At 43.0% G+C, this 115343-nt stretch carries 107 protein-coding genes and 2 tRNA genes (1 of these 109 running past the window's edge); 57 read left to right on the top strand and 52 right to left on the bottom strand.

From position 1 onward, the window contains the following. The 4 genes from AB6735_RS10265 to AB6735_RS10250 form a co-directional block, all read left to right on the top strand. Positions 1-643: the 3' portion of a pirin family protein gene (locus AB6735_RS10265; protein ID WP_370995834.1), read on the top strand. The gene continues 68 nt to the left of window position 1, outside the view; 643 of the gene's 711 nt are visible here — the last part of the coding sequence; its start codon lies off the left edge, out of view; the stop codon is at positions 641-643. A gap of 94 nt (positions 644-737) precedes the next feature. Next, positions 738-1514 carry an MlaE family ABC transporter permease gene (locus AB6735_RS10260; protein ID WP_370995833.1) on the top strand — a complete coding sequence of 259 codons (777 nt, stop codon included), beginning with the start codon at positions 738-740 and terminating at the stop codon, positions 1512-1514. A gap of 1 nt (position 1515) precedes the next feature. After that, positions 1516-2307 (top strand): ABC transporter ATP-binding protein, encoded by a 792-nt coding sequence (locus tag AB6735_RS10255; protein ID WP_370995832.1) that lies wholly within the window; start codon positions 1516-1518, stop codon positions 2305-2307. Continuing rightward, complete coding sequence (locus tag AB6735_RS10250; RefSeq protein WP_370995831.1) at positions 2304-3092, top strand: MlaD family protein; 789 nt, start codon at positions 2304-2306, stop codon at positions 3090-3092. Before AB6735_RS10255 ends, AB6735_RS10250 begins: the two co-directional genes overlap by 4 nt. Positions 3093-3278: 186 nt before the next feature. Here the strand turns inward: AB6735_RS10250 and AB6735_RS10245 are convergent, their stop codons facing one another. From AB6735_RS10245 to AB6735_RS10230, 4 genes are read right to left on the bottom strand one after another with little or no spacing between them, the layout of a single operon-like run. After that, complete coding sequence (locus tag AB6735_RS10245; protein WP_370995830.1) at positions 3279-3794, bottom strand: glutathione peroxidase; 516 nt, start codon at positions 3792-3794, stop codon at positions 3279-3281. Between the two features lie 48 nt (positions 3795-3842). After that, entirely contained in the window at positions 3843-4268 is a 426-nt protein-coding gene (gene ybeY, locus AB6735_RS10240) for an rRNA maturation RNase YbeY (protein WP_370995829.1), read from the bottom strand. Then, a complete protein-coding gene (locus AB6735_RS10235; protein WP_370995828.1) occupies positions 4268-4693 on the bottom strand; it encodes an ATP-binding protein in 426 nt (141 codons plus the stop codon). Before AB6735_RS10235 ends, ybeY begins: the two co-directional genes overlap by 1 nt. Before the next feature lies 1 nt (position 4694). Continuing rightward, positions 4695-8024: a DUF4175 family protein gene (locus tag AB6735_RS10230; RefSeq protein WP_370995827.1), complete on the bottom strand. Its 3330-nt coding sequence runs from the start codon at positions 8022-8024 to the stop codon at positions 4695-4697. 303 nt (positions 8025-8327) lie between these two features. Between AB6735_RS10230 and AB6735_RS10225 the strand changes: the two genes are divergently transcribed. The 3 genes from AB6735_RS10225 (at position 8328) to AB6735_RS10215 (ending at position 10095) form a co-directional block, all read left to right on the top strand. After that, on the top strand, positions 8328-8600 hold the full coding sequence (locus AB6735_RS10225; RefSeq protein WP_370995826.1) for a DUF4242 domain-containing protein: 273 nt from the start codon (positions 8328-8330) through the stop codon (positions 8598-8600). Between the two features lie 69 nt (positions 8601-8669). Then, positions 8670-8743, top strand: a tRNA-Pro gene (locus AB6735_RS10220). Between the two features lie 152 nt (positions 8744-8895). After that, complete coding sequence (locus tag AB6735_RS10215; protein WP_370995825.1) at positions 8896-10095, top strand: PQQ-dependent sugar dehydrogenase; 1200 nt, start codon at positions 8896-8898, stop codon at positions 10093-10095. 89 nt (positions 10096-10184) lie between these two features. Here AB6735_RS10215 and AB6735_RS10210 read toward each other — a convergent pair whose 3' ends face one another. Next, on the bottom strand, positions 10185-11786 hold the full coding sequence (locus AB6735_RS10210; RefSeq protein WP_370995824.1) for a serine hydrolase domain-containing protein: 1602 nt from the start codon (positions 11784-11786) through the stop codon (positions 10185-10187). Between the two features lie 159 nt (positions 11787-11945). Between AB6735_RS10210 and AB6735_RS10205 the strand changes: the two genes are divergently transcribed. Further along, a tRNA-Pro gene (locus AB6735_RS10205) sits at positions 11946-12019 on the top strand. An 83-nt stretch (positions 12020-12102) separates the two neighbouring features. Here AB6735_RS10205 and AB6735_RS10200 read toward each other — a convergent pair. The 5 genes from AB6735_RS10200 to AB6735_RS10180 form a co-directional block, all read right to left on the bottom strand. After that, a complete protein-coding gene (locus AB6735_RS10200) occupies positions 12103-13788 on the bottom strand; it encodes a serine hydrolase domain-containing protein (RefSeq protein WP_370995955.1) in 1686 nt (561 codons plus the stop codon). Between the two features lie 358 nt (positions 13789-14146). Beyond that, on the bottom strand, positions 14147-14668 hold the full coding sequence (locus tag AB6735_RS10195; protein WP_370995823.1) for a hypothetical protein: 522 nt from the start codon (positions 14666-14668) through the stop codon (positions 14147-14149). Positions 14669-14841: 173 nt separating this feature from the next. Then, positions 14842-15399 carry a histidine phosphatase family protein gene (locus AB6735_RS10190; protein WP_370995822.1) on the bottom strand — a complete coding sequence of 186 codons (558 nt, stop codon included), beginning with the start codon at positions 15397-15399 and terminating at the stop codon, positions 14842-14844. Positions 15400-15457: 58 nt separating this feature from the next. Continuing rightward, positions 15458-16882, bottom strand: a complete 1425-nt coding sequence (locus AB6735_RS10185) for a hypothetical protein (RefSeq protein WP_370995821.1) — start codon at positions 16880-16882, stop codon at positions 15458-15460. Between the two features lie 19 nt (positions 16883-16901). Next, positions 16902-19730 (bottom strand): TonB-dependent receptor domain-containing protein, encoded by a 2829-nt coding sequence (locus AB6735_RS10180; RefSeq protein WP_370995820.1) that lies wholly within the window; start codon positions 19728-19730, stop codon positions 16902-16904. 334 nt (positions 19731-20064) lie between these two features. Here AB6735_RS10180 and AB6735_RS10175 point away from each other — a divergent pair, with 334 nt between their 5' ends. From AB6735_RS10175 to AB6735_RS10125, 11 genes are all read left to right on the top strand, one after another. Then, positions 20065-20652: an RNA polymerase sigma-70 factor gene (locus AB6735_RS10175; RefSeq protein WP_370995819.1), complete on the top strand. Its 588-nt coding sequence runs from the start codon at positions 20065-20067 to the stop codon at positions 20650-20652. 61 nt (positions 20653-20713) lie between these two features. Continuing rightward, the gene (locus tag AB6735_RS10170) at positions 20714-21793 is read left to right on the top strand and encodes a FecR family protein (RefSeq protein WP_370995818.1); all 1080 of its coding nucleotides are present in this window, start codon (positions 20714-20716) and stop codon (positions 21791-21793) included. A gap of 226 nt (positions 21794-22019) precedes the next feature. Next, positions 22020-25361 carry a SusC/RagA family TonB-linked outer membrane protein gene (locus AB6735_RS10165; protein ID WP_370995817.1) on the top strand — a complete coding sequence of 1114 codons (3342 nt, stop codon included), beginning with the start codon at positions 22020-22022 and terminating at the stop codon, positions 25359-25361. 11 nt (positions 25362-25372) lie between these two features. Beyond that, entirely contained in the window at positions 25373-26821 is a 1449-nt protein-coding gene (locus AB6735_RS10160; protein ID WP_370995816.1) for a RagB/SusD family nutrient uptake outer membrane protein, read from the top strand. A 10-nt stretch (positions 26822-26831) separates the two neighbouring features. Beyond that, a complete protein-coding gene (locus AB6735_RS10155; RefSeq protein WP_370995815.1) occupies positions 26832-27524 on the top strand; it encodes a fasciclin domain-containing protein in 693 nt (230 codons plus the stop codon). Positions 27525-27604: 80 nt separating this feature from the next. Beyond that, positions 27605-29299 carry a glycoside hydrolase family 28 protein gene (locus tag AB6735_RS10150; protein ID WP_370995814.1) on the top strand — a complete coding sequence of 565 codons (1695 nt, stop codon included), beginning with the start codon at positions 27605-27607 and terminating at the stop codon, positions 29297-29299. A 116-nt stretch (positions 29300-29415) separates the two neighbouring features. Continuing rightward, positions 29416-30837, top strand: coding sequence for a chondroitinase-B domain-containing protein (locus tag AB6735_RS10145; protein ID WP_370995813.1), 1422 nt, complete (start codon positions 29416-29418; stop codon positions 30835-30837). A 14-nt stretch (positions 30838-30851) separates the two neighbouring features. Further along, positions 30852-32906, top strand: coding sequence for a discoidin domain-containing protein (locus tag AB6735_RS10140; protein ID WP_370995812.1), 2055 nt, complete (start codon positions 30852-30854; stop codon positions 32904-32906). A gap of 209 nt (positions 32907-33115) precedes the next feature. Then, a complete protein-coding gene (locus tag AB6735_RS10135) occupies positions 33116-34543 on the top strand; it encodes an alpha-L-fucosidase (RefSeq protein WP_370995811.1) in 1428 nt (475 codons plus the stop codon). Positions 34544-34545: 2 nt separating this feature from the next. Then, positions 34546-35346, top strand: coding sequence for a hypothetical protein (locus AB6735_RS10130; RefSeq protein WP_370995810.1), 801 nt, complete (start codon positions 34546-34548; stop codon positions 35344-35346). 34 nt (positions 35347-35380) lie between these two features. Beyond that, a complete protein-coding gene (locus AB6735_RS10125; protein ID WP_370995809.1) occupies positions 35381-36265 on the top strand; it encodes an AraC family transcriptional regulator in 885 nt (294 codons plus the stop codon). Positions 36266-36787: 522 nt separating this feature from the next. Here the strand turns inward: AB6735_RS10125 and AB6735_RS10120 are convergent. Next, positions 36788-37252 carry a helix-turn-helix domain-containing protein gene (locus AB6735_RS10120; RefSeq protein ID WP_370995808.1) on the bottom strand — a complete coding sequence of 155 codons (465 nt, stop codon included), beginning with the start codon at positions 37250-37252 and terminating at the stop codon, positions 36788-36790. A gap of 48 nt (positions 37253-37300) precedes the next feature. Between AB6735_RS10120 and AB6735_RS10115 the strand changes: the two genes are divergently transcribed. Next, positions 37301-37516, top strand: a complete 216-nt coding sequence (locus tag AB6735_RS10115; protein WP_370995807.1) for a putative PEP-binding protein — start codon at positions 37301-37303, stop codon at positions 37514-37516. A 132-nt stretch (positions 37517-37648) separates the two neighbouring features. After that, a complete protein-coding gene (locus tag AB6735_RS10110) occupies positions 37649-39304 on the top strand; it encodes a M28 family metallopeptidase (protein ID WP_370995806.1) in 1656 nt (551 codons plus the stop codon). Positions 39305-39453: 149 nt separating this feature from the next. On the opposite strand, the gene AB6735_RS10105 is transcribed toward AB6735_RS10110, so the two are convergent. The 3 genes from AB6735_RS10105 to AB6735_RS10095 all read right to left on the bottom strand — a co-directional run bounded on the left by AB6735_RS10105 (position 39454) and on the right by AB6735_RS10095 (position 40809). Next, positions 39454-39816, bottom strand: a complete 363-nt coding sequence (locus AB6735_RS10105) for a TM2 domain-containing protein (RefSeq protein WP_090473867.1) — start codon at positions 39814-39816, stop codon at positions 39454-39456. Positions 39817-40094: 278 nt separating this feature from the next. Continuing rightward, complete coding sequence (locus AB6735_RS10100) at positions 40095-40403, bottom strand: DUF2752 domain-containing protein (RefSeq protein WP_370995805.1); 309 nt, start codon at positions 40401-40403, stop codon at positions 40095-40097. Continuing rightward, positions 40396-40809, bottom strand: coding sequence for a DUF4199 domain-containing protein (locus AB6735_RS10095; RefSeq protein WP_370995804.1), 414 nt, complete (start codon positions 40807-40809; stop codon positions 40396-40398). Before AB6735_RS10095 ends, AB6735_RS10100 begins: the two co-directional genes overlap by 8 nt. 323 nt (positions 40810-41132) lie before the next feature. Between AB6735_RS10095 and mfd the strand changes: the two genes are divergently transcribed. Both mfd and AB6735_RS10085 read left to right on the top strand, forming a co-directional pair. Further along, on the top strand, positions 41133-44489 hold the full coding sequence (gene mfd / locus AB6735_RS10090; RefSeq protein ID WP_370995803.1) for a transcription-repair coupling factor: 3357 nt from the start codon (positions 41133-41135) through the stop codon (positions 44487-44489). A gap of 164 nt (positions 44490-44653) precedes the next feature. Beyond that, the gene (locus AB6735_RS10085) at positions 44654-45178 is read left to right on the top strand and encodes a transposase (protein ID WP_370995802.1); all 525 of its coding nucleotides are present in this window, start codon (positions 44654-44656) and stop codon (positions 45176-45178) included. 166 nt (positions 45179-45344) lie between these two features. Here AB6735_RS10085 and hpt read toward each other — a convergent pair whose 3' ends face one another. Further along, positions 45345-45881 (bottom strand): hypoxanthine phosphoribosyltransferase, encoded by a 537-nt coding sequence (hpt, locus tag AB6735_RS10080; RefSeq protein WP_370995801.1) that lies wholly within the window; start codon positions 45879-45881, stop codon positions 45345-45347. 154 nt (positions 45882-46035) lie between these two features. Here hpt and AB6735_RS10075 point away from each other — a divergent pair, with 154 nt between their 5' ends. Both AB6735_RS10075 and def read left to right on the top strand, forming a co-directional pair. Further along, positions 46036-47262, top strand: a complete 1227-nt coding sequence (locus AB6735_RS10075) for a M16 family metallopeptidase (protein ID WP_370995954.1) — start codon at positions 46036-46038, stop codon at positions 47260-47262. Positions 47263-47285: 23 nt separating this feature from the next. Further along, positions 47286-47858, top strand: coding sequence for a peptide deformylase (gene def, locus AB6735_RS10070; RefSeq protein ID WP_370995800.1), 573 nt, complete (start codon positions 47286-47288; stop codon positions 47856-47858). 114 nt (positions 47859-47972) lie between these two features. Here the strand turns inward: def and AB6735_RS10065 are convergent, their stop codons facing one another. The 3 genes from AB6735_RS10065 to AB6735_RS10055 all read right to left on the bottom strand — a co-directional run bounded on the left by AB6735_RS10065 (position 47973) and on the right by AB6735_RS10055 (position 50212). Next, on the bottom strand, positions 47973-48665 hold the full coding sequence (locus AB6735_RS10065) for a hypothetical protein (protein ID WP_370995799.1): 693 nt from the start codon (positions 48663-48665) through the stop codon (positions 47973-47975). Positions 48666-48725: 60 nt separating this feature from the next. After that, complete coding sequence (locus tag AB6735_RS10060; protein WP_370995798.1) at positions 48726-49004, bottom strand: NifU family protein; 279 nt, start codon at positions 49002-49004, stop codon at positions 48726-48728. 128 nt (positions 49005-49132) lie between these two features. Next, positions 49133-50212, bottom strand: a complete 1080-nt coding sequence (locus AB6735_RS10055) for an Mrp/NBP35 family ATP-binding protein (RefSeq protein WP_370995797.1) — start codon at positions 50210-50212, stop codon at positions 49133-49135. A 117-nt stretch (positions 50213-50329) separates the two neighbouring features. On the opposite strand from AB6735_RS10055, the gene AB6735_RS10050 reads away from it, so the two are divergent. The 4 genes from AB6735_RS10050 (at position 50330) to AB6735_RS10035 (ending at position 54596) form a co-directional block, all read left to right on the top strand. Beyond that, positions 50330-52576: a transglycosylase domain-containing protein gene (locus AB6735_RS10050; protein WP_370995796.1), complete on the top strand. Its 2247-nt coding sequence runs from the start codon at positions 50330-50332 to the stop codon at positions 52574-52576. A gap of 194 nt (positions 52577-52770) precedes the next feature. Further along, the gene (locus tag AB6735_RS10045) at positions 52771-53136 is read left to right on the top strand and encodes a PleD family two-component system response regulator (RefSeq protein ID WP_370995795.1); all 366 of its coding nucleotides are present in this window, start codon (positions 52771-52773) and stop codon (positions 53134-53136) included. 73 nt (positions 53137-53209) lie between these two features. After that, the gene (locus tag AB6735_RS10040; protein WP_370995794.1) at positions 53210-53440 is read left to right on the top strand and encodes a hypothetical protein; all 231 of its coding nucleotides are present in this window, start codon (positions 53210-53212) and stop codon (positions 53438-53440) included. 172 nt (positions 53441-53612) lie between these two features. After that, the gene (locus AB6735_RS10035; protein WP_370995793.1) at positions 53613-54596 is read left to right on the top strand and encodes an NAD-dependent epimerase/dehydratase family protein; all 984 of its coding nucleotides are present in this window, start codon (positions 53613-53615) and stop codon (positions 54594-54596) included. Between the two features lie 259 nt (positions 54597-54855). Here AB6735_RS10035 and serS read toward each other — a convergent pair whose 3' ends face one another. Continuing rightward, positions 54856-56127 (bottom strand): serine--tRNA ligase, encoded by a 1272-nt coding sequence (gene serS, locus AB6735_RS10030; protein WP_370995953.1) that lies wholly within the window; start codon positions 56125-56127, stop codon positions 54856-54858. 111 nt (positions 56128-56238) lie between these two features. On the opposite strand from serS, the gene rsmI reads away from it, so the two are divergent. After that, positions 56239-56961 (top strand): 16S rRNA (cytidine(1402)-2'-O)-methyltransferase, encoded by a 723-nt coding sequence (rsmI, locus tag AB6735_RS10025; protein ID WP_370995792.1) that lies wholly within the window; start codon positions 56239-56241, stop codon positions 56959-56961. 178 nt (positions 56962-57139) lie between these two features. Further along, positions 57140-58768, top strand: coding sequence for an apolipoprotein N-acyltransferase (gene lnt / locus AB6735_RS10020; RefSeq protein WP_370995791.1), 1629 nt, complete (start codon positions 57140-57142; stop codon positions 58766-58768). 88 nt (positions 58769-58856) lie between these two features. Here lnt and AB6735_RS10015 read toward each other — a convergent pair whose 3' ends face one another. From AB6735_RS10015 to AB6735_RS09985, 7 genes are all read right to left on the bottom strand, one after another. Further along, on the bottom strand, positions 58857-59711 hold the full coding sequence (locus AB6735_RS10015; protein WP_370995790.1) for a BadF/BadG/BcrA/BcrD ATPase family protein: 855 nt from the start codon (positions 59709-59711) through the stop codon (positions 58857-58859). After that, positions 59708-60088: a response regulator gene (locus AB6735_RS10010; protein WP_370995789.1), complete on the bottom strand. Its 381-nt coding sequence runs from the start codon at positions 60086-60088 to the stop codon at positions 59708-59710. The genes AB6735_RS10015 and AB6735_RS10010 overlap by 4 nt, the downstream gene beginning before the upstream one ends. A gap of 66 nt (positions 60089-60154) precedes the next feature. Next, a complete protein-coding gene (locus AB6735_RS10005; protein WP_370995788.1) occupies positions 60155-61507 on the bottom strand; it encodes a TolC family protein in 1353 nt (450 codons plus the stop codon). Between the two features lie 65 nt (positions 61508-61572). Then, positions 61573-64692 (bottom strand): efflux RND transporter permease subunit, encoded by a 3120-nt coding sequence (locus tag AB6735_RS10000; RefSeq protein ID WP_370995787.1) that lies wholly within the window; start codon positions 64690-64692, stop codon positions 61573-61575. 114 nt (positions 64693-64806) lie between these two features. Continuing rightward, a complete protein-coding gene (locus tag AB6735_RS09995) occupies positions 64807-65889 on the bottom strand; it encodes an efflux RND transporter periplasmic adaptor subunit (protein WP_370995786.1) in 1083 nt (360 codons plus the stop codon). A 23-nt stretch (positions 65890-65912) separates the two neighbouring features. Further along, positions 65913-66356, bottom strand: coding sequence for a MarR family winged helix-turn-helix transcriptional regulator (locus AB6735_RS09990; RefSeq protein ID WP_370995785.1), 444 nt, complete (start codon positions 66354-66356; stop codon positions 65913-65915). A gap of 304 nt (positions 66357-66660) precedes the next feature. Then, positions 66661-67017: an endonuclease domain-containing protein gene (locus AB6735_RS09985; protein ID WP_370995784.1), complete on the bottom strand. Its 357-nt coding sequence runs from the start codon at positions 67015-67017 to the stop codon at positions 66661-66663. A gap of 255 nt (positions 67018-67272) precedes the next feature. On the opposite strand from AB6735_RS09985, the gene AB6735_RS09980 reads away from it, so the two are divergent. Then, positions 67273-69075 carry a M61 family metallopeptidase gene (locus AB6735_RS09980; RefSeq protein ID WP_370995783.1) on the top strand — a complete coding sequence of 601 codons (1803 nt, stop codon included), beginning with the start codon at positions 67273-67275 and terminating at the stop codon, positions 69073-69075. A 482-nt stretch (positions 69076-69557) separates the two neighbouring features. Continuing rightward, complete coding sequence (locus AB6735_RS09975) at positions 69558-70883, top strand: APC family permease (RefSeq protein ID WP_370995782.1); 1326 nt, start codon at positions 69558-69560, stop codon at positions 70881-70883. Between the two features lie 11 nt (positions 70884-70894). Here the strand turns inward: AB6735_RS09975 and AB6735_RS09970 are convergent, their stop codons facing one another. Next, positions 70895-71308, bottom strand: coding sequence for a hypothetical protein (locus AB6735_RS09970; protein ID WP_370995781.1), 414 nt, complete (start codon positions 71306-71308; stop codon positions 70895-70897). A gap of 358 nt (positions 71309-71666) precedes the next feature. Next, positions 71667-73196: a glutamate--tRNA ligase gene (gene gltX / locus AB6735_RS09965; protein WP_370995780.1), complete on the bottom strand. Its 1530-nt coding sequence runs from the start codon at positions 73194-73196 to the stop codon at positions 71667-71669. Positions 73197-73377: 181 nt separating this feature from the next. Between gltX and AB6735_RS09960 the strand changes: the two genes are divergently transcribed. After that, positions 73378-74592 carry a sensor histidine kinase gene (locus tag AB6735_RS09960; RefSeq protein WP_370995779.1) on the top strand — a complete coding sequence of 405 codons (1215 nt, stop codon included), beginning with the start codon at positions 73378-73380 and terminating at the stop codon, positions 74590-74592. Beyond that, entirely contained in the window at positions 74570-75169 is a 600-nt protein-coding gene (locus tag AB6735_RS09955) for a DinB family protein (protein ID WP_370995778.1), read from the top strand. The genes AB6735_RS09960 and AB6735_RS09955 overlap by 23 nt, the downstream gene beginning before the upstream one ends. On the opposite strand, the gene AB6735_RS09950 is transcribed toward AB6735_RS09955, so the two are convergent. Both AB6735_RS09950 and AB6735_RS09945 read right to left on the bottom strand, forming a co-directional pair. Further along, positions 75170-75544, bottom strand: coding sequence for a DUF6249 domain-containing protein (locus AB6735_RS09950; RefSeq protein ID WP_370995777.1), 375 nt, complete (start codon positions 75542-75544; stop codon positions 75170-75172). A 234-nt stretch (positions 75545-75778) separates the two neighbouring features. Next, entirely contained in the window at positions 75779-76468 is a 690-nt protein-coding gene (locus tag AB6735_RS09945) for an SIMPL domain-containing protein (RefSeq protein WP_370995776.1), read from the bottom strand. A gap of 315 nt (positions 76469-76783) precedes the next feature. On the opposite strand from AB6735_RS09945, the gene AB6735_RS09940 reads away from it, so the two are divergent. Together AB6735_RS09940 and AB6735_RS09935 are read left to right on the top strand one after the other, a co-directional pair. Further along, positions 76784-77365: an RNA polymerase sigma factor gene (locus AB6735_RS09940; protein ID WP_370995775.1), complete on the top strand. Its 582-nt coding sequence runs from the start codon at positions 76784-76786 to the stop codon at positions 77363-77365. After that, entirely contained in the window at positions 77362-77868 is a 507-nt protein-coding gene (locus AB6735_RS09935; protein ID WP_370995774.1) for an anti-sigma factor, read from the top strand. The genes AB6735_RS09940 and AB6735_RS09935 overlap by 4 nt, the downstream gene beginning before the upstream one ends. 361 nt (positions 77869-78229) lie before the next feature. On the opposite strand, the gene dapF is transcribed toward AB6735_RS09935, so the two are convergent. Beyond that, positions 78230-79024, bottom strand: a complete 795-nt coding sequence (gene dapF, locus AB6735_RS09930) for a diaminopimelate epimerase (RefSeq protein WP_370995773.1) — start codon at positions 79022-79024, stop codon at positions 78230-78232. A gap of 187 nt (positions 79025-79211) precedes the next feature. Between dapF and AB6735_RS09925 the strand changes: the two genes are divergently transcribed. Then, the gene (locus tag AB6735_RS09925) at positions 79212-80750 is read left to right on the top strand and encodes a Do family serine endopeptidase (protein ID WP_370995772.1); all 1539 of its coding nucleotides are present in this window, start codon (positions 79212-79214) and stop codon (positions 80748-80750) included. Between the two features lie 246 nt (positions 80751-80996). On the opposite strand, the gene AB6735_RS09920 is transcribed toward AB6735_RS09925, so the two are convergent. The 4 genes from AB6735_RS09920 to AB6735_RS09905 all read right to left on the bottom strand — a co-directional run bounded on the left by AB6735_RS09920 (position 80997) and on the right by AB6735_RS09905 (position 85154). Next, complete coding sequence (locus tag AB6735_RS09920) at positions 80997-82694, bottom strand: hypothetical protein (protein ID WP_370995771.1); 1698 nt, start codon at positions 82692-82694, stop codon at positions 80997-80999. 137 nt (positions 82695-82831) lie between these two features. Beyond that, on the bottom strand, positions 82832-83815 hold the full coding sequence (locus AB6735_RS09915) for a FecR family protein (protein ID WP_370995770.1): 984 nt from the start codon (positions 83813-83815) through the stop codon (positions 82832-82834). Further along, positions 83808-84449, bottom strand: coding sequence for an RNA polymerase sigma-70 factor (locus AB6735_RS09910; RefSeq protein ID WP_370995769.1), 642 nt, complete (start codon positions 84447-84449; stop codon positions 83808-83810). The genes AB6735_RS09915 and AB6735_RS09910 overlap by 8 nt, the downstream gene beginning before the upstream one ends. 24 nt (positions 84450-84473) lie before the next feature. Then, entirely contained in the window at positions 84474-85154 is a 681-nt protein-coding gene (locus AB6735_RS09905) for a DUF6134 family protein (protein ID WP_370995768.1), read from the bottom strand. 588 nt (positions 85155-85742) lie between these two features. Between AB6735_RS09905 and AB6735_RS09900 the strand changes: the two genes are divergently transcribed. The 4 genes from AB6735_RS09900 (at position 85743) to AB6735_RS09885 (ending at position 88820) form a co-directional block, all read left to right on the top strand. After that, positions 85743-86606, top strand: coding sequence for a neutral zinc metallopeptidase (locus AB6735_RS09900; RefSeq protein ID WP_370995767.1), 864 nt, complete (start codon positions 85743-85745; stop codon positions 86604-86606). Between the two features lie 190 nt (positions 86607-86796). Then, positions 86797-87570: an HNH endonuclease gene (locus AB6735_RS09895; protein WP_370995766.1), complete on the top strand. Its 774-nt coding sequence runs from the start codon at positions 86797-86799 to the stop codon at positions 87568-87570. Between the two features lie 50 nt (positions 87571-87620). Then, positions 87621-87926, top strand: a complete 306-nt coding sequence (locus AB6735_RS09890) for a hypothetical protein (RefSeq protein WP_370995765.1) — start codon at positions 87621-87623, stop codon at positions 87924-87926. A gap of 66 nt (positions 87927-87992) precedes the next feature. Next, positions 87993-88820 carry an N-acetylmuramoyl-L-alanine amidase gene (locus tag AB6735_RS09885; RefSeq protein WP_370995764.1) on the top strand — a complete coding sequence of 276 codons (828 nt, stop codon included), beginning with the start codon at positions 87993-87995 and terminating at the stop codon, positions 88818-88820. 33 nt (positions 88821-88853) lie between these two features. On the opposite strand, the gene AB6735_RS09880 is transcribed toward AB6735_RS09885, so the two are convergent. The 5 genes from AB6735_RS09880 to AB6735_RS09860 form a co-directional block, all read right to left on the bottom strand. Next, a complete protein-coding gene (locus AB6735_RS09880) occupies positions 88854-89111 on the bottom strand; it encodes a hypothetical protein (protein ID WP_370995763.1) in 258 nt (85 codons plus the stop codon). Between the two features lie 173 nt (positions 89112-89284). Continuing rightward, positions 89285-90943: a glutamine--tRNA ligase/YqeY domain fusion protein gene (locus AB6735_RS09875; RefSeq protein ID WP_370995762.1), complete on the bottom strand. Its 1659-nt coding sequence runs from the start codon at positions 90941-90943 to the stop codon at positions 89285-89287. A gap of 145 nt (positions 90944-91088) precedes the next feature. After that, the gene (locus AB6735_RS09870; RefSeq protein ID WP_370995761.1) at positions 91089-91364 is read right to left on the bottom strand and encodes a hypothetical protein; all 276 of its coding nucleotides are present in this window, start codon (positions 91362-91364) and stop codon (positions 91089-91091) included. A 7-nt stretch (positions 91365-91371) separates the two neighbouring features. Next, entirely contained in the window at positions 91372-92166 is a 795-nt protein-coding gene (locus tag AB6735_RS09865; RefSeq protein ID WP_370995760.1) for an SDR family NAD(P)-dependent oxidoreductase, read from the bottom strand. After that, a complete protein-coding gene (locus tag AB6735_RS09860; protein WP_370995759.1) occupies positions 92151-93233 on the bottom strand; it encodes an NAD-dependent epimerase/dehydratase family protein in 1083 nt (360 codons plus the stop codon). The genes AB6735_RS09865 and AB6735_RS09860 overlap by 16 nt, the downstream gene beginning before the upstream one ends. A gap of 202 nt (positions 93234-93435) precedes the next feature. Here AB6735_RS09860 and AB6735_RS09855 point away from each other — a divergent pair, with 202 nt between their 5' ends. The 5 genes from AB6735_RS09855 to AB6735_RS09835 all read left to right on the top strand — a co-directional run bounded on the left by AB6735_RS09855 (position 93436) and on the right by AB6735_RS09835 (position 96588). Next, complete coding sequence (locus tag AB6735_RS09855; protein WP_370995758.1) at positions 93436-93798, top strand: TM2 domain-containing protein; 363 nt, start codon at positions 93436-93438, stop codon at positions 93796-93798. Between the two features lie 36 nt (positions 93799-93834). Next, complete coding sequence (locus AB6735_RS09850; RefSeq protein ID WP_370995757.1) at positions 93835-94932, top strand: Nif3-like dinuclear metal center hexameric protein; 1098 nt, start codon at positions 93835-93837, stop codon at positions 94930-94932. After that, the gene (locus tag AB6735_RS09845) at positions 94932-95675 is read left to right on the top strand and encodes a zinc ribbon domain-containing protein (protein WP_370995756.1); all 744 of its coding nucleotides are present in this window, start codon (positions 94932-94934) and stop codon (positions 95673-95675) included. The genes AB6735_RS09850 and AB6735_RS09845 overlap by 1 nt, the downstream gene beginning before the upstream one ends. A 92-nt stretch (positions 95676-95767) precedes the next feature. Beyond that, positions 95768-96214, top strand: coding sequence for a DinB family protein (locus tag AB6735_RS09840; RefSeq protein WP_370995755.1), 447 nt, complete (start codon positions 95768-95770; stop codon positions 96212-96214). Further along, positions 96214-96588 carry a DUF2809 domain-containing protein gene (locus tag AB6735_RS09835; RefSeq protein ID WP_370995754.1) on the top strand — a complete coding sequence of 125 codons (375 nt, stop codon included), beginning with the start codon at positions 96214-96216 and terminating at the stop codon, positions 96586-96588. Before AB6735_RS09840 ends, AB6735_RS09835 begins: the two co-directional genes overlap by 1 nt. A 7-nt stretch (positions 96589-96595) precedes the next feature. Here AB6735_RS09835 and AB6735_RS09830 read toward each other — a convergent pair whose 3' ends face one another. The 10 genes from AB6735_RS09830 to rsfS form a co-directional block, all read right to left on the bottom strand. Continuing rightward, positions 96596-97054 (bottom strand): hypothetical protein, encoded by a 459-nt coding sequence (locus AB6735_RS09830; protein WP_370995753.1) that lies wholly within the window; start codon positions 97052-97054, stop codon positions 96596-96598. A gap of 42 nt (positions 97055-97096) precedes the next feature. Further along, the gene (locus tag AB6735_RS09825; protein WP_370995752.1) at positions 97097-98167 is read right to left on the bottom strand and encodes a PA0069 family radical SAM protein; all 1071 of its coding nucleotides are present in this window, start codon (positions 98165-98167) and stop codon (positions 97097-97099) included. Between the two features lie 29 nt (positions 98168-98196). Then, complete coding sequence (locus AB6735_RS09820; protein WP_370995751.1) at positions 98197-98841, bottom strand: response regulator; 645 nt, start codon at positions 98839-98841, stop codon at positions 98197-98199. Then, positions 98807-99637 carry a sensor histidine kinase gene (locus tag AB6735_RS09815; protein WP_370995750.1) on the bottom strand — a complete coding sequence of 277 codons (831 nt, stop codon included), beginning with the start codon at positions 99635-99637 and terminating at the stop codon, positions 98807-98809. The genes AB6735_RS09820 and AB6735_RS09815 overlap by 35 nt, the downstream gene beginning before the upstream one ends. A 46-nt stretch (positions 99638-99683) precedes the next feature. Next, positions 99684-100349: a hypothetical protein gene (locus AB6735_RS09810; RefSeq protein WP_370995749.1), complete on the bottom strand. Its 666-nt coding sequence runs from the start codon at positions 100347-100349 to the stop codon at positions 99684-99686. Between the two features lie 95 nt (positions 100350-100444). Then, complete coding sequence (locus tag AB6735_RS09805; protein WP_370995748.1) at positions 100445-100807, bottom strand: hypothetical protein; 363 nt, start codon at positions 100805-100807, stop codon at positions 100445-100447. Between the two features lie 323 nt (positions 100808-101130). Beyond that, a complete protein-coding gene (locus tag AB6735_RS09800; RefSeq protein ID WP_370995747.1) occupies positions 101131-101790 on the bottom strand; it encodes a hypothetical protein in 660 nt (219 codons plus the stop codon). 183 nt (positions 101791-101973) lie between these two features. Beyond that, entirely contained in the window at positions 101974-102624 is a 651-nt protein-coding gene (locus tag AB6735_RS09795; RefSeq protein WP_370995746.1) for a lactate utilization protein C, read from the bottom strand. 55 nt (positions 102625-102679) lie between these two features. After that, positions 102680-104782 (bottom strand): ATP-dependent zinc metalloprotease FtsH, encoded by a 2103-nt coding sequence (gene ftsH, locus AB6735_RS09790; protein WP_370995745.1) that lies wholly within the window; start codon positions 104780-104782, stop codon positions 102680-102682. A 93-nt stretch (positions 104783-104875) separates the two neighbouring features. After that, positions 104876-105250 (bottom strand): ribosome silencing factor, encoded by a 375-nt coding sequence (rsfS, locus tag AB6735_RS09785; protein ID WP_172334137.1) that lies wholly within the window; start codon positions 105248-105250, stop codon positions 104876-104878. 47 nt (positions 105251-105297) lie between these two features. Between rsfS and AB6735_RS09780 the strand changes: the two genes are divergently transcribed. From AB6735_RS09780 to pfkA, 4 genes are all read left to right on the top strand, one after another. Then, positions 105298-106068 carry a biotin--[acetyl-CoA-carboxylase] ligase gene (locus AB6735_RS09780; protein WP_370995744.1) on the top strand — a complete coding sequence of 257 codons (771 nt, stop codon included), beginning with the start codon at positions 105298-105300 and terminating at the stop codon, positions 106066-106068. Between the two features lie 4 nt (positions 106069-106072). Further along, a complete protein-coding gene (locus AB6735_RS09775; protein ID WP_370995743.1) occupies positions 106073-106525 on the top strand; it encodes a protein-disulfide reductase DsbD domain-containing protein in 453 nt (150 codons plus the stop codon). Positions 106526-106546: 21 nt separating this feature from the next. Further along, positions 106547-108298: a protein-disulfide reductase DsbD family protein gene (locus tag AB6735_RS09770; protein ID WP_370995742.1), complete on the top strand. Its 1752-nt coding sequence runs from the start codon at positions 106547-106549 to the stop codon at positions 108296-108298. A 148-nt stretch (positions 108299-108446) separates the two neighbouring features. Beyond that, complete coding sequence (gene pfkA, locus AB6735_RS09765) at positions 108447-109424, top strand: 6-phosphofructokinase (RefSeq protein ID WP_370995741.1); 978 nt, start codon at positions 108447-108449, stop codon at positions 109422-109424. Positions 109425-109440: 16 nt separating this feature from the next. Here pfkA and AB6735_RS09760 read toward each other — a convergent pair whose 3' ends face one another. Together AB6735_RS09760 and AB6735_RS09755 are read right to left on the bottom strand one after the other, a co-directional pair. Beyond that, positions 109441-111165, bottom strand: coding sequence for a PAS domain S-box protein (locus tag AB6735_RS09760; RefSeq protein WP_370995740.1), 1725 nt, complete (start codon positions 111163-111165; stop codon positions 109441-109443). 66 nt (positions 111166-111231) lie between these two features. Then, entirely contained in the window at positions 111232-111774 is a 543-nt protein-coding gene (locus AB6735_RS09755) for a 5'(3')-deoxyribonucleotidase (protein ID WP_370995739.1), read from the bottom strand. 155 nt (positions 111775-111929) lie between these two features. Between AB6735_RS09755 and AB6735_RS09750 the strand changes: the two genes are divergently transcribed. From AB6735_RS09750 to trmD, 6 genes are all read left to right on the top strand, one after another. Beyond that, positions 111930-112469: a 30S ribosomal protein S16 gene (locus AB6735_RS09750; RefSeq protein WP_370995738.1), complete on the top strand. Its 540-nt coding sequence runs from the start codon at positions 111930-111932 to the stop codon at positions 112467-112469. Positions 112470-112571: 102 nt separating this feature from the next. After that, positions 112572-113099 (top strand): ribosome maturation factor RimM, encoded by a 528-nt coding sequence (gene rimM / locus AB6735_RS09745; protein ID WP_370995737.1) that lies wholly within the window; start codon positions 112572-112574, stop codon positions 113097-113099. 228 nt (positions 113100-113327) lie between these two features. Next, on the top strand, positions 113328-113771 hold the full coding sequence (locus tag AB6735_RS09740; protein ID WP_370995736.1) for a hypothetical protein: 444 nt from the start codon (positions 113328-113330) through the stop codon (positions 113769-113771). Next, entirely contained in the window at positions 113768-113968 is a 201-nt protein-coding gene (locus AB6735_RS09735) for a helix-turn-helix transcriptional regulator (RefSeq protein ID WP_370995735.1), read from the top strand. The genes AB6735_RS09740 and AB6735_RS09735 overlap by 4 nt, the downstream gene beginning before the upstream one ends. A 13-nt stretch (positions 113969-113981) precedes the next feature. After that, complete coding sequence (locus AB6735_RS09730) at positions 113982-114371, top strand: VOC family protein (protein ID WP_370995734.1); 390 nt, start codon at positions 113982-113984, stop codon at positions 114369-114371. 135 nt (positions 114372-114506) lie between these two features. Next, on the top strand, positions 114507-115181 hold the full coding sequence (gene trmD, locus AB6735_RS09725; protein WP_370995733.1) for a tRNA (guanosine(37)-N1)-methyltransferase TrmD: 675 nt from the start codon (positions 114507-114509) through the stop codon (positions 115179-115181). Positions 115182-115343 lie beyond the last annotated feature (162 nt).

Genomic DNA, 115343 nt, shown 5'->3' with positions numbered 1-115343 from the left:
TTCATTCAGCTTTGCATCATATTATGACCCTAACAAAGTTAATTTTGGTGTACTACGAGTATTGAATGATGATATTATTGCTGGTGGTACCGGCTTTGGTACACATCCGCATGATAACATGGAAATTATTACCATACCATTGGAAGGAGGTTTGGAACATAAAGACAGCATAGGCAATACCGGTGTGATCAGAGCGGGTGAGGTACAGGTGATGTCGGCGGGAACCGGGGTTTACCATTCTGAATATAACGCCTCACGTACAGAAGATGCTAAAACCTTGCAAATATGGATTTTCCCTAAAGAGCGTGATATACAACCACGCTATGATCAAAAGGATTTTAAAGGGCTTTTAAAAACAAATGAACTCACTACGCTTATATCACCGGTAAAGAGTCTGGATACCCTGTGGTTAAGCCAGGATGCTACCTTTAGCATGGGTAATTTTGAAGCCGGTAAAACCTTAAATTATGATATAAAGACACCGGGAAATGGGGCTTATGTATTTGTTATTGAGGGTTCTGTGAAAATAAACAGTATGGTTTTAAACAAAAGAGATGCGTTGGGTGTTTATGATACCAGTTCATTTACAATTGAACCCGAAGAATTTTCCCGTTTCCTGATTATTGATATACCAATGTCATAAACCTGCAAGCCGAACCTAAAGGTTAATTTTCTTGAACTGCAAACAAAAGGGTAAAAAGTTGTTTTATCCCTTACACATTAGTTGAACGTAACTTATGGCAGAACAAGCAATTACCGGATGGAAAAGATGGGCAGAAGGCATTGGCGAGCAATGTGTTTTCTTTGCCAGGTTTTTCAGGAATATATTTGCCGGCGGCTTTGAGTGGTCGGAATTTGTACGGCAATGTTATGAAATTGGTTACCGCTCCATGATGCTGGTGGGTATTACCTCCTTTATCATGGGGCTGGTTTTAATTGTACAGCTCAGGCCATCATTAGTTGATCTGGGAGCGGCCAGCATGTTGCCGAGAACCCTTACGGTATCTTTCATCCGCGAAATAGGGCCTGTTATTACCGCTATTATCTGTGCGGGTAAAATAGCATCAAGTATTGGCGCCGAGCTGGGGAGTATGAAGGTTACCGAACAGATTGATGCCATGGAAGTGTCGGGAGCCAATCCGCTGCAATATCTTGTTGTTACGCGCGTTTTGGCAACCAGCCTCATGGTACCCCTGCTTTCTATTATTGGTGATGCTATAGGCTTATTCGGGGGCTTTATTGCTTTAAATATTACCGATAGTATCAGTTTTTCCCTGTATTTTAATAAATGTATCTCCTCCCTTGATTTTTCAGACCTGTTACCTGCTGTTGTAAAAACCATATTTTTTGGTTTTGCTATAGGTTTTGTTGGCTGTTATAAGGGCTATCATTCTAATAAAGGCACCGAGAGTGTAGGCATTGCTGCCAACTCGGCTGTGGTTACCGCTTCCCTGTGGATATTTGTTATTGATGCTATCGCTGTTCAGATCACCAGTTTATTATTTTACCATTGATATGAAAGCAGCAGGTGAAAATAGTGAAACGAAGAAACCGGACTCAACAAAAAAAGCGGAGGTGGTTATACATGCCAAAGGTATAGCTAAAGCCTTTGGTGATCATGAAGTACTCAAGAATATCAGCTTTGACCTGAAAAGAGGAGAGAATATGGTGGTTTTAGGGAAATCTGGCACGGGAAAATCTGTAACGATAGAATGCATTGTGGGTATGCTTAAACCTGATGCCGGTACCTTAACTGTATTAGGGGAAAATGTGGCTGAAATGGGAGATGAGGATCTGAAGCAATTGCGGATGAAAATTGGATTTTTATTCCAGAGTGGGGCCTTATATGATTCCATGACCGTACGGGAGAACCTGGAATTTCCATTAACCCGTGTGCTAAAGCTTAATGATCAGCAAGAGATAGATAAACGGGTTGAGGAAGTACTGGATGGTGTTGGTTTGCTGGATGCTATTGATAAAATGCCCTCAGACTTGTCTGGTGGTATGCGCAAAAGAGTAGGCCTGGCCAGAACGCTTATTGTAAAACCCGAGATCATTTTGTATGATGAGCCCACTACCGGGCTTGATCCGATCACCTCGCGCGAGATCAGTGAGTTGATACTCAACATGCAGCAAAAATATAAAACATCATCTATCATTATTACACATGATATGGAATGTGCAAGGATCACGGCTGACCGTATTGTGGTGATGGATGATGGCGAATATATAGCCGAAGGTTCTTACAAAGAGCTGCAAAAATCGGATAACAAAATGGTACGATCATTTTTTAACGAAACGACATGAAAACCACATCATCACAAAAAATAAAAATAGGCCTGTTCACCTTCGCCGGGTTGCTGGTACTGATATTGGGTATATTTTTTATAGGCAGTCAAAAAAGCCTGTTTAATTCTACATTTAATGTATATGGCACTTTCAAAAATGTGAGCGGCTTACAAGTAGGTAATAATGTGCGCTTTGCAGGGATCAATGTTGGTGTAGTACAATCAATTAACATTATAACCGATAGTTCGGTACGGGTTGACCTGACGCTGAACAACAGCGTTAAGAAGTTCATCAAAACAGACGCGAAACTGAGCATTGGCAGTGATGGATTAATGGGGGATAAGCTGGTGGTGATAGCACCAGGAGGCATAACAAGTCATCAAGAGGTACAACCAGGGGGACGTTTGGGCTCTATAAACCCGGTTGATGTAGACAAAATAATAACCAAGCTTACCCGTGTTGCTGATAATGCAGAATCATTGACAAAAGACCTTTCACAGATAGTAGGAAAAATCAATAATGGTAAAGGAAGTATAGGACGTTTGCTGAATAACGACGCCATGGCTAAAAATATGGAGAGTACGGTTAAACAGGCACAAACCACGATGAAAAATGTGCATGCGACCACCAATACTTTAAATGAAGACCTACAAGCGGCACAGCATAATTTTTTACTCAGGGGCTTTTTTAATAAAAAGAAGAAAGCCGCGAAGGCTAAACAGGATTCTATCAAAAAAGTGCAGGAACAGGCTCAAAAAGACAAAGAAAAAGCCGCAAAGGAAAAAGATGATAAAGGAAATTAACAAAAACATTAACTGATATATTTGCAATATTTTTGGCGGGCAAACCAACTAATTACAACTATACAGAATAATATACACTAACACTATACATTAAGCCCTAAAAAATGGGCATGTATGGTGAACAAAATGAACAAAAAAGCCTCTGGAGTGTCTTCAGAGGCTTTTGCTTATTTAAAAGGTAAGATCTTAGTTAAAATATTTAGTGATATCCGGGGATAATGGGGTGGTTTGTGACCTGAAGCGATGTATCAGTTTACCATTTTCATCGATCAGGAATTTTTCAAAGTTCCACTTGATATCACCAGTAAAATCAGGGTTGGGTGCTGTAGTCAAGTATTGAAACAATGGGTCAATATCCAAACCTAAAACGCTAACTTTTCCGCTCATTGGGAAGGTTACCGAGAAGTTTTCTTTGCAAAAGGTTTTGATATCCTGATTGGTGCCAGGTTCCTGACCACCAAAGTTATTAGCCGGAAAACCTACAACTACCAATTTATCTTTGTATTGTTCAGATAATTTTTCCAGATCTGTATATTGTTTAGTAAAGCCGCATTTTGAGGCCGTATTTACAATTAAAACCTTTTTGCCTTTGTATTTGGCCAGGGTAAAATCTTTACCATCAATACTTTTCAGCTTAAACTCATACACGGATGAGGGTGCTGTGATAAAAAGGAAAGCGAATATTAAAGTAAGTAATTTCATTGTTTTTATAATTGATGTGAGACAAATTTCTTTGAGTAAAATTAACTATTAAAAATTTCTTTTAGCCAAATACTCATCTTCTTTTTGTGTCATTTTCTTCTTTGTAACAACAGTTTTATCTGTGTAGCCCAACAGATGTAAAGCGCCATGGATAATTACACGGTGCAGCTCATCAATTTCGGGTATATTGAATTTGGCGGCGTTTTCGCGTACTCGTTCAACAGAAATAAAAACATCTCCAATAATATCACCTTCAACCTCCGAATTATCAAAGGTGATAATATCTGTATAGGTATCATGATCAAGATATTGCTGGTTCATTGGCAGTAAGTACGCGTCTGAACAGAAGACATAGATAAGCTCTTTCAATTTAAAACCCTCGGCGATGATGGTATCTTTGATCCACTGGCGCACAAGGGTTTTATTTTTAAGTTTATAGCTGATGTCTTCTTCAAAAAACTGAATAGCGGGCATTATATTTTAAAATGTAGTTCGATAGTGTTGCCCGATGCATTAAAAATGCATTGATCGGCCAGGTGCTTGATGATAAAAACGCCTCTACCAGTCAAATTCTCCAGATTTTCGGGAGAAGTTGGATCGGCCAGGTTGGCATAATCAAAACCATGACCTTCGTCCGTAACGGTCCATATTATACGCTTGGGGCCTACTTCGGCGTTAATGATTACCTTTTTCGTTTCGTCGAGCTTATTACCATGAATAATGGCATTTATGGCGGCCTCGTTAAGGCAGGTCATCATGTTAGCGAAGGTATCCTCGGCTACATGATATTTATCAGCAATTTCTTCAATCAGCTGCTCGAGTTGCGCTATACTTTCCGTTTTTGACGGTAGTTGTAACGTAAACAATTCGCTGCTGGTATGAACATTTGCCTGTTCCATGTTATTTGGCATTAAGTTGATCAAAGTAAGATTTTATTTTTTGTTTATAATACAAATTAAGTGCCGGAGACACCGTTTTTATTTGCTCCGTTTGTTTGCTCTTTTGTTGCTGGTATCCCTGCAGTGCTTTTATATAACCAGGAGGTATATCCTTACCGGCATGGCTTTCTCTTTGCTGATCCTGTTCCCGTTCCTGTTCTGCCTTTTCAGCCTCCAATAGCCGGCTCCGGATTTGTTCCTGTCTTTTTAATGCTTCATCTGTAATCTTCCTGTTTACGAGATCATGCTCAGTTTGTTCCATTTCTTTGGAAATTTTATCCAAATTTCCTAAACCACTTTTTCCATTCTTATTCTGTTCACGATTTATCTCGTCCAAAGACTCCCTGATCATTTGTTGCTGGCGGGCCATCCGGGCTAACTGTTCGCTCATATTACCCTGTTTTCCCTGTGCGCTTTTACCCTGGTTGCCCTGCTGTTGCATTTGTTCGCGTGCCTTTTGCATATTTTGATTCAGCTGTTCCTGCATTTTTGCCAGTTGCGATACGGATTGCTTTTTACCCTTACCTTTTCCGCCTTTATTCATCTGTTTTTGCAATTGCTCCAGGGCCTCGCTGAGCATCAGGGCCAGATTGTTCATAGCCGTCATGGCATATTGCTGATGGCGGTTGGCTTCGGCTGTGCGGCGGTCGCCCAGGTTATCCAGAGCCTGGTCGATATGGCTGTTAATACCGCTGATCTCCTGGTTTACGGTTGATTGTATTTGTGGGATACGCCTGCTGATGGCATAAAGACTATCTTCGGCCGTTTTCAGGTTATCTTTAATATCTTTTTGTTTTTGAGAGAGCGTAATGTAAGAGGGATCGGTAGGATTGGTACCTTTTAGGGTTTGCATCACCTTTTCCTGATCGAAAGAGCTGTTCACCAGGCTTTTTAAAAGTTCACGCAATTGTTGGGCATCAATGGTATTTTCTTTACTCTCGCCTTCCTCATTATCCTGAGATAGCTTGCTCGCTAACTGCTGCATTTGTTTGGCAGCTTGTTTTTGCGATTTTGACGCGCCATCTTTATTGTTTTTTTGCAACTCACCGGCGCTTTGATCCATTTGCTGGTCAATGCTTTGTGTTTCTTTTTCCGGGTTTTGAAAATCCTGCTTGTGTTCTGCCTGTTCGTTGGTTTTCTGCAAATCTTCCAAACCCTTTTTGATGTCCTGAAAATCTTTTTTCAGGTTTTCCTGTTCCTGCTGCAATGCCTTTTGATCGGCTCCCTGTTGTTTGGTTTTATCAGACAGCTGTTGCTCCTTATTGGCCAGTTTATTCAACTGGTCAACGCTTTGATTCAGTTTTTGATCAAACTCCAGCTTTTTATAAAGCTCCAGCATGCGATCAAGCTCTTTTTTGAGCGATTTATTATCCATCTGCATTTTTGATAATTCATCGCGGGTAGCATCCTTTTGTTCCTGGTCTAAAAGCTTTTGCAGGTTTTGCAATAGTTCTTTTGTTTTTTGATCGAGCACATTATTAAACAGATCTTCAATTTGTTTTTGCTTAGCCAATAATTCCTCGTTCTGTTGCTGGGTTTCTTTGCGGTTATACAGGTTTTTCTGGTTCTCGTCTTTTATTTCTTTGACCAGATCTTCCAGGTCGCGGCGTTTCTGCAACAGATCTTCCACCTGCTTTTTTTCATCAAAGGAGAGGGTGTTTTTATTTAGCAGTAATTGATTGAGTTTTTGTGAATCATGCTCAACTTGCCCGGCTAATTTTATAGCCGACTGCATTTTTTGCTTTACCGCCTGGGTGCCGGCATTCAACTGTTCATTAATGGCTTTGGCATCGGGCAAATTAAGCGTGCGCTCGGCGGTGCGTACCCTTTTAGGTCCGTTTACACCATCGTTATCGGCAACCTCAAAAAAGTAACTTACACGAGCTCCCGGCTCCATACCTAACTCCTTCAAATTCCAGAAGTAAAAGAAGTCTGATTGTGTTTGGTTCATCGTAGCATCAATTCGTTTGATAAACGTTTTTTGAGAGCCCTTATTATTAGCCGATTGTACGCTATAATGAAAGGTTAGTGATGAAAAACCGTGATCATCCTGAATCTTTCCGTTGAAATACAGGGCATTAATACTTACCGAATCAGATTTTTCCTGAACGGTAATGGCTGGCGGTTCGTCGGCTATTACATTGATATGATAAGCAGAGGAGTCGCTATGATTAACCAGCGGGTTTATGGGATTAAGTTTATAAACCGTGCTTTTAAAAACCTTTTCATTATACTCAAACAGATCGGGTCCGGTTGATTTGGCGCTATGTTTAACGCCGTTTAAGTAAAATTGCAAACCCGAAGCATGTTGTGTGTGCAGGAGCCAATTCACCGCAGTACCTTCAGGAATTACCAGGTCGCCGGCATTCAGTAATTTCTCATTTTTTTTATGCAGATAGGCGGGATAGCTTAATTCCACATCAAAATGCAGCAGGGCAGGTTTCTGGTTAACCTTTATTTCATAAGGAACTGAAGCAAAGCCATTCCCCAGCAGGCGGAATGTTGTGTTTTGTTGCAGATTGCTGAACAGATAATGAAACTTACTGATGTTTTCTTTATCGAGCTTAAAAGTGTTGTTAGCCGTTTCTATATAAACATCGGCAGGCAGCCTGTCACCATCGAGTTTAAGATCAAGTTTAAGGTCATCACCCTGTACTACGGACAGGGTTTTGTTCAGAACATGGAAACGAAAAGGGGCTATCGGGGCAAAGTATTCATTGTGCCTGATGAGCCGTTTGGTACTTTCAGTTAATATAGATGGAGCGGCAAAAGCAAGTACGATGATCACCGCTGCAGGAGCCAGCACCCACTTTAAGTATTTATTGTTCTCCCGGATATTGATTGCTGAAGGGAAGCTTACGGGTTTAAGGGCCTCTATCTTTTGATCGATACTGGCTTCAATAAGGGCGCGATGTTTTTCGTCGGCAGCGGCCAGTTTTTTAAGTTGCAGGGTATTCAGCAATTTATCATTAACATCATGAAAATGTTTACCGATGATCTCGGCTGCTTCATCATGGCTTAGCGAATGACCCAATTTGAGCCAGGAAAGAAACGGAGGTAAAATGAGCCAGCATACCAGCCCGATGTTGAGGAGTATGAAAAAGTAAAACAGGATGCTGCGGAAAACGATATTAAAATTGCCAAAATATTCGCTCAGCGTAATAACTACATAGGCAGTAAACAGGCCGGCGCCCAGAAAGATAAGCCCCCGCAAAAAATTATTAAAATAGTACTTCCGGATAAAGATGTTGATCTTATCAATAAGTGCTTCATAATTTTCGGCAGAATTCATATAGTGATGCAAAAATTCTTAACACAATATTAAACGAAAAAATAGAAGAATATATATAATACACCAATTAAGTTAATCCCAGAAGGAATAATAAACAATATGAATAATTTAAATTTAAGCGACTGCCTCAGAATGAGGGTACATTATTATATAGAGAAGGCGTGTCGTATTTGTTTGGGATTCATATTACTTAAAGCGGGCACGCCAATAACCTATTCGATATGACTGTAATAACTTAATTATCAGTGTTGTAATTATCATTAAAGTTTGTAAATTACTTTATCAAAAACCAATTAAAATTATATGCCAAAGTATGTTATTGAAAGAGAAATCCCCGGGGCGGGAAATCTTTCAGATGAACAATTAAAGGCCATTTCGCAAACCTCCTGTGGGGTATTAAGCAAAATGGGGCCGCAAATACAGTGGGTTAATAGTTATGTAACTACTGATAAAATATATTGTGTTTATATAGCGCCAAATGAGGAGATGATCAGGGAACATGCCAGTCAGGGTGGGTTCCCGGCAAATTCAATCAGTGAGATCTCAAGGATCATTGACCCAACAACGGCAGAATAAAACCAGAATAAGGTTATTATAGATTCTGGATTTAAAAATCATAGTATATATATTTTGCGCCCCATCACTCGGGATGTAGCGTAGCCCGGTATCGCGCCACATTTGGGATGTGGAGGCCGCAGGTTCGAATCCCGCCATCCCGACGAAAGCGTTACCAAGAATGATAAAAGCCTACAAAATAAACTTTTGTAGGCTTTTATGTTGTTATTGAATAATTGACTGTAAAAAACCTGTTGTAATTAAACATCTTGCCGATAACGTTGTAACTTACTTTACATTAACCCAAAATCGTATTATGTTTTCAAAATTTCATACGCCATTAATTTTAGGCTCCCTTTTGTTATGTGTAACCACAACCGCTATAGCACAAACCGGCGAGCCGGTAGAAAAAAACAAAGCCAATAGTAATTACAAACCAGCCTTTGCTGGACAAACGCGCATTGGAAGCATTAAAACTAAAACCCCGTACACGGTTACAATAATCAGCACCGAATTAAAGGGCCCATGGGGCATCCACGTTTTACCCGATGGCCGATTGCTGATCAGTAGTAAACCCGGAACTATGCAGATAGTAAAGACCGACGGTAAAATCGATAAAACCATCACTGGTTTCCCCGAGGTACAATTTGCCGGCCAGGGAGGTTTGCTTGATGTAAACATCGACCCGGATTTTATAAAAAACCGCATGGTTTACTGGACCTATGCCCAACCGGGTGATGGAGCTACTCTGGCGGTAGCTAAGGGTAAATTATCGGCTGATGAAACCAAACTTGAAAATGTGAAGGTGATATTTGAAGCTTCACCGCGGTACAAAGGTACCGGCCAGTTTGGTTCGCGTTTATTGTTTGATAAACAGGGGAATATTTTTGTAAGTTCCGGCGACCGGATGGCCGATGATATACGCGTGAAGGCGCAGGACCTAAGCGCCACCACAGGGAAGATCATTCATATCACCAAAGATGGTAAACCGGTTGCTGGTAACCCGTTTATTGGCAAAGCTGATGCTAAACCCGAAATATATGCCCTGGGTTTTCGTAACCCGGATGGTTTTTCCATAAACCCGGTTACTGGTGGCCTTTGGGAGGCAGAGTTTGGTCCCCGTGGAGGAGACGAGATCAATTTGATCAAACCCGGTGGTAATTATGGCTGGCCATACGTTACCTATGGCATCGAATATAGCGGACAAAAAGTCTACGATGGCATTCAGCAAAAAAAAGGAACCATACAACCGGTTTACTATTGGGACCCGGTTATTTCGCCCGGTTGCATGATGTTTTATACCGGTAATATTGCCGAGTGGAAAAACAACCTGTTTGTAGGAGCACTGAGCGGACAACACATCATTCGCCTGGTAATTAAAAATGACAAAGTAGTAGGTGAAGAACGTTTGCTGGCCGATAAAAACGAACGCTGGCGCTGCATGGCTACCGGTAAAGACGGTGCTATTTACGCCGCAACCGACGCTGGTAAATTATATAAGATAGCTAAGCGATAATATTATGATTGCGATATGAAAAACGCGCCGGGGCAAGGCTCCGGCGCGTTTATTTTTTAAAACATTTTCAATCCGGCGGCAGAGCAATTTTACTTAACCAATTCCCCGTGCAACACAACCTTGTTATTTCCATAATTAAAGCTGTACTCCACATTGGCATTTAACTGCTGATCGGTGAAATGACAGGTGATCGTTTCTGTATGCGGACTTTCAATATAGCGTAGCTTCAATTGCAATGTCTGGTTGTCATTCCAACCATAACTGCCCTCCACTTTGTAAGGTACCAATAATGAAAAATCTTCCCTGGCTCCGGTAACCAATCCAGGACCCTGCATATCCGTTTTGCCCGGCAACCATTTGCCGGTTTCAAAATTAAGCGCATAACTGGCCGAATCCTTTTTCAGGGTTACATGGCAAACATTATTGGTTATATTAAAAGCAATTGAACTTATATGCAGCGCATTTGGCTGAATGGAAAAGGTTTTGGTGAAGGTGCTGTTGGTATGGTTGCTGGTATTAGTCGCGGGCGGTAAACTTAAAGCTGATAAATGTTTTTCGAGCTTAACATCATCGCCCTTGTTAGGAGATAAGGCCTTCGGATGCATAGCGGGAAGTAAATATTTCCAGATCAGGTTAAGTTCGCCCTGCATATCGCCTGTTTCTGAGGTGATGGCAATTACTGCATCCTGATCGGGCATCACAATGATATACTGCCCAAATGCACCGTCGGCGCGGAAGGCGTTATGACGACAGCGCCAGAACTGATAACAATAACCCTGCATCCAGTCGCTCGAATCTCTTTTGCTTTGCGCAATGCCTGGCGCCTGATCAATTTTAAAGGTAGTTGCCTCTTCAATCCATTCCTTTGGCAATAATTGTTTTCCGTTCCACATACCCTTTTGCAGGTAAAACTGACCCATTTTAGCCAGATCTTCGGTTTTTACACGCAACCCCCAGCCTCCGGTATTAATGCCCTGCTTATTAATTTCCCAATCCATACCTTTTATTCCCAGCGGATCAAAGAGTCGCGGTTTCAGGTAATCAACTTCTTTTTGCCCGGTTACTTTTTGTACAATAGCCGATAGCATAAACGTAGCCATGGAGTTGTATAAAAACTGGCTACCGGGTTTATGTGCTATAGGCAATGCCAGGAAAGCTTTAACCCAATTATCCTCCCTTGATGCGACGGCAAAAGTAGGGTCGACAGCCTGACCAACACTCATAGTTAAAAGATCTTTTACCGTAAGGGCTGCAAGGTAAGGCGGTATAGAATCCGGCAAGCTGCCGGCAAAAAACGAGGCCACTTTGTCGTTTACCGACAAGCGTTTTTCACTAACCGCAAAGCCGATAGCGGTAGAAGTAAAGCTTTTGCTGCAGCTGTAAAGGCTATGTCTTAACGTCGACTGATATGGATTCCACCAGCCTTGAGCTATTATTTTGCCATGCCGCAAAAACATAAAACTATGAAACTCGTGCTTGCTTTGTGCCACCGCATTCAGAAAACTGCCAATCCCGGCTGCCGAAACACCCTCTGCCTCGGGTGTGCTGATAGGGAAGGGGCTTGTTTTTTGAGCGTAAAGCGTACTGCTGAAAAATAAAAAGCATACAATTACGGCAAACAACTGCTTTTTGCAGTACCCAGACCATGATCTTACAATAATTTGCACAGGAGATAAATGATAAATAGACATTCCGGTAATTTTGAAGGTTTATAATTAAAACTAAAATAAGCTTTTTTAGGGATTATAATCTTTATGCGGATAAAGTTATTCAGGTGGAGTTAGCAATACTTTTGTACAAATCATTTTGAGATAATGGTCTACTTATTATATTTGCCTTTCCAACCATTTCGGGATGTAGCGTAGCCCGGTATCGCGCCAGCATGGGGTGCTGGAGGTCGTGGGTTCGAATCCCGCCATCCCGACGAAAGCGATCCAACCAGTATCGAAAAGCCCCTTAAATCATAAATTTAAGGGCTTTTTGATGTATTTCAGTCCAAAAACTTCTTTAATCTCTTAATCCCGATTCCTTTTTAAATAACAGATGCATTATCCGGCCGGAATTAACCTCAAATCCGGTAATCTGATTTTTATCATTTCTGAGGACCTTTAAATTAGACATCCACCAAAGGTCGTTGATTAATTGATCGTCGCCATATAAATTTAACGTGGTATCATTATATTTGCTATTGGTAAGCAATAAACGATGATCTTTTAAAACAATCTGGTAGCTGCAATCCAGCTCAGGGCAATAATAGTTGCCCGTATAAGCAAGCAATTGTTTATCCGTTTTTTTTGCACCTGCCTCATATTTTACAAGCTGGCGATGTCCCTCGGGCCAATATTCGTCAAGTATGGTTTTCTTTGGGCTTTTTACCTTGAAAACAAACCTTATATTCGGAAATTTTGGCATAACCAGGGTGTCTTTTGTGCCTCTTGCCAACTGGTTAATATGCCCATTCTGCTCTAAGTAAAGTTTTTTGCCATTTAGTTTGAAGTTAAAGCGGATAGCATCATCTGCGATATAACTCCCCAGAAATTTTTTTAAAGCCAGGGTATCGTTGAAGATGGCACTTGTGCTATCGGCAATCGCAGGTTTGGGTGTGGTTTTTTGAGGCGAAAGGTCCTTAATAAAAAGGTCGCTTACCTGTGCAGCTTTACTGTTCGGATCTGTATCGCCAAGATTACTAAAAACTATAAAACCCATCCTCTGGTCGGGGAAAATATTAACAAAAGTGCGGTAACCGGCATCACTACCATTATGCGAGTACATTTTATGTCCTTTATAATCATCAACAGATATACCTAAGGCATAATTTTGTTCCTTGCCGTTATTCAGTTTGCCTTTTTGTGTTAATTGTTCTATGTCTTGCTGATCGCCTACTTTATGGTTATAAAAATTCATTACCCATTTGCTCATATCATCCATATTGGTAAACAAGCTGGTGGCGCCGGCAACAGAATAGCTTAAGGTGCTGTTTTGAAAATGGGCATCATCTTTCCGGTCATAAGAGTAAGATCGGTTGGGAACTATTTCGGTATAATCGTCATGAAAGTGCGTGTTTTTCATTCCCAGCGGCTTAAAAATAACGGAGTCAGTAAATTGTCGAAGGCTTTTACCGCTAACGGCGCGTACAATTTCGGCCAGCATGGTATACCCGCTGTTTGAATAGTTCCATTCTTCGCCCGGGCTAAAATTGAGTGCTCGCTGTTTGCCTAATATTTTTATGATCTGATCCTGCGTAATCACATCATGTAACCGGGTGCCCGCTATAGCAAGTAGTTGCCATTGGTCTCGGATGCCGCTGGTATGGTTTAAAAGGTTCCGCACTGTGATCTTTGCTTTCAGATCCGGAAACCACGGAAGATATTTATGAATATCATCATCAAGGTTTAACTTTCCCTGCCTGGCCAAAAGCACAATTGAGAAAGCTGTAAATTGTTTGGATACCGAAGCTATATGAAAAATTGTTTCGGCTGTAATAGGGATATTATATTCGAGATTAGCCATCCCGTACCCCTTTGCAAAAATAAGTGAATCGTTCCTTACAACACCTACGGCGTACCCTGGACTGCCGCTGTTATCCCACTTTTTAAATAAGCCATCGATTTTTTTTGTAATGGAATCGGAGACGCTTTGTGCAGACAGTTGTGCTACTGAGCAAATAAATATTAAACAAGTAAAAAGATACATTTTGGATAGACTCATAATAATATGTTAGGTTGCTGCGTGTATGACGTAACTAAGCACCAATGTGTTGCACATATATTATACTTTTTAACGATGATAAAGATTCGTCACATTTTCGAAGCGAAAAACATAACGGGATAGTTTCAGACCGCTCTCCGGTTAAAAAGCCGAAAAATATGAGTTAGGCATATGCTACAGCGTAGCGAATAGAATAGTTTGTTCCTGACCAGGAGGCGTACAGTATCGCGATGGAAAAGTAAAGTATATCTGAGTAATTTGAGAAACCACACAGATATACTTTTTAATTATAAAGGATAGATGCTCTAAACTTGGTTACGGAAAAATAATGAACGGGATAAACTTATTTAGAACCGCCAAACAAACCCGTCAGCTTTCCTAATATACCGCCGCCGCCTTCTGCGCCATCACCGCCTCCGTGGAAAAGATTAAGGGCATCGCTCATATCAAATTTGCCATCAGCGCCCCCTAATGAGCCCAGGATGCTTTGAATGTCAAAGGAGCTATCGCCGGCATCGTTTGTTTTGTTGGCCAGTTGCCCTAAAACCTGTGGTATCAGGCTGGTTGCTGTTGATTGAGCAGCAGCGCCGTCAACTCCATAATTATTTTGCAGCTTACCGCTAAACTGTTGTATAATTTGACTAACAATAGGGTTATTGGCTAAATCGCCGCCACCACCTTTGAGTAACGATAACACCCCGGATAAGCCACCGCCACCGGAGGATAAATGGCTTCCCAATACATCCATTATGGATGAGGAAGCGTCCTGTACGGCGGCTTCGTTGTGTTCATTTGGAATTTGAGGGTTATTGGTAATTGCATCTCCTGCATTTTGTGTCACCAACTGAAGTAGGTTCTCTAACATGTTTTTCTGTTTTAAGGATATAATTGATTTATAATATACGATTTAATCTTAGGAGAGTAAATAAAGATACACAACGCATTTTTATCAAAAAAGGAAAAAGAGGCGATCCGCACAAATCATTATCAATAAAAGTTCATAAGAATAACCAAACTACCCTTGACAGGCAGGGAAATTTAAAAACTACAATCGGCAGCAGGGTGTATATTTTCTTTATCAAAGGCAATAGTGGCATCCCCGTTTTTAAATGTCACTACCCAGATGCTGTCATAATCATTATCGGGCCATTTTAAATCATGGTCTTTTACACCTAAAGCCCTCACAATAGGCACAATATTGTTATGTTCCCAAACCACCAGTGTAGTTCCGGTTCTGCTTTTAAGATCGGCTGCCATGCCTAATGAATCCTTTTCTTGCCGGCTGCTATTAATTGTGAGGTTGTACTTTGCCGCTAAAGGAATAATGGTTTGAAACATCCGGGAATGTTTGGTGGCATCTCCTAAACCCATAGCAGGGACAAAAATATAAGCAGGGATCCCAAATTTAGAGGTAATAACAGCCGGAAGTTTTAATGATCTGTTCACTCCCTGGCAGGTTAGGTTATCGCCCTTTACCGGTTTTTCGGCGTGGCGTATAAATACAATCTTTAAGTTGGGGGATTGAGCAGCTGTGGTTGATACCATAAACCATACGCAAACCAACAGCAGGGACCCGCTTTTAATAAGTAATTTCATTTTGATGGGGGATTATAAAGGGATAGCCGAATTTAAATTCAGCTATCCCTGAAAATTATTAGTGTTGGTTGCCAGTACCGTTTAGTTGGTAGCAACCCAGATCAGCGCCTGGTGGGGTAGGATCAGAGAGTCCGTAAATTTTATCCAGCGGAACAGTGATTAGGGGTTTTATACTGGTGTTTCCTTTTCCAATTAGCGGAGAACTTGCCTGCAAATGGAAATTAAAATTTCCAACGGCGCTATATTGTGAAAGAGCATGACCTGTTGTAGGTAAGGGAAAATTCAAAAACGCTGGATTGTTTTTCTGAACTACATCACTGCCATCATAAATAGAGCCCAACTGATAATTAGTGGGGAGATATTTTGCTGAAGAAGTGATGGATGGGATATCAGTAGTTTGTGGCTGGGTGATGTAACCGGTTGGGTAAAACTGGTTTGCCACGCTCAATGAATCGGCCCATTGATAGTTATTGCCGTAAGAAAGATGTGCCACATCGGCAACCGGATTGCCTACTACCCGGTAACCAAACCGGCAGTTTATAGCTACGTTATTATAGTACATGCCCGCAGCACCTTCCTCGTAATTGATACAACCCCCACGACCGCTTTGTTGTTGTCGGTATCCTCCGCTTACAAAGGTGTTATTATACATCACCAGGTTAGTTTGCGGTGCGCCAATCGCCTGCCCTTTATTTGATGCTTTTTGGCCGTTTGTTGCTGTCCCTACAAAAAGATTATAGGCCATTGTGCCTACGGTACCGCCCTTGGCATTTAAACAATCACCACCATTAACCCCGTTCTTTTCAAAGGTGCTGCGGAAAATGGCAACTTTACCTGCCGATATCCGGATCGGATCATCCACACCACCATACAACCAGGAATCTTCCATGATAAAACTCCCTTTATAATTGGCAAATAAAATACTGTATTGGTTACCGGAGCCCGAACCGGCAAGTTTAGATGTTGCGTCGCCCTCGGTTAAACCAGCGTATTCCACATGAGTCCAGCGTAATACCATCAGATTACAGGTTGGACCGCCAATAATACCTTTCCATTTGCCGGAGTAAGCAGGATCTGCAGTGGGGGCAACGCCACCAGGTGCATCATTTTTGGTTATTCCGGGAATGGTTATCCAGTTAGGCTGATTTTTGGAGCCGTTACTAACCAAAGTTCCTAAAACAATCAAACTGCTACCGGCGCCCATATTTAAAGTTACACCGGGTTGCATCAATAAGGTATCTAAAGGATTAATAACCAGATCGCAGCCCGCCTGTACGGTGTAAGTTTTACCGCTGAGCATAGTGCCTTTTACCGGGCTAACCGTGCTGCCACCACTACATGAGAGCGGGGCTTTATCGCTTACGGGGTTAGCAGCGGGTGGGGTATAGTTGTAAATCTCGGTATGTTCACCTTTCCATTTTTGACAACCGGATACTGATGCAAATAATATCAGGGAAATGATGGGGATTATATATTTTTTCATCGTTATAGTTTATTTGTTGTTAGAATTTATACCTGAAACCGCCAAGGAATAGCGTTTTATAATAATCGCTTTGCACTAACGTTTGTGCCGCTATATCCTGTTTGCCTAAAAACTCCTGCAATTGCGACTTAATTTTATCATGCGGATATTTCAGGTATATCTTGGCAGCTGCATTGGTAAGGTTGTTGATTTTGCCATAAAAAGAGAAGTGTTTGGAAATCGTTTTTTCAAAAGAGAAATCCAACTGACCATAAGCGTGCTGGTAAAAATCAAGATTGGCGTATGCAGAAACCTGGGCCAGACGTTCGCCGGTATACACAAAGGCCAATTGCATATCTAAGCCCAGGTCGGCACTTTTAAACAATACCGATGCGTTACCCACATGATTGGCCTGTCCCTGTAATGGGCGTGTTTCATTTATAATGCTATTCATCGGTTGATCATTAACTCCCGTTGGAGCATATAGCAACTTGGGAGTAGTTACACGGGAGTGGGTATAAGTATAGTTAGCAGAAAACCCTATTATGCCAAAAAATTTGGTTGCCAAAGCCTCAAAACCATAATTGATAGCATTACCCGGGTCATTCGCCGGTTGGATTAGCAGATCGCTGGGGCCGGAGCCACGAACTACATAATATTCGATAGGATTATAGATCTTTTTATAGAAAGAACCCAGTAATAATTGGTCGGCCCCACCTGGGAAAAACTCATATCTCACATCATAATTATCAGCCGTAATGTGCTTTAAATTGGAGTTCCCTTCTTCCTTATAATATTCTCCGTCAAATTGATAAGGTACCTGCTCTCCAAAACCGGGACGGCTAATTGATGCAAAATAAGATGCCCTGATATTTTGGTTGTCAGTTAACGCGTATTTTAGGTGAATACTTGGCAAAACATCAGTGTAAATGTATTTTCCACTTCTGCCCGGAACGGTAATAGGGGATTGGGTAAGATAGGACACATTGGTGTTTTCGACCCGGACGCCGCCTAAAATCTGTAGTTTAGGTAGCAGATCAAACTTTGCCTGCAGATATTCCGCGTTGTCGTTTTCGGTTATATGATAGTTATTCTCTAAATTATTGTTACTGCTACCCTTACCATCTATAGGTTGCGACATGGTAAATGGAATAGAATTTAAATTATTGTTATATAATGTTGAGCCTCCTTTTAAGGTATATTCCATAAAATAATTATCCCTTATTTTATGGCGAAATAGGCCCCCGGTTGAAAACTCAACAGGTTTGCCGGCAATTTTAGGGGTATAGATAAGGTTGGCGTAACCGCTTATATCCTGATCTTTATTGTTTTCCCAATGGTGAGTTAGTACCGTATTGTTATCATATTCATTGGTAACCGCGCCAGCGCTATTGAGGGCCTTATTGGCATCGTATGAAAACTCGGTCCTGTCGGGCATATTGCGGGTAGCTCTGGAATAAACGCCATCCCAGTTAAATTTCCATTCATCACTTAATATATGTTCGCCATGCAGCGTAGAATTGTAAATAGTTTGCTGAGTTAAAGTGCTTCTGTTTGACAGCGTGATTTGCTTACTAAAATTAGTAGAGTTTAAACCTAAGCCCAAGGTGTCTGATGACAAGCGCGACTCGTATTCATTTTGATGGATGTACAAATTGTATAACGAGATCTTGTTTTTGTCATCAATCACATAGTCAATTTTATTATGGATGCCTAAACGTTGTGTTTGAGTAGAATAGGTACGATCAAAAGAATCGGAAAACTGAGGTGAGTTTGGTAAAGGTTGGTAATCCGGCTGCGCATTGGGTATTAACCTTTTGGAATTAGAGCCCCGGTAAATATTCTGGTAACTGGCCGAAACAATTACACCCAGTTTATTATTCAGGAAACGATCGCCAATGGTTAAACCAGCTGTCGAACTCAGGGGATTGTTAAGATTTTGATCGCTGGTTAATGCTTTGTTATTAAAATCGGCATAGGTAGCCCCATAACTGTTGCCATGTACCATAGCTGGCGATTGGCGCGCAGATGATGGATCAAAAGCATTGAATAGGCGACCTTTAGAGAACAAAGAAGAAAAACCACCAGATATATTTGCGCTAAGCACAAAATGATCGGGTGCGCTTTTCATCACCAGGTTCATGACCCCGCCAATGGCATCGCCCTCCATGTTGGGTGTAAGGGCTTTAATAACCTCCAGGCGTTCCAGCATTTCAGATGGAAATATATCCATGGGTACAAAACGATAAGCTGGATCCGGGCTTGGTATTTTAATGCCATTTACCAGTGTAGAATTATACCGTTGTTCCATCCCACGTATAATGGCGTAACGGCCCTCGCCACTGGCCGAGCGTTGTATACTTACGCCACTCACCCGTTGTAAGGCATTGGCCACGGTTACATCGGGTAAAAGCTTAATGGTGTTGGCCGAAAGGATGTTTTGGATCATGCTGGCATTTTTCTCAATGCCCCGGGCCGTCCGGTCTGTTTCTTTATTGCCTTGACCAGTAATTTTAACTTCGGCCACCTGAGTGCTTGCATCCCGCAGATCAATATTGATGATCTTTATTTGGTCGGTAGCGCTGATGTTACCTTCATAAACCTGCGAAGATTTGTAGCCGATATAATTTACCTGTATTTGATAAGAACCAGGGTGTACGTTTTTAAAAATATAAGACCCGTTTAGGTTTACGGGGGCTATTTTATTTACGCCCTGTTGTATTAAATGTACTGTTGCTCCGGCCAGTGGTTCGCCGGTTTTATAATCATCAACTTTACCTTTTATGATCTGCGCAACAGACGAAAAGGCAAACAGGAAGATTAAGGAAGAAAACAACAATAACCTGTTAAGGAAGTAGGAGTGTTTCATGGACTGCGGATTTTTGATTTTCCGCAAAGAAACCTGTAGAATACTGGAGAAAAACTGAATAATCTACCCCAAACGGATTCAATAACCGAAACTTAACACAGACTTAATTTTCCGACTTAAATAGTTCCGATATGTCCGCTTATGTCGGTACATACTTAGCGAGCTAAACTATTCCGAAATCGTGGTTAAGCGATCATCCGTAATGAATTTGTAAATAGGAGTTAGTATTTAGTCAATATAGTTTATTTCTGAGGCGTTTTTCAACCCTAAATTAGGTTTAACCAATTACCAGCATTTTTCCACCATAAATGCACTTGTTCAAACCTGATTATACATGTTAAATATTGATGTTAAAGAGCTATTATTAAAAATAGCGCGCGATAGTGATCTTGCCGCGTTTCAGAAGGTATACTTTCTATACTATGAGCGATTATTAAAACTGGCCTGTTCTTTTGTAAAACTTACAGAAGTAGCCGAAGAGATTGTTGACGATGTATTTGTAAAAGTATGGTCAAACCGTACTAAATTAAGCGAGGTAAATAATTTAACCGTTTACTTGTATGTAGCCATAAAAAACCAGGCGCTTAACTATAACCAGGCAAACCGTATTGTATGTGTTGATATCGAATCGGTTGGATTTGAATTAAAGGATATTAATAGCTCGGTTGAAGAGGTGCTGATCACTGCCGAACTCGCCAAAATTATTAATGATGCCATACAGTGCTTACCCGAACAATGTAAGATGGTATTTAAATTGGTTAAGGAAGACCGGTTGAAATACAAAAATGTTGCTGAAATTATGAACATATCTCCCAAAACGGTAGAATATCATATGGGCAATGCGCTTAAATCTGTAGCTGCAGCAATTTCAGCATCGCCGGATCATCATAAAAGAGTATTCAAAAAGGCGTCGGTGAATTAATTTAATTTTTTCACTGGGGTGTTTTCATTTTTTCCTGTCCTTGTTATTGAAGCTAAAAACAATGGACCAGGAAACTCTTTGGATACTTTTAGGAAAAAAACTCAATAATGAAGCTACCCCCGAAGAGCTTCAACAGTTGGATATATTGACTGCTCAACCCTGGGCCGATGCATACTCCATACAGGTTCTGGAAGCCTTGTGGCAACAAAGTCCTGATCGGCCTCCCCGTTTTATTTCGCATAAGATACAGGAAAAGTGGGCCCGTTTGGAAAGTAAACTGGATATGGACACACCTCAAACAGACAATTTTCAAAGCCCGGAAGATATGGTTGAGGCCTCGGCCAAAGTAAGAAGCATCTGGCATCGTTTAAGCCGCTTGTACGTTTCGGCGGCATGTTTGGTCTTTGGTTTATTGTCATTTTTTTACTGGAGAAGTTTTACCGGAAATAGTCAGGGAAAAACTTACCAGATCGCGGCCCCCCTTGGCGGCATTAGCAAAATAATACTACCCGATGGCAGCAAAGTATGGCTTAATGCAGGGAGTGAAATGTTTTACGGAACTAACTACGGCAATAAGTACAGGGAAATACGCTTAACCGGCGAGGCTTTTTTTGATGTGGTAAAGGATGCCGAACATCCCTTTATTGTAAATACCGCGACCATGCAGATCAAGGTATTGGGCACCGCTTTTAATGTGCGGTCATATGCCAATGATAACACCTCCGAAACATCATTGATCAGAGGCAGGATAGAGCTGACACCGGTATCAAACCCAGACCATAAGATCATATTAAAACCTTCTGAAAAGCTAACCTTACCCAACAAAAACGCGCACAACAAAAACGAAAACAATACTTTGATAACTCTGAGCTCTTTGCATCACGAACAAAACGACTCACTGCCAGCCGAAGCGCAATGGCTTGAAAATAAGCTGGTATTTGATGATGAATATTTTGATGACGTTGCTAAAAAAATGGAACGCTGGTATGGCGTTTCTATCTCCTTTAAAAATGATGAGCTGAAGCAGAAAAAATTTAGCGGAAAGTTTACCAAAGAATCATTAACAACAGCCTTGGAAGCGCTTAAGGCTACCAGCAACTTCAGCTTTTTAATTGATAACGATAAAGTAGTCATTTATTGACCTGCATATTAACCTTAAATCAAACGCGTATGATAAAACTCGACCCATAAAATGCTAATAAAACCAAAAAGCGGAGAATGTTGACGCATCCCCCGCAGTGTTGGTTCCTTCAAAATTACCAGTCGTCTTAAACCAATAATTAAAGTAACCTAAAGACTAAATTATGAAAAAAAATGCTTGCCGCATAAGCAATATGCGGTTGCAATGCCTTATAAAAATATTCCTCATGACAAAGTGTACCCTTCTCCTGATCGTGATATCGTCCTTTCAGGTTTTTTCAAAAGGCTACGGGCAGGATAAGATCAATATTAACCTGCATAACGTTTCGATAAAAAAAGCACTTGCCGAAGTTGAAAAGGCAAGCAGCTACCGCTTTGTTTATAATGATGATGCTTTGAATGCAAAGCTTATTGATAAGATAGATCTGAGCAATGCCTCTATTACGGAGGTGATGGAAATGTTGCTGTCAAAAACAGATCTTACTTATAAACTGAACGGGAATAATCTGGTCATCATTACTGATAGGAGGTTACAAACAGCATCAATCGCCATCTCCGGGGTGGTAAGTGACGCCAAGGGACCATTGCCGGGTGTAAGCGTAAAGCTAAAAGGTACGCAGATTGGGGTTCTTACCGATGCTAATGGAAAGTTCCTGATCAATGTACCTGATAACAATGCCATACTGATGTTTTCATCCGTGGGTTATGTTTCCATGGAGGTTCCTGTTGGCGACCGAAAAAGCATCAATATAACATTAAAAGAATCAGCGACGGATTTAAGTGAGGTGGTTGTAACAGGCTATGGGCAATCGGTAGCCAAACGCGATCTGACAGGAGCTATTTCAACAGTAACAGCCAAACAAATAGAGGAACGTCATCCCATAAACCTGATAGATGCCTTGCAATCACAGGCATCAGGAGTGCTGGTTATCAATGATTCGGGAGAACCCGGCGCCACGGGATCTATTCAGATACGCGGGGGATCGACATTTTCAAGTGCGGGTAATGCGCCGCTATTTGTAATTGACGGTATTTTAAGCCAAAGCGCCGATAATGTAAACCCCAATGATATCCAATCTATCGAGGTATTAAAAGACGCGGCATCGGCTGCTATTTATGGTTCGCAGGCGGCAAATGGTGTTATTCTGATCACTACTAAACGCGGCAGGCCAGGCAAACCGTTGATCAATGCCCAGTATGCCCGTATCTTTGGGGTGATGGCACATAAACTGGAGCAGCCAAACTCCAGAGATCTGCGCATTGAACGAAATTTATATAACGGCAACAGCCCAGACAAACCAACCACTACCAATGATTCATTAAATGTTGTTTTTAACTCCGATAATGATAATCAGGATGTAATTACCCAAACCGCCAAAAGGGATATTCTTGATTTTGGAGTAAGCGGAGGTGAAAAAAGCATACAATATTACTCCAGTATCAGGTACATTAATGACCAGGGCCTTATTGTTAACAGTTATGCAAAAACGCTTCAGGCCCGGTTTAATTTGGATTACCAGGTATCCCCAAGATTTAAATACAGCAACCGCCTGTCATTCGGATACAATACCAATAATAATATTAACGAGGGCAATACCATTAACCAGGCATTTCAGCGGCCGGCAAATTTAGCACTATATTATCCCGACGGTACTTTAACGGGATATATTAGTGGTCGCCGCAACCAGTTATCAGTTGCTTTGCTAGAAGTTAATGTTACCAATACTTATACCGGCGACCTGTTTAACCAGATAGATTATACGATCACCAAAGATCTGCGCTTAACCAATAATTTCGACTTCGGTTTATCAACACCGCATAATGTGTTTTTTGACCCTAAATTGTTAAGCAGCGCCAGTCCTTTGGTTAATTCGGGCAGGGAAAGTTTTGCGGTTAATACCAATTGGGCCTACCAGGGATTTTTAAACTATGCTAAAACATTCGGCAACCACTCCATAACCGCCGTGGCTGGTGTAAGTGCCGAAAAAACGCAGAATAACAACTTTAAAATTGCCGGCTCAAATTCGGCCAATGAAACCATATACACTTCGAATGTTTATGGCACTATTGATCAAACCAATACCGGTACCGATGCGGGGTCAACCAGCCGCGAGTCGCTTTACGCCCGGGCGACCTATAATTATAAGAGTCGCTACCTGTTTAGCGTAGTTTACCGTAAGGATGGTTCGTCAAGGTTTGGTAAGGATAATAAATATGGCGATTTCTATGGCTCATCAGCAGCCTGGCGTTTTACAGATGAACCATTTATGGCCTGGTCAAAAAAGATACTGAATGATGCCAAACTCCGTGTAAATTATGGTGAGGTGGGTAACGACCGGATCCCATCCAACTCTAATTTGCTCATCTATACTTTTGGCTCTTCTTTTTATAATGCTGTAAATGGTGTTGTGTTAAGCAACCAGTTTGGAAACTCCCAGTTAAAATGGGAAAGCAATATCCAAAAGGGCATCGGGCTCGATCTGCAGTTTTTCAATTCAAGATTGAATGTAACCGCCGATTACTATCAAAAGACAACCAAAAACCTGCTTTATCAGCGTAATATCCCGGTTGAAACAGGTTTCACCAATGTATATGTAAATGTGGGTGATGTTACCAATAAAGGCTTTGAGCTTTCGCTGAACGGAACACCGGTTGCCAGCAAAAATTTTAATTGGAACATTGGAGCTAACCTGACGATTGAACGGAACCGTATTAAGAGCCTGTACAATCATCAACCATTCCTGGCAACTTCTGGTGGGGCCACATACCTGGTACAGGAAGGTGGAAAGATAGGCGATTTTTATGGCTACAAAGGTTTGGGTGTTTATCAGTATGATGCCTCAAACGCCTACGATGGCAATTGGAACAGGTTAACCCCAGAAGGGGTATCTGCCGACGGTAAAACAGCTCAAAGGTATACGCTGAACGGGCAAACCTATAGCGGTACCATACATCATATGTATGCTGGCGGCGCTTTACTGCTTGGTGGCGACATGATATTTGACAACGTGAAAAAAGACAGTGTGATAGATGCCAATGACCGCCAGGTTTTAGGTAACGCGCAACCCTCATTCTACGCTTCTATCATCAATACCATAAATTATAAACAGTTTTCTTTATCCTTTACCCTAAATACTACCTGGGGAGGCCAAATCTACGACAGTCCACGGCAAACATTGGATAACCTGGCAACATCGGGTATTGTGGCCGATAATAATACCACTTACAATTCCTGGAAAAAGCAGGGCGATATCACCAACATTCCATATATGGGCCGAAAGAACTCAACCGCGAATTTCCCCGGCACGCAAACCAGGTTCCTGGAAAACTCATCGTTTATCAGATTGAGTTATGCAAAGCTTACCTATAATTTACCGGCTAACCTGGCGTCGCGTTATAAGCTCAAAAACATAGGGGCTTATATATACGGGGCAAACCTGCTCACCTGGACAAATTATACCTGGTATGACCCGGAATTTTCTTCCAGCTCGGCCCTCACTCCGGGTAATGATAATGGCCGCTATCCGCGCAGGCGCGAGGTTGGTTTTGGTATAAATGTTAATTTCTAATTCATCGAGACATGAAAAAAATATTAAGCGTTACTTTTTTAACATTGCTGATTTCGGTATCAGGCTGTAAAAAACTGCTGGATCAGCCCCCTAAAAGTCAGTTAGGAAGTGATAAATTCTGGAAAAGCGCGGATGATGCCAAAGCTGGCGTTGCAGGTATATATGACGGTGTTCAGGATATGTTTAACAGCCAGTTTATCTATTGGGGCGATGGCCGGAGCGATAACCTCACTTTTCACCCAACCTATAATGATGCCCTGCCACTGAGCATCAATGTATTAACACCCACTACCAATGGCGCCGACTGGACCCTGATCTATACCACTATAAGCCGCGCCAACTTTGCTATAAAATACATTCCAACTATTCCGATAATTGATGCCGCTACATCCAATGATCTGCAGGCACAGGCACTAACCATCAGAGCTTACTGTTATTTTTGGCTGATAAGACTTTGGGGTAATGTACCGTTATGGACACAGCCTTATGAGGATCTGAATACCGATCCGTATAAGGCTGTAACTCCGGCAGCTGATATCATGAAAAACGAGATCCTACCCGATCTGTTGAAAGCCTATGACTTGTCTGACAAGACAGCCTCGGTAGTTTGGAATGTAAATTCCGGCGGCATCGCGGCTATGCTGATGGATGTTTATATGTACAACCATGATTATACCAATGCTTTGTCATGGTGTGATAAGCTGCTGGCCTTAAAACGCTACAGTCTGGAACCTACCGCTACGTGGAAAAACATTTTTACTTCACCAACAAATTCCAAAGAGGATATCTGGAGCTTGAATTGGGATTTTACGGTTGATGGCGGTAATAAGACCTCACAGGAAATTGGGGCTGGTGATACCAATAGCGATTTTGCCGTAGACCCGGCATTGTGGACCTATTTTACAACTACAACCGCAGATATAAGGGGAGCCCAGAGCGTTGATTTTAAAGTGAACAATCACGATAAAATATGGAAATACTATGCGCCAAACCTGGATAAGAACGGCAACCAGATCTATCCTAACTCACCGCAGGCCAACCTGCTATTCCCTTTATACCGCCTCGCGGATATCTATCTTTTACGGGCCGAAGCCTTAAACCGGACCGGCGATTTGGCGAATGCACTTATTTATTTAAATATGGTACATACCCGCGCTGGTTTACCAGCCTACCAGGCCAGTGATTTTGCCAATGCCGATGATATGCTTTATGGCAACCCTTTAAACGGAAATGGCATTTTACGCGAGCGCCAGCTGGAGTTGTTTTGTGAAGCTAAACGCTGGTTCGATCTGCAACGAAACGGCATCATCGTATCGACTATGGATCCTTTAATTAAAATACGGCAAACGCAAAAAGGTTTTCCGCCGACAGGTTTTGGCGATATCCGGAAAATTTACTGGCCAATAAACCAGAATGTGCTGAACGCCAATACCAAGCTCACTCAAAATCCACCTTATTAATTTATATCAAATGAAGAAGATGAAACAAGCAATCGTATGGCTTGCATGCATGGGCCTCTTAATAAGTATGGCGGGCTGTAATGTGGCCGGATTAAAATTGCAGGAAAATGCCGATTATCACCCCTATGTGCTTGATCCGCACATTAACAAAACCGCATGGCAGTATATAAAAGATCGCAGCTACAACTTTGCCGGAAAAGATACGGTGTTTAAGCTGATGCGCAAGGCTATTGAATACTCTGGTATAGATACCAATTTGTATATTAAAACCGACTGCACCTTTATATTTCTGCATAACGATGCCGTTTTCAGAACAACGGTGGTAAATAAAGTGCCAACTATAACGGCCGATTGTTACTGGGGCAAATACCTGGTGAACGGCAAGCCTGCCACCAAATGGAGTGATTACCCTAAAGAGCAGGTAAAAAACTACCTGTTGTATTTAATTGTACAAGGAGCATATTCATTTAACAATTTAACACCTACCAATGTGGTGGCCACTACGCTGCAACCACAAAATTACGACCCGCTGAACCCCACATCGATCATGACGCTGAGGGTTAATAATGATCAGAACTTTACCATGCGGCTAAATGATTTTTCCAATTCGGCAGGTTATGTGAGTGTGCGTACCAGCAATATTTTGGCCTTAAACGGAGCTATACAGGTAATTGACAGGGTACTTTTTTATCAAACAAAATAGTACATGGTTTAATTGGTTCGCCGGTCGCGACGGGGCTCCCTGTTGCGGCCGGCTCTTTTAAACACATTGAAATGAAACAAATGGCAAACACACATAACAAATCCGTATCCCGCCGTAACTGGCTGGGCGCGATGGGCAAAATCTCGTTAGGAACAGGATTGGCCGTGGTTACCTCTAACTCATTTGGTACCGAACGCCCCGGACCTGTAAAAACAACCACTAACGATATTGGTGCACGGGTGTATAACATCCGCGACTTCGGCGCAAAAGGGGATGGCAAAACGCTGGATACTTTCGCGGTGCAATCGGCTATTGATCTATGCAACAAGGAGCAAGGAGGTACGGTCCTGGTACCGGCCGGTGTATTTGTGATCGGTTCGGTTGAACTGAAAAGCAACGTTACTTTGCACATTGCAGCGCAGGGAAAATTATTGGGCAGCGCCGATGGTAAACAATATCATGCCAGCGAGGCGATCCCCTTGGATAGTGGATGGACCATGAACGACGGTAACGTAGGCCTCATATTTGCCGCCAATGCCGAAAATATCACCATTGAAGGTAATGGTACTATCGACGGGCAGGGGGCGCAATTCCGCAGCGATACCAAAGGCGTATTGCCGCCGGCCGGTATCTCAGGGAACCATCGCCCGTATCATTTGCTTTTTTATCAATGCAAAAATTTAACCGTGCGCGATATTTCACTCATCAACAGTGCCTATCATTCCATCAGGGTTTGCATGTGCACATTAGGAAAGTTTGAGGGCTTATATATCCGCAGTAAAGTGATCCACAATAACGATGGCTTTCATTTTATAGGCAGCACCTATATGCATGTTTCCAATTGCGATGTACAATGCCAGGACGATGCCTGCGCGCTGTTTGGCAGCTGTAAGTTTGTAACCGTTTCAGATTGTTCGTTCAGTACGCGCTGGTCCGTATTCCGGTTTGGGGGAGGGGAGGCTGAGAACATCACCGTTTCCAACTGCCTTATTTATGAAACCTACGGATGCCCTATAAAAATGCGTTGCTCACCAGGTTCGCGGTTTGAGAATATCTCGTTTTCAAACCTGGTGATGAAAGATGTAACGGGCCCTATTTCCATAGGATCGGGTAATGGGAAATCTTCGGTTAATCCCATTGCCAATACCCCGGCTATTGTACGCAATATTTCATTTAATCATATTCATGCAACGGTGGTAAAGCCAGTGCAGCTTCGTGATGCGGAGTTTACGAGTAAATATAATCCCGGCGAAATATTTTCATGTGTTACACTGAATGCCATGGATGATATTTTTTTAGAAAACATCAGCTTCAATGATGTCCACATCGCATTTCCAGGAGGTGGTACAGCAGAACATGGAGCGGTGCGCGATGTCCCCAAAGTAGCTGCGGAATATTATCAGATAGGGGTGCCGCCAGCCTACGGCATATATGCACGTAATGTACGTGGATTGACGCTTCACAACGTGAGATTGACGATGGAAAGCCCGGATCTGCGCCCGGCTGTTATATTGGATAATGTGGAAGATGCTACGCTGAATGGCCTGAGCGCACAAGGTCAAAAAAAATCCGAATCGTTACTCCGCTTCATCAACACCCGTGATGTTCTGGTAAGCGCCCTGCGGGTACTAACACCGGTTACCAATTTGCTGCAGGCAGAGGGTAAGGATTGCGCTAATATTATCATAGACGGTGGAGACACCTCTAAAGCTGATAAGGCACTGGTATTAACATCCGGCGCATCTCCAAAAGCGGTGAAACTGCGGGTTTTGTAACAATCATGTTAAAGCCAATGGAGTATATCAATTAGCTTATTTGTGTAACTGAACCCTTAAAAAATAAGCCGATGTTAGTCACATTATACTTTTTGTCCTCATAAAAACATATCATAATGCGCAAAAAATATCCTTACATCCATTCAAAAAGCCATATGGCCAGGCTTGTTATTATCTTTATTATTTTATTATGGCTACCTTCAAAAATACTGCGGGCAGAAACGGTTACGGTTTCGTCAATTGCCGATCTGCAAAAGGCTATTGATAAGGCAAGGCCCGGAGATCTAATCTTGCTGGTCGACGGCGTTTATACCACCACTGAGGATATCTCCGTCCGTGGAAAAGGAACCCGTGAAAAACCGATTATTATTGCCGCCCAGCATACAGGCGCTGCGGAAATTGCAGGTAAGGGAGGGTTTAGTTTACAAAGTCCGGCAGCGTATATGATTATCCGGGGATTTAAATTTACTCATACGGCATCCAAAGCCAAAACGGGGATAGGTACCAACTTCTGCCGCTTTACTCAAAATATATTTGAAAACCAGGGCGACGGAGAAGACTTGACCATTGCCGGCAGCGATCAGGAGGTGGATCACAATACCTTTCAAAATAAAAACGCGATGGGCCGGTTTGTCGCCATTCGTGGTGAGGGCAAGCAAATAGCCGAGAGGTTACATATCCACCATAACTATTTTAATAATTTTGCCAGTCAGGGTGGTAAAAATGGCGCGGAAGCATTACAGTTTGGATTAAGCGGCTTCAGCTTATCATCAAGCAACAGTGTGGTTGAATATAATTTGTTTGAACGCTGCGAAGGGGAGAACGAGCTCATCTCGGTTAAGGCATCGGCGGTAACACTCCGGTACAATACTGTTCGCGATTGCCCTGCACAATTCACCTTGCGCCATGGTAACAAAAGTTTAGTATACGGCAATTATTTTTTCAATACACCAGGCTTAAGGATCTTTGGCGATGATCACCTTATCTACAGCAATTATTTCGAAAACTGCAGCTCGGCTATCGTAATTGGCAATGGCGATGGCGAGGTTGCCGATGGCGCCCAGCTTACCGCGCACGACCGGCCAGACCGGGTGCTGATCGCTTTTAATACACTGGTTAATAATAAAGAAAACATCATCCAAACCGGCCGCAAGAATGGTATGGGTGCCACTTATATTACCGTGGCGGATAATATTATCCAGGGAGGTGGACCGGCGGCTACTATTTCTGGTCCATACGCCAATCCGCAATGGTTGGGTAATATCATATTCCGGGTAAAGGATGCCGGTAATATGCCGGCAGAGGGCTATACCACAGCCGATCCTAAACTGGCAAAAAACGCCTCTGGAACTTATCATTTGCAAGCCGGTAGCCCTGCTATTGACCATGGAACGACCATGTATCCTGGTATGACTACAGATATGGATGGCCAGCCGCGCATAGCTCCGTTTGATATTGGCGCCGACGAACAAAGCAATGCCCCGGTTAAGGCACATGCGCTTAGTCCGTCCGATGTTGGTCATCAAGCTAAAAATTAAGCAGAGTATTTCAAATGAAAAACATTAGTGTATTTATATTATGCTGGTTGATAACAGCCAGTACTTTCGCACAAAAAAGTAAAAGTCAGTGGGTATACCGGGCTAAGGATGGTAAGCTGGTTTATAAAACTACCCCAAGCGGCGATAGGATCATGGATTTTTCGTCCGCGGGTTATATGGGCGGTGGCGTGGCATTCCCCGCTGTGCTTGTAAAACGCATAGTAAAACCATCGGGGAGTGATGATACCCAGGCTATTCAGAAAGCTATAGATGAAGTATCGGCATTGCCCCAGCAAAACGGATTTCGAGGTGCGGTAGAGTTGGCTCCGGGAATCTTTACCTGTTCGGGCCCAATTCTTTTATCAACAAGCGGAGTGGTGCTGCGCGGCAATGGAAGCGGGGCAAACGGTACCACCATCAAAATGGTTGGAGAACATCATACGGCTATAGTTATTGGCCGCGGCAACACCAATGTGCCCTTAGGCCGGACAGAAAGGGCAGATAGCGGCGCGGCTAATACAGTCAAAACCATTATTACCGATGCTTACGTGCCATCGGGCAGTACATCTTTTACCGTTGCTGATGCTTCGGGATTTGTTGTTGGTGATACGATTGCCATCAATCGCCCGGTAACCGAAAGCTGGGTACATTTTATGGGCATGGATAATATGTGGCGCGACGGTAAAAAAGAAACCTGGCTCAAAGCAGGCTCCCGGGGTGTTACCAAAAGGAAGATAGTAGCCATCTCCGGTAATAAACTCACTATTGATATTCCCCTGGCCGACTCTTATGATGCGCAGTTTTTAAATCCTCCGGGTACAATCATTATAAAAGCAAAACCGGTATCGCGGGTTACGCAGGTGGGTGTCGAAAATATACATATCCAATGCCCGCCGCTCGAAATTGATTACGGCCATGCGCCCTATGCCGGTATCCGTGTGGGCGGCGACGATTGCTGGGTAAAAGATGTGTATTGCGAAGAAACCATGAACACCACGGTGCTTGCTGGTAACCGCATTACGATGGAAAAAGTGATTGTGAAGCACACTTACGCCAATTTGGGTGCGTCCAAACCCACAGATTTTAGTTTAGAAGGGGGACAAAACCTGATCGACCGCTGCGAGATCACCGGCGGCAATATGTATTTTGTTTGGACCTCGTCCTTAATTGCTGGTCCCAATGTTTTACTCAATTGCACCTTTAGGGGAACGCGAAGCCGTGTACAACCTCATCAACGCTGGGCAACCGGGCTTTTGGTTGATAACTGTACCGTACCTGATGGGGGGATAGATTTCATGAACCGGGGCATCGCGGGCTCCGGTCACGGCTGGACGATGGGATGGGCTGTAGCCTGGAATTGTATAGCTAAAACATACGTTATACAAAACCCGCCAGGTGCGGTAAACTGGGCCATTGGCTGTATTGGCAAACGCGAACAAACCGCACGCTTATTTGACAGCGCACCCGTTTTGCCCGATGGTAATTTTGATTCGCACGGTTCGCCGGTGGAGATTCAAAGCCTTTATCTGGCCCAACTGGCCGAACGCCTGGGAACAAAAGGGCTTAAAAATATAGGGTACACAGGTAACACTGTCGATATGTTTCCGAATAAGCAGGTAAGCCTGTTGCCGCTTAAAACGCAGAGGGATAAACTGGGCTTTAATGAAGCCATAGACCGCCCGGTAAACACCAGCGATGTAAAAGGAAGTACCCGCGAGTTTGGCGGCGAAAAAGCGATTGACGGCAACCCTGCTACTTACTGGCGTACCAATGATGGCGTAACCAAAGCCACGCTCGAAATTGATATGGAAGGCCCGGTAGAGATAAACACCCTGCAACTTAACGAACAGGGGCAGCATATAACCGCTTATAAAGTGGAAGCGCAGTTGGATAGTGATTGGAAGTTGTTGGCACAGGGAACAACCATTGGGAGGAACCAGGTGATAAAATTTCCGGCAACCATTGCCTGGAAGGTTCGCTTGACCGTACTGAAGGCTAATGATTATGTGGCAATCAATAATTTCGGTTTATATATGGAAAGGGGGAGAAGCCCTGACAGTAAAATATAGTCAGAACGAAAACGTTTGCGTAGATTCTTAAAGCCTCATGTGGTACCAAACACCACGCGCATTGTATATAGATAAAAGCAATACAAATGTATGTGCATAACCAATTAGTATAACCACAAGCCATTCCGGCATTGATCGGTTGTGCTCATTTAATTCAATAGTAAATATTATAAACCAGGCAGTACTATATCTGCCGAAATAAAAACCTGATGAAGAAACTTTTTATAGCATGTTTGCTGTCCGTATTTTTTATACATAGTGTTTTTGCACAAAAAGAACTTTCGCGCGATGAGCGCATGAAATGGTGGCGCGAAGCCCGTTTTGGTATGTTTATCCATTGGGGTGATTATGCCGTTCTCGGAGGTATGTATAAGGGATATGAGGTGGGTCATGGCGGCGAGTGGATCATGAACCGGGCAAAGATCCCGGTAGCCGAATATCAAGCTTTTGCCAAAAAATTCAATCCCGTAAAGTATGATGCCGATGCCTGGGTAAAACTGGCCAAAGAAGCCGGTATGAAATATATTGTGATCACGGCCAAACATCACGACGGTTTTGCCATGTTTAAATCAAACGCAAGTAAATGGAATATTGCCGATGCTACGCCTTACGGCAAGGATGTTTTAAAACCATTGGCTGCAGCCTGCAAAAAATATGGCATCAAACTGGGCTTTTATTATTCCCAGGCGCAGGACTGGAATAATCCGGGTGGCGCTGCTGCCCGTAAGGTAAGCGCCGAAGGCTGGCCAAATCCCGATTCGGCCAAAATAGATGCTTATACCAAAGACCACACCGGTCACTGGGATCCGGCTCAAACCACATCAACCATGGCCGAGTATATCGATAGAGTAGCTGTTCCGCAGGTAAAAGAATTACTGACCAATTATGGCGATGTAGCGGTGATCTGGTGGGATACCCCAACCAATATGACCGATGAGTTTGCGCAAAAACTGCAAGACCTGCTTAAACTGCAACCCAATATCATCACCAATGATCGCCTGAAACGCCCCAACTTTGCCGGCGATTATAAAACACCCGAGCAAAAGATCCCTAACCTGAGTGAACTTGATGGCAAAGACTGGGAAACCTGTATGACCATGAATGGCACCTGGGGTTATAAAAGCTATGATCATAAATGGAAATCGCCCGAAACATTGATCCATAACCTCATCGATATCGCGTCAAAAGGGGGCAACTACCTGTTAAATGTTGGTCCCACAGCCGAAGGCGAGTTCCCGCAGGAAAGTATAGCCTCCTTAAAAAAGATGGGCGAATGGATGAAGGTAAATGGCGAAGCGATATATGCCACCAAGGCAAGCCCATTACAACCGCTAAGCTGGGGCCGCTGCACACTTAAACCCGATGGTAAAAATACTATACTATACTTATCTGTATTTAACTGGCCGGCAGATGGCAAACTGGTTGTTCCGGGTTTAAAAAATGAAATTGTTAGTGCCAAAATGCTTGCAGGTGGGGCTGTTTTAAAAACCGAAGCATCCAACGATGGGCTAACCGTAAATGTACCGGCTAACGCCACAGATAACATAGCCACGGTAATTAAGCTGGAAGTAAAAGGTACCGTAGCATCCCCAACAACAAGCCCAGCGGGTAAAATGAAAACCGGAGCACTTGATTAAGCATGAAATTTAATACCCCTATATTTTTAATTGCCGGCGTGCTGCTTACGGGCAGCACGCTAAAGGCCCAGGTGGTATTGAAAGCTGATGGGAGCCATAATGCCTATAAGCAGATCTCCCGTGTATTAGGAGGTGATGCCTGTGAAGTACCTGATTGCGTACATCCGGTTAAACATATTACAGAGGCGTTTGATAAACAGCTGAACGAGTACGTGTTTGTTTTTCACAGCCATGTTAAGGAAGATAATGACCGCTGTAAAAACTTCGACCGGGAACGGGTAGAGATCAAAACCTACGGTCCATCTGCCGCTAAGCTGAAGGGCGAACTGGGCGAAACGGTTGAGTACAAATGGAAATTTAAAATAGACAGTGGCTTTAAAGCCCAGCACACATTTACGCACATCCACCAGATCAAAGCTGGCGATGGCGATGCCGGGGCGCCGATCATCACCTTTACGCCCCGGTTTGGCCAACCCGATCAGTTGGAGGTTATCCATACCGGAGCGGAAAAAGCAAGTTCGCAGGGCATTTTGACCAAAGTAAACCTGGCCGATTTTAAAGGGGCCTGGGTTGAGGCAACGGAAACAATGCATTATGACACTCACGGCAGCTACACTGTGATCATCAAACGGGTGGTAGACGGCAAAATATTATTGAATTATACCAATAAGGATATTGACCTGTGGAGAAAAGGTACATCATTTTGCCGGCCCAAGTGGGGAGTATACCGTAGTTTGAAAAGCGCGGAATATATCAGGGATGAGGATGTTTGTTTTGCCGATATCTCTATCCGGGAGCAATAGTTTTTGTTTTGATAACCAATTAAAAGCCAATTGAATGAAGCCACAATTACTCAAAGTATCAGCAGGTCCTGCTCAGTCCTTTAGTGTACGACAAGACCTTATCCCATGTGTTAATAACAGGTGGCACTATCACCCGGAAATTGAGCTGATCCATTTTAAAAAAGGAAGCGGAACGCAGTTCGTAGGTGATAATATCAGACAGTTCAACGCTGGAGATATGGTGATTATCGGGGCTTATCTGCCGCATTACTGGCGATTTGACGACGTCTATTTTTCAAAAGAAGAAACAGCTCCTGTTGATATCCGGGTGGCTCATTTTTGCGAAAACTTTTGGGGCAACGGGTTTTTAGAGCTGCCCGAAAATAAGATGATCAAAACGGTGTTGGAAAAAGCCCGGCGGGGGATACAGATTACAGGCAGAGCAAAAAAAGCAATAGCCGAAATCATGGAAGATCTGCTTAGCGCCGAAGGTTCAAAACGGATCATCCTGTTGATGGAAGCGTTAAGCATTATTGCCGGGTATGATCATGCCGATATCTTGTCGTCTATAGGTTTTAGCCCGAATGTAGAGAAAGCCGGGAATGATTGCATCAACGTGATATATGAATACTCACTGGCTAATTTCAAAAACAAGATCCACATGGATGAACTTGCCGATCTGGCAGGGATCAGTCCAAACTCCTTTTGCCGTTATTTTAAATCGCGCACGCGTAAAACCTATTCCAAATTTTTACTGGAGATCAGGGTAGGGCATGCCTGCAAATTACTGATCGAAAACAAGCTACCCCTGAAACAGCTCTGCTATGAAAGCGGGTTTAACAACTTCACCAATTTTCATAAGTACTTTAAGCAGATAACCGGTAAAAGCCCCTTGAACTATCAGAAAGAATTTATCCATACAAAAACCAGTTCATGGTAGGGGAGGATAAAATAAGTTCGGGAAAACTCCCGGAGCGTACCTTGTCCCCTTCCGTTGAAGGGTAGGGCGCAGAGCCAGCCTGTAATGCTTCGAGAGAGCTACCATGAAGTGTCTCCCCCATGTCATTGTGGAGAGAACGACGCAATCTCATCGCATGTATGAACACGATGAGATTGCCACGCTATCGCTCGTATGACATGATTTTTATTTGTTTTAAAACCCCCTCCCGTGGAGCTACTGTGTGGACACATCTTTTCAATGCACTAATAGTTAAAAAAAGCTGCTCCAGAGGAGCAAAATGTCGGTAGCAATAATAAAAGTTAACCTCTTTTAGTGCCATAGGTACTACACTAACCGACTTAGGGTCTATTAATGCATTATTATTTGCCCCACGAAGTTAAAAAGTGACGTACCTACGGCACGTAAAAATTTCTTTTGATCCTTCTTCTACCGACATTCAGCCCCTACAGGGCACATTAAAAGATGTGTCCACACAGTAGCCAAAGGAGAGGGTGGTGAGGTCTACAAATACCGCTGAAACTCTTTCCTTACTGCCAAAGGTTTTTTACCGGTGATAGCTTTAAAGTGCCGGTTAAAATTGGAGAGGTTGGAGAAACCCGATTCATAACTGATGATCACGATGCTGTAGTCCGTTTCTTTCAGCAGCTTACAGGCATGGTTTACACGCACTTCCAGCAGAAAATCAAAATAGCTTTTATGCACCCGCGATTTAAAATACCGGCAAAAGGCATTGGGCACCATATAAATAACCGCGGCAATTTCCTTTAAGGTAATAACCCGGTGAAAATTATTAAGGGTATAAAGGTAAATTTTGGTGAGCCGGGTTTCATCGCCCGCGTTAAAGGTATGCTGCTGTATCTGCGGATTTATGGAGCGGTATTCCCGTTCGCTGGCAATAGGCGCCAGTAATTGCATTAATAAGGGTATCCTTTCGCTGGCAGGGGCATTAAGTAACTGATTTAACAAAACCTTTAATCGTGTACGCAGGCCTCCCTGAAACGCGAGGCTGTAAAAATGATGATCTCACAGTTGATAAAAGCGGCAAAAACGGCCGGGATCAAGGTGGGGATCTGCGGTCAGGGCCCATCAGATTATCCCGATTTTGCCCAGTTCCTGGTGGAAGAAGGCATCGACAGTATCTCCATAACCCCCGATTCGTTCCTGAAAACCGTTGAAGCGATTAAGAAAATAGAAGACCAGGCTGCCTATCAACAGAGACAGATAGCCTGAACATTTTACAGTACCGACAAATAATAACAAGGCGACCCCAAATGGTCGCTTTTATTGTTTTCACGGAGTGTCTATGCTTGTACTAAGCATTTCCTTTAACTACATTTGAAATAAACACATTAATTATCCCTAATGAAAAACAAATACCATTACCTATTAGCCATAAGCGGCATTGCTCTGCTGGCCGGATGCAGCCAGAATGACAAAGGCAGCAAAGAAAGCGAAAAAACCATAACCCCCGATGAAATCAAATCGCGCATCGCGGTGCTGGCAAATGATTCGCTCCTGGGTCGTAAGCCTTTTACCGCAGGCGAAACCAAAGCTGTTGCCTATATCTCTTCTGAGTTTAAAAAAGCCGGACTTGAACCCGGCAATAACGGCAGTTATTTACAGGATGTACCTATGGTAGAGATCACCAGCCAACCATCCGAAACCATGGAGATCAGCGGTGGTAAATCGCCTATAACGTTGCACAAGCTAACAGATTTTGTAACTTTTAGCCGCCAGGAAGTGGATGCGGTACAGCTTAAAAACTCTCCACTTGTTTTCGCAGGTTACGGTGTTGTTGCCCCCGAATATCACTGGAATGATTATGCCGGTCTGGATGTAAAAGGCAAAACCGTGGTGGTATTGGTAAATGACCCTGGCTTTAAAAGCGGCGACCCAACCATATTTAAAGGCGACACCATGACCTACTACGGTCGCTGGACCTACAAATTTGAAGAAGCCGCCCGTCAGGGTGCTGCAGGTGTTATTATTGTGCATCAAACAGAACCGGCCAGCTATGGATGGGAAGTAGTATCCAACAGTAATTCGGGTGCCAAGCTTTACCTTACTCAGAAAGATAAACACATGTCGCGCTGTAAGGTGGAAGGCTGGATCACGGAAGATGCCGCTAAAAAACTCTTTGCTGATGCAGGCATCACCGGCGATTTGCGCGCCATTGCCCGCAGCAAAAGCTTCAAGGCCGTTCCGCTTAACAGGTCGGTTTCTTTAACTATCAATAATAAGCTTAAATATTCTACATCGCATAATGTTATCGGCACCATCAAAGGCAGCACATCTCCCGGCGAATATATTTTATATACCGCCCACTGGGACCACCTGGGTATTGGCAAACCCGATGCCAAAGGCGACAGCATTTACAACGGCGCGGTGGATAACGCCAGTGGTGTAGCGGCTATCATCAGCGTAGCCAAAGCATTTCAGCAGGCTAAAGAAAAGCCTAAGCGTTCTATCGTATTTTTAGCGGTAACCGCTGAGGAACAAGGCTTGCTGGGTTCTGAGTATTATGCCACTCACCCGGTTTATCCGCTCAACAAAACCATTGCCGATTTGAACATGGATGCCCTGGGCAGTTACGGCGAAACCAAAGACATAGCCATTACCGGCAAAGGCCAAAACGACCTGGAAGATTATGTGGCCGATATAGCTAAACAAGATGGCCTTACTACCGTTGGCGACCGTCATCCGGGTGCGGGCAGCTATTACCGGTCGGATCATTTTAACTTTGCCAAACTTGGCGTTCCGGCGCTGGATATCAACAATGGAAGTATAAGCAAAACACAAGGCGCATCCTATGGGGAAGACAAGCAAAAGGAATACAATTCGCAACGCTACCATCAACCAGCGGATAATTACAGTACCGACATGGACGCTACGGGTATGGCCCAGATAGCTGATATTCTTTACAGAATAGGCACCAAACTCAGTAACGAAACCACATTCCCTGGCTGGAAACCGCACTCGGAGTTTAAGGCGGTGAGGGATAAGGCACTGGCTCATTAGTTCATTTGTTCACTGGTTCATTAGTATTAACTATGGTTTATCAGCATTTCCCAGTGAACTAATAAACAATAAAAAAATCCACCCCGTAACAGAAGGTGGATTTTTTCATTGTATATATATAGTGAAACTATCATCCCCAAAGGGCTTATTTAGTTGCTCATTTTAGCGATGTTGAAGCTTTCAAAAGCCATTTGTTTGTTATAATCGGTAGCGATGTTTTTGTAATTGATCAGATCGACAATGGTACCGATAAAGCAAAAGCCGGCGGTAAAAAAGTAAACCAGACCCATGCCTATCTGGTCGGTCATGAAGCGTTGCACACCAGATACACCTACAAAACCAAGTAAAGTAGCCAGCATAATATCCTGCGGGTTTCTTCTTTTACCGCCGTAAATATTTATAAAATACCGCTGTTGATTTTCTGTTAGTGATGCTGTTGCCTGTTGTAAAAAGGAAAACTCCTCAGGTGTCATTCCGTCGAACATCATATATGGATTTGGGTAAGTGTTCATTTTAGTAGCTTTTAAGGTTATCGTTTGTTTGATGATATAAAGGTATTGCGAGAAGCAAAACAAGCCTATGGAAAACTGGTTAGCAGCAGGAACAAGTCGGTGAGTGGAGAAATTTTAACGGTGAAAAAGATTCTTCAATGTTCCTCTTTGTCTCACTCATCAAGCGTCATTGCGAGGTACGAAGCAATCCCTAACTGTACAGAGTGGCTCTGCATATCGGGGATTGCTTCGTACCTTACAGTAATGACACGCGGAAAAGAAAGATTATCCGATAAAACTCAGACAAGACGGTCAAACCTTCGCCCAAAACCCAGCCTGTCCTTGCCCAAAACATAGATCCTGTGAAAAATAACGATGACTGCGGGAATGCCCAGCCAGTGGGCATGAAAGGAATTGCGGATATCGCCATGAAACAAATAAATAATAGAATGCCCTAGTCCGCAGCCGGGGCACCACTTGAAGCCCATGAGTTTTAAAGGACACAACGTAAAATGCGATTCGGCGCCTGGCGTACTAAACGCCAGGGCCAGCATGGCCGCTACCCAGAAAACCAGTTCAAAATATTTTGAAAAGAGCCTTTTAATCAACCTTGTTCGCTTTGTTATGGAACAGTAAAGATACGGCAAATGCCAACAGCACCCCCACCAGCAAAGCGCCGAATATACGGCCCGAAGAGGCCTCAATTACATTGCTCATGGATACATGCGCGTAGCTAAAATATAATATGGTGGCAAAAACGGTTACAATACCACCAGCAATTAATATCTTAAAACTTTGTATCAGGGCTTCTAAAAACCCCATCTGACCTTTACAGTCGTTTTTACGATAGCTGTAGATCCCTATAAATAATCCAAGGGCCGGGATCAGAAATGAAAAATACTCCAGTGTGGCCACTTTTTCGTCGGTTGGTGAAATACCCGAACCGTGCATTACCAACATCCAAATTCCACTTAATACGCCAATGATAATACCCCAAATAATTGCATTCTTCATGGTTATAAAATTAGGTTAAAACAATAGGTAGCTTATAATGATAAGTTTATTGAATTTACCATTAAAAAGTAATAATTCATAGAGATTGTTTTATTTGGAATAAGATTTTTAAGAACAAAGAGTAAGGACTTTGGGAGTAAGGAATAAAACCATCCTGGTTACTGACTTTTCCGAAACAACATATAAAAATCATTTGCTCTTTAAATCCTTATTCCTTGCTCCAAAAATCTTTGCTCCAAAAAATCTTTGTTCCCTCGGTCCTTGTTCCAAAAATCCTTACTCCCTTCTCTCCACAAATCTTTTTCCGTACATTTGCATCAGTTTTGAACATCCGTGATATTTTAGACAGATACAAAGCTGATGACAGGATCAAAGCGTTGGCAACAGCCCTTAACGCTTCCAAAAATCCAAGAATACAGCTACGTGGTTTAGTCGGGTCAAGTGATTCGGCCATGGCGGTAGCATTGTATTTTTTGCAGCACAAGCACATGGTACTTGTACTGCCCGACCGTGAAGAGGCCGGCTATTTTCAAGCAGATCTGGAAAACCTTACCGGTAAAGAAGCCTTACTTTTTCCATCATCCTATCGGAAACCATTTGAATTTACGCAGCCCGATAGCAGCAACGTACTGGCCCGTGCCGAAGTACTCAACGAGCTTAACCACTCTAATGAGTTTGGGCAATTAATTGTTACCTACCCGGAAGCGCTTGCCGAAAAGGTGATCGACCGCTCATCGCTGGAAAAAAACACCCTCGAGATAGCCGTTGGCAGCAAGCTGAGCATTGAGTTTATCAATGAATTTTTAATTGAGTATGATTTTGACCGGGTTGATTTTGTGTACGAGCCCGGGCAATTCTCTGTTCGCGGTGGCATTGTTGATATCTTCTCGTTTTCACACAATCTGCCTTACCGGGTGGAGTTTTTTGGCGATTTTATTGAGTCGATCCGCACGTTCGAGATCGAAAGCCAGCTGTCTGTTGAGCAGGTTAAAAGCATTACCATTGTACCCAATGTACAATCCAAATTTTTAACAGAAAGCAATATATCCCTGCTGGAGTATGTGGAGCCCGGCACCCAGGTATGGATAAAAGACGTACAGTTTACGCTTGACATTATTCAAACCGGTTTTAAAAAGGCGGTTAACCTGTGGAAGGCGCTCTCTGCCGAAGAAAAAACGCAGAACCCTGAATGGATAGATCCTAAGTTTGGCTTTACCGATGAAAAACTGATAGCCGACCAGCTGTTTGATTTCCCGGTGGTGGAATTTGGTAAACAATTCTTCTATCAGCCTACGGCCTCTATCAATTTTGATATGCGACCTCAGCCGTCGTTCAATAAGGACTTCACGCTGCTGATCCACAACTTTAAAAACAACGAGGCCGATAAGATCGAGAATTTTATCCTCACCGATTCTGCCCGGCAGGTAGAGCGTTTATATGCTATTTTAGACGATCTCGACAAGACCGTAAAATTCACTCCCATCAGCGTTTCTATTCGCGAAGGTTTCGTGGACCATGAACAAAAACTGGCCTGCTATACCGATCACCAGATATTTGACCGCTACTATAAATACAAGCTTAAAAAAGGTTACCAGCGCTCGCAGGCCATCACGCTCAAAGAACTGCGCGACCTGAAACCCGGCGACTACGTTACTCATATTGACCACGGTATAGGCAAATACGCCGGTCTGGAAAAAGTAGAGGTTAACGGTAAACAGCAGGAGATGATCCGCTTGATTTATGCTGATAACGATCTGCTGTATGTGAACATCAACTCGCTTAACCGCATATCCAAATACAGCGGCAAAGAAGGTACTGTGCCCAAGATGAATAAACTGGGAACCGATACCTGGGAACGTCTTAAGAAAACAACAAAAAAAAAAGTTAAGGACATAGCCCGCGACCTGATCAAGCTTTACGCCCTGCGCAAGGCCCAGCAAGGCAACGCCTTTTCGCCCGATAGCTATCTTCAAACCGAGCTGGAAGCCTCGTTCCTCTACGAGGATACACCGGATCAGGAAAAAGCCACTGCCGACTTTAAAAAGGATATGGAATCGCCGCACCCGATGGACCGCTTGATTTGCGGGGATGTGGGTTTTGGCAAAACCGAAGTTGCCGTACGTGCAGCATTCAAGGCCGTGGCTGATAGCAAGCAGGTGGCCATATTGGTACCAACTACTATTTTAGCCGCTCAACACTACAAAACATTTACTGACAGGCTCAAGGGCTTTCCGGCCAATATTGATTACATTAACCGGTTTAAAACAAGCCGGCAGATCAAGGATACTTTAGAGAAGCTGAAAGAAGGCAAGGTAGATATCATTATCGGCACACACCGCCTGGTGAGCAAGGATGTTAAGTTCAAAGACCTCGGATTGATGATCATTGACGAGGAGCAAAAATTCGGCGTATCAACCAAAGAGAAACTGAAACAAATGCGTGCCAATGTGGATACGCTGACGCTTACCGCTACGCCTATCCCGCGTACGCTTCACTTTTCGTTGATGGGGGCGCGCGATCTTTCTATCATATCTACCCCGCCACCAAACAGGCAGCCGGTAGTTACGGAGCTGCATGTATTTAACGATACGCTGATCAAAGAGGCCGTGGAGTTTGAACTGGAACGTGGCGGACAAGTATTCTTTATCCATAACCGCGTGGCCGATCTGCCGCAACTGGGTGGTATGATCCATAAATTGGTACCCAAGGCACGTGTTGGCATAGCTCACGGGCAACTGGAGGGCGACGCGCTGGAAGATGTGATGCTGAAATTTGTGAACCACGAGTATGATGTGCTGGTGGCTACTACCATTATTGAAGCCGGGCTGGATATTCCGAACGCTAATACCATCATCATCAATTACGCCCACATGTTTGGCCTGAGCGATCTGCACCAGATGCGCGGTCGTGTGGGGCGAAGCAATAAAAAAGCTTATTGTTATTTGTTAAGCCCGCCATTATCCACATTAACCAGCGAGGCCCGCAAACGTCTGAGTGCCATCGAGGAGTTCAGCGACCTGGGCAGTGGCTTCAACGTGGCCATGCGCGATCTGGACATCCGTGGCAGCGGAAACTTACTTGGCGCCGAGCAAAGCGGTTTTATTGCCGAGATCGGTTTCGATATGTACCATAAGATTCTGGATGAAGCCATACAGGAATTGAAAGAAGATGAATTTAAAGGCGTTTTCCCGGATGATAAACCCCGTCCATTCATTTCCTTTACCCAGATTGATACCGACCTGGAGATCCTGATCCCCGATGAATACGTGACCAATATCTCTGAACGCTATAACCTGTACACTGAACTATCCAAGCTCGAGAACGAGGCCGAACTATCTGCTTTTCAGCAACAGTTGCATGACCGTTTTGGCAAAATACCACCCCAGGTTAACGATCTGCTGAACACCATGCGGATGCAATGGCTGGGCAAAGCTATCGGCTTTGAAAAGATCTCGCTTAAAAAGAATGTATTGCGAGGCTATTTCATCAGCAACCAACAATCGGCCTATTTCGAGTCGGATGCTTTCCGCAATGTGCTCACCTTTGTACAAAGCAATATGCGCCGAACCAATCTCAAAGAAGTAAAAAACACCCTGCGCCTGAGTATTGAAGGCGTAAACAGTATTGATCAGGCTGTTTTGTTCCTGAGTGAGATAGCGGGTATGGTTGGAGTTGATTAATTAAGCGGTTAAATACCTCATCTTTATAACGCATATTCCCCCTTTTCAAGGCAAAAGAGGTTTGTGAGGACACAAACCAGGGGTAGACCATTTTTTCACCGCTGCCTGTGTCCTCACAGGCAGCTTGCTTACTTCCTTGCCACTATTTTTCGTAATTTCCATCTATGGAATTAAATGGCGTTTACTTTTATACTGCAACTATTTTTGACTGGATACCACTTCTGCGTACGGAAAAGTTTAAACACATTGTGTTAAAGAGCCTGATATATCTTATTAAAAAAGGAAAAATAAAAGTTTATGGTTTTGTAATTGTGCCTAATCATATACACTTGATATGGGAATGCCTGGAAACGAATGGCAAGGAAATGCCACATGCCAGTTTTATGAAGTTTACCGGACATCAATTTTTAGAAGCTCTCTGGGAGGACAGCGATGCGCTTCTCCGAAGATTCAAAACGGATCACAATAGCAGGAATTATCAATTTTGGCAACGAAATTCATTGCCTATAAAAATAGCTGACAGAAAAATGCAGGAGCAAAAATTGGATTATTTACATCTTAATCCATTACAGAAACACTGGGATCTGGCTGACGATCCTAACAACTATTATTTTTCATCCTGTTCTTTCTATGAGCAGGATGATCCAAAATTTAATTGGCTAACTCATTATATGACGATTTATGAGTAATTGCAAATCGGTTTGTGAGGACACAAACCGCGGGGAAAGGAGGCATCCAACATGCATGGCAAACACCATAAACGTGGAATACTTAACAAATGAGATCCCGAAATAAATTCGGATGACCTCATATAGTTCAAATCCGAAATCGAACATCCCAATTCCGAATTTCAAACTACACCTTCTTATAAATATCTCTCAGATTCCTGCCCATTTCCTGGTAATCCAGGCCATAGCCTACTACAAATTCGTTCTCAATCTCAAAGCCTACATATTTCAGCTCTTCAATAGGGCTCAGTAAAGCTGCAGGTTTCAACAATAAAGAGCATACTGCAATAGATGACGGGTTACGCTGTTTCAATTTATCAATGAGGTAATGCAGCGTATTGCCGGTATCTACAATATCCTCAATGATCACCACATCGCGGTCTTTAATATCCATGATCAAATCAATATCATCACGTATCTTGAGCTTACTGGTAGTACCGCCGTAATAGGAAGCCAGTTTGGTAAAGGCAATTTCGCAAGGCCTGTCAATTTGTTTAATGAGGTCGGCTATGAACAAAAAACTGCCGTTCAGCACGCCAACAAACACAGGAATGCTATTTTGATAATCGGCGTTTAACTGCTGACCAATAGCTGTTGTACGTTTTATTATAGATTTTTCGCTGATAAGGGGTTCAAATTCAAGATCGGCAATTTTAATTTTCATAAGTGGGGGCTACTTTTATGTTTGGGGGCATTTTAAACTCGGTATGTTAAGTAATTACATACGCATGTACGATTTTTTGCCCTAAAATAGTATAAATCGCTTACAATAGCACCAAAATAATTATACTGCATATAACGTATCTTTGCACCTCATGATCGATTATCAGGCATATACCTTACCCAATGGCATCCGCATATTGTACAAGCACGCGCCCTTTGCCATAACCCATTGCTGTTTTATTGTAAATGCCGGCTCGCGCGATGAAGGAGAGCGACAGGAAGGCCTTGCCCATTTTATTGAGCACCTGTTGTTTAAAGAAACCGAAAGGCGCAGCACCAGCCAAATTTTAAATCGGCTGGAGTTGGTAGGTGCCGATCTGAATGCTTATACCACAAAAGAATATACCTGTATACATGCGTCGCTGCTTAACCAGCATCTGGAGCGCTCAATGGACTTATTTGAAGATATCTTGTTCCACTCCACTTTTCCGGAGGATGAGCAGGAAAAAGAAAAGGGCGTAATTCTGGACGAGATAGCCTCTTACCTCGACCAGCCCGAAGAAGCCATACAGGACGATTTTGAAGAACTGCTTTTTAAAGGTCATCCCATGGGTAATAATATTTTAGGGACGACCGAATCTGTTGGAAGAATGAATGGCGACGATATCCGTGCATTTATCCAGGCCAATTACAGCACCTCCGAAATGGTATTTGCCGTTCATGGTAATTATGATTTTAAAAAGATCATCAAACTATCCGAAAAATACTTTGGAGGCATCCCTGCGCATCATCCTCAAAAAAACAGGATAGCGCCGCTGGCCAACCAAAATGGCATTCATATTATTAAAAAACCGATATCGCAAACGCATTGTATCATTGGCAACCAGGCTTATTCATCATCCCATCAACATAAAAATGGTCTGTTGCTGCTTAATAACTTGTTAGGCGGCATGGGTATGAGCAGCCGGTTGAACTTGGAGATCCGCGAAAAGTATGGTATTGCCTACACCATCGAGTCAAACTATACCGCGCTTACCGATACCGGCATTTTTTCAATTTACTTCGGAACCGATGCCGAAAAAGCCGAAAAAGCCTCTCGTCTGGTACATAAAGAATTAAAAAAATTGCGCGAGCAAAAACTGGGTACCTTGCAGCTGCACCAGGCCAAAGAAAAGTTTATTGGGCAAATTGCGCTGGCCGAAGAGAACCGCATGAGCCTGATCATATCAATGGCAAAAAGTTTGCTTGATTTTAACCACATTGATACGCTGGACGATGTTTTTGCCAAAATAAATGCCGTAACAGCCGATCAGTTATTGGAAATAAGCAACGAAATTTTTGATATTGACAAGCTAATTACACTGAAATTTGAACCTAAATAAGAATAAACCTGTATTTTTGTAAAATGAAGTATCCTATCATCGCCTACGGAGATCCTGTTTTAAGGAAAAAAGCAACAGCCATTGAACCAGACGAGTACCCGCATATCAAAGAATTGGTTGAAAACATGTTTGAAACCATGTATGCCGCCCACGGTGTTGGCCTGGCCGCCCCGCAGGTGGGAATGTCTATGCGTTTGTTTGTGGTTGACGCTTCTGTTTTTAGTGATGATGAGCCTGAACTGAAAGACTTTAAAAAAGTATTTATCAACGCTACCATATTAGAAGAAACCGGTGAAGAATGGGGCTTTAACGAAGGCTGCCTGAGCATACCGGATATCAGGGAAGATGTGTACCGCAAACCCGTGGTAAAACTATCTTATTACGATGCGGACTGGAAACATTACGAAGAAACCTTCAAAGGCCTTGCCGCACGCGTGATACAACATGAATATGACCATATTGAAGGCAAGCTTTTCACCGATAAATTAAGCCCGCTGCGCAGACGTCTCATTGAGAAAAAGCTGAACGATATTTCAAAAGGGATGGTTGATGTTGACTACAAAATGAAATTTCCGGCCGTTAAAAAAGGGCGATAGGCTAAGTCGTAAGTCTGGGGTCTTTAGTTCTAAGTTAAAACACGAATATGTTTTTTTGACTTCAACTACATTGTTCCAAAAGAGACTTAAGACTACTTACTCAGAACTTAAGACTTAATTACTGCTGCTTTTATTATCAGAATCGGTTATCTGTTTAATCAAACTCCCCCATGCAAACGGGTTAAGCAATGGATTCGGTGTGAGGGAATGCGAATTCAGGATAGTGTTATGCATACCCTGGGCCGTAGCTGACTGTATCTCCTGAGCATCGCGGGGTAATACGTTTCCTAAGGCAACCAGCGTAGTACGGCTGATGTTTTTACGCGCTATCTCCAGGTCGTCATCAGCCAGTTTTACCGCTAAAAAGTCTTTCTTAAACTCATCAGTAGTGGCCCATGGAAACACATGAAATGTGGGTAGATTAATGATCTGTGCTTTCAGATTAACTTGTAGCGTATAGCTTTTATTGGGCACATTGGAGGGAATAACAACGGTTACCGGTCCGTATCCAACGCAGGTAAAACGCAGGGTGTCCTGCTCATGCACCACAAATGAAAAATAGCCTTTATAGTTTGATTGCCCTGCCGAATTATGCGCCGAAGTATTGGTTATGGTAACATAAGGCACAATAACATTTAAGCTGTCGGCATTATGTACTACACCTGTAAACTGCACAACGGGCCTGTCATCATGCTTTTGTGCAAAGGCCCCAATTGTCGCAAATAAAAATAATATGGCTATCAGATATTTCATATACCAATCACCTTTCCCGGATATATTACAGGCTACGCCCGGAAAAAGTTTCAAAACTTTAACAAAAGTACGTTAATGCAGTAAATAAGACCGGCATTTTAACAATACTTAACATTATCTCAAATTTTGAGGGAGCACCGCATTAGGGTCGTCAATGTCTGTTAGGTTGATAGCCTCAATGCCGGTTACTTCAGGAACGGCTTTTTTAATAGCCTGTTCAATGCCGGCTTTAAGCGTCATGATGCTCATGGGACATGAGCCGCATGAACCCAACAATTTTAATTTAACTACACCTTCAGGGGTAATCTCCTCAATCGAAACATTCCCGCCATCAGTCTCCAAATACGGACGGATGGTATCTAAGGCTGTCTCTACTTGACTTAATAAACTCATTTTAACTAAATTATAATATAAAGTAAAGTTACAACAATTTGTTTATTTGTTCATCTGTTTATTAGTTCATTGGTCTTAACCATGTAATCTTACCTAATTAATCATCAGACACAAACAAAACCTGTGAACTAATGAACTAATGAACCAACTGCTTTCGCGTTTGAAATAGCTACCTGTTGCGCCACGCGGCTGGCCATTTCCAAAAATGCCTGCGTCATCACCCCATTTTCTTCCAGTATGGTTGGCTTGCCCGCATCGCCAGAGTCACTTATACTCTTTACTAACGGAATTTCTCCTAAAAATGGTACATCCAATTGCGCGGCCAGTTTTTGCCCGCCACCTTGTCCAAAAATATAATATTTATTTTCGGGCAGCTCGGCAGGTGTAAAGTACGACATGTTTTCGACCACGCCCAGTATCGGCACGTTAATGGCAGGCATTAAAAACATGCCTATTCCCTTTTTGGCATCGGCAAGCGCCACGTTTTGCGGCGTAGTTACAATTACCGCTCCCGTAACCGGGAAAGTTTGTGTAACCGTAATATGTATATCGCCGGTTCCGGGTGGCAGGTCTATTACCAGGTAATCCAGTTCGCCCCAGTCGGCGTCATTAAACAGTTGTTTTACCGCGGTTGATACCATCGGTCCGCGCCAAGGCACGGGCTGATTCGGATCTGTGAAAAAGCCGATGGACAACAATTTGATGCCATACTTTTCAATCGGCTCAATTCGTGTTTTGCCATTAACCTCGCTGGCCTGGGGGCGTGCGCCCTCTAAACCAAACATAATAGGGACAGATGGCCCATAAATATCCGCGTCTATCAAACCCACTTTAGCTCCGGCTTTAGCCAGGCCCAATGCCAGGTTTGCCGCTACCGTTGATTTACCCACACCACCTTTGCCAGATGCTACCGCTATAATATTTTTAACGCCGGGAACACCGGTGTTTTTTTGCGAGGTAACCCTCGAGGTCATATTGATGTTCACCACAGCCTCTTTGCTTATGAAGTGGCCGATGGCGTTACGGCATGCATTTTCTATCATTGCTTTCAGCGGACAGGCCGGCGTGGTCAGTATCACCGAGAAGCTAACGTTGTTGCCATCTATATGAATATCCTGTATCATGTTCAGCGTAACCAGGTCTTTTTTCAGATCCGGTTCTTCCACATTGCCCAGGGCTTGTAAAACTTGTTCTTTGGTAATTATCATAATATTATGGCAAATTTATGAAAACAGGTCGTTGATTTGCGTTTGCTAAAGAAACAATTTGCAGAAACAACCGTTTGCAGGGGATAAGATTTAGTTTAGTTTTGGAAAAATTTACACATGAAGCGTCTTAATCCTAAATACATACGCATAGCCGCATTTATACTGATCCCCTTATTGCTTATCCTTTTAATAGGCGGCTACATTGCCTATTCCAAGCGCGAGGCCTTGCTTCAAAAAGCTATCAGCAAAGCTAAAGCAAAAGCCAGGAGGGATTATAATTTAGATGTAAAAATAGGTTCGGCCCATTTTACAGGCTCCAGTACGGTAGCATTCTCTGATATCTCGATAGTGCCCGAACAGCGCGATAGTTTACTGAATATCAAGAACCTGGTGGTAAGCGTTAAGCTGCTGCCGCTTATTGTTGGCGATATTAAACTGGCCGATGTCTCCCTGCAGGATGGTTTCATTAATCTCACCAGCGTAAAAGGGGTTAAAAACTTCGATTTCCTATTTAAAAAGAAAAAAGATACTACCGCCACGCATGATAAGGTTGACCTGGCTGACCTGGCCGATCATCTGATTAACGAAGTGCTTTACAAGATCCCCGATAACCTGCACCTGAATAATTTTTTGATCTCTTTTAGGGACGATAGCACCAGGCTGAAGCTACTGGCCAAAACCGCCCTGATCAAAGACGGCAACCTCACCTCGACCATTGATGTGGATAATGGCGCCGCCACCTGGCATATCGCTGGTAAAATGCACCCATCGGATAAGGACATCGACGTAAAATTGTATGCCGATGGCAAAAAAGTGGAGCTGCCGATCATCCAAAAAAAGTTTAAGCTTGTATTAAATTTCGATACCATCAGCACCCGGCTTACCAAGGTGGAGCACAGCGGCGGCGAAACAAAAATTTATGGTTCCTGGGCGGTGCACAATCTTCTTATCAATCACCCTGGCTTATCATCAGATAACATTGTTTTCCCTGATGCATCCATCGATGCTAATGTATTTGTAGGTAGCAATTATGTATCTGTCGACAGCTCATCGCTTATCCATATTAAAAAGCTTACCGCGCATCCTTTCATCAAATACACGCTGAACCCAGTAAAAATATATGAGCTTAAGATCAATACCGGCTGGTTAAACGCCTCAGATATTTTCGACTCCTTCCCATCCGGAATGTTTGATGCCCTGAATGGTATACAGGTTGCGGGCAAGCTCAACTATGCGCTCAATTTTTATATGGATTCATCCAGGCCCGATGATCTTCAATTTGATTCGCGCCTGAGCAAGGATAATTTCAGGATAGTGAAGTATGGCAAAACCGACCTGACCAAGCTGAATAGCACATTTGTTTACACTCCTTATGAAAAAGGCAAAGCCATGTCGCCGCATGTCATTGGGCCCGAAAACCCGGAATTTACACCACTGGAACAAATATCGCCCAATCTGCGCAATGCTGTAATGACGGCCGAAGACCCATCTTTTTATACCAATCACGGTTTTGTGGATGAAGCTCTGCGTAAATCGCTGGTTACCGATTTTAAAACTAAAAAGTTTAAACGCGGCGGTAGCGGCATATCTATGCAGCTGGTAAAAAACGCCTTTTTAAGCCGCGAAAAAACGCTTGCCCGTAAAATTGAAGAGATCCTGATCGTTTGGATCATCGAGAACAACCGCATCATGACCAAAAACCGGATGCTGGAAGTTTATTTCAACATTATTGAATGGGGGCGCGGTATATACGGTATATCAGAAGCCTCGCATTATTATTTTGGCAAATCGCCATCAGAACTTACTCTGGGCGAAAGTATTTACCTGGCCAGTATTGTACCCTATCCAAAGGGTGGCCTATACGCTTTTCAGCCCGATGGCACGCTTCGTCCCGGCCTCCATGGGTACTTTAATCTCATCGGTAAGTTAATGGCGCAAAAGGGTTATACGGCACGGGATACCAACGCATACGGTTTTTATAGTGTTCGTCTGCGGGAAAGCCTGCGCCGGAGTATCGCGCCGGTGGATACGGCCACTGCCGATAGCCTGATGAAGCAAAGCGACGACAATGAAGTGATGCCGGTATTGGAAGACCCGGTAAAAAAACCAAACTTCTTTCAGCGTCTTTTTGGTAAAAAAGATACCACGGCTAAAAAAGCAGAAGAACAGGAAAAGATAAAGGAGAAAAGCGCTAAGGAGAAATTAAAAGAGCAAATTGAGGCTCTGAAACAGGAGTATAAATTAAAAATAGACAATATTGATACCACGGGCAAAACCCGGAAAGACATAAGACAGGAAAAACGGCGCCTGAGAAAAGAGCAGGATGATAAAGAGGACGAGTTGAAGCAAAAGGCCAATTTATAGCTTGTACATGGTGCCGCTGTAAATTAGATGTTCATCCACATATAATTAAGAGTCAAGAACCAGGAGTTAAGGCTATAACAAAGTCCTTTCCTGACTCTTGACTCTTATATCTTGCCCCGCAGCACCCTTCTCGTAAAACCAAGGGAATCAATGGCATGGCCTTTGCATACCTGTTCCCATGACGAATTAGGATCATGGCAAAGAAAATACTGATAGTTGACCGCAATGGCCTGATGGTGGAGGTAATGGCATACATATTAACCAGTAATGGCTATGAGGTAATTACCCTTGACAATGCCACCCATATATTTAGCAGTATCCGCCAAAACCATCCGGATTTGATTATTCTTGATGCCGTTTTACCAGGTATAGATGGTATAGATGTATGCCGCCTGCTCAAATGGAATAAAGAAACCCAAACGCTCCCTGTAATTATTTGCACCGACATTGAAGACACCGAAGGTCTTTTAAAACAGGAAGGTGCGCCTGATGATATTTTGCACAAACCCTTTGGTATAAATAACCTGATAGAAGTGGTTGGGCACCAATTGGTCGCTTGAGCATCCTCCACTGTTTTCTTTAAAATGCCCGATTTAACTACAACAATTGTATATTTACCCCGAGGAGAAAAAGATGGGTCTGCCACTACGAATAACATATAACGATACCGACCACGTTTACCAGATAAACACAACGCCGATCAGTAAAGCCACTACAGAGCTTGAAATATTATTAAACGGCGAAAAAATAACCCTTCAAAAAGATATCCGCGGAGCATGGATACAACAGGGAGACGGTCCGCTGATTGATCCGGAATTGGCTCAGGCATTAGGCCGGTCTGTATCCCTGCGGTTCAGGATGTAATTATTCTTCTATGAGTTTTCCCGGTCAGCTATACGTAGAATAAACGCTACATAATCTGATTTTTCCTATACAAACCTTCACTAAGGATCATTGGCCCTTTTTTATCGCGTCTGTAAACCTGCATTTATCGCGCTTCATTGATTTTATAAAGTAAACCTGGTATTTTTGTTTCATGAGTATTCTTGTAACCGGAAGCGCCGGTCATCTGGGTGAAGCCATTTTGCGAACCTTGAAGGCACAGGGCCGGCAGGCACGGGGTGTGGATATCAAAGCTTCGGCTTTTACAGATCATGTAGGGTCAATAACAGACAGGAATTTTATCCGCGGTTGCCTCAAAGATATACAGGCGGTGATCCATACTGCAACGCTGCATAAACCGCACATCGCCACCCATACCAACCATGATTTTATTGACACCAATGTTTCGGGCACGCTAATATTGCTGGAAGAAGTTGTAGCTGCCAGGATAAGCGCCTTTGTTTATACCAGCACTACCAGTACATTTGGCGCGGCTATGAATCCCGCTCCCGGTGAGCCTGCGGCCTGGATCACCGAAGAGGTAACGCCCATACCCAAAAACATTTACGGTGTAACCAAAATAGCCGCCGAAAACCTGTGTGAAATGTTTGCCCGCAAACACAACCTGGGTGTTGTAATATTACGAACATCGCGGTTTTTCCCGGAAGCAGATGATGATGCCGCGGTAAGAGGAAAATACAGCGCGCCAAATGTACAAGCCAACGAATTGCTGTATCGCCGGGTAGAAATGGAAGACGTGGTTGACGCGCATATCCTGGCGATTGAAAAAGCCCGGGCTATTAAGTTTGGGCGTTATATCATTTCGGCAACAACACCATTTACAAAGGAGGATTTAGCCATGCTTCACACCAATGCCCCGGCGATAGTCAAACGGCTCTTCCCGCATTATGAACAACTCTTCGCCACCCAGCAGTGGACCATGTTCCCGCATATTGACCGGGTTTATGTGAACAGCCGGGCCCTTAATGAACTGGGATGGCGACCCAAATATGATTTTGCCCATGTACTGAAATGCCTTAGCGCAGGTACGGATTTCAGAAGCCCCCTATCCCGCGAAGTTGGCAACAAAGGCTACCATGATACTGTTTTTGAGCAGGGGCCCTATCCTGTTGAATAGTTACAAAAAGCGGGTTTGTATTTTTTATGATTAACATCTATATAGCTGCTAATCAGTAATTTAAATATGTATTCCTGTATGTTATATATAAACCCACTCAGGGCCTCTTGAAATGGGCCCTGAGTTTATATCGGACCCAACTATATTCCTCAGGGTTCCCTTCGTTCAGTTGCCTACGTCGTACCTGCTCGTATGGAATATTTGTTCTTTTATTATAGCAATGACGCGTGGAGTAATCGGGTAAATTGAAGGAGGTTATTTAATCAATCCACTCAAACCTGGTATATGGTACCAATGCATCCGGTATCCTGATGCCTTTTTCGGTCTGGTTATTTTCCAGCAGGGTGGCCACAATGCGGGGTAACGCTAATGCGCTGCCGTTGAGAGTGTGGGCCAGCTGGGTTTTACCTTCGGTATTGCGGAAACGCAGTTTAAGGCGGTTGCTTTGGAAAGTTTCAAAGTTGGATACAGATGATACTTCCAGCCAGCGTTGCTGCGCGGCGCTCCAGGTTTCCATATCGTAAGTTAAAGCAGAGCCAAAACCCATATCGCCGCCGCAAAGGCGCAATACACGGTAAGGCAAGCCCAGTTTTTGCAGCAGACTCTGTACATGGGCGCTCATCTGTTCCAAAACCTCATAGGAGCGGTCGGGCTGTACTACCTGCACAATCTCCACCTTATCAAACTGGTGCAAGCGATTCAGGCCGCGTACGTGCGCGCCGTATGAACCGGCCTCACGGCGAAAGCATGGTGTATGGCCGCAGTTTTTTACCGGCAGGTCTTCACCTTTCAATATCACATCGCGGTACATATTAGTGATGGGCACTTCGGCTGTTGGTATCAGATATAAATTATCAACACCAACATGATACATCTGCCCTTCCTTATCCGGTAATTGTGATGTGCCGAAGCCAGATGCTTCGTTCACCATCAATGGCACGCTTACTTCGCTGTAGCCCGCTTTTTCGGCCTCGTCAATAAAAAAGTTGATGAGGGCACGCTGTAATTTTGCGCCTTTATTTTTATATACAGGGAAGCCGGCGCCGGTTATTTTAACACCCAGCTCAAAATCAATCAAATTATATTTTGCGGCCAGTTCCCAGTGCGGCAAGGCATCGGCAGGCAGCGCGGGTTTTGTGCCGTTTTCCAATACCACTTCGTTTTCCTCGGGGGTTAAACCTTTGGGTACGGAGCTATGTGGCAGGTTGGGTAATAATACCAGTTTTTGATATAATTCTTCTTCTATAAAAGCCAGCTGATCGCCCAGCTTTTTGATATCCTCTTTCCAGGCGCCTGTTTTGGCTTTAATGGTTTCTGCTTCGTCTTTTTTACCGGCACGCATCAGATCGCCTATTTGTTTGGCGGCAGCATTGGCCTCGGCCGAAACGTTATCCATACTGGTTTGAGTTTGACGGCGTTTATCGTCTAACTGAATTATTTCATCAACCAGTTCGGTCTGTTTAAAATTTTTTACAGCCAAACGTTCTAAAACCTGTTCCCGGTTATCGCGGATATAACTAACTTGCAGCATTATTTTATTTTTAGGCAAAGATATAATTAGTTCATGGTTCATAGTTCATGGTTCATGGTTTTTTGTTCTTGAACCATGAACTATCATCTATGAACTACGAGCCATACAACCATGAACGAAAAAGGTAAACTATACTTAGTACCCACCCCAATAGGCAACCTGGAGGATATTACCTTGAGGGCCATACGTATTTTGAAAGAGGCCGACCTGATATTGGCTGAGGATACGCGCACATCGGCGCCATTGCTGAAACATTTTGATATCCACCAGAAAGTTTTTTCGCACCATCAGCATAATGAACACCAGTCATCCAACGAGATCGTGAAATTTTTGCTGGAAGGAAAAAACATCGCCCTGATATCTGACGCGGGAACGCCGGCCATATCCGATCCGGGTTTTTACCTGGTGCGCGAGGCCCTGAAATTTGATATCGCGGTAGAATGCCTGCCCGGTGCTACGGCTTTTGTGCCAGCCCTGGTGAACTCTGGTTTCCCGACGGATAAGTTTTGTTTTGAAGGATTTTTGCCGCTGAAAAAGGGCCGCCAAACCCGTTACAAATTTTTGGCCGAAGAGGAACGCACTATAATACTATACGAATCGCCGCATCGTTTACTGAAAACATTGGACGAAATGGCGACTTATTTTGGCGCCGACCGCCAATTGTCCATATCGCGCGAGCTCACTAAAATGTTTGAGGAAACCGTTCGCGGTACCGTAGCCGAGGTAAAGCTGTATTTTGAAACGCACCCCGTAAAAGGCGAATTTGTGATTTGTGTAGCAGGCGCCGAAGCTAAAACATCAAAAAATAAATATAAAGACGACGAAGAGGAATAGACCTCACCCAACCCTCTCCTTTGGAGAGGGCTTAAAAACAAAAAAATATATCATTGCGAGGAGGAACGACGTGGCAATCTCGTAGCTATTCTCACGAATGAGAACGCGAGGAGATTACCGCGCTACGCTCGCAATGACATGGGGTTTTCTTTCCAGACCGATATGATATAAATAACAAATGAAAAAAAATCTTCCTTTAGCCATACTTTCCGGATTGTTGTTGTGGATAGCATGGCCGCCTACGCCTTATACTACCTTTTTGCTGTTTATTGGTTTTGTGCCCATGCTGCTGGCGATGGAAAACATCATTCAATCCACATCGGCCAAAAAGGGAAGGCAGATATTCAACGTAACCTTTATTGGTTTTTTTATCTGGAATGTAGGCTCTGTTTACTGGGTGTACAACGCCCTAAAAATAGTGGGCGACCTTGTGGCTATTCCCATTACGCTAATCCCGTATTCGCTGGGGCCGTTGCTCATGGCCCTGGCCTGTTGGTTGTATTATCGTTTACGACTGATAACCAGCCGGGGCTGGAGTTTGGCTGGTCTGGTTTGTTTATGGATAGGCTATGAGTACCTGCACCAGAGCTGGGACCTGAATTTTCCCTGGATGACTTTGGGTAACGGGTTCGCGGTGAGCCATCAGTGGATCCAATGGTATGAGTATACCGGCGTTTATGGCGGTACCATCTGGGTATGGGCAGTAAACATACTGGCTTTTTTAATTTATGTGGGCTTGCGTGAGGCACAGGCAAAAAAACTACGCTTGAAACTGATCAGCGCGTTTGTACTGACTATTTTGTTACCGCTTAGCTTTTCGTTATTTACTTATTACAATTATACTGAGCAGAAAAATCCATCGAACGTGGTGGCGGTTCAGCCCAACATTGATCCTTATGGAAAGGAGGGAGATATCCCCGCCAACCTGCAGATCGATATCATGATCCATCTGTCGCGGAGTGTGGCCCAGCCCAATACCGAGTTTTTTTTATGGCCGGAAACCGCCATCCCGGAATATATGAATGAGGATGGTATCAACAGCAATATTTACTTTAAACAGGCGCAATATTTTTTACGCAAATACAAAAACAGCACTCTGATAACCGGGGGCGAAACCTACCGTTTCTATAATTCACAGGCTACCCCAACGGCCAGCCCCACACAGCAGCCCGGCGTATTCGCGGATAATTTTAGCTCGGCTATCGCGATTGAAAACAGCGGCAATGTGCAGTTCTATCATAAATCGCGACTGGTTCCGGGTGCCGAAGCCTTACCTTTTGGCAACGCGTTATCATTTTTAAAGCCGGTATTTGCACACCTGGGCGGGGCTACGGGCGCTTATGGCAGTCAGCCCGATGCGGGGGTAGTTTACTCACAAAGTGGTATTGGCGCCGATCCGGTGATCTGTTACGAATCTATCTTCGGGGGTTATGTAGCACGTTCGGTACAAAAAGGGGCGCAGTTCATTGCCATAATTACCAACGATGGTTGGTGGGAAAATACATCGGGTAAAGACCAGCACCTGGATTATGCCAAGTTGCGTGCCATTGAAACCCGGCGCTGGGTAGCCCAATCTGCCAATACAGGGATATCGGCTTTCATTAACCAGCGCGGCGACATCGTGCAGCAAACCAAATGGTGGACCCAGGCTGCCATAAAACAGGATATCAACCTTAACTCGGAGCTTACTTTTTATGCAGAGCATGGCGATTACCTGCCCAAAGCCGGAAGCTTTATAGCTGTTTTGCTGATCGGGTTTGTGGTGGTGAAAGGGAGGTTTAGGAAGAAACAGATTGCTGCTGTATAAAGCTGTCTAAATTTGCAAAGGAGCTATTTGCAGGCAGCCGATCCGTTTGATAAGTACCAATGAACTATTGAACCAATGAACCAAGATGTTACTCCTCGTTCCTCTTCAAAATAAAGGCCATCAGATCATTGATGGGTTGCTTGATCACCTTGCCAGTTTTTACGCCTTGCTGATGGCAAAGCGCGGTTAACTCTTCGGCAAAAAAATAGGCGATAGAGCCTACAAAATGACATTTGTAACGATGATATTCGGGGTATGATTTGATGTTGGTATCAATAAATTCCAGTAAGCCTCTTTCCAGCAGTTCCTGACCGTATGGGGTGGTTTTTATTTCGCTTACAAAACGCGAGAACGAGGCCAGGTAGGTATTGGCATTGGGCCGCTGATATACGTTCTTGATCACGATCTCTTTATTCAATCCATATGCCTTATCAAACGCCTCATTGATATCGGCGGGCATATTGCCATACAGGAAATCGGTAATGAGGGCTTTGCCAAACCAGGTGCCCGAGCCTTCGTCGCCTAAAACAAAACCCAGGCCATGCTGGCCGTCGTGTATATTATCCCCATCAAAATAGGAGATGTTTGATCCCGTACCCATTACACAGCAAATGCCTTTTTCGTGCCCGCAGGTAGCGTAGGCACAACCCAAAAGGTCGCTATCGACACTGATAAAGGCTTTGGTGAACAGCTGGCTGATCGCGTTTGAAACAATCTCGTGCCTGTCCGGACTGGAGCAGCCGGCGCCGAAAAAATATATTTCGGAAATATCATTAGCATAAGCTACCATATCAGGAGCCTGGTCCTGTATTATTTTGGCTATTTCTTTTTCGGTTAAAAAATATGGGTTTAATCCGGCGGTTTTGAATGATACCGGCTCCTGCTTTGGGAGGCTGAGCAGCCAGTCTGTTTTGGAAGATCCGCTATCGGCAACTAAGATCATGGACAAATTTCTTCGAGCGCTTTAACTGTTAATGGCTTATGTATAAATTGGGTAATGTACTTGTTTCCTACCGACTCTTTCCTATCTGTTGGGTCAAGGGAGGAAGAAAGCATAAATATTTTAATATCTTTTTTATTGATCAAAAGCGTATCGTATTCCTCTAAAAATTCAAAACCGCTCATCATGGGCATGCGCACATCTAAAAAGATAACATCTGGTTTTATAGTACCCTCCCGGAGCGAATTTATAGCTTCGGCTGGCGATTGTCTTACAATGATCTGCTCCGCGAAGTTACTGTTTTCCAAAATCCTGCGCGTAACAAAGTTATCGATGTAATTATCATCAATCAACAGGCAGGTTTTGTAGGGATTTAACATTGTTTCAAAAATAGCTTTTTAAAGCAATTTAAGAAACATACGCTATAAATAAATACTTATTAGTACTTAATAAATATTAATGCTGCTGGTGATCTGTTTTAAAGTAACTTCTGCAAGTTTTGACTGATACTGAGCTGCAAAGAACTTGGATTGCGCATCCAGGTAATTACGCTGGGCCTCTCTGATCTCTAAAGGCGTAATATTACCCAGCTTATATTTTTCTAATGATATATCCAGGTTCTTTTTAGCTATGGTAACGTTAGCCTGCTCCAGTTTAATGAGGTCGAGACCAGATAAATAGCTCACAAAAAAGTTATTGATCTGCGCCTCTACGTTCAGCCGGGTTTGTTTGGCGCTGATATTGGCATTGTCGATCTGTATTTTCGCGTTCTTTTCGCGTCGGTTTTGGTTAAAGCCATCAAAAATATTAATAGAGGCGGTCAACCCATAATTTAAGCCATGCACATTTTGCGACAGCGTAAAGCCAGCCGGTGTTTTGCTATTAGAAAAAGTATAGCCCGAGGTTAAACCTACCTGCGGATACCGGGTTGAGCGCACCTGCTTCAGGTTAATCTCGGCTAAACGCTTATTGATCTGTGCCGATAAAATGGCCGGGTTTTGTAACTGGGCGCTGTTAATAATTTCGGCAAGGGTTAGTTTATCATCAATCAGGATGGTATCAGCTACGGTAAAATCGGTTTGCAGGTCGCGGATCAATAACTGGTTGAGCTGTATTTTGACAGCCTTGAACTGCTGATATTGCGTAACCAGGTTGGCCGTATCGGTATTGAGGTTAACCTGCGCGTTCAATACATCAAGTCCAGATGCGCGGCCAACTTTATATTTGTCATTAGCATAACGCAATTGCGTGCGCGAAATATCGATAGCCCCTTTGAGCGCTTTGATCTGCTCGTTTTGATTGATGAGATCATAGTAAGTAGTGATCACATTGGCAACGGTGGTTTGGATGGTATCCTTTAGCCGGATAGCGCTTAGGGTATCAACGGTTTTTAACTGATCGTAATTGGCAAACATATTAAAGCCGTCGAAAATGGTCCAGTTAAGGTTTACGCCATAGCTATTATTGGAGTTATGGGCATTAATATTATTAACCGTGCCATCATTACGTGTTTGTTTGGTGTTTTGCCTGCTGTTGTTGGTGGCAAAATTGCCGGTGAGCTGCGGCAAAACACCGGCATTACCCAGCGTAACATTGTTTGCCGCGATGGTTGAATTATTTTGCGACAGCTTGATATTATAGTTGTTTTTAAGAGCTATCTCCACAGCCTCCTTCAGCGTAAGCAAAGGAGCATCCTGAGCCCAGGCAGTTACGCTGAAAACCAGACTGCAAAAAATACAGAAAACTATTTTCCTGATTTTGGATTTCGGATGTTCGATTTCGGATTTAAAGTTTAGCATTTGGTTTTTGATTTCGGAATTTGGATGCCCGATCCCGGATTCATTATTCTGTTAATTCTTTAATTCTATAAATTTAATTCTGGTTCAGATACCTTCTTCGCTTCAGCGTCTTCCGGTTCGTGATCGGGATCCCGGCGGGTTTTGGAGGCGAAGATCACATACATCAACGGGATAATATAAAGAGTGAGGATCAGCGAGAACAGCATACCCCCCATAATTACAATACCCAATGATACACGGCTTTTGGCACCCGCGCCCAATGCAAAGGCAATAGGCACAGAGCCCAGCACCACGGCCAAGCTGGTCATTAATATCGGGCGTAAACGTGCGGTCGCAGCCTCAACTGCGGCTTCATATTTAGCAATACCGTGTTCCATGCGCTGATTGGCAAACTCCACAATGAGGATCCCGTTTTTAGTTACCAGACCCACCAGGGTAATGATACCAATCTCGCTGAAAATATTCAAGGTTTGATTAAACAGCCACAGGGATAAAAACGCGCCCGAAATAGCCAGCGGAACGGTAAGCATCACAATAAATGGATCCATAAAGCTCTCGAACTGGGCAGCCAAAACCAGGTATATCAGCAATAATGCGAAGCCAAAGGCGAACAGGATGTTTGATGAACCCTCGGCATAATCCCGTGACGGGCCGCTTAGGGCGGTGCTGAAGGTATCGTCCAGTATTTCTTTGGATATGCGGTCCATTTCTTTGATACCATCGCCAACGGTACGGCCAGGCGCTAAACCAGCCGATACGGTGGCCGATTTATAACGGTTAAAGTGATAAATAGCCGGCGGTGTTGCGCCTTCGGTTACTTTTACCACATTATCCAGCTGTACCAGGCCGCCTTTGGTGCTGCGCAGGTAAACGGATTTCAGATCGAGCGGTTGGTCGCGGTTGGCGCGATCTACCTGGGCAATTACCTGGTATTGTTTACCGTTGATCAGGAAGTAATCCAAACGGCCGGCGCTATAATACAGTTGCAGGGTTTGGGCGATATCATCAACGGACACCCCCAGATCCCGTGCCCGGTCACGATCGGTAATTACCCTTAATTCGGGCTTGGTGAATTTAAGATTTACGTCAGTCCCCTGGAATACCGGGCTTTTGGATACTTCAGAAAAGAACTTAGGCAGCGCCGCGCGTATTTTCTCAAAATCCTGGTTCTGGATCACATATTGTACGGGCAACGAAGTACGGGCGCCGCTACCGCCGCCACTGATAGTTTGTTCCTGTATTACGTTGGCACGGGCATCGGGCATTTTGCTTAGCTTTTTACTGAGCCAATCTGCCAGTTGCTGTTGGGTGCGACCGCGTTCGTCAGGGTTAACCAGGCCAATACGGCCAAAACCGGTGTTGGATGCACCGCCGCCAAATGATGGTGAAACGATCTCGAAGTTAACCCGTGCTTCCGGAATGGAATCTTCTACCAGCTGCGCTGCCTTGTCCATATATTTGGTCATGTACTCGTACGTAGCACCTTCAGATCCGGTAACGGTATAGCGCAATAAGCTGCGATCATCCAACGGGGCCAGCTCAGAAGGGATGATCCGGACCAGCACGCCAATAATAAGCAGAGATATCGCCAGGATCACGAATGATACCCAGCGCACCTTCATAAACTTAACCAGCGTTTCGGTATAGGAGTTGGTCATGTTCACAAAGAAGGGCTCGGTTTTTTCGTAGAATTTTGATTTTTTGTTGCTCTTGCGGATCAGCTTTACGTTAAGCATCGGTGTTAACGACAGGGACACAAATGCCGATATCAATACCGCGCCGGCTACCACCACCGCGAACTCACGGAACAAACGACCCGTAAAGCCCTGTAAAAACACAATGGGTAAAAACACCGCCGCCAGCGTAACCGAGGTAGATACTACCGCGAAAAAGATCTCGGCCGAACCTTCAAAGGCCGCCTTGCGAATGGCCATTCCGGCCTCTACCTTTTTATAAATGTTCTCGGTTACTACAATACCGTCATCCACTACCAGGCCCGTTGCCAGCACAATGCCCAGCAGGGTTAATATATTGATGGAGAAACCAAAAATATACATAATGAAGAATGCCCCGATCAACGATACCGGGATATCGATGAGCGGCCGGAAAGCGATAAGCCAATCGCGGAAGAAGAGATAAATGATGATAACCACTAATACAAAGGATACGATGAGCGTTTCCTGTACTTCGGATATCGACTGGTTGATGAACCGGGTATTATCCAGCGCCACATTTACCTTAATATCCGGCGGAAGGTCTTTTTTAATCTGATCCAGACGTTTGTAAAAATCTTTGGCTATCTGCACATAGTTGGCACCAGGCTGCGGTACAATGGCCAGGCCGATCATTGGCACGCCCGACTCCTTAAAAATAGTTTCCTCGTTGGCCGATCCTAAAACGGCATAACCTACATCGCGCAAACGCACCACACGGTTGCTGTCTGACCGGATAATGAGATCGTTAAAATCCTTCTCGGTTGATAGTTTACCTAATGCCCTGATGGTTACCTCGGTATTATTACCCTCAATTTTACCGGCAGGCAGCTCCACGTTCTCTTTGGCTAAAGCTGCGCCAATATCTGTTGCGGTAACACCCTGGGCGGTTAATTTATTAGGGTCAATCCACAAACGCATAGCGTACTGGCGCTGTCCCTGTATGTTAATGGTGCTTACACCGGGAATGGTTTGCAGTCCCTCCTGCAACACATTTTCGGCATAATCATCCAGCTGGTTAATGTTACGGGTATCACTTTGTACTTCCAGGGTAATAATCTGGTCGGCGCTGGCATCGGCCTTGGTTACAACCGGCGGCGCATCGATATCCTGGGGTAGCTGGCGCTGCGCTTGTCCAACTTTATCGCGCACGTCATTTGCGGCGGTTTCCAGGTCGGCATCCAGGTCAAACTCCACGGTAATGTTACTGGAACCTACCGAACTGGTTGATGACAGGTTACGGATACCCGGAACGCCGTTGATGGCTTTTTCCAGCGGTTCGGTGATCTGCGATTCAATTACATCGGCATTGGCGCCGGCGTAGCTGGTAGATACCGAAATAATGGGCGGATCGACAGAAGGAAAGTCGCGCACCCCTAAAAATTTATAGCCGATGATACCGAACACAACAATGGCTACCGACATTACTGTGGCCAATACCGGCCGCTTTATACTGACTGAGGATAAACTCATAGCTTTTTTTTATTAATTATATTTAGCCTCACCCTGCCCTCTCCAAAGGAGAGGGTTCAAAAACTTTTGTTTTAAAGTCCTCTCCTTTGGAGAGGATTTAGGTGAGGCCATACTCTATTTTATCACTTTAGCAATTTTCAAAGGAACTTTTGATCGCATTTGTATAATACCCGATACTACCACACTGTCGCCGGGTTTCAGGCCATCAATGATCTGTATTTTGGTATCGGTACGTATATCGGTTTTTACTGGTTTGCTCATGGCCACGCCGTTATGATAAATATAAACCAGGTTGCTTTTCAGGTCGGGAATAACCGCCTGTGTGGGTATCAAAATGGTTTTAGGTATCTGATCGAGCGTTAAATTAATTTTGGCAAAACTACCGGCGGTTAGTAAGCCTTTGGGGTTTGGTGCTTTGGCCCGCACGGTAATGGTGCGTGAGTTAACGTCAATGGCCGGGTCAATAGCATACACCGAGGCGGTAAAGGTTTCCCTGGAGCTTTCGGTAGTAAATTTAACTTTGCTGCCGGGGCCAATAATAGAAAGATACCTTTCGGGTACCGAGAAGGTAAGCTTAGCCGGATCGATATTAACCAGCTGCGCGATGGAAGTTTGGGGCGACAGGTAGCCACCCGGACTCACATTACGCAAGCCGATAGTGCCGGAAAACGGCGCCCTGATCTCGGTACGGGTTATTTGTGCTTTGATCATATCGCCCTGGGCCTTTAATGAGTTTAAGGAGGTTAAAGAGGTGTCATACTCCTGCTGACTTATGGCTTCTTTTTGAAGCAAAACCTTATTGCGGTACTCATTTTGTTTGGCCAGTGCCACCTGGTAGTTCACCTGTTGAAGCGATGCTTCCAGGTCCTGGTTATAAACCTTAACCAGCAGTTGCCCTTTTTTCACTTTGCTGCCTTCGGTAAAATAGATGCCGGTAATATTGCCGGCGGTTTGGCTCACCAGGTTTACCTTTTCGTTGGCGTCAATGGAGCCGGTTACATCTATGATATTGTTTATGGCGGTATCCTTTACAATCATAATATTAACGGATACGGGTCCGTTTTTGCGCTTGCCGCCTTTGCCTCCGGCAGCTATAGCAGCAGCAGATTCCTTGGCGCTTTTGCTAAAGAATTTGTTGTAAATTAAATAAGCAACCAGCAAAGCCAGCGCGGTGTAAATGATATACCTTGTTCTCATATTAAATGGATCATTTTTGTGATTTAGCTTTGATCAGTTGTTGTTAAAGGTTTTATATTGTTTTGCATTTGAAGTAATACGCGTTCAAATATTTTCATATCATCAGCAGATATTCCCTTGGCGATTTCGGCATTGATGTTTTTAAAGGTGGCCACAATATGCGGAACAGCGAGCTTTGCTTTTTCGGTAACTTTCAACAATTGTTCGCGGCGGTCGGCCGGATTGTTTTCCCGGTACACAAATCCTTTGGCGCTAAGCAGGTTTATAATGCTTACGATGGCCGATTTATCCTTGCCGAGTTTTTCGGCCAGCGCTTTTTGTGATAATTGCCCGTCGTGATGGTAAATAAGCGATAGCACATAATGATACCGGTCTACGTCCAGGTGTTTTGTACTTTTAACAATCAGGCTTTGGTACAATTTACCCAAACGTATCAGTTTGCGGGATATGGGTTCTATTAACGACATTATAAGGTGACGCAAACTTAAATGGTATACAGCACAAATAGTTGTATGTATCAACCATTTTACAAGGTTGGTTTTAGGGTAGCAGATGTGGTGGAGAGGACTTGCACTGGGCAAAGTATAGCGTCGACGACTCACCCCGGCATCGCTGCGCTTGCCGACCCTCTCTTCGCCTGCGGCGGAAAGAGGGTGGAGGAGTTTTTGTTTTTATTTCATCATATCCAAATTTTCAAATCCCCTCTTTTCAGCGAAGCTGAAGAGAGGGTGACCAAGCGCAGCGATGGTCGGGTGAGTCGTCTGCGGCGGATTACAACATTTCGCTGATCTTCGTCAAAACCTGTTGTGTATTATTCAATATATCCTCGTTTGTAAATCGCAGGATATTAAGATTTAAGGAAGCTAACACCTCATCCCTGTTTTTATCATGGTCTTTTTTAAGCAGATGTATTGGTCCATCGGCTTCTATTACCAATAAGGCTTCGTGACAATAAAAATCGGGGATGTAGTAAAAATTTCTTCCAAAGGTGGATTTAACACAGATGGGATATTGTCGTAGGAACATCCTATTAAACAAAGCTCTGTTCCGGAGATGCCGCCACAGGAGCTTTTCTGCGGGTGTTTCCCTTTGCCGTAATTCTCTGCATAAATCAGTAATGGATGACATGCCTAAATGTAATTAAAAAGTTCAAGAGCCCACCCCGGCATCGCTGCGCTTGCCGACCCTCTCTTCGCCTGCGGCGGAAAGAGGGTGGAAGAATTTTTTTGTTTTTTTATTTCCACCATACTCAAACTTTCACAAATCCCCTCTTTCCGGCGAAGCCGGAGAGAGGGTGACCAAGCGCAGCGATGGTCGGGTGAGTCGATTCTGCGACATCGTTATCCCCAATTTTTTGAACACATAAATTTTTTAACTTGCGCCATGAAACCACTTAAACAGATCATTACATTTTTATTAATCATATCTTATATGAGTCCATCTATCAGTGAGGCGCAAACTACGGCCAATATATCTTATACGGTGTCTTTCCCGGAAGCGCAGGCGCATTATGCTGATATTGAAATGCATATTTCGGGCTTAAAGCAAAACACGCTTGATCTTAAAATGCCTGTGTGGACACCCGGATCGTACCTGGTGCGGGAGTTTGCCAAAAACATTGAAGCTTTTAGCGCCGATGCCGGCGGAAAAACGGTTGCATCGCCCAAGATCAATAAAAACACCTGGCGCATTGCCACCAAGGACATATCAACCGTAAATATTAAATACCGGGTTTATGCAAACGAGATCTCGGTGCGTACCAGCTATATCGATGCCTCGCACGGCTTCCTGTCAACCTCGGGAATCTTTATTTACCCGGCTAATATGCTGCACCAGGCATCAACCATCCATATTAAACCCTATAAAGACTGGAGCAAGGTTTCAACCAGTCTGGAAATGGTGAATAATGATCCTTTTACCCGAGTATCGCCCAATTATGATATCCTTTTTGACTCGCCTATTGAAGTAGGTAATCAGGATGTTTTTGGTTTTGATGCAGCGGGTGTAAAGTATGAGGTGTGTATGTATGGCGGCGGCAATTATGATAAAGAACGCCTGAAAAAAGATCTGCACAGCATTGTGGAGCAGGAAACGGCTATTTTTGGCGAGAATCCCAACAAACATTACGTTTTTATTGTACATAATCATTTACGTGGCGGCGGTGGCCTGGAGCATTTAAGCTCTACGGTTTTGGGTGCTTCGCGCGATGCTTATGGAACCGAAAAAGGTTACCAGAACTTTTTGAGCCTGGCCGCGCATGAGCATTTCCATTTATGGAATGTAAAACGCCTGCGCCCGATAGTATTGGGTCCCTTTGATTATGATAACGAGAACTATACCACCAATTTATGGATAGCCGAAGGATTTACCGAATATTACCAGGAAATAGCGGTTCGCCGTACCAACCTGTATCCGCCCGAAAACTACCTGGATGTATTGGCCGGAGAGTTCAATATCCTGGAAAACCTGCCTGGTAAAAATGTACAGACTGTAGCAGAATCGAGCTTTGACGCCTGGATAAAGGCTTACCGCCCGAACGAGAACTCCAACAATACTACCATATCTTACTACAACAAAGGGGCGATAGTTGGAATGATGCTTGATCTGGAGATCATCAACAGCAGCAAGGGCAAATATGCGCTGGATGATGTGATGAAGTACATGTATACTGAGTATTACAAAACCAAAAAACGCGGCTATACCGATGCGGAGTTTAAACAAGGATTTGAAAAGTTTGCCGGTAAAAAGCTGGACGATTTTTATAAAAAATACATCAATGGTTTAACCCCGGTTGATTATAATAAATACCTGGGTTATGCTGGTTATAAAATAGTAGACGAGCTGGCCGATAACAACGACCCGGCGCTGGGCATAGTTACCGCCATCACTCCCAATAAAAAACTGATAGTTACCAGTGTTGTGCGTGGAACATCGGGCTATATAGATGGCATTAACGTTAACGACGAACTGGTTACTATTGACGACGTTGCTGTTACCGACGCGGCAACCATGCTAACCGGTAAAAAAGTGGGCGATAAAATAAAGATCGGGGTTATTCGCGACGGACTGCCGCTTACACTGGACGTTACCTTGCTTAAAAGCGCGCGCGTGAAGTATAAAATTGTACCGGTTGATAATGCAACCGCACAGCAACAACTGGTGCGTAAAAAATGGCTGAGTTTATAATTGTCTGAACCGGAATTTATAGAATTTAAGAATTTCCAGAATAAAATACGCTTATGTAATAGTTTCTGTTTTTTCATCTATAAATCAGGGCTTATCATTCGACCGATTCGTAAATTCTATAAATTCGGGTTCAGACAGAAATTTTTTTCGTATATTTAGGGGTATAAACTCCATGGCCCTGCTTACTTGAAAAACGTAAGCAGGGCCATTTGCTTAAAGGGACAAAAAGAATTAAAAGCAGACTGTTTGGTATGTAGTTTATTATAAGCCAATCCTGTAAATCTTTTTAAATTCCCTAAATCCTGTCCAGAATTTGTTAAAAAGTGTTAAAATGGATGGTTTTGACTCAGTTTTGAAAGGTTTTTGACTCGTTTTTATCTTGTTTTAGTATCGAAAAGTGTTAAAATCAGGCTTTAAAAAGTATTTTTAAAATATCCGTTGTTTGATTTTTGTAATAAAGCTAAATTGTATTTTTATAGTTCATGCCATCAGCCGCAGCCTTAAAAAAAATCAGACCGATACAGCTTGTCGCTGTTATTTTCTTTACCGTCTCGGGTGGGCCCTATGGTCTGGAGCCGTTGCTGAGTTATGCCGGTGATCATGGCGCATTATTGGTGCTGCTGATAACCCCATTGCTTTGGGATGTACCGGCCATATTCACCGTATTGGAACTGAACAGCATGATGCCCATCACCGGCGGCTATTACAAATGGGTAAAATATGCCCTGGGCACGCGCTGGGGCTTCTATGAAGGCTGGTGGACCTGGCTCTATACCTTTGTCGACCTGGCTATATATCCGGTTCTGTTTGTACAATACGCATCGTTCTTTTTTCCGGTCTTGCTGCAGTACCAGGTGCCAGTGTGCCTGGTCATCATCTGGGCTTCGGCGGGACTAAATATACTGGGGATAGTGCCTGTAGGTAAAGTATCACTGTTTTTGAGCGCGGCGGTACTGTCGCCGGTTATTATTTTAATAGTTCTGGCTATTCATAAGCATGGGGGCAGTTTGAGCATCCCGTCATCCTCCTTAAAAGGGATCAGTTTCCCCTCTTTTGGGATGGCTTTGTACACCGTAATGTGGAATTGCCTGGGCTGGGATAATATAACCACCTACGCCGAGGAGGTTGAAAAGCCGGTAAAATCGTACCGGGTATCTATGGTCATCGCTTTTATCCTGGTGATGGTAGTTTACTTTTTTATCACCTGGATAGCCCAGCAATCGGGTATTAACCATGATACTTTAACCAATGATGGTTTCCCGGCATTGGGCGTGTTGGTAGCCGGCCGGTGGCTGGGAATAGCCATAGCGGCCGGTGGCATGGCCAGTACGCTGGGTATCTATGCAGCTGTATTACTATCGGTATCAAGGGTTCCGCAGGTGATGTCTGAAGATCATTTACTGCCTGCCGGGTTAAACAAGCTGCACCGCCGCTTTAAAACACCTTATATATCCATCATTATTTGTTCGCTGGTGGTTAGCTTTATGGTACTATGGACCTTTGCCGATCTGTTGATCATTGATGTAACCGTTTATGGTGCCGGATTATCCCTGGAATATATAGCACTGGTAAAGCTCAGGTTAAAGGAACCGCTTAAAGTACGGCCATTCCGAATCCCCTTAAGTATCACCGGACTTTGCCTGGTATTGATTTTTCCTTTTGTGGTTTATGCAGTGGCATTAGGTGGCGCATTGTCGTCAACACCCGAAGCATTGAAAGCCGCGGTATTTGCAGTAGCCGCATTACTAAGCGCCGAAGTGGTATGGCGTATTATTTTAATTCGCAAACCCCATTTAAAAACAAATTGAGAGGGTACAATTTAGTTAGAAGCTTTAGCCAGCCTGCTGATGATGGGTGCTTCAAAAATAGCAGATAGCACGCCTGGGATGTTTTTGCTTTCAGCAGGTTTTTTGAAATCTTCGGGATAAAAGATGTGGTCAACCCCAAGAGCTTTTAACAGGCTATCGGTTTTGGTATGGGCGGCATTTTTATAACAGCATACTTTTATTTTGCTGTACGCTGGGTTACTAACTATGCGGCGCAATATTTTTTCTATGTCCTTAATCAGGTGGTCATAATCAAATATGACTACGTTGGGTTTGATTTCATGTATGGTTGGGAAAATACTACTCACCACAGAAATATGCCTGAACATTTTGTTGTCAGCCAGTAAACCAACCGAAAAAGTATCGGCAGCAACCAATAGAACATTCTTAGATCGTATACGGATCATAGCCAATTAATTAAGGGGGGCTTATAAAATTAGAATTTAAATATCATTCCAACAAAATATTATCGCTAATTGTAATAATATTGATACAAAAAAAGTGTAATTGATGTAAATGTTAAAATTCTGACACTCAGTATTTTCTAATACAATAAATAAATTTCGTTGAAAGTAAAAGGATGCTAATAAGTCCGCCGAAGAAAAAATAATACTTTATTATTTTTTCTGGCAGATTGACCTTATTACGATATTAGGAGAATGTTTGTTTCGATATTTTGGATATAAAAAACAACCATTGCCCGCAGGCAATGGTTGTTAGAAATGATAAATAACTATGTTGCCGGCTTATAAAGCCGGCTTATTTTCAGGCCGGACTGCTAAACGCTTCTATGGCTCCGGCTATCCTGCTGATGGTTTCCCGTCTGCCCAATAATGCGGCTATGTCAAATACATGCGGGCCAAATTTGCCGCCAACCAGCATAATGCGGAATGGCAGCATCACATCGCCTGCTTTTAAAGCTTTTTCATCCATCAGGGCTTTAAAAGCTTCCTCAAAGCTGTGGGCTTCCAAAGCGGTTTGTTCGCTGTTTAATAAAGCGGTAAGTGCGTTAAAGAAATCGGTTTTAGTGTCTGTCCACTTGGGTTTTACCGCGTTGAGGTCATATTCTTTGGGTTGCTCAAAAAAGTATCCAGCCTGCTGATAAAAATCGGTTAGCAAAACACAGCGGTCTTTTATTAAGTTGATTACGGTTAAAAGGTAATCGTCATTATTGATTGTAATTCCTTTTTCTTCTAAAACTGCTTTTACTTTCGGCTTTAGGCTTTCAGCATTAAGCCTTTTAATCCATTCGGCATTGAACCATTTGGCTTTTTCAAAATCAAATTTAGCGCCGGCTTTACTTACCCGTTCCAACGAGAATTTTTCGATCAGCTCATCCAGCGTAAACAGTTCCTGGTCAGTACCATCGTTCCAACCCAGGGTTGCCAGCAGATTTAAAAATGCCTCGGGTAAAAAACCCAGTTCACGGAAACCGGGGGTAAGTTCGCCTGTTTTGGCATCAAACCATGTCATGGCATATACCGGGAAACCCAGGCGGGCGCCATCGCGCTTACTAAGCTTGCCATGACCATCCGGTTTTAATATTAAAGGTAGGTGTGCCCATTGCGGCATATCAGCTTTCCATCCCAGGTAATCCCACAGCAGTAAATGTACGGGAGCAGAAGGTAACCATTCTTCACCACGAAAAGCGTGCGAAATTTTCATTAGGTAATCATCCACAACTACCGCTAAATGGTAGGTAGGCATACCGTCGGCTTTGAGCAGCACTTTATCATCAACCTGGTTGGTTTCAAAACTTACGTGCCCCCGGATCATATCATTAAAGCTGATGGTTTCGTCGGCAGGCATTTTTATGCGGATCACGTGTGGTGTACCGGCATCAAGCAAGGCATCCACCTCATGCTGTGGCAGCGAAATGGAATTGCGCAAGCTATCGCGATAGGCTTGTCCGTATTGAAAATTAGGGATCTCTTTACGGTTCTTATCCAGTTCTTCTGCTGTATCAAACGCGTAATAGGCGTGGCCCTGCATTACCAGGCGTTCAGCATATTCCCGATAAAGCGCCTTACGTTCACTTTGACGATATGGAGCATAAGGGCCTCCAGCGACGGGACTTTCATCGGGTAGCAAGCCGCACCATTTTAAACAATCTAAAATATATTGTTCAGCACCCTCTACATAACGGGTCTGATCGGTGTCTTCAATTCTTAAAACAAATTCGCCATGATGTTTTTTGGCGAATAAATAGTTAAACAATACGGTGCGTACGCCGCCCAGGTGCAAACCGCCCGTTGGACTTGGCGCAAAACGAACTCTTACTTTTTTATCGGTCATGATGGGGCAAAGATAATTTTATTACCGGGAAGTTTGAAAGCGCATCTGGTTCATAGATCATAGTTCATGGTTTTTGACGTGAATTAAACATATCGGGGCTATGAACTATGATCTATGAACCATCGGCTAACAAAAATTATATATTCCAAATCAATTTTACGTTATTTGGACTGTGCCCAGTATGAACCCATACCAACAGAAGAAGCGCTGGAAATATTTTCTGCTCGCGTTTGCCGTGGTTATTGCCTTTGGCTCTTTATTTTATACCCGCTATCTGGTTAAAAACATAGCCCGCTCCGAGCGTACGCGCGCGCAGGTTTGGGCCATGAGTATGCGACAGTTATTTAATTCGGATGATAATGATTTTTTGCAGTTTACAACAGGTGTGCGTGATAGCTTAACCGTCCCGGCCATCGTTGTAGATTCAAAAGGAGATTTTCTATACAGCAGGGGATTAGACACTACTAAGGTTTTTGTAAAACTTCAAGCTGAAGGAAGTAAGACAAAAAAATACGATCCGGAATATTTTAAGTCGGAGCTGGATTATATGAAAAGACAGCATGCCCCTATTAAATTATTAGTTTTGGGCGAACATTGGCTCGTATATTATAAAGATTCGCCTTTATTGCAACAATTGCGCTTGTTCCCTTATGTTCAGTTAACGGTGATCGCTATATTTTTGCTGATGGCATATACCGCTTTCAGCTCATCCCGTAAATCTGAACAGGACCAGGTATGGGTTGGTTTGGCCAAAGAAACAGCCCATCAGCTGGGGACGCCCATATCATCACTAATGGCCTGGATTGAGCTGATGAAAGAAAGGTTCAATGCCGAAGGGGATACCCTGATAGCAGAAATGGAGAACGATGTACAACGCCTGGAAATAGTTGCCGATCGTTTTTCAAAAATAGGATCGAAGCCTGTGCTGGAAGAGCACAGTGTTTATGCTGTGGTTAAAGATTTTGTTGATTATTTTAAAGTGCGGGTGAGTAAGAACATTAGTTTTGAAATGACCGGCAACCCGCACCTTAAAGCCGGACTTAACATCCCCCTGTTTGACTGGGTATTGGAAAATTTACTAAAAAACGCAGTGAACGCCATTGAAGGCAAGGGAAGCATCCATATAGAAATAGGGGGCAACAAGGTAAAAAACCAGGTTTTTATTGATGTAACGGATACCGGCAAAGGCATACAGCGCTCCAAGTTTGACACGGTTTTTCAGCCGGGTTACACCACGCGTAAACGGGGCTGGGGTTTGGGATTGTCATTAACTAAACGTATGATAGAGAATTACCATAACGGGCAGATATTTGTAAAAGATTCCGAAATAGGTAAGGGAACAACATTTAGGATCATATTAAAAAACACACGGAATGATAAGCAAACCATCTCCTGAGGAATATTCACCCTTTGCCAGCAGGTATATAAACCTGGTTCCAGATACTCAGGTTATTGAGCTATTGGAACGTTTAATGGATTCGAGCTATCAACTGTTCAGTAAACTTACAGATGAACAGGCCGCTTACGCCTATGCTCCTGGTAAATGGACTGTTAAACAGGCGCTTGGTCATATGATTGATACCGAGCGTACCTTTGCTTACCGGGCCCTTGTTTTTTCACGAAATCATATTGAATTGCCCGGGTTTGATCAGGATGTTTATGTAGATAATGCTGATTTCAATACTCAAAGCATACAGGACCTGGCGGCGGAATTTAAGGCTACCCGCTTATCAAACATTTATATGATCAAAGGGTTTAGCGAAGAGCAATTACTGCGTACAGGTATTGCCAGCGATCACTTGTTTTCGGTACGGGCATTTGTTTATATGATGGCCGGACACGAATTATATCATATACAGTCTTTTAAAGAGAAATATCATATTTCGGACCAAATAAATATCGAAAAATGCGCTAAACGCCGAAAAGCCCCTGTTAAAACAGACGCTTTAAGTCGACGGAGAACTTACTACTGATTATTTCTGAAGCGTAAGCTCGTCTTTATCTATTACTTCCTTTTTTTCTATCCGGTAGGAGAGAATCAATCCAGCTCCGCCGAAGATGGCAATCAGGGCAACGTAAAGGAAAAAGGCCTCGTCGTCCATATAGCGGAATACGGAATGATCTAAAATAAAGGCCAGAAATAAACCGACACCTGAGCCGATGAGTAATAATCCCCATTTTAAGTTTTGATAGGGGGCAGATTGTGGTTTGTAACTACGTGGATCCATACCACGTTCAATCATCGCCAAATTTTCTCGTTTTTTCAAATAAACGATCCCAAAGACCATGGCAAGAAAGCCAAGAGAAACGATGATTACCATTAATATAGCCAATTGACTGGTTTCCATAATATTTAATTTTAATTAGTTAATTAATTTTTTCTTGTTTTTAAATCACCATTGCGATGTATTTGCAGGGTATGACTACATTGTTTTTAATCAGGTTACACCTTTAGTGAAAAAAAGAGGGGTTAAAGGAGAAAGGTCAAAGATGAAAGGCTTTTTTGAGGTGATACCAAATAAAAAAGGCGAAAGTTTTAACCTTTCGCCTTTGACCCTTAACCTTTTGCCTTGCGGCAGCAACTACTTTATCTCAAACGTAGCCTGTATCTGGAAGCTCAGTTTTATCTTTTTAAAATCGATGTCTGATTCGGCAGGTCCGGCAGCATCGGCGGCGGCTGATTTAAACATCATCATAGCGCGTGGCTGAGGAAAGCTGCTGTTATCACTTTCGCTGATGCTTATAGCAGAGCCCAATTTATCACCCAGCCCATTTACCAGGAAAGCGGCTTTATCACGGGCCGATAATAATGCTTTTAATTTCAAGGTGTTTTTCAACTCATTGATCTTTGAATAGTCATAACTCTGGATATTGGTTGATTGGATGCCTTTTGGATCAACCTTAGCCAGTATCTGGTTGAATTTATTCAGGTCGGTAACTTTAACCAGGTATTGTTTGCCAGCCAAAAAATCAGGAGTTTTTTTCTTTTGATAGGTGTTGTTCCAGGCCGAAACATCGTTTATTGTAAAATCTTCGCGGGGAATACCAGCGTCTTTTACACCTTTTTCCAACTGATTTTCCAAAACATCAATAGTAACCCGGTTTTTACCATTCATATATTCCTGTAAAGAAATAGAAAGATATATAATGTCGGGGGTAACTTCTTGTTCGGCGATGCCTGTAACATCAATTTTGCGGCGCAGGTCAACTGTTTGTGCGAAGGTTCCGTAAGTAGTCATAATTAATACTGCAAGGATAAGTAGCTTTTTCATGGGGTAAATTGTTTTTAGATTGCGAAACGGAGCTGAACCGTATTGTGTTTGTTTGGAGTTCAGATGTGGTTTCTTGTGATAGTTATTTTTATAAATATTATATGTTATGTGACTATGATAACGTGCCAAAAGTTTAATATGTAACAGGTGTTATAATTTATTTGTGTTGGGGGCTAGTTATTAGGTTTGTATAAAGCTACAGTTTTTGTTTGAATTTAAGCTGATAGAAGGTAGGCGGCCGGCTTAAATTTTCATTAAATTTACATAAACCCTGTAACCTGATTTAAAGCCGCGGCGTCAGAGAGGTTGTAACACATGCAGAGCAAGCTTTCAGATATCGAACTTATTGAACAAACCCTGGCAGGTAACCAATCGGCCTATGCCGACCTGGTTAAACGGCACCAGCGTTTTGTATTTACCCTGGCCATGCGTTTTGCCAAGGGGCGGGAAGATGCTGAAGAGATTGCGCAGGATTGTTTTATAAAAGCGTACCGCTCGCTGGCATCGTTCCAGGGGCAGTCGAAATTTAGTACATGGCTGTACAGTATAGTTTATACTACAGCGATGACATTTTTAAGAAAAAAAAGGGTAGCAACAGATTCCATTGATGATGAAAATACCTTTATACAGGTTGAAAGCCGCGAGTCGGGCTATGACACTAATAATATAGAAAATAAATCAAGATCGTTTTACCTTAACCAGGCCATTGATCAACTGCTGCCCGATGATGCAACCATCATTACCCTGTTTTATAAAGGAGAGCAATCACTGGAAGAAATTGCCCAGGCATTGGGAATGGAAACAAACACGGTTAAGGTTAAACTATTTAGAGCACGCCAGCGTTTGAAAGAGAAGCTGGAGCAAAATTTAAAACAAGAGGTGAAAGAACTGATATGAACACGATTGAGGAAAAACTCTGGAATTATATTGATGGCACCTGCAGCCCTGCTGAGCAGGATGCCATAGCCATGCTTATTGAGCAGGATGAGGTGTATGCTCAAAAGTATCAGGAGCTACTGGCACTTAACCAGGAATTTGCCAAAATGGAGCTGGATGAGCCACCGATGGCTTTTACTTATAATGTAATGGAGGCCATCCGTACAGAGAATGCCATGCAGCCATTAAAGGCAAACATCGATAAGCGCATTATCCTGGGCATCGCTATTTTCTTTGTATTTACTATCCTGACTTTACTAACATTTATATTTGCCAATATTCATATTTCCGGAATTAACATCAACGCTGCGGATATTAAACTACCCGCCGGAGTAAAATTACCCAGTACCAATAGCCTTGTTAGCGGACCGGTGTTAAAGTGGTTTTTGATATTTGATGTAGTACTTGCCTTATTTTTAACGGATGCTTATCTGCGTAGAAAAAAGACCGCCAGTCACTTATAAAATTGTTGTATAATGTGTATGCCAAAACCGACAAGTGACCATACAATTAGTCAGTTATGTAATCTATGTATCAGATTTTGAACATTGCTAAGGTATCTGAATTACATAATCATAAAATTTACAACCATCGACAATTTTGGTATAGTAATTGTATAACCTTACATGAACTGGTAAACTTACCAGTTTAATTGTGATAAGGTTTAGGTTGAAAGTCCCCCGGAGCAAGTCTGGGGGGCTTTTATTTTTTTACCCCCTAACCCCCTAAAGGGGGGACTTTTAATTAGCAAGGTTGTCTAATAAATGGGCAAAAAAAATGCTCTGCAATGATAGCAGAGCATCAGGAATTTCAAAAGCTCCCCCTTTAGGGGGTTTGGGGGCTCACTTCGCCGCTAAATACCTGCACAGCGGGGCCTTCTAAAAAAATATCGGTAAATACTTTTCCGTCGTAGTTAAAACGGATGTTCAAATCGCCGCCTAAAACTTTGATTGGGGTGGTGATGTGCCCGGTTTTTTGGTTATGACTGGCCATAGCCAGGGCTACGGCTGTAACACCTGTTCCACAGGCAAAGGTTTCGTCTTCAACCCCGCGTTCAAAAGTGCGTACAAAATAGCCATCGCCGGTGGGTTCCACAAAATTAACGTTGATGCCTTTTTCACGATAGATAGCATTATTGCGGATAGCTTTACCTTCCTGGTATACATCGCGGTGCTCCAGATCTTCTACTTGTTTTACGTAATGGGGCGAGCCGGTATTCAGCACATAGGCATCGTTATCGGTATTGATCTGATCAACATTGATCATTTGCAGACTCACCCAATCGCCACTGTCTGAAATTTTGGCATGGTGCGGTCCGTCAACCGCCAAAAATTCAGTTTCGTTATTAATGATGCCCAAAAACTTAGCGAAAGCAACAATGCAACGTCCTCCATTACCGCACATGCTGCTGGGCGCTCCATCGGCGTTATAATAAACCATCTCAAAATCAAAACTTTCCTTATTTTGCAGGAACATCATACCATCGCCACCGATACCAAAACGGCGGTTGCACAGGCTTGAGATTAGCTTGGGGTTGGAATGATCTATCTTGTTTTCGCGGTTATCAACCAGTATAAAATCATTGCCGGCGCCCTGGTATTTATAAAATCGTATATTCACAATAATGTCATTTAATATCAGCTACTTAAGGTAGTTCAAACTTTAAACCGCAATTAACTGGTCCGGTATTTTCAATTTAACAAATTTTAACAAAAAACTCTTTAACTAATGGTTGACTATGTAGTCTATATGGTATTAAATTTGAGTTGTTAAATTATATAAACAAAATAAAGAAAGGCAAATATAAATGAAAAAGATAGGTTTAACACTATTAACCGCTTTTGTGGGAGGTGCACTTGCTTTAGGCGCATATAAGGTTATCGAGAACAAATACTCCGATAACATGAGCTTTGAGGAAAAGCAAAAGGTATATTTTACAAGCAATAAAATGGCGCCGGTAGTATCATCAACCGGGTCGCTTGATTTTACAGAGGCAGCAGCAGCAGCAACCCCGGCGGTAGTATATATCCGTACTACGTACAGCAGCCAATCGGGCGGTAGTCAGGATATGATGGAGCAAATGTTTGGTGATATGTTTGGTCAGCGTATGCCACAACGCGGTCCGCAAATGGCATCTGGCTCAGGCGTTATTATTTCGCCCGATGGCTATATTGTTACCAATAACCACGTGGTTGAAAAGGCTGATAAAATTACAGTAGCCACCAATGATCACCGTACTTTTCAGGCTAAAGTGATTGGTACAGACCCAAGCACCGATCTGGCGTTGATCAAGATTAGCGCGAACGACCTGCCTATTGTTAAATTGGGTAACTCTGATGAAGTTAGGGTAGGTGAGTGGGTACTGGCCGTAGGCAACCCGTTTAACTTAACATCTACTGTTACCGCTGGTATTGTGAGTGCTAAAGGCCGTAATATAGGTATTATTGGCAGCCAGGATAATGGCGATGACGATAATCCGTTTGGTCGTACACGTAATCTGCAGAGCGCTCCGAAACTGAATAAAGCGATCGAATCGTTCATCCAAACAGATGCGGCTATTAATCCGGGTAACAGCGGTGGCGCCCTGGTAAATACCAAAGGCGAGCTGGTGGGTATTAATGCGGCTATCGCATCACACACTGGTTCATATGAAGGTTACGGATTTGCTATCCCTGTTAACCTGGCCAAAAAGGTATTGAACGATATTAAAAAGTACGGTACCGTAAAACGAGGATTTGTAGGTGTAAGCTTTACCGAGCTTAATCCTGATGTGGCCCAAAAACTAAGCATCTCTAACACCAATGGTCTATATGTGAACGATGTGGTATCTGGTGGCGGTGCTGAGCAGGCAGGTATTAAAAAGGGTGATATTATTACCAAGGTAGAAGGTACCCCTGTATATGAATCATCCGATTTGCAGGAGCATGTTGGCCGTATGCAGCCTGGTGATAAATTGAACATAACTGTATTGCGCGATGGTAAAGAGAAAACATTTGCTGTGACACTTAAAGCAGATGCCACCCCAACCAACCGTACTGCCGCCGTTTCAAAATCGGCCGAGGAACTGTTCAATAAACTGGGTGCAAGTTTCCAGCCATTAACCGGTGCCGAAAAAGCCAAGTTCCATGTAAACTCCGGTGTGAAGGTAACCCAGGTGCGCCAAGGCCATTTGTTTGATAATTTTGAGATCCCTGTTGGATCAGTGATTACCAGCATCAATAAACAGCCTATCAACAGCGTAGCTGATATTGATAAAGCCATCACCAACCTGCGTAACGGTAACTTGGTTATTTCTGGTTACTATCCAGACGGAACAAACTTTAACAATATGTTCCAGGTGCAATAAGTGAAATTTAAATAATTGATTGTTTAAAAAGACCCGGCTATCATAGTCGGGTCTTTTTATTGGGGAAAGTGACAAAAAGTGAAAACGATGTAAACCCAATTATAACAAAATGACTGGCTTGTTTAGGGTAGTCATGTCTATGTTTGAAAGGGTGTCATGGTGAGCAGGCCTCTGCGCTCTACCCTTAGACGGAGCTCAGGGTGACAGCCTCTTTTTAGAAAGGTTTTTCGATATCATTTAATCCCATCAAAAAAAACTCACACCTACTGTCCAGCCAACCCAGCCGGTCCAGCTATTGCTGTTGTTGATGAAGCTATGATGCAGGTCCCTCACATAGGCGTATCCATTAACTGGGTTGCGCTGATCAGAATAAAAAAGGTTAAGCAAGGGTCCGGCATTGATAGAAAACGCTTTGGCAACACGGTAGGTTAAAGCGGCATCAAGCTTGCCCAGCAGGTTGGTGCGTGCCCAGTTACCCTGGTAAACATATTGTTCACTTATTTCGGGGTTAAAGGCCAGATGTTTGCCCATGCCCAGCTCGCGGCCAAACCCAAGCCCGAAAGCGTATAATTTATTATTGTTGTTTACCCTAAGGCCTCCCATCCACATGGTGTACAGGTTTTTACTGCCTGTTTTAAGGGCTACGTTGGCGTTCAATGTTTCGTTGGATGAAAAGGCCAGTTTATGATAGCCGTAACGTACAATATTGATCAATCCAATACTGTAACCCGATGAGGTATCGGCTATATTGATCAATCCCAATTGTACGCCGCGCAGGTTGCGGGTATAATTAAAAAGTCCGGCCACTTGCACCCCGCTGTATTTTTGCCCGGCGATATTTCCCAATGCGGCCAATTGTATACCCCTTACCGAGCCCCGGGTGTGATTATACAAGCCGGCCACCTGTATGCCGTTCAGATCACGTTTTACACTGTTATGCAGGAGCGAAAGCTGTATCCCCCGAACGCTGCCCAGTACATTATTGTACAAACCCCCAACCTGTATCCCGTTTACATTACCACCTACCACGTTGAATATGCCGGCTATTTGTACCGCGCCCACGTCGCCTTTATCCAGGTTAAAAATAAGGCCCAGTTCAAAACCGTCAGCCCCGGCATTATAACCGCCAACAGCGTTCAGGGAAATCGAGTTAACTACCTGACCGCTAAATTCGGCATGGGTGCTTACACCTGGTATGGCCGATGCCTGGAAGGGAGCCTGCGCTATGAGGCCATGCAGATTGGCTGCCCTTATCTTTTGCGATGCTGATGTGAAAAGGCGACCAAGGGCGGTGTGCTCAATGCCGTCATCCTCATTACTCACCATGTAGCCATCCTCATCCAGTTGCGATTGGTTGGGGTTTACAGTGACACCAGAGAGGAAAGTGACCGTAGTATCTCTGTAATATTCCTTACTTACCGTTAGCATTACGGGTTTGCCGTTGTTTTTAAGGCGAAGCTCAAAGTGGCCATCCTTACCGGTAAGGGTGGACTGCAGCAGCGAGCGGTCATACACACTGGCATTTTCCAGTTTTTTGCCGCTGCGATCGTCGGTTACAAAACCGCTGATGCTATACTCGTCATTTTCTGCAATGGCTTTTTCGGTAATTAAGGATAGCTGTAAGGGGGCGTAGCGCAGGATCACAAAACTGCGCGTTTCCTTATACTCAAAACGATTCAGGAGCATACGGTCGAGCACTTCCTTTATGGTCCAGTTATCAGCATCCAGCGTTACCAGGCTATCTGTTTTGACGATATTGCTGTTGTACGAAAAAGTAAAATTTCCCTTTTGCTCGATAGTTTTTAACACTGTGCCTAAACGCATGTTGCTGACATGGACAGATATGTTCTTGGCGAGGATAGATTCACCTTCGGTTGCCCGGCTAATAGCCGGAAGTGTAAATATGATCAGGAAGAAAAGGATATATCTGTGCAAGCTGTACATAAGGTAATTTCGGAATTGGGATGTTCGATTTCGGATTTTTCTGAACTCGAATCCACTGAGTTTTTTAATTATTTAGCTACCTGCTTGTAGTTATTTCAATCCGAAATCGAACATTCGAATTCCGAAATCGGAATTGGTTATTTAAAAATGATCTGCTGGTTTTTACGAACCACCGTGATCTTAAATGTGCCGCTAATAACGTCCAAAACTTCATTAAGCGACTGGCCTTTGAACGTAGTGGTGATCGGTAAACTTTCCAGTGATTTATTGGCTATCACAATGTGAGCATTGTATACTTCGTTCAGGGCCTGCACCACCTCGCTTAACGGGGTTTTATCACATACCAGCTGCCCGGTGAGGTAATAGTTGTACAGTTTGCCCTTGCTCTGTTGTTTAGCTAATAAGCCCTGCTCTCTGGTCACTGTTACCTGCTCGCCAGGGTTTAGGTGGACACTGTTTTGCTTTTTACTTACTTGCACAATACCGGTTTCTACAATCACTTCGGTTTTGCCATTGCGACTTTTGACATTGAATGACGTTCCAACTACCCTAACCGTTACATCATTCACCCTAATTATAAACGGTTTTGTTTTATCGGGACTTACCTTAAAGAAAGCCTCGCCACTTAAACTTACAGGGCGGATGTTACCGGTAAACCGACCTGGATACACAATGGTTGAACGGGTATTCAGGGTGATCACCGATCCATCGGGAAGGGACTGGGTATGTACTTTATCTTTACTGTCTATCCGCACAAATGAAACTGAACCGTTATCGTAAATATGGTTAAAGGTTAACCAGAGTACGGTACAAATTAAAATTACTGAAGCGGCAATACCTATCCACTGTTTGCGGCTCAGTTTTTTGATCATCATGTTGCGAGGGACAGGAGTATTGCTGTTGATACGTTTTTGCAGACGGATAAAAGCATCATCTTTATTCACATCCCGCTCTGCTATCGGACTCTGATCCCAGATCAGTTTAAAATCGACAAAAAGTTTTTTATTGGTTTCGCTGGCTGCCACCCAATCCTCTACCTGTTGGTGCTCGGCAGGCGTAGCTTCGCCGGCCAGGTATTTCACCAGCAGATCATCATCCATATGTATATTGGCATTACTCATGATGCAGCCATCGGGTTAATAAAAATAAAATGATCGGTAAAAACTCCGCCAGTTTATGGCGCATTATTCGGAGGGCCTTACCCATCTGGTTCTCCACTGTTTTAATGGAAAGGCCCATGTAATCGGCTATCTGCTGGTACTTAAGCTGCTCAAAGCGGCTGAGCTGAAAAATAGTACGACATTGCTGCGGCAGTTCGCTCATGGCCGTGTCGATACGTTGCTGAAGCTCGGCGGTCATTACTTTGGTTGATGCCTGCTCTTCTTCGTCTTGCTGCAATTGCCCGGCATAATACACGCCAAAGTTGGTCTTTACCTTTTGGTGTTTTAAATAGTTCAAACTTTCGTTATGCACGGCCCGGTACAGGTATGATTTGAGCGAACCATCGGTTTTAAGATTATCGCGTTTTTCCCAGATCCGGCAAAATACATTTTGTACAATTTCTTCGGCCACTTCATCGTCCTTTAAAAACGTGTACGCATAGGCATGCAAGCTTTTAAAGTGTTCTTTAAATAGCCATTCAAAGGCCTTTTGACTGCCCTGCTTAAGTAAAGTAATAACCGAGCTATCGCTATATTCCACTTTAAAAGGGTGAAAGTTTGCGTTAAAGATAGCTTGTTTGGCGGTCAAATTCACAGGCGAGGGGTGTAATTGTAAAATTCAGGCCAGTTGTATCTGAATAGTGTACAGCGAGTGGTGAATATCAACCTTGCTGCAAATACCATTGGTATATGAGTAAAAATTATAATTACCATCTGGCAGATCTATGCGATACACATGTGGCGACACCTGTTTTACCTGCAAAAACTGTTGAAAATTGTCGCAGTAGATCTGCGCGTTGTCATTTGGTTCATGGCAGTACAGCAACATGAGGTTTGTGCCGATATATTTCTGATCGAGCTGTTTGCTTTTACCGTCGGTCATTGCCTGGTAGCAATCACCACAGGCTTTGGTTTGGCGGTTAGCTTTCTCCTTGCCATTTACTTTACGGCAAATGGTTGAACTGATGAGCTTCCCTTTCTGAAAAACAGATTCCTCATGAATATCTACCTGGATGCTCATAATGAAACGCATTTTTACCTGCGAGATCACTTTTAACGACAGATCATCACCCTCGCGTTTTTGATACAGATCCATGCGCCCTACCACTTTACCGCTGTGCAGTACATTGTATTTGGTGATCTGTTCCTGCGCCAGTAAGCCCGACGAAAAACAAAGCAACGCCAGCAGGGTTGCCGCTTTTTTTAAGGGTATAATAAAAGTTACAGGGGTAATATGTTTATCCTTTAGGGCCGGGGCCAGGTATTTTTTGAAGAGCCAGATGAGTAGAGCAGGTATCATGATGGTAAAATTTAATAGAAATGAAACAACTGTTAGCGATGTTAACTACAGTTATTACAACATATTAAAGATTTACCCCTACGTGATTTCATAATATTTTTACTAATATATAAAAAGTCTATTAATTTAGTAGTTTTTATTTGTTGACTTTTTTCAAATCCCTCTCCTTTGGCTACTGTGTGGACACATCTTTTAATGTGCCCTGTAGGGGCTGAATGTCGGTAGAAGAAGGATCAAAAGAAATTTTTACGTGCCGTAGGTACGTCACTTTTTAACTTCGTGGGGCAAATAATAATGCATTAATAGACCCTAAGTCGGTTAGTGTAGTACCTATGGCACTAAAAGAGGTTAACTTTTATTATTGCTACCGACATTTTGCTCCTCTGGAGCAGCTTTTTTTAACTATTAGTGCATTGAAAAGATGTGTCCACACAGTAGCTCCACGGGAGGGGTGTGGTGGGCTTGAGTGTAAATACAGGGAGGGGTTTAATCAACTCATCTGGTCCCAGCGTCCATGTGATAATTCATTATCCCTTGCAAACAATCCTTAAAACATTTAAGTTTACTATACACTTTAATCACAACAATATGCAATGGTTTGGCAGACGCGAAAGCGATAATGTAGAAGACGACCGTGGTAGCGGCGGCGGTGGCGGTCGCTTTGCATTGGGCGGCGGTATAGTAAGCATTATTGTCCTGGCTATTTATTATTTTACGGGTGTTGATACCTCGCAGCTGCTTAACCAGGTGGCTACCAATAGTCAGCCGCAAACCGAACAGCGTGCCACAGACCCTAATGCGCCCGAAGACAAACAAAAACATTTTGTACGTGTGGTGCTGGCCGATACCGAAGATATCTGGACAAAGATTTTTAGTGATATGGGTAAAACCTACGAGAAACCGCGCCTGGTGTTGTTTACCGATGCCATACAATCAGGTTGTGGTAATGCCAGCGCAGCTACCGGGCCGTTTTACTGTCCGGCAGATGCTAAGGTGTACATTGATCTTTCTTTTTACGACGAGTTACAAAACCGCTTCGGCGCTGCCGGCGATTTTGCCCAGGCCTACGTAATAGCGCACGAGGTTGGTCACCATGTACAAAATCTGCTGGGTACCTCCGCCAAAATGGACGAAGCCCGTAACCGCCTCAGCGAAACGGCATACAACAAGCTCTCCGTAAAACTGGAGTTACAGGCCGACTTTTATGCTGGTGCATGGGCTCACTACGAACAAAATCTCAAAAATGTCCTGGACCCAGGCGATATTGAAGAAGCCCTCAACGCAGCCAACGCCATCGGCGATGACCGACTGCAAAAACAAGCCACCGGCCACATAGAACCCGACAGCTTTACCCACGGCACCAGCGCCCAACGCATGTATTGGTTTAAAAAAGGCTACGAAACGGGGGATGTTAGTCAGGGTGATACTTTTGGGAATGGGGATTTGGAGTAGAGGGGAATATTCTTCCATATTAAAGTGATTACCCATTATCCGACTACTGATCAACCCACTGAACTTGCCCAATTTGAGGAGTAAGAATAGACCGTAATCTTAAATTTTATATGCCGTTCTCAGTCATCAATTAACGGATGTTAAATACTCAATATAAACATGTATTTTTCAAGGTAGAAGATAACCAATCATGAAAGAAGGTCAAACGCTGTGGACTAAAGAGCAATCCATTTTAGCTATCAATTTATATTGTAAAATCCCATTTGGCCAAATGCACTCGCGTAATGCGGATGTTATAGAGTTGGCAAACCTGATTGGCCGGTCGTCAGGCGCAGTAGCTCGTAAATTGGGAAATTTTGCCAGTTTTGATCCTAAATTGAAACAAAGGGGGGTTAGAGGGCTTGAAAATGCAAGTAAGCTGGATAGTCAGATCTGGAATGAATACATGCATGATTGGGATGAGCAATTTATAGAAAGTGAAAAGTTGCTTGCCAAAAAGAAACACACGACAATTGAGAAGTTAAATTATATCGACCTTGATAACTTATCTGAAGTTGATGGTAAGGAGAAAGAACGATTAGTAATTGTAAGAGTAAATCAATCGCTTTTTCGTAAAATGGTATTAACCAATTTCAATAATCAATGTTGTATAACTGGTATTAAACAATCGGAGCTACTTGTTGCAAGTCATATTTTACCCTGGAGCAAAGATAAAGGGAATCGCCTGAATCCTAAAAATGGTTTGGCGTTAAATACCTTGCATGACAAGGCTTTTGATAGTGGCCTAATTACCATTACTGAAGATTTAAGGATTAAGGTGTCATCAAGCTTTTTAAAGAGCAAGGATATACTAAGCATAAAACATAACTTTATTGATTATGATGGTAAACAATTAATTGAACCTCAAAAATTCTTTCCCGATGTTGACTTTTTAAAAACACATAACGAACGTTTCAGAGCATAACTTCACTTATATCCGATTGTCACCACGCGATCATTCCATTAAATTGCCACATGGCAAACATCAAACTCAACTACCTCTATCGTGACGGCTGTAATTATAAAAACCATCATTCCATAATCTTCGCGAATCCGAATGACATCAATATAGCGGAGTTGTTAGACAAGATCTACTCACAACTTATTGATGGCACTTGGTTTTATACCGAACAATGGAACTTGCCCGATTTAAAGCAAGGTGAATTTGACCCGGAAATTGACCCAAGCTGGCACGAGTTTGAAAGTATTGACTATACTAATGAACAACCAACCACCTCTCAAACTCTTGAGCAATTCCTCGCCAACGTAACAATTCCCTGACTCAACCCTCCATCACCTAAAACGCTTTCCCTCCCCGTGTGTTATTTGCTTACATTAGCAACACGCATGAAAAACTACCATTACGCCATATTCTCCATAGTCGCATTGGCGGCTTTGAGTTCCTGTTCGCCGAAGGGGCCTTATGCTTTAACCAATAAGGTATATACCAACAAAACCGATTCGGTGGTGAGGGTGATTGAGCAAACGCAGCCCGCCATGCTGGTGGACAGCGCGGGTGCCAATATTCCCGGCGAGTGGGTGGGTACGGTGAACTTTAACCTGCGTAAACCCAACTATGTGATCATCCATTTTACCGCGCAGGATTCTATACAGCAAACGCTTAAAACATTCACACTCGTAAAACCGCAGGTAAGCGCCCATTATGTTGTGGCTAAAGACGGCAAAGTATACCACATGCTGAACGATTATCTGCGAGCCTGGCATGCCGGCGTAAGTCGCTGGGGTAGTATCAGCGATATGAACAGTTGCTCCATCGGTATTGAGATCGACAACAATGGTCATGAGCCTTTTAATGATATCCAGGTGAAAAGCTTACTGGCGCTGCTAACGCAGCTTAAAAAGGCCTATGGCATCCCGACAAGTAATTTTATTGGTCACCAGGATATTGCCCCGCTACGTAAGCCCGACCCCGGACCTTTCTTCCCCTGGCAATTGCTGGCCGAAAAAGGCTTCGGTTACTGGCGCGATTACCTGTTGGAGGTTCCACCCGATAATTTCGATTATGCAACCGCCCTTAAACTCATCGGTTATGATACCCGCGACCTTACCGCCGCCATCGTAGCCTTTAAACGTCACTTTGTGCAAACCGACGAAACCCCAACCATGACCCAGTTTGATCTGAATATCCTGTACAACGTATATAAAAAGTATTAGCCCCCTGAAGGGGGAACTCTTTGACAGTGGAGCCTATCGGGTAGGTACAGGCTTTGTGGCCCCATAGGGTGTAAACCCATGGTCCATTTTGTATAATTTCTCGTCTTTAAAATAATAAAATTCGGTGCTCTGGTTATCCAGGTAAACGGTTCTGTATATGGAGAGTTCAACACGTGTTGCAGCAGGGTGTTCTCTGGTAAATTTCTGCTCAGATAAGCCCAAGGATATTTGTTGAGTTTTACAGCTCATCAAGAATATGAGCAACAGGATGGATAGCGTTAACTTTTTCATAAAAATAGAACACCTTAATAGACATATACCCTTACTCCAGAAAATAAAATCCCCCTAACCCCCTGAAGGGGGAACTTTTGATGGGCTTGATGGTGGGAATAAAAAAAGCCCGGCTCTAAAAGAACCGGGCCAAGTATGCTAATCAAAAACTCCCCCTTCAGGGGGCCGGGGGGTTATTTCTTCACCCAGCCATCTTTCAAGGTCACCGTGCGGTTAAACACCAGGTGATCAGGAGTGGAGTATTTGTCTAAAGTAAAATAGCCTTTGCGCATAAACTGTATGGCTTTACCCGGTGTTGCATTCGCTAAGTCGGGTTCAATATAGGCCTTGGGCAATATTTGCAAACTGTTCGGGTTCAGGTAATCTTTAAAGTCGCCATCCTCGTTAGATGGATCTTCCACCTGGAACAGACGGTCATACAACCTAACTTCAGCCGTTTTAGCATGTGGCACGCTCACCCAGTGTATGGTCCCCTTTACGTTGATACCGCTGGTATCATTACCCGATTTTGATTCAGGCAGATAAGTACAGTGAATCTCAGTTACGTTGCCATCGGCATCTTTTACAAAGCTGTCGCAGCGGACAATGTAGGCGTTTTTTAAACGCACCATTAGGCCTACACCCAGGCGGAAGAATTTCTTTGGTGGTTCTTCCATAAAGTCTTCACGTTCTATCCAGAGTTCGCGGCTAAACGGAAACTCGCGACTGCCATCGCCCCCTTCAACCTCAGGATTGTTTTCACCGTGCATAATTTCGGTTTCACCTTCTGGATAGTTGGTCAGGATACACTTGATCGGATCAAGCACAGCCATGCGGCGCCAGGCGGTTTTGTTCAGATCCTCGCGGATACAGAACTCCAGCAAACCAACGTCGATCATGTTTTCGCGTTTGGCTACGCCGATGCGCTCGCAAAATTCACGGATACTGGCAGGTGTATAACCACGACGGCGCAAACCACTAATAGTAGGCATCCGGGGATCATCCCATCCCTCTACATGCTTTTCCTCCACCAATTGCAGCAGCTTGCGCTTGCTCATTACGGTATAGTTGAGGTTTAAACGTGCAAACTCGTATTGTTTTGACGGGAAAAGATTGAGCTTTTCAATAAACCAATCATATAACGGGCGGTGAGGCACAAACTCCAGCGTACAAACAGAGTGGGTGATCTTTTCGATAGCGTCTGATTCGCCATGGGCAAAATCATACATCGGATAGATGCACCATTTGTCGCCAGTGCGGTGATGATGTGCATGTTTAATCCGATACATCAATGGATCGCGGAGGTGCATGTTTGGTGATGCCAGGTCAATTTTGGCCCGTAATACTTTAGCGCCGTCGGGGTATTTACCAGCTTTCATATCGGCAAATAGTTGCAGGTTTTCTTCAACAGAGCGGCTGCGGTACTGGTTGGGTGTACCGGGTTCGGTTGGTGTTCCTTTTTGCGCGGCTATTTCCTCGGCAGTACTGTCATCAACATAAGCCAGGTCATTTTTTATAAGGGTTACAGCAAACTCATACAGCTGATCAAAATAATCAGAAGCATATAGTTCTTCGGCCCATTCAAAACCAAGCCATTTAATATCTTCTTTGATACTGTCAACGTATTCTGTCTCCTCTTTGGTGGGGTTGGTATCGTCAAAACGGAGGTTGGTTTTGCCGTTATATTTTTGCGCCAGCCCAAAATTAAGACAAATAGATTTGGAATGCCCGATGTGTAAGTAACCATTAGGCTCAGGCGGAAAACGGGTTAATACCCTGCCGCCGTTTTTACCGGTAGCTATATCTTCTTCAACAATTTCTTCTAAAAAATTCAGTGATCTCTCTTCGCTCATAAATAAAATAGCAATAGCTACAAAAGTAACAAAAATTTTGCCCCTTAGGGGGACAAAGGACAAAAGGATAAAAGAGCAAGGATTTTCTTTTCATATGTGAAACCAATGACGTTCATCGGTCCTTTATCCTTTTGTCTTTGATCTTTTATCCAACCGGAGGGCTCGAAATGATATTGTGGCTTGCCAGTATCCGCATGAGCACATCAACAGAAACATCGCGGGTAATATCAATGCAGAGATTTAACCGCCCCCGAATCTTTACCTGGCAAAAATTGTAATGAAACTCCAGAATTAATCCGCGCAAGCTGCCCGAATTAACAATAATGATCTCATCATCAATTACCTCACAGGTATTGCTGGTGCGATTAAAATAGCTGCGCAAATTTTTGATAAGCCTGTATATAGGTAACGATAGGGTCATATTCAATTCAGGATACTAAAATAGTGTTTAATCTTCGTTTGATGATACTATCTTTTATATATGCCGGCAACAAACTGTTCAATAGAACAAGTAATCGGTTAACCATTCCTGGGATGATCTCTTTTTTACCTTTCAACAATCCGTCAATGGCTATGCGGGCAACCTGTTCGGGTTCTAATATGGTAGCTTTGGATATTCCTTTCAAGGTATTATTCATCACCAGCAGCTCGGGCTTAGTGTTAATGCCGCCGGGACTCAGCAGGCTAAGTCTTACATTTGATCCACATAGCTCCAGCTGTAAACATTTAGTAAAATACCGGATAAATGATTTGGTAGCACCGTACACCTGCTTTTTGGGTACCAGGAACAGGCCCCCTAAACTACCTACGTTTAAAATATAAGAAGTAACAGATGCATTGACCTGTGCCAGGAACAGCCGGGTAAGCAATACAGGCGTGATCACATTCAGCTCTATCTGCATTTTATAAAAGGCAATGTTTTTATCCTCAAACCACGACCAATTGCCCAGCCCCGCATTATTGATAAGCAGGTGCGCTGTGATATGCTGCTCTTTTAATCGGCTAAAAATTTCAGCATAACTTTCGGCATGGGTTAAGTCGATTTCTAAAGGATGAACAGCCACCGCGAAGTTTTTGCGGATAAAGGATGCCAGTTCGGGCAGCCCCGATCCTGGTAAAGCCACCAACACCAGGTTAATGTTCCGGTTGGCTAATTCAATGGCAAATGATTTTCCAAGACCCTCGCTGGCTCCGGTTACAATGGCTGTTAATTGCTGCTGCATAATTGTTCGGATTGATGGTTGCTTATGTCGTCCAAAAGATTCATTTTATCCTTATTGATCTCGTCCTTGATCTCATAATCCTTATTCGTTGATCCACTTAAATAGTTAACTGTTTTACTCAAGCCTTCGGCAAATGGGGTTATGCTATAGCTTAGTTGCTCTATCGCTTTGGCGCTGCTATATTTCTGATCATATTTAAGGCGATCGGCAAATTCAGGTAAAAAGACAGGGGGGATACCTGTAAGCATGGTTTTGAGCCATTGCAACCGACTGTAAAACTGAATAAGTTTTAGCGGTATCCTGATCATGCTTAATTGCTTACCCGATACCTGTTGCAGGGTTTTAAAAAAGTCATTAAAGCTGATATCATGTCCACCTAAAATGTAGCGTTCGCCAATGGCTCCCTTGTTCATAGCGGCTATATGTCCGGCAACTACATCATCCAAAAAAGCGTAATTGGCAACTTGTTCGCCATTGCCAGGGATAAAACGCCATGTGCCCTTTAAATAACCCGATACCATTTTGCTAACCGTATTGCTATCCGTTATCGGCCCTTCGCCATATACCCGTGAAGGGTTCACAATCACTACGGATAAACCTTGTTTTACAAAACTCTGCACTTCCAGTTCGGCCAGGTATTTGGTACGCTCGTAAGCTATCGGGAAACCGGTAATGCGCGGGTCAATTTCGGTCATGGGATGTTTAATAGTTGGTCCCCATACGCCGCAGGTGGAAGTATATACTATTTTCTGCACGTTACAATTTTGGGCTGTTTGCAGTACGTTTCGGGTTCCGGTAACATTGGTTTCATGATAGTCATCGGGGTTGCGGCACCACATTTTGGCCATGGCGGCAGTGTGGTAAACCTGTTCACAGCCTTCCATGGCCCTGGCCAATGTTTGTTTGTAGAGAATATTGCCTAACACCGGTTCGATGTTCGGATGCCTGATCAGGTAGGGATGATCGGTATTGCGACACAAGGCTTTTACCTCATGGCCGGTGTTGGCCAGCGCCTGGGTAAGCTGTTGGCCAATAAAACCAGTTGCTCCGGTAACTAATACTTTCATAATCGTATTACACCCGGATGATCATTTACCCCTACGTCTGAACGCGAAAATATATCTATTCCAAAAAAGTGACCTTCAGATTCTCAAATGCACCATTTGAACAGTTCTCATAAGTAGCCAATAAATTACCTTGCTTCATCTATAGGTTTATAGCATAAAATATTTATTTTTGAAAAAGCGCTCACCACAAACCTTAGTTAACATGAACATACACCAGGATCCCTACATGAACTTTGCTGATATGGGCCCCGAAGAAATGGGTTTCTTGCAGCAAGCCACCGGGGAACTTAGCGACAGCCAGAAAAAATATTTTTATATGGTTTATAGCAGCAAGCGCAAAAACGCTAACGAAATACTCATTTTTACATTATTGGGTTTTGTTGGCTTTGCGGGGATACATCGTTTTGTTTTAGGGCAGATAGGTATGGGCATACTTTACCTGTTAACCTGTGGCCTGTGTTTCATCGGTACAATTGTTGACCTGGTGAACAATAAATCGCTCACTTTAAAGTATAATAAAGAAATGGCTTATGAAAGCCACCGGATGGCTATTTTAAGCAACTAATATATACCGGTAAATGCTTTATATCCATATTTGTTCATGAAATTAGCTGTACTTACCGCGTACCTGGAAAGCCTGGCGCCATTGGTGTACCAGGAAGATTATGATAATGCCGGCCTTATTGTTGGCAACCCCGAACAGGAAGTTACCCAGGCGCTGTTATCATTAGATTGTACCGAGGCTGTGGTTGATGAGGCCATTGCCACAGGCTGCCAGGTCATTATATCGCACCACCCCATAGTTTTTAAAGGACTTAAAAAATTTAACGGTAAAACCTACGTAGAAAGGGTAGTGGAAAAGGCTATTCGAAGCCGTATTGCTATTTACGCCATACATACCAACCTGGATAATATTATGGGAGGTGTTAATCAACGTATTTGCGATACGCTGGGTTTAAAAAATTGCCGGATATTAGTACCTAAACATAACTTGTTGAAAAAACTGGTGACTTTTGTGCCTGGGAGCCATGCCGATGCTGTGCGTGATGCCTTATTTGGAGCCGGAGCAGGCAATATAGGTAACTACAGTGAAACCAGTTTCAATACCGAAGGTACAGGTACTTTTAAGGGTAACGAACAAACCAACCCGTACGTTGGCGAGCCCGGCACCCGCCACCTGGAAAATGAGGTGCGAATTGAGACCATTTTTCCGGCAAACCTGGAAAGTAAAATATTGATGGCGCTGGTTCTGGCTCACCCATACGAAGAGGTGGCTTATGACCTTTTCCCCTTAACCAATCAGCATCAGCAAGTAGGTTCAGGAATGATCGGCGAATTGGAGATTCCGCAGAACGAAGAATCGTTCCTGTTTCATGTAAAAGATAAGATGCGTACACACGTGATCAGGCATACAGCCTTAACAGGCAAACATGTGAAAAGAGTAGCCGTTTGTGGTGGTGCCGGAGGCTTTTTGTTAAAGCATGCCATATCGGCAGGAGCCGACGTTTTTATCACTGCCGATTACAAGTATCATGAGTTTTTTGATGCCGAAGGAAAGATAGTGATTGCGGATATCGGACACTTTGAGAGTGAACAATTTACGGCGCAATTATTGTATGAAATAATACGGAAAAAATTTCCTATCTTTGCCGTCCGTTTAACAGAAGTAAATACAAACCCCGTCAAATATTTTATTTAATGGAACAAACCGTAGAACAAAAGCTTAAAGCTTTATACGAACTACAAACCATCCACACCAAAATTGATAGAATTCGCCAGGTAAGAGGTGAATTGCCAATGGAAGTTGCCGATCTGGAAGATGATGTTGCTGGTCTTGAAACCCGCATTCAAAAGATCAAAGCTGAGCTGGATGATGTAGAAGATGAGATTGTAACCCGCAAAAACCTGATCAAGGAAGCTCAGGCTAATATCAAAAAATACGAAACGCAACTTAACGAAGTTAAGAACAACCGGGAGTATGATGCCATATCAAAAGAAATTGAGATACAGGGATTAGATATTCAGGTTAGCGAGAAAAAAATACGTGAGTATGGTTTCGAGATCACATCAAAAACCCAGATCTACGAAAAAGCCCTGGCCGATCTGGATGCACGCAAGAGCGATCTGGATGCTAAAAAAGAAGAATTAGGTACCATTACTGCCGAAACTGAAAAAGAAGAAACTGAATTGGTTGCCCAGGCAGAAAAGGCCACCGGAAATATCGAAGAGCGTTTATTAACCGCTTATAACCGTTTGCGTCAAAACGCTAAAAATGGTTTAGCTGTGGTAACTATCCAGCGCGATTCATGTTCAGGTTGCTTTAACCAAATCCCGCCTCAGCGTCAGTCTGACATCCGTCAGCGTAAAAAGATAATCGTTTGCGAGCATTGCGGACGTATCCTTGTTGACGAGCAAATGGCTCTGGAAGCAGAAGAAGCATAAGCTTTTGCTTATTAAATATTGAAAAGGCGCCCCCAAGGCGCCTTTTTTATTGCCCGGATAATTGGTTATCTTGCCGGCAGTAAACAATTACCATGTTAATACCTATATTAAAAAAGCTGTTGCTGCGCGATCTCGAAAAACTTAAAGCCGAGTTGGAATTATACCGGCACGAGCCCAGCATTTGGCTTATTGATAAGCAGATCACGAACACGGCTGGTAATCTTTGCCTGCACCTGATAGGTAACCTGAACACCTATATCGGCGCGGAGCTGGGTAAAACGGGTTATATCCGAAACAGACCATTGGAATTTTCATCTGGCACTATTCCGAGGACCGAACTAATAAAGCGGATAGATGATGCCGCTCAAACGATAACCGCAACATTCGATCAGCTTACAGAGGAACAAATGGCCGATGAATATCCGCAGCAAGTAATGGATGGCAAAGTAAGCACAGGGTATTTTTTAACACACCTGGCATCCCATTTAGCTTATCACCTGGGGCAGGTTAATTATCATCGAAGGTTACTCGATAACTAATGAGCAGGTCAAGGCTCTTATATGCCTGTCTCATAATTGCCACTGTCGTCATTGGCCTGTTATCCAGGCATTTTGCTTTTATACCCTTGTTTATAGGTGATATTCTTTGGGCTTTGATGATTTACTTCATCATGCAGTTTCTTTTTGTAAATAAGTCGGTTAAATTTATTGTTATCGTTAGCCTGTTGTTTTGTTATGCCATTGAGTTCAGCCAGTTGTATAAAGCGCCGTGGATAAATGAATTAAGACACACGCTGTTTGGTCGTCTGGTTTTAGGCGAGGGATTTTTATGGAGCGATCTGCTATGTTATACTGTTGGTGTGGCTTTAGGTATATTGACTGCGGGCTATGTGAATAAAGACAAGAATGATTAATAGTCCATTAATGAGTTTTTTGTAATTGTGTGTGTTCTATTATAAAGATTTTTTTTTGAGTCTGATTAAACATTACCAGGGTCTGTCCATTTGTTTTTGTTATAGTTTTTCCGACAACCACATCGCCATCATTTAAAACTTTATCATCATTCGTATTAACATCTTTGGCTTCTTTTTGAAAGAGAGCATCGTTCGGCATGTTTACAAAACCATGTGCGCAGTTCAGAAAATACTTGTCAACGGTTTGATCGTTAGCAGAAGAATAACTTAATACAAACAATTTTTTGTCACTCATATCAGCCTCGGTATGTTCTTGTATATGTACCCCATTAAGCGAAATGGTTAGTCCGGGGCAATAAATGTGGAGTTTTTGTTTGGCCTCATCAAACAAATGACAAGAGCTTAATGCGCAAGGCAGCATTAATAGAAAGATAAATTTAAAAAAAGTCGTTCTGCGTAAGGTCATGGATTATTTGATTCTGTTTAGCTAAGCTAATAAAATGTCAAGTCAAAACATGCTGGTCTGTTTCCCTTTTTTCGGTACGAATAAAGTATAATCATATTCGGGCATCTCACGGCCCGCCATAAAGCGATTGCAGGCCATCCGGAACATCTGGTGGATTGATTGTGCTATTTTGCCTTCGCCGCTCATACGGCGGCCGAAATCGCTGTCATTTAGCTTGCCGTCGTGGCAGGATTTTATCATGTTTAGCACCTTTTCGGCACGGTCCGGAAAGGCTTTGTATATCCAGTCGCTAAATATCTCGGCAATGCTGCCATTGAGACGTACTATAGTAAAGCCGGCGGCTAATGCTCCCCTGTCGGCAGCGGCCTTAATAATGTTGGGGACCTCATTACTGTTGAGGCCCGGTATAATAGGAGCAGCCATCACTCGTACAGGAATGCCCTTTTCTGACAGTTTTTGCACCACGGCCAGCCTGCCGGTAGCGGTTACAGTGCGGGGTTCCAGTTTTTGACGCAGCTGTTCGTTCAAAGAGGTAATAGAAACATTTACATGCACCAGGTTCATGGCAGCCAGCTCGGTGAGGATGTCCATATCTCGCAGGATAACGTTGTTTTTGGTGATGATGCTTACTGGGTTTTTATATTTTAAAAAGACTTCGAGCAGATGCCGGGTGATCTTGAGCCTCCGTTCAACCGGTTGATAACAATCGGTGTTGCCCGATAACATGATGCATACCGGCTGGTAATTTTTTTTATTAAAATATTGCTCTAAAAGCTCCGGAGCATTGGGTTTGATGATGATCTTACGCTCAAAATCAAGCCCGGCGCTAAAACCATAGTACTCATGACTGTTACGCGCATAGCAATAAATGCAGCCATGCTCACAACCCTGATAGGGGTTTATGGAGTACATGTGGCTCAAATCGGGGCTGTTTGATTCGCTTACTATCTTTTTAGGTGTTTCCTCAAAAAGCTGAGTGGCGATATTTTCCAGCAAAGGCTCATCAATCCCTTCTATATGTTCGGCAACATACTTATTCTTTAAAAATTTGTTGTGTGTGTTTAACTGCGCACCCCGGCCTTTAAAAAAGCCGGTATTCTCATCCTGTTCCATTTAACAAATTTGCTAATATTTTTAGCAAATTACAAATCAATCAGTTTGTTTTTTATGCTGTATAATACCAGGCCTACGCGGCTTTTGATGCCCAGCTTTTCAAAAAGCTGGTCGCGGTAACTGTCAACAGTGCGTACGCTGATGCACATGGTATCGGCAATTTCCTTGTAGGTAAGTTCAGTTCCGGTTAAACGTAAAAACTCAATTTCGCGCGGGTTGAGCTTTACAACTGCAGTTTTATCGTTATTGAAGTTGTTTAATAGGTGCTTGGTGACAAAATCCGGGTAGTAAAGATCTCCTTCGGTTACTTTAAGCAGGGCAGCTTCAAATTCATGCGGTTCGGCATCTTTAAGGAGGTAGCCTTTTACACCCATTTTAACCATGGTAAGTACTTTTTCGGCATCCTCAAACATGGACAGGATAATGGTACGGATGGAGGGGTGGAACTTTTTAAGCCATTGCGCGGTCGAAATACCATCCATCACAGGCATATTGATGTCCAGGATAACAATATCAGGAACCAGCCCGGAAGTTATTTTATCAACCAGTTCCTTGCCATGCGCGGCTTCAAACAGCACGTTATAGCGGTTAAAACTCTCCACCATTGAAGCAATGCCGCTCCTGAAAAGGCGATGATCATCAACCAGGGCTATTTGAATAGGTTCCGTTAGCATAAGTTTCTTGTACGAGGGGATTGAGTGAAAGGTTAATGCGGCAACCATTGCCTGGCGAACTGTTTATAATTGCTTCGGCTCCGATTAACGCCGCTCTGTTCACAATGTTACGCAAGCCCGAGCCCCCCTTATCTTTAAGTAATTCAGGTTCAAAACCAATCCCATCATCTTCGATGGTTAAATTAAACATTTGCGCTTTATAATACAAACTCATTTTAAAGTTATCAGCCTGCGCATACTTTAGGACATTATTTAAAGCTTCCTGAAATATCCGGAACAATACCAGCTCCCGCTGTTCGCCAAGACCATACGGATCGCCTTCAATCAATAATGAAAGGTTAAGAATGCCGCTCCTGTTAACGCGCTCAGCCTCTATTTCCAGTGTTTTTACCAGCCCCATCACACTGATGTGTTCAAAACTTAGGCTCTTGGACAAGTTACGAAGATCACTGATAGATTGGGCAATGAGCTCGCGATTGTCATTTATTCTCGTCTTTTCATTTTCGCCCAGGTTTCTGCCCAATACCCCCAGGTTAAGTTTAACAAATGACAACACCTGGGTAATATTATCATGCAGCTCACGGCTAATGTGGTTAAGCGTTTCTTCCTGGATCTCCATCCTGGTTTTAAGCAGTTCCTGTTGAAAAGATGATTTCAGTTGCTCCTTTTCCAGTACATTTTTATTTTGCTTTTTTTGATAGACTAATAAAAAGCTAACAATAAAAACGCCCAATAGCATGACTATGGCAGTGCCTGCAATTATCAATAAAATAATTTCTTCATCTTTAAATAGCATATCTTAACGGGCTGGCCATACTAATGATTGTTATAGATTAAAAATGTTACAATGTTTTTATAACATTAATTGAACTTGCTTTTTTATATTGATATATAAATGCAACAGATAGTAGCGAATATAAAATAAGACAAGCAATATTCGGTATTACCTGGGCCAATAAGAAAAATTGATAATTTTGTTTGTAAGCCATATAGCTGTAGGCAACATGGTAAAATATAAACGCGAGTGCATAAAATAAGATCCCCGCGGTAGCCCAAAATGGCGGATAGCGTATAATATCCAGGTTTTCGTCAACATTGTCCATCAAATTAAAATAATAAAGACACACCAATACAGTAAGCACGCTGTATTGAATCACCATGGCAATGGTGTTCAGCATGAAAAACCCCTGGATAAAGATCATATCAATGAAAGAAAAGAGAACTATTATAAAAAGTACGATACGGACATTTTTTCTGTATTGTTTTCTTTTATCGAGAGCGCTTATAAAGCGGGTGTAAATAATTATTTCGATAATTGATTCCAGGTTGCTGCACCAGGCATTAGTATGGTGCCATAGCGTCCAATATTTAAGGTTGGCAAACTCATAAATTACAATGAACGCCAAAAATGGAAGAAAAACCTTAAAATTGCGATCAAGCTTTTTGTAGGTATATAAACAAACAAAAAAGGCAAAAAGCTCGAAATAAAAATAAATAGAATCAAGCATAAGATCATATTAAGGCAAATGCTAAATTAAATACTTTAATTTAAAGCAGTTGCCCTTTGATGGATATTGCCTTACCAGAATGTTTAAAAGGTTAATTAGGGGCATGTGGGTGGACATACTCGACCTTGGTTAAAAGGGCCCATAGGGTCTTCAGTGCCCAATGGCCCGATGCCATCTTCCAGTGCATCGGTATGTTCAGTTTCATTTTCACTGGTCCCGATCAATATTGCTGTAGTTTGATTGGGGTAATGGTCATTCTTATGATCATAAGCGGCAAAATGAATTCTTACCCCCGTGGCATGTTCGGGTAGGTTGTTGATAAAGGATTTCAATTTGTCAAGCGATATCCAGACAGACTGCGTATCATTGATGTTGTGCTCTTTGTCAATCAGCTTTTTTCGAGTGGCAGCGTAGTGGTCTACCATTTTTTGGGCGATAGATAAATCGATAGGTTCCATTATTTTTAGTTTTTATTTAATTAAGCTGTCGATTCCAGGATAAAATACAGCCAATGTTGACAGGGGTAGATATATCAGCAAGAAATTACCAGCTTATGTTGGTTGGTGAAAAAACGTAAGTAAGATCAGTGCAAAACCTGTAAATAATACAAGTTACTCAAAAATAGGTTTTTTTTAGAAACTATCCTTATCAGGAGTCAAAAATCAAATTGAGTTTAAACGGCAATCATTTTTGAAACGGATCAGCTTAGTTAGACTTAGGAACTCTTTATTAAAACTACAAGTTGACAGGAAATAAATTAATTGCAGGTCAATACAAATTGCTATTGGATCTCAGAATCAGTTTGGGTTCTTGCAAAGCATATAAAAGCAATGCTCAGGAATGTATATATGTACAGGCAACTAATTTCACAAACTAAATGGGCTATCATAAAAAACTGGTGATTGTTTTTAGCCAATAGGTTATCAAAGGACGCATAATAAAAATAACTGGTCAATGAGTACAAGAGCAATCCCGTCGCGACCAAAAATGGAGGAAAGATAAGCAAATGGGGATACTCGTCGGCATGACTAATTACGTTATATAAATAAATAAATGACATGGTGGCCAATATGATGTTTTGTGCGATAATAGCTGTGGTACCTAAAGTCCAGAAGCTATGTATAAAAAAAATGTCAATAAGTGTTATGGCTATACCAATAACAACAGCCATGTATACTCTCATTTTGTATTGTTTTCCTTTATCCAAAGAGGCTATAAATTGTCCATACACCACCAGTTCGATAATGCCTTCCAAATTATTGCACCAGCCATTTGAATGATGCAATAAAAGAAACTTCTGAAAGAACATGTTGGTAAACTCATAAATAACAACAAATACGAGAAAGGGGAGAAATATTTTAAAGTTGCTATCCAGTTTTTTATAGGCATGCACACAGGTTATAAGTGCAAATAACTCAAAAACGAAAGATAAATAAAACATGAATATTATGAATGATAGTAAAGATAAATGTTATGGTTGATATTATTATTTTAAAACAAAATTAGTGGGTGAAAAGTGAGGCTGTGCATCGCATCACCCAAGCAAAACTGCATTTACAATAAACAGTTGTTTCCGTAAGCAATATTTATAATCGCCAATAATATCTTAGGTATAAATATTATATTAAGATGGGTTGCCGTCGTCCAGTAAAAAAACAAAAAGTTCTTTGGGGCCATGGGCGCCCAGCACCAGGGTTTTTTCGATATCGGCGGTGCGGCTTGGCCCGGTAACGTTACTGATCATGGAGGGTAGCTGGCTGTCATATTTCTTTTTGATGAGCTTAAAGCCATCTTTAAGATCGAGCACCATTTGGGATGTATAGGCCAGCACAATATGCACAGGTGGGTATATGCTCAGGCGCCTGCCTGACATGTTACCGTTTGACAGGAGTATGCTACCATTACGGGCTATCAGGGCTTCGCAAAAGGTAAAACCCACATCTGCCTGTTCAAAATCTTTGTCGGTTTCGTAAAAAGGGTATTCAAAACGGGTGAGAATTTCCTGCAACCTGGGTTCCCAGCAGTATATTTTACGCCAGTTGCGCTCTTCGGCCAGGGTAAGCAGGCTTTCAATAAATTGCACTTCATCCTCACAAAAAACAAACTGTCCGTTAACTGCGGTGAATTGTTCGGCAAACATTACCTCCGGGATCTCTTCGCCAGATGCATAAAGTGGCAGGTCTTCCAGTTGAGGATAGGGGTTATCCCTTTTCTCGAGGAGAGCCTTGCGGATCTTCTTAAGCAGCTTTTCTTTTGATGTGGTAATATCCCTCATGGTAAAAACAGCAAAGCCATCAGCTGGGCTGATGGCTTTATATTAATGATGTATATTAAAGTTTCGGATCTTCGCTGTCAATTCTCGAAAGCTCCGGGTTGGTTAAGCTATCCGGAATAGCATTGTTATCAACATCGGGGTTTAAAGCAGCCTCTCCGTTCACAAATTTATCATAGGTGGTACGTTCATCAAATGGCCGTTTACCCAATATCTCTTCCAGATCTGATTGGAACAGTACTTCCTTCTCTAATAGTTTCTGAGCTATTTTTTCAAGCCCGTCGCGTTTTTCGTTCAATAATACTTTGGTTTTCTGATAAACATCATCAACCAGTTTACGCACTTCGTTATCGATCATTTCGGCAGTGGTATCAGAGTAAGGTTTATTAAACTGATATTCACCTTGTGGATCATAGAAAGAAACGTTACCTACACTGCCATTCATACCATAAATTTTGGTCATGGCGTAAGCCAGTTTGGTGATGCGTTCCAGATCGCTCAGGGCGCCGGTTGAGATTCTGCCAAAAACGATGTCCTCGGCAACACGACCACCCATCGAAACACTCATTTCATCAAGCAATTGTTCGGTGGTATACAAAAACTGCTCTTTTGGCAGATATTGAGCATAACCCAGAGCTGCCACACCGCGCGGAACGATAGATACTTTAACCAAAGGATCGGCATGTTCCAGGAACCAGCCAGCAATGGCGTGACCAGCTTCGTGGTATGCAACAATGCGTTTTTCTTCGGGAGATATGATCTTGTTTTTCTTTTCCAGACCACCAATAACACGGTCGATAGCATCCTGGAAATCGGTCATATCAACCGACTCTTTATTTTTACGGGCGGCAATCAAAGCCGCTTCGTTACAAACGTTAGCAATTTCTGCACCTGCAAACCCTGGAGTTTGGGCAGATAGTTTTTTTGCGTCAACACCATCTGACAGTTTGATCGGTTTCAGGTGAACTTTAAAGATCTGCTCACGACCGATCAAGTCTGGTTTATCAATAGATACCTGTCTGTCAAACCGACCAGGACGTAACAAGGCTGAATCCAGCACATCCGGGCGGTTGGTTGCAGCAAGGATAATAATACCTGAATCGGTACCAAAGCCATCCATCTCCACCAATAATTGGTTCAGGGTGTTTTCGCGCTCATCATTACCGCCAACAATATTGTTTTTACCACGGGCTCGGCCAATAGCGTCAATCTCGTCAATAAATATAATACATGGTGCCTTGTCTTTTGCCTGGCGGAATAAATCACGTACACGTGACGCGCCCACACCCACAAACATCTCCACAAAGTCAGATCCTGAAAGCGAGAAGAAAGGCACTTGCGCTTCGCCAGCTACGGCTTTGGCCAATAAGGTTTTACCGGTACCAGGTGAACCTACCAAAAGGGCTCCTTTAGGTATTTTACCACCCAGATTAGTGTATTTTTTAGGGTTTTTAAGGAAATCTACAATCTCCATCACCTCTTGTTTAGCTTCTTCCAAACCGGCAACATCATTAAAGGTTACCGATACCTGGGCCTCTTTATCAAAAAGAGTTGCTTTTGATTTGCCGATATTAAATATCTGGCCACCGGGACCGCCACCTGAGCCACCTGACATGCGGCGCATGATAAATATCCACACACCAGCAAACAGGATAACCATGATAACGCCCTGTACCAACCAGTTTGATAAGAAGCTTTCGTGCCCTTGTTCGTACTGAATGGTTATTTTTTGATCCTCCGGCATATCTTTCTGAGCATTAGCAACAGATTGCTTCAGGCTTTCGTAGGATGCATCGGTAAAAGTGTATTGAGGACCGTTATTCGTGGTATTAAACAAACGCTGGTCCTTGCCGGCTTTGGCATATTGTGGTTTGCTTAAGCTTTCTTTTTTAATGTAAACCTCAGCTGTCACGAGGTCGCCGCTTTTATAGGCTATCAGTTTTTCAACGTCATTTTGTTTAAGCATTCCTTCAACATCCTTGAAGGTAGTTTGCGTGCCAGAACCGCCGCTTAAAAGGGTAGGTACCAGTAAAAATGCCAAAATAACAATGCCATAAAGCCACATGATGTTAAATTTGGGCGGTTTAGGCGGTGTTTTTTTATTAAGTATTTTCCTGATAGGTTTCGGACTTTCTGATTTATTATCTTTAATATCTTTCATTTCTTTGTTACGAGCTCAAACTTACAATCTATAATTTAAAATTTACAAAGGTTTAGTACATGACTCAAACCGGAGGGTAATTGTGACGGAAGTTTAAGCACTTTTGTAATATTTAATCTCGGCATCACCCCACAGATCTTCTACGCCGTAAAACTCGCGTTTGTCGGTTCTGAAAACATGAACCACAACGTCCACATAATCAAGCAGTATCCACTCTGCATATTCAAGTCCCTCCTTACGCCAGGGTTCCTGTTGCGTAGCTTTAAAAATTTCTTCTTCAATACTATTGGCAATAGCTTTTACCTGTGTTGATGAATCGGCATGGCAGATCACAAAATAATCCGATACCGAGCCCAATATATTCCGGAGGTCTAACCTTATAATATCATTCCCCTTTTTTTCCTGTATGCCATGTATGGCCAGCTCAGAAATATAGGCCGATTGATTTAACACTTTGTTTTTTACCATCAAAAAGAATTAGTTTTGAACGTTCTTGGGTTAAAAATTATTATACTTTGCAAAATAACATATTTTCGGGATTATTTGTTGGTCAAAATTTAGTAACAATTCAACAAGTTGACTCAACCAACACATTCCTTAAAAATTTACTGTCAAATTCCAAGCCATTGCCCGAAGGTACGGTCATTATGGCAGAAAGCCAATACGCAGGCAGGGGGCAACAACAAAATAAATGGCATAGTGAGCCTGGAAAAAACCTTACTTTCAGTATTTTACTGACACCGGTGTTCTTACCCGTCAGTGATCAGTTTGATCTGAACCGGGTAGTAAGCCTGGGGGTTTATGACGCTTTGTATCCTTATCTGGGCGATAAGGTTAAAATAAAATGGCCCAATGATATTTATTATAACGACCGAAAATTGGGTGGGATATTGATAGAAACGCATGTACAAGGCACCCACATCAAGGATGCCATTATTGGTATCGGGCTTAACATTAACCAGGAGAATTTTGAGTCAGGGGCAGGCAACGCTATATCCCTCAAACAAATCTTACACAGGGATTATGATTTAAAAACAATATTGTCAGAAATTTGCAGTCATATTGAAGCATATTACCTTAATTTAAGAGCGGGTAAATTTTTGTTTGTAAGGAATACTTATTTATCCCGACTATATTGGTTAAACGAAGTAAAACCTTTCAGGTCAAATGACCAGGTTTTTGAAGGCGTTATAAAAAACGTAAAAGAAAATGGAATGCTGGTTGTTGAAAATAATAACGGGCAACAAGAGTTTAGTTTAAAACAAATTGAATTTTTAAATAAATAATTAAATGAAGAAAGTACTGTTGGTAATTGTTGCATTAGTGATGTGCGCAGGGGCTTATGCCCAGATCGAAACGCCGGTAAGATGGTCATACGCGGCAAAAAAGTTGAATGATAAAGAAGCAATTGTATTTTTAAAAGCTACTATTCAACCCAGCTGGCATATTTACTCGCTTAATGTTAAGGATGGCGGGCCAATAAAAACTTCGTTTGAATTTACACCTTCAAAGCTATATGCGCCGGTTGGAAAGCCCTCAGAACCGACCCCCGTAACCAAATATGAGAAAGCTTTTAGTATGAACGTAAGCTACTTTGAAAAAGAAGTAGTTTTTCAACAAAAAATAAGTCTTAAATCAGCTTCTGCCGCCAGTGTTACCGGAAAGCTTACTTACATGACCTGTAATGACAAAAAATGTCTTCCACCAGAAGATGTTGATTTCACTATTCCTTTAGGCAAGTAATTTACCTTAAGGAAGATAAAAATGAAACTATTAACTAAGCGTGTTTATATACACACGGCGCTGGCCGTATTGATGGTGCTGATTGTTTTTTGCTCAATTGGTGCGTCACCTGCGTTGGCTTTACAAAAAAGTAAAGCGGATACAGTATCAACGGCAGGAGTACAGTTTACCGATATCCCAACTGCTGCTGATAGCATAGCGATCAGGAAAAAGGCAGCTGATTCTGTAGCGAAAGCCCAGGCAGCGGCAAAGCAAAAGACTCAACAAAAAGCCCCGTCAACCGAAAAGCCAAAAACACTTTGGCAGATATTCATATTTGGGCTGTTAGGTGGATTTACCGCGGTGATATTGCCTTGTATATACCCATTGCTGCCACTAACGGTAAGCTTTTTTACCAAAAAGAGCGGCAGCCGTAAAAAGGCGATAGGGCAGTCAATTATTTATGGGGTTTCCATCATTATTATCTATGTGACCCTGGGTTTGTTGATCTCCATTATTTTTGGTTCCGATGCCCTAAATCAATTGGCTACAAACGGCATATTCAATATATTCTTCTTTTTACTGCTCATTGTATTTGGTATATCGTTCCTGGGCGCGTTTGAGATCACGTTGCCGAGTTCATTAGCTAATAAGCTGGATGAAAATGCAGATAAAGGAGGCCTTGCGGGTATATTCTTTATGGCATCAACACTTGTAGTAGTGTCGTTTTCATGCACAGGGCCAATTATTGGTACCCTGTTGGTTGATGCTGCTTCAAAAGGCGACCGTCTGGGCCCTGCTGTAGGCATGTTTGGTTTTGCGCTTGCATTAGCCCTGCCGTTTACCATATTCGCGTTATTCCCTTCGGCATTAAAAAGCCTTCCAAAATCTGGTGGCTGGTTAAACAGTGTGAAAGTTGTTTTGGGCTTCCTGGAACTGGCTTTTGCCCTTAAGTTTTTATCAAATGTCGACCTGGCTTACCATTGGAACTGGTTCGACAGGGAAATATTTTTATCACTATGGATAGCTATAGGTTTGTTGATGGGGCTTTACCTTATTGGCAAGATCAAGTTTTCGCATGACAGCGATGTGTCTTATCTTTCTATTCCCAGAACTTTTTTAGCCATAGTTGTATTTGCCTTTGTAATTTATATGATACCCGGTTTATGGGGAGCTCCTTTAAAATCCATCAGCGCTTTTCTGCCTCCTGAGGCAACACAGGATTTTAACTTATCAAGCATACCAGGTGGAACAGCCGCTCCTTCATCAGCGCCTGCCGCAGTTGTACCTGCGAGTATCGGCGAAAGAAAATATGCCAGCAACTATACCCGCATAAAAACCCGTGGGCTCGATTCTTGGTATGATTATGACCAGGCTTTACAGGTTTCAAAGGCCACACATAAACCCATTTTGATCGATTTTACTGGCTTTAACTGTGTAAATTGCCGCAAAATGGAAGCGAATGTTTGGTCGGATCCGGAAGTGTTTAGAAGACTTAGAGATAACTTTGTGTTGCTGCAACTGGTTGTTGACGATAAAGCAAGTTTAGATCCGAAAGAGCAGTTTGTATCAACCTATAGCGGTAAAAAAATAACTACCCTGGGAGGTAAGTGGAGTGATCTGGAGGCCAGTCGTTTTAACTCCAATTCACAGCCTTTATATGTGATGCTTGACAGTGATGGCAATGTATTAAAAGACGCAAGAGGCTCCGAAATACCTACCTCTCCGGCGGATTATGATATTGCCAGTTATCTCAAATTTTTGGATAGCGGTATCGCCGCTTTCAAAAAGTAGATTCGGCGTTAAAAAAATAAAATGTAAATTCGCGGCAAGTTTTAAAGCTTCGCCGCGTTTTTATTTAAGGGCCGCTTTAAAATCACTTAAATTTAAATTATTCAATTTTTTAAAGGTAGGGCCCCTAATGCCCATATCAGGATAAAAAATGACGCAGATTAAAAATATCGGACTTTTTACTTCGGGTGGCGATGCGCCGGGAATGAACGCTGCTATCAGGGCGGTTGTACGTACGGCTATATACTATGATATTGCAGTTACCGGTATACGCCGTGGCTATGACGGCATGACCAAAGGCGATTTTATACCGATGAACCGTAAATCGGTTTCAAATATTATACAACGCGGTGGCACTATTTTAAAAACTGCCCGCTGCGATAACTTCAGAACTGCCGAAGGGCGCAAGCAAGCATACGATCAATTACAGAAACATAATGTTGACGCCCTGGTAGCCATTGGCGGTGATGGTACTTTTACCGGAGCGAAGGTATTTGGCAGCGAATATGACATACCGGTAATTGGCTTACCCGGCACTATTGATAACGATTTAATGGGTACCGATTTTACCATAGGTTATGATACAGCTATCAATACGGTTGTTGAAGCTGTGGATAAGATCAGGGATACAGCCGAATCACATGACCGGTTGTTTATTGTTGAGGTAATGGGCCGCGACTCGGGTCTGATCGCCTTGCGTACAGGTATTGCTGCCGGTGCCGAGGCTATATTGATACCCGAAAGTAAAGGTGGTATGGAGGGATTATTTAACCGGCTTGAACATGGCCGTAAAGACAAAACCTCCAGAATTGTCATTGTAGCCGAGGGCGAGGAAGCTGGCGGTGCTTTTGAAGTTGGACGGTTAGTTCAGGAAAAATTCCCGCATTATGATACCCGTATTTCGATATTAGGGCACATACAACGTGGCGGAGCGCCAAGCTGTATGGATAGGGTATTGGCCAGCCGTGTGGGCGCTGCCGCTGTTGAGGCTTTAAGAGATGGCCACCGGAATGAAATGATAGGTATTATCCATAACGAAATAGCTTACACGCCGTTTGAACATGCCATTAAGCATCACATCGAAATTAATCCAAACCTGTTAAAACTGGTTGAAATATTGTCGATGTAAGCTTTAACCTTCGTGGTTATTTTCCTGTGAAAGTGTGATCAACAATCAGACGTATCACATCGTCAATTTCGGTACTTACAATTTGCAGGTAATCAATAATTTGTTTGTTTTCGGGATTGTTAGGATTCTCCCGGTCCATAATATTAATTAATCCCAGCATACTGGCAACGGGCCTTCTCAGCTCATGCGAACTAAGGGAGGCAATATTGCGCATCCGCTTGTTTTGACTAAGCAGTTCTTGCTCGGTTTTAAGTCTTGCCGTAATATTATGTGCAAAACACCCAACACCTTTAATCTCGCCGTTGGAGGCATAGATGGGATTAAAATTCACCTCATAAAAAGCTGGGTTTTTTGCTTTTTCATCAACACTTTCCACTACAATAGTATAATTCTCACCTTTTAACGCCCGCTCATAATAACTTGCCCATTCGTCAATTATTTCCTGGGTGTAACCCATTTTTGCATAGGAAAACTCGCCTTTTTCTGGTGCAATGCCGGTCATGGCTTTTATTTGTGCTATGTAGGCATTGTTCATATAAACATAACGGCTATCCCTATCCACCGACCATATTTTATCATTGGTGTTATTGATGAGCGCCTCCAGGTTGTTTTTTGTCCATAAGGCCTCCTCCTGTGCACGCATCTCGTAGGTGACGTTTTTGGCAAATACGGTGATACCTTCGGCTGAGGGGTAAACTGCCGTGCGGAACCATTTGTTCAGCGAGGCTAAAAACACCATGAACTTTACACTTTCCTGTTTATCGCGCGCATCGTGATACGCTGTTTCGAAGGGACTGCCTATAAGTTGTGGGAAAACGTCCCAGATCACATTACCCAGCAGCTCAGCGCGGGGCTTGCCCCATATTTTTTCAAATGCCGCATTTACCCGTACAAATTTCCATTCGTTATCAATAATAAAGAAGGAGTCGGTTATGCTTTCAATAAAAGTATCGAGTTTTTGTGCGGTATCCTTTATCTCGGCTTCAATTTTAATTTTTTCTGTTACATCGTGACCGATGCCCTGTATTTCGCAAACTTCGCCACTTAGGTTTACAATTGATATCAGTTCCCATTCGATATCATGCAGGGTACCATGTACATCGGGTTTTTTATGGAGTAGTGAAACAACTTTGCCGGGATTGTTCAAGCATTCAATAAAAGCATTTTCGCAAAGGTAGGCCTCTTGGGGTATGGTGCTTATAGAAAAGTGTTTGCCTAAAAGGTCCCTGGCTTTATAGCCAAAGGTTTTCAAATATTGGCGGTTAATAAAGGTATAGTTTCCGCTGATATCTATCCGTATCAAAAAGCTGGTTTGCGAATCAATAAGCGAATTTAAAAATTGATGGCTAAGCCCCGCATCGGTTGGCGGAGCTGTAATGCAACTGCTTTTAACCGGTGTTTCCCTAATATTACTTAATAATATTTTATGCCCGGTGGCCTCATCAATAACGATACTCTTTTTATCGGTAATGTTTTTTGTGATTTGCTGAGGCGTGGTTATGTGGTAGTTTAATTCAATGCTGCTGTTTTCGGCAAGATTGTTAATAAGGGATCTTATGCAGGCAAAACTCTCTTTGTCGATCAGTTTATCCCAAAGGTCGTTGTCCTGATGCAGCTCCCGGGCGGTTATGCCCAAAATAGTATCAATACCCTGACCGATGAACAGGTACTTTTGCTCATGAATATCATAAGCAAGCACACAATCGATTGAATCAATAGTGATGGCGGTATGGCTTAACATACTTTAAATTAATGATAGGGGGGCTACCATTTAAATATAGGATATTTATTTCAAAGTCTGTTCATCTTATTCATGTAATAATTTAGTTGCCACTTCATTCCAGCTGTTAACCCGTTCAAAATCGTTGATTAAAAGGTTGTGGGGCGAGGTAAATAACAGCTTGCGTCCTTTAAAAGTTACAAAGTTTTTAATCCGGTCGTCAATCATGATATCAACATCGAGGATCTTGTGGCCGCAGAAAATAATATTGGTCCAGGAAATAAAGGGAAAGTGCTCGTTAAGCCACTCCAGCTTATCTTCAAGTGAATATTTAAATTCCATAGCAGCCGACGCGATGTACACGTCGTACTTTTCGTGCAATGCCTTTACCACTTCCTGGCAACCGGGCATTACCGGCAGATCACGAAAGAAACCTTTTTCATTGATATACTGCCGCAGGCTTTCGCTCAGATGAGGAGGCAGTATTTCTCTGAATTCCTTACCATGCATATCGCCCAGCGATATCTTAGTTTGATGACGTTCATCATACAGGGTGATAAATTTGGCAATGGTATCGGCCATTACCTCATCCATATCAATAGCTATGCGTAATTTTCTGTTTAAGCTCATGGCCCTGAAATTGCGATTTTTTTCAATTACCCCATAGTAGCTTTAGGTTAAATAAATAATTAATTACAAGGGTTTTAATTTATTACAAATAATTTATACCTTTGCATCCCCGCAGAAAGTACTCCGGGGACATGTTGAATACATAAAAAGAAAAAATGGCAACTAAGATCAGACTGCAAAGACACGGTAAAAAAGGCAAACCTTTTTACTACATCGTAGTAGCAGATGCCCGCGCTCCACGCGACGGTCGTTTTATTGAGCGTTTAGGTTCATACAACCCAAACACCAATCCTGCAACTATCGACATTAACTTCGACAAAACTTTAGAATGGGTTAACACAGGTGCCCAACCTACTGATACTTGTCGCGCTATCCTTTCATACAAAGGTGTGCTTTACAAAAAACACTTAGAAGGTGGTGTTAAAAAAGGTGCTTTAACCGAAGAACAAGCTGCAGCTAAATTTGCAGAATGGACTGAGCAAAAAGACGGTAAGATCACTGGTAAAAAAACCAGCTTACTATCGGCAAAAGACGAAGCGCGTAAAGCTGCTTTGGCCGCTGAAGCTAAAAAGAAAGAAGATAAAGCTGCTGCTATTGCTGCTAAAAACGCTCCTGTTGCTGAAGAAGTTGCAGAAGAGGAAGCTCCGGCCGAAGAAGCTGCTGCTGAAACAGACGCTGCTGAAAGCGCAGAATAAATTTTTTAAACAGATTTTAAGAGTCAAGAATCAAGAGCCAAGACAAGAAATTCATTGCAGTTTCTTGCTTCCTGACTCTTAATTCTTGACTCTCTTTTTTTTATGAAAACCGAAGATTGTTTCCGGGTAGGTAGTATATTAAAAACCAAGGGCCTTAAGGGCGAGATGCAGATATATGTTGATTTTGATAGCCTGGATGCCATTAAGTTTGACGCCTTATTTGTGGATATTGCAGGCAAGCTCATTCCATATTTTGTTACATCTATCAAATACCTGCAAAAAAACAACGCCTATTTATACCTGGAGGATGTGGATGCCATTGAAAAAGCAGCCCTGCTGGTAAAAAAAGACATCTATCTGCCCAACAAGCTAAAGCCGAAAAAGAAAAAGGCCGAATTTACGCTGAACGATGTAAAAGGCTTTATTGCCGTTGATGAAACCCACGGCGAGCTGGGCGAGATACTGGAAGTGCAGGAATACCCGCAGCAACTGATCGCTATAGTTCAATATAAAAACAAAGAAGTAATGTTCCCACTTAATATTGATATTATAAAAGGTATCGATGTAGAAGGCGGCGAAATTTATGTGGATCTACCCGTAGGTTTGCTGGATGTTTATTTGTCTGAATAATTCTTTTGTCATCCTTGAGCGTAGTGAAGGATCTCCTTCAAGCGCAAAGCTGATGATATGTAGGTGCAGAAGATTCTTCACTACGTTCAGAATGATAATCTTGTTTTTTTAACCAATGCCTGTGTCCTCACAGGCATTTTGCGTTTACGGAAATTCAAAAATAAAATGTCAAATATATTTGACATTTGTAAAGTTTATTTTACATTTGGTAAATTAAACTTTACAATTATGAAATCACGATTCTTATTCCCGTCTTATTTTCGAGTAATTGGATACCTATGTTTTGTGGCCGATATAATAAAGGCTATGCTTTTAAAAGTATTCTTCGTTGGAGGTTTTACTCAGGAACCAGGGGCTCAGCTAAATATTGGTATGATAGTTACTAACGATATTAACATATTGATCGTTGTTATTGGTCTTTTGTTTATTGCTTTTTCGAAAGAGAAAACGGAAGATGAGCATTTTGCACAGCTGAGGTTAGATTCGTTGCAATGGGCTATCTATATAAATTATCTCATTTTTATCCTCTGCGTTATTTTTATAAATGGTTTTAAGTTTATTGAAATAGTTGCTTATAACGTTATAACTCCCTTGATTTTTTTTATAATTCGTTTTCGATGGGTTATTTTCCGGCTTAATCAATCCCTAAAAGCGGAAAAAGCAAGATCATGAAAAACAATATACGCGTAGAGCGTGCCATCAAAAATATAACCCAGGCCGATCTGGCCGACCAAGTAGGGGTGTCGCGCCAAACCATCAATACTATCGAGAGTAATAAATACGTACCCTCAACCGTGCTGGCCTTAAAAATTGCCCGCATATTTGGAAAACCGGTGGAAGAAGTGTTTATATTAGAGGAAGAAGATTAAAAATCAGTCCATTATGCAAAGCAAGCCAACCTTCGCTCCGCAATTGGTTATTCCTAATGGCGTAACCGATATCAGTTTTTATATCAAAGCTTTTGGCGCTGTTGAGCTGCGGCGTTTTAGCAATGATGACGGCACTATCCATGTATCGGAACTAAGTATAGCCGGAACATTGTTTCATCTGCATGAGCAAACACTGCACTCATCGGCTGTTAGTCCGGATAAATATCATGCTACCACGGTAACTATCGGTCTTTTTGTGGATGATGTGCATGCAGTGATGGCGCAGGCCGAAGCAGCAGGAGCCATTATAAGGTCGCCCGTGCAGGATTATGATTATGGCTACCGTCAGGGCGAAGTGATTGATCCATTCGGACACCACTGGTTGATTGAAAAAGCTATTTGATTTTGATAAGGAATGGAATGATTAAGGAGAAAGATCAAAAGGAACGCTACTTCCCGGTTCTTGATTCTTTTTTCTTGTTTTCTATCCACTCATCTGCACATCTGAAATCCGCACATTGATTTACTATCTTTGCACATGCGTTTTGATATCATATCTGTTTTGCCCGATCTGCTGGTAAGTCCGTTTGCACATTCTATTTTACAGCGTGCCCAAAAAAAAGGTATTGCCGAAATCCATGTACATAACCTGCGCGACTATGCCACCAATAAGCAAAAAAGTGTAGATGATTACCCTTACGGTGGTGGCAGTGGCATGGTGATGACGATACCGCCTTTTGCAGCCTGCATCGAAAAGCTGAAAGCTGAGCGGGAATATGATGAGATCATCTTCATGTCGCCGGATGGGGAGCGCCTGAACCAGGCCATCGCCAACCAGCTTTCTATAAAAGGTAACATCATTATTTTATGCGGGCATTATAAAGGCATCGACCAACGCATCCGTGATATTTACGTTACCCGCGAAATTTCCATTGGCGATTATGTATTATCAGGCGGCGAACTGCCGGCTGCTGTATTAGTAGATGCTGTAGTACGCTTAATACCTGGTGTGCTGAGTGACGAAACATCAGCCCTGAGCGACTCCTTCCAGGACGATATGCTTGATGCGCCGGTTTACACCCGCCCCGCCGACTGGAACGGCCACAAGGTACCCGACATCCTGTTGAGTGGCAACACTCCCGAAATTGAGAAATGGCGTTTTGAACAAGCTCTCGAACGCACCAAAACCCGCCGGCCAGATCTGTTGGAGTAGAAGAATCATATAAATAACGTCATTGCGAGGTACGAAGCAATCTCTATGCTATACAGAGCCGATAGCTAAGTGATGAACTTGTATTATTGACCTGCTTATGTAGAGATTGCTTCGTACCTCGATTTCTATGATCTAAGCAACTAATTTGAGATAATTTTTTTC

The organism is Mucilaginibacter sp. RCC_168 (genome assembly GCF_041355315.1).
In the GTDB taxonomy this organism is placed as follows: Bacteria; Bacteroidota; Bacteroidia; order Sphingobacteriales; family Sphingobacteriaceae; genus Mucilaginibacter.
Note: the sequence above shows the minus strand (reverse complement) of the source record. Positions and strands in the feature narration are given on the sequence as shown.

Coding starts and splice junctions, on each gene's coding strand:
- AB6735_RS10260 (WP_370995833.1), top strand. CDS start 738: ATGGCAGAACAAGCAATTACCGGATGGAAAAGATGGGCAGAAGGCATT.
- AB6735_RS10255 (WP_370995832.1), top strand. CDS start 1,516: ATGAAAGCAGCAGGTGAAAATAGTGAAACGAAGAAACCGGACTCAACA.
- AB6735_RS10250 (WP_370995831.1), top strand. CDS start 2,304: ATGAAAACCACATCATCACAAAAAATAAAAATAGGCCTGTTCACCTTC.
- AB6735_RS10245 (WP_370995830.1), bottom strand. CDS start 3,794: ATGAAATTACTTACTTTAATATTCGCTTTCCTTTTTATCACAGCACCC.
- ybeY (WP_370995829.1), bottom strand. CDS start 4,268: ATGCCCGCTATTCAGTTTTTTGAAGAAGACATCAGCTATAAACTTAAA.
- AB6735_RS10235 (WP_370995828.1), bottom strand. CDS start 4,693: ATGGAACAGGCAAATGTTCATACCAGCAGCGAATTGTTTACGTTACAA.
- AB6735_RS10230 (WP_370995827.1), bottom strand. CDS start 8,024: ATGAATTCTGCCGAAAATTATGAAGCACTTATTGATAAGATCAACATC.
- AB6735_RS10225 (WP_370995826.1), top strand. CDS start 8,328: ATGCCAAAGTATGTTATTGAAAGAGAAATCCCCGGGGCGGGAAATCTT.
- AB6735_RS10215 (WP_370995825.1), top strand. CDS start 8,896: ATGTTTTCAAAATTTCATACGCCATTAATTTTAGGCTCCCTTTTGTTA.
- AB6735_RS10210 (WP_370995824.1), bottom strand. CDS start 11,786: ATGTCTATTTATCATTTATCTCCTGTGCAAATTATTGTAAGATCATGG.
- AB6735_RS10200 (WP_370995955.1), bottom strand. CDS start 13,788: ATGTATCTTTTTACTTGTTTAATATTTATTTGCTCAGTAGCACAACTG.
- AB6735_RS10195 (WP_370995823.1), bottom strand. CDS start 14,668: ATGTTAGAGAACCTACTTCAGTTGGTGACACAAAATGCAGGAGATGCA.
- AB6735_RS10190 (WP_370995822.1), bottom strand. CDS start 15,399: ATGAAATTACTTATTAAAAGCGGGTCCCTGCTGTTGGTTTGCGTATGG.
- AB6735_RS10185 (WP_370995821.1), bottom strand. CDS start 16,882: ATGAAAAAATATATAATCCCCATCATTTCCCTGATATTATTTGCATCA.
- AB6735_RS10180 (WP_370995820.1), bottom strand. CDS start 19,730: ATGAAACACTCCTACTTCCTTAACAGGTTATTGTTGTTTTCTTCCTTA.
- AB6735_RS10175 (WP_370995819.1), top strand. CDS start 20,065: ATGTTAAATATTGATGTTAAAGAGCTATTATTAAAAATAGCGCGCGAT.
- AB6735_RS10170 (WP_370995818.1), top strand. CDS start 20,714: ATGGACCAGGAAACTCTTTGGATACTTTTAGGAAAAAAACTCAATAAT.
- AB6735_RS10165 (WP_370995817.1), top strand. CDS start 22,020: ATGACAAAGTGTACCCTTCTCCTGATCGTGATATCGTCCTTTCAGGTT.
- AB6735_RS10160 (WP_370995816.1), top strand. CDS start 25,373: ATGAAAAAAATATTAAGCGTTACTTTTTTAACATTGCTGATTTCGGTA.
- AB6735_RS10155 (WP_370995815.1), top strand. CDS start 26,832: ATGAAGAAGATGAAACAAGCAATCGTATGGCTTGCATGCATGGGCCTC.
- AB6735_RS10150 (WP_370995814.1), top strand. CDS start 27,605: ATGGCAAACACACATAACAAATCCGTATCCCGCCGTAACTGGCTGGGC.
- AB6735_RS10145 (WP_370995813.1), top strand. CDS start 29,416: ATGCGCAAAAAATATCCTTACATCCATTCAAAAAGCCATATGGCCAGG.
- AB6735_RS10140 (WP_370995812.1), top strand. CDS start 30,852: ATGAAAAACATTAGTGTATTTATATTATGCTGGTTGATAACAGCCAGT.
- AB6735_RS10135 (WP_370995811.1), top strand. CDS start 33,116: ATGAAGAAACTTTTTATAGCATGTTTGCTGTCCGTATTTTTTATACAT.
- AB6735_RS10130 (WP_370995810.1), top strand. CDS start 34,546: ATGAAATTTAATACCCCTATATTTTTAATTGCCGGCGTGCTGCTTACG.
- AB6735_RS10125 (WP_370995809.1), top strand. CDS start 35,381: ATGAAGCCACAATTACTCAAAGTATCAGCAGGTCCTGCTCAGTCCTTT.
- AB6735_RS10115 (WP_370995807.1), top strand. CDS start 37,301: ATGATGATCTCACAGTTGATAAAAGCGGCAAAAACGGCCGGGATCAAG.
- AB6735_RS10110 (WP_370995806.1), top strand. CDS start 37,649: ATGAAAAACAAATACCATTACCTATTAGCCATAAGCGGCATTGCTCTG.
- AB6735_RS10105 (WP_090473867.1), bottom strand. CDS start 39,816: ATGAACACTTACCCAAATCCATATATGATGTTCGACGGAATGACACCT.
- AB6735_RS10095 (WP_370995804.1), bottom strand. CDS start 40,809: ATGAAGAATGCAATTATTTGGGGTATTATCATTGGCGTATTAAGTGGA.
- AB6735_RS10085 (WP_370995802.1), top strand. CDS start 44,654: ATGGAATTAAATGGCGTTTACTTTTATACTGCAACTATTTTTGACTGG.
- hpt (WP_370995801.1), bottom strand. CDS start 45,881: ATGAAAATTAAAATTGCCGATCTTGAATTTGAACCCCTTATCAGCGAA.
- def (WP_370995800.1), top strand. CDS start 47,286: ATGAAGTATCCTATCATCGCCTACGGAGATCCTGTTTTAAGGAAAAAA.
- AB6735_RS10060 (WP_370995798.1), bottom strand. CDS start 49,004: ATGAGTTTATTAAGTCAAGTAGAGACAGCCTTAGATACCATCCGTCCG.
- AB6735_RS10055 (WP_370995797.1), bottom strand. CDS start 50,212: ATGATAATTACCAAAGAACAAGTTTTACAAGCCCTGGGCAATGTGGAA.
- AB6735_RS10050 (WP_370995796.1), top strand. CDS start 50,330: ATGAAGCGTCTTAATCCTAAATACATACGCATAGCCGCATTTATACTG.
- AB6735_RS10045 (WP_370995795.1), top strand. CDS start 52,771: ATGGCAAAGAAAATACTGATAGTTGACCGCAATGGCCTGATGGTGGAG.
- AB6735_RS10040 (WP_370995794.1), top strand. CDS start 53,210: ATGGGTCTGCCACTACGAATAACATATAACGATACCGACCACGTTTAC.
- AB6735_RS10035 (WP_370995793.1), top strand. CDS start 53,613: ATGAGTATTCTTGTAACCGGAAGCGCCGGTCATCTGGGTGAAGCCATT.
- serS (WP_370995953.1), bottom strand. CDS start 56,127: ATGCTGCAAGTTAGTTATATCCGCGATAACCGGGAACAGGTTTTAGAA.
- rsmI (WP_370995792.1), top strand. CDS start 56,239: ATGAACGAAAAAGGTAAACTATACTTAGTACCCACCCCAATAGGCAAC.
- lnt (WP_370995791.1), top strand. CDS start 57,140: ATGAAAAAAAATCTTCCTTTAGCCATACTTTCCGGATTGTTGTTGTGG.
- AB6735_RS10015 (WP_370995790.1), bottom strand. CDS start 59,711: ATGATCTTAGTTGCCGATAGCGGATCTTCCAAAACAGACTGGCTGCTC.
- AB6735_RS10010 (WP_370995789.1), bottom strand. CDS start 60,088: ATGTTAAATCCCTACAAAACCTGCCTGTTGATTGATGATAATTACATC.
- AB6735_RS10005 (WP_370995788.1), bottom strand. CDS start 61,507: ATGCTAAACTTTAAATCCGAAATCGAACATCCGAAATCCAAAATCAGG.
- AB6735_RS10000 (WP_370995787.1), bottom strand. CDS start 64,692: ATGAGTTTATCCTCAGTCAGTATAAAGCGGCCGGTATTGGCCACAGTA.
- AB6735_RS09995 (WP_370995786.1), bottom strand. CDS start 65,889: ATGAGAACAAGGTATATCATTTACACCGCGCTGGCTTTGCTGGTTGCT.
- AB6735_RS09990 (WP_370995785.1), bottom strand. CDS start 66,356: ATGTCGTTAATAGAACCCATATCCCGCAAACTGATACGTTTGGGTAAA.
- AB6735_RS09985 (WP_370995784.1), bottom strand. CDS start 67,017: ATGTCATCCATTACTGATTTATGCAGAGAATTACGGCAAAGGGAAACA.
- AB6735_RS09980 (WP_370995783.1), top strand. CDS start 67,273: ATGAAACCACTTAAACAGATCATTACATTTTTATTAATCATATCTTAT.
- AB6735_RS09975 (WP_370995782.1), top strand. CDS start 69,558: ATGCCATCAGCCGCAGCCTTAAAAAAAATCAGACCGATACAGCTTGTC.
- AB6735_RS09970 (WP_370995781.1), bottom strand. CDS start 71,308: ATGATCCGTATACGATCTAAGAATGTTCTATTGGTTGCTGCCGATACT.
- gltX (WP_370995780.1), bottom strand. CDS start 73,196: ATGACCGATAAAAAAGTAAGAGTTCGTTTTGCGCCAAGTCCAACGGGC.
- AB6735_RS09960 (WP_370995779.1), top strand. CDS start 73,378: ATGAACCCATACCAACAGAAGAAGCGCTGGAAATATTTTCTGCTCGCG.
- AB6735_RS09955 (WP_370995778.1), top strand. CDS start 74,570: ATGATAAGCAAACCATCTCCTGAGGAATATTCACCCTTTGCCAGCAGG.
- AB6735_RS09950 (WP_370995777.1), bottom strand. CDS start 75,544: ATGGAAACCAGTCAATTGGCTATATTAATGGTAATCATCGTTTCTCTT.
- AB6735_RS09945 (WP_370995776.1), bottom strand. CDS start 76,468: ATGAAAAAGCTACTTATCCTTGCAGTATTAATTATGACTACTTACGGA.
- AB6735_RS09940 (WP_370995775.1), top strand. CDS start 76,784: ATGCAGAGCAAGCTTTCAGATATCGAACTTATTGAACAAACCCTGGCA.
- AB6735_RS09935 (WP_370995774.1), top strand. CDS start 77,362: ATGAACACGATTGAGGAAAAACTCTGGAATTATATTGATGGCACCTGC.
- AB6735_RS09925 (WP_370995772.1), top strand. CDS start 79,212: ATGAAAAAGATAGGTTTAACACTATTAACCGCTTTTGTGGGAGGTGCA.
- AB6735_RS09920 (WP_370995771.1), bottom strand. CDS start 82,694: ATGTACAGCTTGCACAGATATATCCTTTTCTTCCTGATCATATTTACA.
- AB6735_RS09915 (WP_370995770.1), bottom strand. CDS start 83,815: ATGAGTAATGCCAATATACATATGGATGATGATCTGCTGGTGAAATAC.
- AB6735_RS09905 (WP_370995768.1), bottom strand. CDS start 85,154: ATGATACCTGCTCTACTCATCTGGCTCTTCAAAAAATACCTGGCCCCG.
- AB6735_RS09900 (WP_370995767.1), top strand. CDS start 85,743: ATGCAATGGTTTGGCAGACGCGAAAGCGATAATGTAGAAGACGACCGT.
- AB6735_RS09895 (WP_370995766.1), top strand. CDS start 86,797: ATGAAAGAAGGTCAAACGCTGTGGACTAAAGAGCAATCCATTTTAGCT.
- AB6735_RS09890 (WP_370995765.1), top strand. CDS start 87,621: ATGGCAAACATCAAACTCAACTACCTCTATCGTGACGGCTGTAATTAT.
- AB6735_RS09885 (WP_370995764.1), top strand. CDS start 87,993: ATGAAAAACTACCATTACGCCATATTCTCCATAGTCGCATTGGCGGCT.
- AB6735_RS09880 (WP_370995763.1), bottom strand. CDS start 89,111: ATGAAAAAGTTAACGCTATCCATCCTGTTGCTCATATTCTTGATGAGC.
- AB6735_RS09875 (WP_370995762.1), bottom strand. CDS start 90,943: ATGAGCGAAGAGAGATCACTGAATTTTTTAGAAGAAATTGTTGAAGAA.
- AB6735_RS09870 (WP_370995761.1), bottom strand. CDS start 91,364: ATGACCCTATCGTTACCTATATACAGGCTTATCAAAAATTTGCGCAGC.
- AB6735_RS09865 (WP_370995760.1), bottom strand. CDS start 92,166: ATGCAGCAGCAATTAACAGCCATTGTAACCGGAGCCAGCGAGGGTCTT.
- AB6735_RS09860 (WP_370995759.1), bottom strand. CDS start 93,233: ATGAAAGTATTAGTTACCGGAGCAACTGGTTTTATTGGCCAACAGCTT.
- AB6735_RS09855 (WP_370995758.1), top strand. CDS start 93,436: ATGAACATACACCAGGATCCCTACATGAACTTTGCTGATATGGGCCCC.
- AB6735_RS09850 (WP_370995757.1), top strand. CDS start 93,835: ATGAAATTAGCTGTACTTACCGCGTACCTGGAAAGCCTGGCGCCATTG.
- AB6735_RS09845 (WP_370995756.1), top strand. CDS start 94,932: ATGGAACAAACCGTAGAACAAAAGCTTAAAGCTTTATACGAACTACAA.
- AB6735_RS09840 (WP_370995755.1), top strand. CDS start 95,768: ATGTTAATACCTATATTAAAAAAGCTGTTGCTGCGCGATCTCGAAAAA.
- AB6735_RS09835 (WP_370995754.1), top strand. CDS start 96,214: ATGAGCAGGTCAAGGCTCTTATATGCCTGTCTCATAATTGCCACTGTC.
- AB6735_RS09830 (WP_370995753.1), bottom strand. CDS start 97,054: ATGACCTTACGCAGAACGACTTTTTTTAAATTTATCTTTCTATTAATG.
- AB6735_RS09825 (WP_370995752.1), bottom strand. CDS start 98,167: ATGGAACAGGATGAGAATACCGGCTTTTTTAAAGGCCGGGGTGCGCAG.
- AB6735_RS09820 (WP_370995751.1), bottom strand. CDS start 98,841: ATGCTAACGGAACCTATTCAAATAGCCCTGGTTGATGATCATCGCCTT.
- AB6735_RS09815 (WP_370995750.1), bottom strand. CDS start 99,637: ATGCTATTTAAAGATGAAGAAATTATTTTATTGATAATTGCAGGCACT.
- AB6735_RS09810 (WP_370995749.1), bottom strand. CDS start 100,349: ATGCTTGATTCTATTTATTTTTATTTCGAGCTTTTTGCCTTTTTTGTT.
- AB6735_RS09805 (WP_370995748.1), bottom strand. CDS start 100,807: ATGGAACCTATCGATTTATCTATCGCCCAAAAAATGGTAGACCACTAC.
- AB6735_RS09800 (WP_370995747.1), bottom strand. CDS start 101,790: ATGTTTTATTTATCTTTCGTTTTTGAGTTATTTGCACTTATAACCTGT.
- AB6735_RS09795 (WP_370995746.1), bottom strand. CDS start 102,624: ATGAGGGATATTACCACATCAAAAGAAAAGCTGCTTAAGAAGATCCGC.
- ftsH (WP_370995745.1), bottom strand. CDS start 104,782: ATGAAAGATATTAAAGATAATAAATCAGAAAGTCCGAAACCTATCAGG.
- rsfS (WP_172334137.1), bottom strand. CDS start 105,250: ATGGTAAAAAACAAAGTGTTAAATCAATCGGCCTATATTTCTGAGCTG.
- AB6735_RS09775 (WP_370995743.1), top strand. CDS start 106,073: ATGAAGAAAGTACTGTTGGTAATTGTTGCATTAGTGATGTGCGCAGGG.
- AB6735_RS09770 (WP_370995742.1), top strand. CDS start 106,547: ATGAAACTATTAACTAAGCGTGTTTATATACACACGGCGCTGGCCGTA.
- pfkA (WP_370995741.1), top strand. CDS start 108,447: ATGACGCAGATTAAAAATATCGGACTTTTTACTTCGGGTGGCGATGCG.
- AB6735_RS09760 (WP_370995740.1), bottom strand. CDS start 111,165: ATGTTAAGCCATACCGCCATCACTATTGATTCAATCGATTGTGTGCTT.
- AB6735_RS09755 (WP_370995739.1), bottom strand. CDS start 111,774: ATGAGCTTAAACAGAAAATTACGCATAGCTATTGATATGGATGAGGTA.
- AB6735_RS09750 (WP_370995738.1), top strand. CDS start 111,930: ATGGCAACTAAGATCAGACTGCAAAGACACGGTAAAAAAGGCAAACCT.
- rimM (WP_370995737.1), top strand. CDS start 112,572: ATGAAAACCGAAGATTGTTTCCGGGTAGGTAGTATATTAAAAACCAAG.
- AB6735_RS09740 (WP_370995736.1), top strand. CDS start 113,328: ATGAAATCACGATTCTTATTCCCGTCTTATTTTCGAGTAATTGGATAC.
- AB6735_RS09735 (WP_370995735.1), top strand. CDS start 113,768: ATGAAAAACAATATACGCGTAGAGCGTGCCATCAAAAATATAACCCAG.
- AB6735_RS09730 (WP_370995734.1), top strand. CDS start 113,982: ATGCAAAGCAAGCCAACCTTCGCTCCGCAATTGGTTATTCCTAATGGC.
- trmD (WP_370995733.1), top strand. CDS start 114,507: ATGCGTTTTGATATCATATCTGTTTTGCCCGATCTGCTGGTAAGTCCG.